This is a genomic window from Enterobacter sp. 241F3, assembly GCF_034106785.1.
GTDB classification, from domain to species: Bacteria; Pseudomonadota; Gammaproteobacteria; order Enterobacterales; family Enterobacteriaceae; genus Enterobacter; species Enterobacter vonholyi.
Genome location: NZ_JAWNDD010000002.1, coordinates 342,167 through 455,076 on the forward strand (window position 1 = coordinate 342,167; position 112,910 = coordinate 455,076).

Annotated in this window: 111 protein-coding genes, 2 tRNA genes and 1 riboswitch (2 of these 114 running past the window's edge); of the genes, 52 read left to right on the forward strand and 61 right to left on the reverse strand. The window is 57.3% G+C overall.

Features of this window, described 5'->3' with window-relative positions; all coding sequences use genetic code 11:
- Together UR504_RS08890 and hemW are read left to right on the forward strand one after the other, a co-directional pair.
- A protein-coding gene (locus UR504_RS08890) for an XTP/dITP diphosphatase (RefSeq protein ID WP_136195092.1) crosses the window boundary here: on the forward strand, positions 1-141 show its 3' portion. The gene continues 453 nt to the left of window position 1, outside the view; the window shows 141 of its 594 coding nt (coding positions 454-594); its start codon lies off the left edge, out of view; its stop codon occupies positions 139-141.
- Positions 134-1,276 carry a radical SAM family heme chaperone HemW gene (gene hemW / locus UR504_RS08895; RefSeq protein ID WP_302237397.1) on the forward strand — a complete coding sequence of 381 codons (1,143 nt, stop codon included), beginning with the start codon at positions 134-136 and terminating at the stop codon, positions 1,274-1,276. Before UR504_RS08890 ends, hemW begins: the two co-directional genes overlap by 8 nt.
- Before the next feature lie 208 nt (positions 1,277-1,484).
- On the opposite strand, the gene UR504_RS08900 is transcribed toward hemW, so the two are convergent.
- Genes UR504_RS08900 through trmB form a run of 3 tightly spaced genes read right to left on the reverse strand, consistent with a single transcriptional unit; the run spans position 1,485 to position 3,303 of the window.
- Positions 1,485-2,201: a DUF2884 domain-containing protein gene (locus tag UR504_RS08900; protein WP_008499762.1), complete on the reverse strand. Its 717-nt coding sequence runs from the start codon at positions 2,199-2,201 to the stop codon at positions 1,485-1,487.
- A gap of 56 nt (positions 2,202-2,257) precedes the next feature.
- A complete protein-coding gene (locus UR504_RS08905) occupies positions 2,258-2,584 on the reverse strand; it encodes a YggL family protein (RefSeq protein ID WP_003862421.1) in 327 nt (108 codons plus the stop codon).
- Positions 2,584-3,303, reverse strand: coding sequence for a tRNA (guanosine(46)-N7)-methyltransferase TrmB (gene trmB / locus UR504_RS08910; protein WP_025912470.1), 720 nt, complete (start codon positions 3,301-3,303; stop codon positions 2,584-2,586). Before trmB ends, UR504_RS08905 begins: the two co-directional genes overlap by 1 nt.
- A 144-nt stretch (positions 3,304-3,447) precedes the next feature.
- On the opposite strand from trmB, the gene mutY reads away from it, so the two are divergent.
- The 4 genes from mutY (at position 3,448) to UR504_RS08930 (ending at position 7,426) form a co-directional block, all read left to right on the forward strand.
- The gene (gene mutY, locus UR504_RS08915; RefSeq protein ID WP_181574011.1) at positions 3,448-4,500 is read left to right on the forward strand and encodes an A/G-specific adenine glycosylase; all 1,053 of its coding nucleotides are present in this window, start codon (positions 3,448-3,450) and stop codon (positions 4,498-4,500) included.
- Positions 4,501-4,526: 26 nt separating this feature from the next.
- Positions 4,527-4,799 carry an oxidative damage protection protein gene (locus UR504_RS08920; protein ID WP_023309138.1) on the forward strand — a complete coding sequence of 91 codons (273 nt, stop codon included), beginning with the start codon at positions 4,527-4,529 and terminating at the stop codon, positions 4,797-4,799.
- Positions 4,800-4,855: 56 nt separating this feature from the next.
- Positions 4,856-5,932 (forward strand): membrane-bound lytic murein transglycosylase MltC, encoded by a 1,077-nt coding sequence (mltC, locus tag UR504_RS08925; protein ID WP_111963230.1) that lies wholly within the window; start codon positions 4,856-4,858, stop codon positions 5,930-5,932.
- Positions 5,933-6,169: 237 nt separating this feature from the next.
- Positions 6,170-7,426: a nucleoside permease gene (locus tag UR504_RS08930; RefSeq protein ID WP_008499767.1), complete on the forward strand. Its 1,257-nt coding sequence runs from the start codon at positions 6,170-6,172 to the stop codon at positions 7,424-7,426.
- A gap of 79 nt (positions 7,427-7,505) precedes the next feature.
- On the opposite strand, the gene citG is transcribed toward UR504_RS08930, so the two are convergent.
- The 8 genes from citG to UR504_RS08970 are packed head-to-tail and all read right to left on the reverse strand — an operon-like array spanning position 7,506 to position 14,817.
- The gene (gene citG, locus UR504_RS08935) at positions 7,506-8,309 is read right to left on the reverse strand and encodes a triphosphoribosyl-dephospho-CoA synthase CitG (RefSeq protein ID WP_320739618.1); all 804 of its coding nucleotides are present in this window, start codon (positions 8,307-8,309) and stop codon (positions 7,506-7,508) included.
- Positions 8,287-8,826 (reverse strand): citrate lyase holo-[acyl-carrier protein] synthase, encoded by a 540-nt coding sequence (citX, locus tag UR504_RS08940; protein ID WP_320739620.1) that lies wholly within the window; start codon positions 8,824-8,826, stop codon positions 8,287-8,289. The genes citG and citX overlap by 23 nt, the downstream gene beginning before the upstream one ends.
- Entirely contained in the window at positions 8,823-10,346 is a 1,524-nt protein-coding gene (gene citF, locus UR504_RS08945; RefSeq protein WP_320739621.1) for a citrate lyase subunit alpha, read from the reverse strand. The genes citX and citF overlap by 4 nt, the downstream gene beginning before the upstream one ends.
- A gap of 10 nt (positions 10,347-10,356) precedes the next feature.
- A complete protein-coding gene (gene citE, locus UR504_RS08950) occupies positions 10,357-11,232 on the reverse strand; it encodes a citrate (pro-3S)-lyase subunit beta (RefSeq protein WP_039269783.1) in 876 nt (291 codons plus the stop codon).
- Positions 11,229-11,522, reverse strand: a complete 294-nt coding sequence (gene citD, locus UR504_RS08955; protein ID WP_047173578.1) for a citrate lyase acyl carrier protein — start codon at positions 11,520-11,522, stop codon at positions 11,229-11,231. The genes citE and citD overlap by 4 nt, the downstream gene beginning before the upstream one ends.
- Before the next feature lie 16 nt (positions 11,523-11,538).
- The gene (gene citC / locus UR504_RS08960) at positions 11,539-12,561 is read right to left on the reverse strand and encodes a [citrate (pro-3S)-lyase] ligase (protein WP_252093432.1); all 1,023 of its coding nucleotides are present in this window, start codon (positions 12,559-12,561) and stop codon (positions 11,539-11,541) included.
- Between the two features lie 13 nt (positions 12,562-12,574).
- On the reverse strand, positions 12,575-13,438 hold the full coding sequence (locus tag UR504_RS08965) for a fumarylacetoacetate hydrolase family protein (protein WP_047173579.1): 864 nt from the start codon (positions 13,436-13,438) through the stop codon (positions 12,575-12,577).
- A gap of 17 nt (positions 13,439-13,455) precedes the next feature.
- Positions 13,456-14,817 carry a 2-hydroxycarboxylate transporter family protein gene (locus UR504_RS08970; RefSeq protein ID WP_047173580.1) on the reverse strand — a complete coding sequence of 454 codons (1,362 nt, stop codon included), beginning with the start codon at positions 14,815-14,817 and terminating at the stop codon, positions 13,456-13,458.
- Positions 14,818-15,162: 345 nt separating this feature from the next.
- Between UR504_RS08970 and UR504_RS08975 the strand changes: the two genes are divergently transcribed.
- A complete protein-coding gene (locus UR504_RS08975) occupies positions 15,163-16,788 on the forward strand; it encodes a sensor histidine kinase (protein ID WP_320739623.1) in 1,626 nt (541 codons plus the stop codon).
- The gene (locus UR504_RS08980; RefSeq protein WP_320739625.1) at positions 16,778-17,470 is read left to right on the forward strand and encodes a response regulator; all 693 of its coding nucleotides are present in this window, start codon (positions 16,778-16,780) and stop codon (positions 17,468-17,470) included. Before UR504_RS08975 ends, UR504_RS08980 begins: the two co-directional genes overlap by 11 nt.
- Before the next feature lie 54 nt (positions 17,471-17,524).
- Here the strand turns inward: UR504_RS08980 and UR504_RS08985 are convergent, their stop codons facing one another.
- Entirely contained in the window at positions 17,525-19,660 is a 2,136-nt protein-coding gene (locus UR504_RS08985) for an ornithine decarboxylase (protein WP_320739626.1), read from the reverse strand.
- Between the two features lie 181 nt (positions 19,661-19,841).
- Between UR504_RS08985 and UR504_RS08990 the strand changes: the two genes are divergently transcribed.
- On the forward strand, positions 19,842-20,555 hold the full coding sequence (locus tag UR504_RS08990) for a DUF554 domain-containing protein (RefSeq protein ID WP_047173584.1): 714 nt from the start codon (positions 19,842-19,844) through the stop codon (positions 20,553-20,555).
- Positions 20,556-20,650: 95 nt separating this feature from the next.
- Positions 20,651-20,726, forward strand: a tRNA-Phe gene (locus UR504_RS08995).
- Positions 20,727-20,866: 140 nt separating this feature from the next.
- Here UR504_RS08995 and UR504_RS09000 read toward each other — a convergent pair.
- Complete coding sequence (locus tag UR504_RS09000; RefSeq protein ID WP_115876385.1) at positions 20,867-21,259, reverse strand: hypothetical protein; 393 nt, start codon at positions 21,257-21,259, stop codon at positions 20,867-20,869.
- A 292-nt stretch (positions 21,260-21,551) separates the two neighbouring features.
- Positions 21,552-22,079: a LuxR C-terminal-related transcriptional regulator gene (locus UR504_RS09005; protein ID WP_164850663.1), complete on the reverse strand. Its 528-nt coding sequence runs from the start codon at positions 22,077-22,079 to the stop codon at positions 21,552-21,554.
- Positions 22,080-22,357: 278 nt separating this feature from the next.
- Here UR504_RS09005 and UR504_RS09010 point away from each other — a divergent pair, with 278 nt between their 5' ends.
- The 5 genes from UR504_RS09010 (at position 22,358) to pgaD (ending at position 28,891) form a co-directional block, all read left to right on the forward strand.
- Positions 22,358-22,606, forward strand: a complete 249-nt coding sequence (locus UR504_RS09010; protein WP_271369541.1) for a hypothetical protein — start codon at positions 22,358-22,360, stop codon at positions 22,604-22,606.
- Positions 22,607-22,751: 145 nt separating this feature from the next.
- On the forward strand, positions 22,752-25,190 hold the full coding sequence (pgaA, locus tag UR504_RS09015) for a poly-beta-1,6 N-acetyl-D-glucosamine export porin PgaA (protein WP_320739628.1): 2,439 nt from the start codon (positions 22,752-22,754) through the stop codon (positions 25,188-25,190).
- Positions 25,191-25,198: 8 nt separating this feature from the next.
- Positions 25,199-27,136, forward strand: a complete 1,938-nt coding sequence (gene pgaB, locus UR504_RS09020; RefSeq protein WP_320739629.1) for a poly-beta-1,6-N-acetyl-D-glucosamine N-deacetylase PgaB — start codon at positions 25,199-25,201, stop codon at positions 27,134-27,136.
- A complete protein-coding gene (gene pgaC, locus UR504_RS09025) occupies positions 27,129-28,460 on the forward strand; it encodes a poly-beta-1,6-N-acetyl-D-glucosamine synthase (protein ID WP_320739630.1) in 1,332 nt (443 codons plus the stop codon). Before pgaB ends, pgaC begins: the two co-directional genes overlap by 8 nt.
- Entirely contained in the window at positions 28,457-28,891 is a 435-nt protein-coding gene (gene pgaD / locus UR504_RS09030) for a poly-beta-1,6-N-acetyl-D-glucosamine biosynthesis protein PgaD (RefSeq protein ID WP_302237463.1), read from the forward strand. Before pgaC ends, pgaD begins: the two co-directional genes overlap by 4 nt.
- Positions 28,892-29,361: 470 nt before the next feature.
- Here the strand turns inward: pgaD and gss are convergent, their stop codons facing one another.
- The 6 genes from gss to UR504_RS09060 all read right to left on the reverse strand — a co-directional run bounded on the left by gss (position 29,362) and on the right by UR504_RS09060 (position 36,721).
- Complete coding sequence (gss, locus tag UR504_RS09035) at positions 29,362-31,227, reverse strand: bifunctional glutathionylspermidine amidase/synthase (protein ID WP_320739632.1); 1,866 nt, start codon at positions 31,225-31,227, stop codon at positions 29,362-29,364.
- Between the two features lie 110 nt (positions 31,228-31,337).
- Positions 31,338-32,315 carry an ABC transporter ATP-binding protein gene (locus UR504_RS09040; protein WP_320739633.1) on the reverse strand — a complete coding sequence of 326 codons (978 nt, stop codon included), beginning with the start codon at positions 32,313-32,315 and terminating at the stop codon, positions 31,338-31,340.
- The gene (locus UR504_RS09045; RefSeq protein WP_320739634.1) at positions 32,312-33,289 is read right to left on the reverse strand and encodes an ABC transporter ATP-binding protein; all 978 of its coding nucleotides are present in this window, start codon (positions 33,287-33,289) and stop codon (positions 32,312-32,314) included. Before UR504_RS09045 ends, UR504_RS09040 begins: the two co-directional genes overlap by 4 nt.
- Positions 33,282-34,127: an ABC transporter permease gene (locus UR504_RS09050; protein ID WP_115876267.1), complete on the reverse strand. Its 846-nt coding sequence runs from the start codon at positions 34,125-34,127 to the stop codon at positions 33,282-33,284. Before UR504_RS09050 ends, UR504_RS09045 begins: the two co-directional genes overlap by 8 nt.
- Before the next feature lie 5 nt (positions 34,128-34,132).
- Positions 34,133-35,086 carry an ABC transporter permease gene (locus UR504_RS09055; protein WP_149367632.1) on the reverse strand — a complete coding sequence of 318 codons (954 nt, stop codon included), beginning with the start codon at positions 35,084-35,086 and terminating at the stop codon, positions 34,133-34,135.
- 45 nt (positions 35,087-35,131) lie between these two features.
- Positions 35,132-36,721: an ABC transporter substrate-binding protein gene (locus tag UR504_RS09060; protein WP_320739635.1), complete on the reverse strand. Its 1,590-nt coding sequence runs from the start codon at positions 36,719-36,721 to the stop codon at positions 35,132-35,134.
- A 245-nt stretch (positions 36,722-36,966) separates the two neighbouring features.
- On the opposite strand from UR504_RS09060, the gene yghU reads away from it, so the two are divergent.
- Entirely contained in the window at positions 36,967-37,833 is an 867-nt protein-coding gene (gene yghU, locus UR504_RS09065) for a glutathione-dependent disulfide-bond oxidoreductase (protein WP_115876270.1), read from the forward strand.
- Between the two features lie 160 nt (positions 37,834-37,993).
- Positions 37,994-38,326: a hypothetical protein gene (locus tag UR504_RS09070; protein ID WP_029740720.1), complete on the forward strand. Its 333-nt coding sequence runs from the start codon at positions 37,994-37,996 to the stop codon at positions 38,324-38,326.
- 105 nt (positions 38,327-38,431) lie between these two features.
- Here UR504_RS09070 and UR504_RS09075 read toward each other — a convergent pair whose 3' ends face one another.
- Positions 38,432-38,686, reverse strand: a complete 255-nt coding sequence (locus UR504_RS09075) for a hypothetical protein (RefSeq protein WP_133295140.1) — start codon at positions 38,684-38,686, stop codon at positions 38,432-38,434.
- 128 nt (positions 38,687-38,814) lie between these two features.
- Entirely contained in the window at positions 38,815-40,362 is a 1,548-nt protein-coding gene (locus UR504_RS09080) for a methyl-accepting chemotaxis protein (protein WP_115876272.1), read from the reverse strand.
- A 231-nt stretch (positions 40,363-40,593) separates the two neighbouring features.
- On the opposite strand from UR504_RS09080, the gene UR504_RS09085 reads away from it, so the two are divergent.
- On the forward strand, positions 40,594-41,634 hold the full coding sequence (locus UR504_RS09085; protein WP_302237486.1) for an aldo/keto reductase: 1,041 nt from the start codon (positions 40,594-40,596) through the stop codon (positions 41,632-41,634).
- 65 nt (positions 41,635-41,699) lie between these two features.
- On the opposite strand, the gene UR504_RS09090 is transcribed toward UR504_RS09085, so the two are convergent.
- Both UR504_RS09090 and UR504_RS09095 read right to left on the reverse strand, forming a co-directional pair.
- Positions 41,700-42,188, reverse strand: a complete 489-nt coding sequence (locus UR504_RS09090; protein WP_008499805.1) for a TIGR00645 family protein — start codon at positions 42,186-42,188, stop codon at positions 41,700-41,702.
- A gap of 81 nt (positions 42,189-42,269) precedes the next feature.
- Positions 42,270-42,773: an ESA_00282 family adhesion-associated protein gene (locus UR504_RS09095; RefSeq protein ID WP_111963268.1), complete on the reverse strand. Its 504-nt coding sequence runs from the start codon at positions 42,771-42,773 to the stop codon at positions 42,270-42,272.
- Positions 42,774-42,876: 103 nt separating this feature from the next.
- Here UR504_RS09095 and UR504_RS09100 point away from each other — a divergent pair, with 103 nt between their 5' ends.
- Positions 42,877-43,281 (forward strand): hypothetical protein, encoded by a 405-nt coding sequence (locus tag UR504_RS09100; RefSeq protein ID WP_032659974.1) that lies wholly within the window; start codon positions 42,877-42,879, stop codon positions 43,279-43,281.
- A 1-nt stretch (position 43,282) separates the two neighbouring features.
- Positions 43,283-43,732 carry a cytoplasmic protein gene (locus UR504_RS09105; protein ID WP_143345546.1) on the forward strand — a complete coding sequence of 150 codons (450 nt, stop codon included), beginning with the start codon at positions 43,283-43,285 and terminating at the stop codon, positions 43,730-43,732.
- Positions 43,733-43,774: 42 nt separating this feature from the next.
- On the opposite strand, the gene exbD is transcribed toward UR504_RS09105, so the two are convergent.
- Together exbD and exbB are read right to left on the reverse strand one after the other, a co-directional pair.
- Entirely contained in the window at positions 43,775-44,200 is a 426-nt protein-coding gene (gene exbD / locus UR504_RS09110) for a TonB system transport protein ExbD (RefSeq protein ID WP_023333404.1), read from the reverse strand.
- 4 nt (positions 44,201-44,204) lie between these two features.
- Positions 44,205-44,936: a tol-pal system-associated acyl-CoA thioesterase gene (gene exbB, locus UR504_RS09115; protein ID WP_023333405.1), complete on the reverse strand. Its 732-nt coding sequence runs from the start codon at positions 44,934-44,936 to the stop codon at positions 44,205-44,207.
- A gap of 251 nt (positions 44,937-45,187) precedes the next feature.
- Here exbB and metC point away from each other — a divergent pair, with 251 nt between their 5' ends.
- Positions 45,188-46,375, forward strand: a complete 1,188-nt coding sequence (gene metC, locus UR504_RS09120; protein WP_274240841.1) for a cystathionine beta-lyase — start codon at positions 45,188-45,190, stop codon at positions 46,373-46,375.
- A gap of 143 nt (positions 46,376-46,518) precedes the next feature.
- The gene (yghB, locus tag UR504_RS09125) at positions 46,519-47,178 is read left to right on the forward strand and encodes a DedA family general envelope maintenance protein YghB (protein WP_023309176.1); all 660 of its coding nucleotides are present in this window, start codon (positions 46,519-46,521) and stop codon (positions 47,176-47,178) included.
- 45 nt (positions 47,179-47,223) lie between these two features.
- Here the strand turns inward: yghB and UR504_RS09130 are convergent, their stop codons facing one another.
- Positions 47,224-48,123, reverse strand: coding sequence for an AraC family transcriptional regulator (locus UR504_RS09130; protein WP_115876279.1), 900 nt, complete (start codon positions 48,121-48,123; stop codon positions 47,224-47,226).
- A 194-nt stretch (positions 48,124-48,317) separates the two neighbouring features.
- Between UR504_RS09130 and yqhD the strand changes: the two genes are divergently transcribed.
- Both yqhD and dkgA read left to right on the forward strand, forming a co-directional pair.
- The gene (gene yqhD / locus UR504_RS09135) at positions 48,318-49,481 is read left to right on the forward strand and encodes an alcohol dehydrogenase (RefSeq protein ID WP_115876280.1); all 1,164 of its coding nucleotides are present in this window, start codon (positions 48,318-48,320) and stop codon (positions 49,479-49,481) included.
- A gap of 105 nt (positions 49,482-49,586) precedes the next feature.
- Positions 49,587-50,414 (forward strand): 2,5-didehydrogluconate reductase DkgA, encoded by an 828-nt coding sequence (dkgA, locus tag UR504_RS09140; protein WP_115876281.1) that lies wholly within the window; start codon positions 49,587-49,589, stop codon positions 50,412-50,414.
- A gap of 83 nt (positions 50,415-50,497) precedes the next feature.
- Here dkgA and UR504_RS09145 read toward each other — a convergent pair whose 3' ends face one another.
- Positions 50,498-52,669, reverse strand: coding sequence for a YgiQ family radical SAM protein (locus tag UR504_RS09145; protein WP_302237503.1), 2,172 nt, complete (start codon positions 52,667-52,669; stop codon positions 50,498-50,500).
- A 199-nt stretch (positions 52,670-52,868) separates the two neighbouring features.
- Here UR504_RS09145 and UR504_RS09150 point away from each other — a divergent pair, with 199 nt between their 5' ends.
- Complete coding sequence (locus UR504_RS09150; RefSeq protein ID WP_111963275.1) at positions 52,869-54,344, forward strand: TrkH family potassium uptake protein; 1,476 nt, start codon at positions 52,869-52,871, stop codon at positions 54,342-54,344.
- A gap of 30 nt (positions 54,345-54,374) precedes the next feature.
- On the opposite strand, the gene ftsP is transcribed toward UR504_RS09150, so the two are convergent.
- The 4 genes from ftsP to UR504_RS09170 form a co-directional block, all read right to left on the reverse strand.
- Entirely contained in the window at positions 54,375-55,787 is a 1,413-nt protein-coding gene (ftsP, locus tag UR504_RS09155) for a cell division protein FtsP (RefSeq protein WP_023309186.1), read from the reverse strand.
- A 58-nt stretch (positions 55,788-55,845) separates the two neighbouring features.
- Complete coding sequence (gene plsC / locus UR504_RS09160) at positions 55,846-56,583, reverse strand: 1-acylglycerol-3-phosphate O-acyltransferase (RefSeq protein WP_045404006.1); 738 nt, start codon at positions 56,581-56,583, stop codon at positions 55,846-55,848.
- Positions 56,584-56,747: 164 nt separating this feature from the next.
- Positions 56,748-59,006 carry a DNA topoisomerase IV subunit A gene (gene parC, locus UR504_RS09165; RefSeq protein WP_302237510.1) on the reverse strand — a complete coding sequence of 753 codons (2,259 nt, stop codon included), beginning with the start codon at positions 59,004-59,006 and terminating at the stop codon, positions 56,748-56,750.
- Between the two features lie 118 nt (positions 59,007-59,124).
- Entirely contained in the window at positions 59,125-59,526 is a 402-nt protein-coding gene (locus UR504_RS09170; protein ID WP_111963277.1) for a YgiW/YdeI family stress tolerance OB fold protein, read from the reverse strand.
- Positions 59,527-59,664: 138 nt separating this feature from the next.
- Between UR504_RS09170 and qseB the strand changes: the two genes are divergently transcribed.
- The 4 genes from qseB to UR504_RS09190 all read left to right on the forward strand — a co-directional run bounded on the left by qseB (position 59,665) and on the right by UR504_RS09190 (position 62,702).
- Positions 59,665-60,324 (forward strand): quorum sensing response regulator transcription factor QseB, encoded by a 660-nt coding sequence (gene qseB, locus UR504_RS09175; RefSeq protein WP_023326078.1) that lies wholly within the window; start codon positions 59,665-59,667, stop codon positions 60,322-60,324.
- A complete protein-coding gene (qseC, locus tag UR504_RS09180) occupies positions 60,321-61,670 on the forward strand; it encodes a quorum sensing histidine kinase QseC (RefSeq protein WP_302237513.1) in 1,350 nt (449 codons plus the stop codon). Before qseB ends, qseC begins: the two co-directional genes overlap by 4 nt.
- Before the next feature lie 104 nt (positions 61,671-61,774).
- A complete protein-coding gene (locus tag UR504_RS09185) occupies positions 61,775-62,356 on the forward strand; it encodes an NAD(P)H-dependent oxidoreductase (RefSeq protein ID WP_111963279.1) in 582 nt (193 codons plus the stop codon).
- A gap of 31 nt (positions 62,357-62,387) precedes the next feature.
- Complete coding sequence (locus tag UR504_RS09190) at positions 62,388-62,702, forward strand: putative quinol monooxygenase (RefSeq protein ID WP_032664433.1); 315 nt, start codon at positions 62,388-62,390, stop codon at positions 62,700-62,702.
- A gap of 88 nt (positions 62,703-62,790) precedes the next feature.
- On the opposite strand, the gene UR504_RS09195 is transcribed toward UR504_RS09190, so the two are convergent.
- The 5 genes from UR504_RS09195 to UR504_RS09215 are packed head-to-tail and all read right to left on the reverse strand — an operon-like array spanning position 62,791 to position 67,465.
- Complete coding sequence (locus tag UR504_RS09195; protein ID WP_111963280.1) at positions 62,791-63,678, reverse strand: MurR/RpiR family transcriptional regulator; 888 nt, start codon at positions 63,676-63,678, stop codon at positions 62,791-62,793.
- On the reverse strand, positions 63,675-64,625 hold the full coding sequence (locus UR504_RS09200) for an iron-siderophore ABC transporter substrate-binding protein (RefSeq protein WP_302237522.1): 951 nt from the start codon (positions 64,623-64,625) through the stop codon (positions 63,675-63,677). Before UR504_RS09200 ends, UR504_RS09195 begins: the two co-directional genes overlap by 4 nt.
- A 10-nt stretch (positions 64,626-64,635) precedes the next feature.
- Entirely contained in the window at positions 64,636-65,676 is a 1,041-nt protein-coding gene (locus UR504_RS09205) for a FecCD family ABC transporter permease (protein WP_302237525.1), read from the reverse strand.
- Positions 65,673-66,656, reverse strand: a complete 984-nt coding sequence (locus UR504_RS09210) for a FecCD family ABC transporter permease (protein WP_302237528.1) — start codon at positions 66,654-66,656, stop codon at positions 65,673-65,675. The genes UR504_RS09205 and UR504_RS09210 overlap by 4 nt, the downstream gene beginning before the upstream one ends.
- Complete coding sequence (locus tag UR504_RS09215; protein WP_115876386.1) at positions 66,653-67,465, reverse strand: ABC transporter ATP-binding protein; 813 nt, start codon at positions 67,463-67,465, stop codon at positions 66,653-66,655. Before UR504_RS09215 ends, UR504_RS09210 begins: the two co-directional genes overlap by 4 nt.
- 382 nt (positions 67,466-67,847) lie before the next feature.
- Here UR504_RS09215 and UR504_RS09220 point away from each other — a divergent pair, with 382 nt between their 5' ends.
- Positions 67,848-69,989, forward strand: coding sequence for a TonB-dependent siderophore receptor (locus UR504_RS09220; protein ID WP_302237531.1), 2,142 nt, complete (start codon positions 67,848-67,850; stop codon positions 69,987-69,989).
- An 83-nt stretch (positions 69,990-70,072) separates the two neighbouring features.
- On the opposite strand, the gene parE is transcribed toward UR504_RS09220, so the two are convergent.
- The 5 genes from parE to nudF are packed head-to-tail and all read right to left on the reverse strand — an operon-like array spanning position 70,073 to position 74,481.
- Positions 70,073-71,965 (reverse strand): DNA topoisomerase IV subunit B, encoded by a 1,893-nt coding sequence (gene parE / locus UR504_RS09225; RefSeq protein WP_271369557.1) that lies wholly within the window; start codon positions 71,963-71,965, stop codon positions 70,073-70,075.
- Positions 71,966-71,993: 28 nt separating this feature from the next.
- Positions 71,994-72,575, reverse strand: a complete 582-nt coding sequence (gene yqiA, locus UR504_RS09230; RefSeq protein WP_047173609.1) for an esterase YqiA — start codon at positions 72,573-72,575, stop codon at positions 71,994-71,996.
- Positions 72,575-73,402, reverse strand: coding sequence for a 3',5'-cyclic-AMP phosphodiesterase (cpdA, locus tag UR504_RS09235; protein ID WP_111963286.1), 828 nt, complete (start codon positions 73,400-73,402; stop codon positions 72,575-72,577). The genes yqiA and cpdA overlap by 1 nt, the downstream gene beginning before the upstream one ends.
- A gap of 27 nt (positions 73,403-73,429) precedes the next feature.
- Complete coding sequence (locus UR504_RS09240) at positions 73,430-73,852, reverse strand: DUF1249 family protein (protein WP_014833293.1); 423 nt, start codon at positions 73,850-73,852, stop codon at positions 73,430-73,432.
- Complete coding sequence (nudF, locus tag UR504_RS09245) at positions 73,849-74,481, reverse strand: ADP-ribose diphosphatase (protein ID WP_008502974.1); 633 nt, start codon at positions 74,479-74,481, stop codon at positions 73,849-73,851. Before nudF ends, UR504_RS09240 begins: the two co-directional genes overlap by 4 nt.
- Before the next feature lie 204 nt (positions 74,482-74,685).
- Between nudF and tolC the strand changes: the two genes are divergently transcribed.
- The 3 genes from tolC to UR504_RS09260 all read left to right on the forward strand — a co-directional run bounded on the left by tolC (position 74,686) and on the right by UR504_RS09260 (position 78,186).
- Positions 74,686-76,164 (forward strand): outer membrane channel protein TolC, encoded by a 1,479-nt coding sequence (tolC, locus tag UR504_RS09250; protein ID WP_302237539.1) that lies wholly within the window; start codon positions 74,686-74,688, stop codon positions 76,162-76,164.
- A gap of 190 nt (positions 76,165-76,354) precedes the next feature.
- On the forward strand, positions 76,355-77,023 hold the full coding sequence (locus UR504_RS09255; RefSeq protein WP_048028997.1) for a DUF1190 family protein: 669 nt from the start codon (positions 76,355-76,357) through the stop codon (positions 77,021-77,023).
- 2 nt (positions 77,024-77,025) lie between these two features.
- Positions 77,026-78,186, forward strand: coding sequence for a glutathionylspermidine synthase family protein (locus tag UR504_RS09260; RefSeq protein WP_127732331.1), 1,161 nt, complete (start codon positions 77,026-77,028; stop codon positions 78,184-78,186).
- 93 nt (positions 78,187-78,279) lie between these two features.
- Here the strand turns inward: UR504_RS09260 and ygiD are convergent, their stop codons facing one another.
- Positions 78,280-79,068, reverse strand: coding sequence for a 4,5-DOPA dioxygenase extradiol (ygiD, locus tag UR504_RS09265; protein WP_302237543.1), 789 nt, complete (start codon positions 79,066-79,068; stop codon positions 78,280-78,282).
- Positions 79,069-79,264: 196 nt separating this feature from the next.
- Here ygiD and zupT point away from each other — a divergent pair, with 196 nt between their 5' ends.
- Complete coding sequence (gene zupT, locus UR504_RS09270) at positions 79,265-80,038, forward strand: zinc transporter ZupT (protein ID WP_302237546.1); 774 nt, start codon at positions 79,265-79,267, stop codon at positions 80,036-80,038.
- A 32-nt stretch (positions 80,039-80,070) separates the two neighbouring features.
- Here zupT and ribB read toward each other — a convergent pair whose 3' ends face one another.
- Positions 80,071-80,724, reverse strand: coding sequence for a 3,4-dihydroxy-2-butanone-4-phosphate synthase (gene ribB / locus UR504_RS09275; protein WP_028017147.1), 654 nt, complete (start codon positions 80,722-80,724; stop codon positions 80,071-80,073).
- 106 nt (positions 80,725-80,830) lie between these two features.
- Positions 80,831-80,981: riboswitch (FMN riboswitch) on the reverse strand.
- A gap of 119 nt (positions 80,982-81,100) precedes the next feature.
- On the opposite strand from ribB, the gene ubiK reads away from it, so the two are divergent.
- Positions 81,101-81,397 carry a ubiquinone biosynthesis accessory factor UbiK gene (gene ubiK, locus UR504_RS09280; protein WP_014071796.1) on the forward strand — a complete coding sequence of 99 codons (297 nt, stop codon included), beginning with the start codon at positions 81,101-81,103 and terminating at the stop codon, positions 81,395-81,397.
- A 77-nt stretch (positions 81,398-81,474) separates the two neighbouring features.
- On the opposite strand, the gene hldE is transcribed toward ubiK, so the two are convergent.
- Genes hldE through UR504_RS09295 form a run of 3 tightly spaced genes read right to left on the reverse strand, consistent with a single transcriptional unit; the run spans position 81,475 to position 87,124 of the window.
- Positions 81,475-82,905, reverse strand: a complete 1,431-nt coding sequence (hldE, locus tag UR504_RS09285; protein ID WP_111963291.1) for a bifunctional D-glycero-beta-D-manno-heptose-7-phosphate kinase/D-glycero-beta-D-manno-heptose 1-phosphate adenylyltransferase HldE — start codon at positions 82,903-82,905, stop codon at positions 81,475-81,477.
- Positions 82,906-82,945: 40 nt separating this feature from the next.
- Complete coding sequence (glnE, locus tag UR504_RS09290) at positions 82,946-85,801, reverse strand: bifunctional [glutamate--ammonia ligase]-adenylyl-L-tyrosine phosphorylase/[glutamate--ammonia-ligase] adenylyltransferase (protein ID WP_302237551.1); 2,856 nt, start codon at positions 85,799-85,801, stop codon at positions 82,946-82,948.
- A 21-nt stretch (positions 85,802-85,822) separates the two neighbouring features.
- Entirely contained in the window at positions 85,823-87,124 is a 1,302-nt protein-coding gene (locus tag UR504_RS09295; RefSeq protein ID WP_320739642.1) for an inorganic triphosphatase, read from the reverse strand.
- A 229-nt stretch (positions 87,125-87,353) separates the two neighbouring features.
- Here UR504_RS09295 and UR504_RS09300 point away from each other — a divergent pair, with 229 nt between their 5' ends.
- Together UR504_RS09300 and UR504_RS09305 are read left to right on the forward strand one after the other, a co-directional pair.
- Positions 87,354-87,974, forward strand: coding sequence for a TIGR04211 family SH3 domain-containing protein (locus UR504_RS09300; protein ID WP_024906484.1), 621 nt, complete (start codon positions 87,354-87,356; stop codon positions 87,972-87,974).
- A 60-nt stretch (positions 87,975-88,034) separates the two neighbouring features.
- Positions 88,035-89,276: a multifunctional CCA addition/repair protein gene (locus UR504_RS09305; RefSeq protein ID WP_127732337.1), complete on the forward strand. Its 1,242-nt coding sequence runs from the start codon at positions 88,035-88,037 to the stop codon at positions 89,274-89,276.
- Positions 89,277-89,286: 10 nt separating this feature from the next.
- Here the strand turns inward: UR504_RS09305 and bacA are convergent, their stop codons facing one another.
- Complete coding sequence (gene bacA, locus UR504_RS09310) at positions 89,287-90,108, reverse strand: undecaprenyl-diphosphate phosphatase (protein WP_115876294.1); 822 nt, start codon at positions 90,106-90,108, stop codon at positions 89,287-89,289.
- Positions 90,109-90,213: 105 nt separating this feature from the next.
- Positions 90,214-90,582: a bifunctional dihydroneopterin aldolase/7,8-dihydroneopterin epimerase gene (folB, locus tag UR504_RS09315; RefSeq protein WP_023333447.1), complete on the reverse strand. Its 369-nt coding sequence runs from the start codon at positions 90,580-90,582 to the stop codon at positions 90,214-90,216.
- A 107-nt stretch (positions 90,583-90,689) separates the two neighbouring features.
- On the opposite strand from folB, the gene plsY reads away from it, so the two are divergent.
- On the forward strand, positions 90,690-91,304 hold the full coding sequence (plsY, locus tag UR504_RS09320) for a glycerol-3-phosphate 1-O-acyltransferase PlsY (RefSeq protein WP_111963295.1): 615 nt from the start codon (positions 90,690-90,692) through the stop codon (positions 91,302-91,304).
- A gap of 91 nt (positions 91,305-91,395) precedes the next feature.
- The gene (locus tag UR504_RS09325) at positions 91,396-92,862 is read left to right on the forward strand and encodes an MFS transporter (protein ID WP_302237560.1); all 1,467 of its coding nucleotides are present in this window, start codon (positions 91,396-91,398) and stop codon (positions 92,860-92,862) included.
- 41 nt (positions 92,863-92,903) lie between these two features.
- On the opposite strand, the gene UR504_RS09330 is transcribed toward UR504_RS09325, so the two are convergent.
- Positions 92,904-93,326 (reverse strand): MarR family winged helix-turn-helix transcriptional regulator, encoded by a 423-nt coding sequence (locus tag UR504_RS09330; RefSeq protein WP_111963297.1) that lies wholly within the window; start codon positions 93,324-93,326, stop codon positions 92,904-92,906.
- Between the two features lie 148 nt (positions 93,327-93,474).
- On the opposite strand from UR504_RS09330, the gene UR504_RS09335 reads away from it, so the two are divergent.
- From UR504_RS09335 to ureG, 9 genes are all read left to right on the forward strand, one after another.
- Entirely contained in the window at positions 93,475-94,488 is a 1,014-nt protein-coding gene (locus UR504_RS09335) for an alpha/beta hydrolase (RefSeq protein ID WP_302237561.1), read from the forward strand.
- Between the two features lie 148 nt (positions 94,489-94,636).
- On the forward strand, positions 94,637-95,464 hold the full coding sequence (locus UR504_RS09340) for an urease accessory protein UreD (protein ID WP_223580532.1): 828 nt from the start codon (positions 94,637-94,639) through the stop codon (positions 95,462-95,464).
- Positions 95,465-95,474: 10 nt separating this feature from the next.
- A complete protein-coding gene (locus UR504_RS09345) occupies positions 95,475-95,777 on the forward strand; it encodes an urease subunit gamma (RefSeq protein WP_003862556.1) in 303 nt (100 codons plus the stop codon).
- A gap of 10 nt (positions 95,778-95,787) precedes the next feature.
- Positions 95,788-96,102, forward strand: a complete 315-nt coding sequence (locus UR504_RS09350) for an urease subunit beta (protein WP_127732343.1) — start codon at positions 95,788-95,790, stop codon at positions 96,100-96,102.
- Positions 96,095-97,798, forward strand: coding sequence for an urease subunit alpha (gene ureC, locus UR504_RS09355; protein ID WP_302237562.1), 1,704 nt, complete (start codon positions 96,095-96,097; stop codon positions 97,796-97,798). The genes UR504_RS09350 and ureC overlap by 8 nt, the downstream gene beginning before the upstream one ends.
- Positions 97,799-97,807: 9 nt before the next feature.
- The gene (ureE, locus tag UR504_RS09360) at positions 97,808-98,266 is read left to right on the forward strand and encodes an urease accessory protein UreE (protein WP_302237574.1); all 459 of its coding nucleotides are present in this window, start codon (positions 97,808-97,810) and stop codon (positions 98,264-98,266) included.
- A gap of 9 nt (positions 98,267-98,275) precedes the next feature.
- Positions 98,276-98,815, forward strand: a complete 540-nt coding sequence (locus tag UR504_RS09365; RefSeq protein ID WP_111963303.1) for a HupE/UreJ family protein — start codon at positions 98,276-98,278, stop codon at positions 98,813-98,815.
- Entirely contained in the window at positions 98,815-99,489 is a 675-nt protein-coding gene (locus UR504_RS09370) for an urease accessory protein UreF (protein WP_271369573.1), read from the forward strand. The genes UR504_RS09365 and UR504_RS09370 overlap by 1 nt, the downstream gene beginning before the upstream one ends.
- 9 nt (positions 99,490-99,498) lie before the next feature.
- The gene (gene ureG / locus UR504_RS09375; protein ID WP_014071813.1) at positions 99,499-100,116 is read left to right on the forward strand and encodes an urease accessory protein UreG; all 618 of its coding nucleotides are present in this window, start codon (positions 99,499-99,501) and stop codon (positions 100,114-100,116) included.
- Between the two features lie 44 nt (positions 100,117-100,160).
- On the opposite strand, the gene tsaD is transcribed toward ureG, so the two are convergent.
- On the reverse strand, positions 100,161-101,174 hold the full coding sequence (tsaD, locus tag UR504_RS09380; RefSeq protein ID WP_024906472.1) for a tRNA (adenosine(37)-N6)-threonylcarbamoyltransferase complex transferase subunit TsaD: 1,014 nt from the start codon (positions 101,172-101,174) through the stop codon (positions 100,161-100,163).
- A gap of 236 nt (positions 101,175-101,410) precedes the next feature.
- On the opposite strand from tsaD, the gene rpsU reads away from it, so the two are divergent.
- The 3 genes from rpsU (at position 101,411) to rpoD (ending at position 105,500) form a co-directional block, all read left to right on the forward strand.
- Positions 101,411-101,626 carry a 30S ribosomal protein S21 gene (gene rpsU / locus UR504_RS09385; protein WP_001144069.1) on the forward strand — a complete coding sequence of 72 codons (216 nt, stop codon included), beginning with the start codon at positions 101,411-101,413 and terminating at the stop codon, positions 101,624-101,626.
- 115 nt (positions 101,627-101,741) lie between these two features.
- Positions 101,742-103,487 carry a DNA primase gene (gene dnaG, locus UR504_RS09390; protein WP_302237563.1) on the forward strand — a complete coding sequence of 582 codons (1,746 nt, stop codon included), beginning with the start codon at positions 101,742-101,744 and terminating at the stop codon, positions 103,485-103,487.
- Between the two features lie 165 nt (positions 103,488-103,652).
- Positions 103,653-105,500 (forward strand): RNA polymerase sigma factor RpoD, encoded by a 1,848-nt coding sequence (gene rpoD / locus UR504_RS09395; protein ID WP_023309228.1) that lies wholly within the window; start codon positions 103,653-103,655, stop codon positions 105,498-105,500.
- Between the two features lie 102 nt (positions 105,501-105,602).
- Here rpoD and mug read toward each other — a convergent pair whose 3' ends face one another.
- Positions 105,603-106,109, reverse strand: a complete 507-nt coding sequence (mug, locus tag UR504_RS09400) for a G/U mismatch-specific DNA glycosylase (protein ID WP_006812011.1) — start codon at positions 106,107-106,109, stop codon at positions 105,603-105,605.
- 124 nt (positions 106,110-106,233) lie between these two features.
- Between mug and UR504_RS09405 the strand changes: the two genes are divergently transcribed.
- Positions 106,234-106,309: transfer RNA gene (locus UR504_RS09405), tRNA-Ile, on the forward strand.
- 70 nt (positions 106,310-106,379) lie between these two features.
- Here UR504_RS09405 and UR504_RS09410 read toward each other — a convergent pair.
- The 9 genes from UR504_RS09410 to UR504_RS09450 all read right to left on the reverse strand — a co-directional run.
- A complete protein-coding gene (locus UR504_RS09410) occupies positions 106,380-106,580 on the reverse strand; it encodes an ogr/Delta-like zinc finger family protein (RefSeq protein ID WP_029741756.1) in 201 nt (66 codons plus the stop codon).
- 67 nt (positions 106,581-106,647) lie between these two features.
- Positions 106,648-107,802, reverse strand: a complete 1,155-nt coding sequence (locus UR504_RS09415; RefSeq protein ID WP_274240916.1) for a phage late control D family protein — start codon at positions 107,800-107,802, stop codon at positions 106,648-106,650.
- On the reverse strand, positions 107,799-108,263 hold the full coding sequence (locus tag UR504_RS09420; protein WP_126303110.1) for a phage tail protein: 465 nt from the start codon (positions 108,261-108,263) through the stop codon (positions 107,799-107,801). The genes UR504_RS09415 and UR504_RS09420 overlap by 4 nt, the downstream gene beginning before the upstream one ends.
- Positions 108,264-108,274: 11 nt before the next feature.
- Complete coding sequence (locus UR504_RS09425; RefSeq protein ID WP_302237564.1) at positions 108,275-110,554, reverse strand: phage tail tape measure protein; 2,280 nt, start codon at positions 110,552-110,554, stop codon at positions 108,275-108,277.
- On the reverse strand, positions 110,547-110,666 hold the full coding sequence (locus UR504_RS09430; protein WP_023616176.1) for a GpE family phage tail protein: 120 nt from the start codon (positions 110,664-110,666) through the stop codon (positions 110,547-110,549). The genes UR504_RS09425 and UR504_RS09430 overlap by 8 nt, the downstream gene beginning before the upstream one ends.
- A 32-nt stretch (positions 110,667-110,698) precedes the next feature.
- The gene (locus tag UR504_RS09435) at positions 110,699-111,007 is read right to left on the reverse strand and encodes a phage tail assembly protein (RefSeq protein WP_033146681.1); all 309 of its coding nucleotides are present in this window, start codon (positions 111,005-111,007) and stop codon (positions 110,699-110,701) included.
- Between the two features lie 56 nt (positions 111,008-111,063).
- Positions 111,064-111,582 carry a phage major tail tube protein gene (locus UR504_RS09440; RefSeq protein WP_023309235.1) on the reverse strand — a complete coding sequence of 173 codons (519 nt, stop codon included), beginning with the start codon at positions 111,580-111,582 and terminating at the stop codon, positions 111,064-111,066.
- Positions 111,583-111,593: 11 nt separating this feature from the next.
- Positions 111,594-112,781 (reverse strand): phage tail sheath protein, encoded by a 1,188-nt coding sequence (locus UR504_RS09445; protein WP_302237566.1) that lies wholly within the window; start codon positions 112,779-112,781, stop codon positions 111,594-111,596.
- Between the two features lie 58 nt (positions 112,782-112,839).
- On the reverse strand, positions 112,840-112,910 hold the final stretch of the coding sequence (locus UR504_RS09450; protein ID WP_271369578.1) for a recombinase family protein. 523 nt of this gene lie beyond the right edge of the window; the window shows 71 of its 594 coding nt (coding positions 524-594); its start codon lies off the right edge, out of view; it ends in the stop codon at positions 112,840-112,842.

Genomic DNA, 112,910 nt, shown 5'->3' on the forward strand with positions numbered 1-112,910 from the left:
GGCGGCTTTGGCTACGATCCGATTTTCTTTGTCCCGACCGAGGGCAAAACCGCTGCGGAACTGACCCGCGAAGAGAAAAGCGCGATATCCCACCGTGGACGCGCGCTGAAACTGTTACTGGAAGCACTGCGTAATGGCTAATTTGCCGCCTCTGAGTCTTTATATTCACATCCCGTGGTGCGTGCAGAAATGCCCGTACTGCGATTTCAACTCGCACGCGCTGAAGGGCGAAGTGCCGCACGATGACTACGTTGCGCATCTGCTGGCCGACCTGGACGCCGATGTACCTTACGCACAGGGACGTGAAGTTAAGACCATTTTCATAGGTGGCGGTACGCCGAGCCTGCTGTCAGGCCCGGCGATGCAAACGCTGCTGGACGGCGTGCGTGCGCGCCTGAACCTGGCAGCGGATGCTGAAATCACGATGGAAGCCAACCCCGGTACCGTTGAGGCCGACCGTTTTGTCGACTATCAGCGCGCGGGCGTGAACCGCATCTCCATCGGCGTGCAGAGCTTTAGCGAGCCGAAACTGAAGCGCCTGGGGCGTATTCACGGCCCGGAAGAGGCGAAGCGCGCGGCAAACCTGGCGACCGGTCTGGGCCTGCGCAGCTTTAACCTAGATTTGATGCACGGCCTGCCGGATCAGTCGCTGGAAGAGGCGCTGGACGACCTGCGCCAGGCGATCGAACTGAACCCGCCGCACCTGTCGTGGTACCAGCTCACCATCGAGCCCAACACCCTGTTTGGCTCGCGTCCGCCGGTGCTGCCGGATGACGACGCGCTGTGGGATATCTTCGAGCAGGGTCACAGGCTTTTAACCGCTGCGGGCTATCAGCAGTACGAAACGTCGGCGTATGCAAAGCCGGGCTACCAGTGTCAGCACAACCTGAACTACTGGCGTTTTGGTGACTATCTCGGGATTGGCTGCGGCGCGCACGGCAAGGTGACCTTCCCGGACGGGCGGATTCTGCGTACTGCCAAAACCCGCCACCCGCGCGGGTATATGGAAGGCCGCTACCTGGAGCGCCAGCACGACGTCGAGGCGGCGGATAAGCCGTTTGAGTTCTTTATGAACCGCTTCCGTCTGCTGGAAGCCGCGCCGCGCGCGGAGTTTGCGCTGTACACCGGGCTGGCGGAATCGGTGATTCGCCCGCAGATTGACGAAGCGCTGGCGCAGGGGTATCTCACGGAATGTGCGGAATACTGGCAGATCACCGAGCACGGCAAACTGTTCCTCAATTCCCTTCTTGAGCTGTTCCTCGCCGAAGAATCCTGAAGGCGGATTCAGGATTTTGCATCCCGTTCTGCCGGCTGAGGGAAAGGTTGGCAGAGTGTGGGGATGATCGACCTGAAGAGACAGTCGATCACCATGGGTAAAGGATGTTAAAAATTGTTCGCCATGTCCCCGGACCGTACACCCTGAAAGGGAGAGGGAGCAAACCATCCCCTCGCCCCTTTGGGGAGAGGGATAGGGTGAGGGGAACTTACTTCAGCGTCCCCACCAGCGCCTTACGGCTGTCTTCCAGCGACACCACGCGCTTACACACGTCTTTGCCGAACTGCTGGAAATCATCTTCCTGGTTCTTCCACTCGTTCTGAATGGAGGTCTGCAGGCCACCCAGACTGCCCAGCACGCCCTGCAGCGGGTTACCGCCGCCTTTCAGCACCGCTTTGGCGCCCATCTCGTTGATGCTGTCCTGCAGGATGCCGCCCATCGCCTGGTTCACCAGCTGCTGCCCGTCGGCACGGACCTGATCGATCGCCTTATAGTGGAACGTCAGGCCGTCGGAGCGCGTCTCGATAATACGGTTCATCTGCTCTTTAAGCTGCTTGTCCAGCTTCGTCAGGCGGGTGCGCATGTTGCTGCTCTCCCCCACCTCTTTGGTGATGATCTTATCCAGCGCCACGCGGCTCTTTTCGACGCGCGTCAGGGCACCTTCATTAATCCACGGCAGCGCGGTACGCAATTCGGACTGGTAGTCTTTCGCCTGCTCGCGCTGTGCGGCAGTCAGGTTGTACTGCTTGCCGTTATAGGTGACGTTCCCTTCTGGCGTAATCACCAGATTGCCGTTCTCGCCTTTGACCTGCACGGTTTGCGGGCTTAACACCACGTCATCACGCGGGGTGACGCTACATTGATAATCCGCATGGGCGGTGAATCCGGTTGCCATCAAAGCAACTGCCAGCAACGTTTTGCGCATCTTAAACACTCCCTCAGACAAAACGGGCCAGCTAATGCTGGCCCCTTACTGCTTAATTAGTCCCACCAAACGTCGAAAAGTTCGCTGACGCGGACATCTTCGAGCTTGTGGTCTTCAAGCCACTTACGTACCAGAGCCTGATGTTCTTCGGTGCATTTACCCACTTCCTGAGTGCAGATCAGACCTTCCCAGGCCAGATAGCCGCTACCGTCGAAGGCCAGCTTGTTTGGCTCGATCACCTCGTTGATGAACGCATCCACGTCCTGATCGATCTGCTCAACGCTGGTGCCTTCCGGGAAACGCCACGCAACGGAGAAGCCCACTTCCTGGAATTCTTCGATGTGCATCTTTTTACGCAGACGACGGCTACGATTCTTTGCCATTATTTCACCCTCTCGAACATTAAGTCCCATACACCGTGACCAAGACGATGGCCACGCTGTTCAAATTTCGTTACCGGACGCGATTCCGGACGCGGTACATAGTCGTTGCTCGCAGACTGGTTTTTGTAACCGTCCAGCGACGACATCACTTCCAGCATATGTTCCGCATACGGTTCCCAGTCGGTCGCCATATGGAAGACACCGCCCAGCTTCAGCTTGCTTTTAACCAGCTCGGCAAACGGCGCCTGAACGATACGGCGTTTATTATGACGCGCTTTGTGCCACGGGTCAGGGAAAAAGAGCTGAACCATGGTTAAAGAATTGTCAGGAATCATTTTGTGCAGCACTTCCACCGCGTCGTGACACATCACGCGCAGGTTCTCAACGCCCTCTTCGTGGGCCGTTGCCAGACAAGCGCCCACGCCCGGCGAATGCACTTCGATACCGAGGAAGTTCTGCTCCGGGCGAGCTTTCGCCATGGTCACCAGCGAGGCGCCCATACCGAAGCCAATTTCCAGCGTGACCGGCGCGTCGCGGCCAAACAGCTCGGCAAAATCCAGAGGCTGCTCGCTGAACTCAACGCCCATCACCGGCCAGTAGTTGTCCAGCGCGTGTTGCTGACCTTTTGTCAGGCGGCCCTGACGACGGACAAAGCTGCGAATACGGCGCAGCGGGCGACCGTTTTCATCAAATTCCGGTGAAATGACGTCGTTTTTCATAAAAGAGTTGTCTGCTTGTGAGAATGTTCGGGAAACGGGCATTATCCAAAGTTAAGGCTTCTATGCAAGCATGGGAAAGATCCGGTTTACAGCAGATTGACGCTGTGCTGCAATCTGCGTCCCTGATTATGCGAATCGATGACCATGCAAGCCTCTCAATTTTCAGCCCAGGTGCTGGACTGGTACGACAAATACGGGCGTAAAACCCTGCCCTGGCAAATTGAAAAAACGCCTTACAAAGTATGGCTCTCCGAGGTGATGTTGCAACAAACGCAGGTCGCCACGGTGATCCCTTACTTCGAGCGTTTTATGGCGCGCTTCCCGACGGTGACCGATCTGGCCAACGCGCCGCTGGACGAGGTCCTGCACCTGTGGACCGGTCTTGGCTATTACGCCCGCGCGCGTAACCTTCACAAGGCCGCACAGCAGGTCGCCACGCGCCACAGCGGGAAGTTCCCGGAAACCTTCGATGAGGTGGCCGATCTCCCCGGCGTCGGACGTTCAACCGCAGGCGCTATTCTCTCCCTGTCTTTAGGCAAGCATTTCCCGATCCTCGACGGCAACGTGAAGCGCGTGCTGGCGCGCTGCTATGCCGTCGACGGCTGGCCGGGGAAGAAGGACGTTGAAAAACGTCTTTGGGAAATAAGTGAGGCGGTTACTCCGGCTAACGGCGTCGAGCGTTTCAACCAGGCGATGATGGATCTCGGCGCAATGGTCTGCACGCGCTCAAAACCAAAATGCGAACTCTGCCCGGTGAATAATCTCTGCGTGGCGTATGCCAACCATTCATGGGCGCAGTATCCGGGTAAGAAACCCAAGCAGACGCTGCCGGAGCGCACCGGCTATATGCTGCTGATGCAGCACGGTGACGAGGTCTTCCTCGCCCAGCGTCCGCCGAGCGGTCTGTGGGGGGGTCTATACTGCTTCCCACAGTTTGAAGATGAAGACTTGCTGCGTGAATGGCTTAAAAAGCGCGGGATTGCTGCCGATAACCTGACGCAGTTGACCGCGTTTCGCCACACCTTCAGCCATTTCCATCTGGATATTGTGCCGATGTGGCTTCCCGTGTCCTCCTTCGCCTCGTGCATGGATGAAGGCACCGCTCTCTGGTATAACTTAGCGCAACCGCCATCAGTCGGACTGGCGGCTCCCGTGGAGCGCCTGTTACAGCAATTACGTGCCGGTGCAATGGTTTAGCATCGACAAGAAAAAGAGGAATGAGTATGGCCAGAACGATTTTTTGTACTTTCCTGCAGCGTGACGCTGAAGGCCAGGATTTCCAGCTTTATCCGGGCGACCTGGGTAAACGCATCTACAATGAAATCTCCAAAGAAGCCTGGGGACAGTGGCAGAAAAAGCAGACCATGCTGATCAACGAGAAGAAACTCAGCATGATGAACCCGGAACACCGCAAGCTGCTTGAGCAGGAGATGGTGAGCTTCCTGTTCGAAGGAAAAGACGTGCACATCGAAGGCTATACGCCACCGGAAAAATAACAGCGTGCGGGGGAAACCCCGCCGTTAAAGCAAACACAACACGCACTCCCGGAATGATGAAAAAACTTTTAGCGCTAGCCCTTGTTGCGCCGTTGCTTGTCTCATGTTCGTCAAAAAAAGGCGAAGATTACAACGAAGCCTGGATCAAGGACACCAACGGTTTTGACATTTTGATGGGGCAGTTTGCCCACAACATCGAGAACATATGGGGATTTAACGAAGTTCTTATTGCCGGACCTAAGGACTACGTTAAGTACACCGACGCCTATCTGACCCGTAGCCACATCAACTTTGATGAAGGGACGATCACGATTGAGACCATCGCAGGCACGGACCCTGCGGCACGACTGCGTCAGGCGATAATCAAAACCCTGCTGATGGGTGACGATCCTGGCTCTATCGATCTCTACTCCGATGCCGACGATATTACCATCTCGAAAGAGCCGTTCCTGTACGGCCAGGTCGTCGATCAGACCGGTCAGCCGATCCGCTGGGAAGGCCGCGCCACGAAATTTGCCGACTACCTGCTGCAGACGCGCCTGAAGAGCCGCTCTAACGGTCTGAAGATCATCTATAGCGTCACCATCAACCTCGTCCCGAACCACCTCGACAAGCGTGCGCATAAGTATCTGGGCATGGTGCGTCAGGCCTCGCGTAAATACGGCGTGGATGAGTCGCTGATCCTGGCGATTATGCAGACCGAATCCTCGTTTAACCCGTATGCGGTAAGCCGTTCCGATGCCCTGGGGCTGATGCAGGTTGTGCAGCACAGCGCCGGTAAAGACGTCTTCCGCGCGCAGGGTAAATCCGGCACGCCGAGCCGCAGCTATCTGTTCGACCCGCAGAGTAACATTGATACCGGCACGGCCTATCTGGCGATGCTGAACAATGTCTACCTCGGCGGCATAGACAACCCGACGTCGCGCCGCTATGCGGTGATCACCGCCTATAACGGCGGCGCGGGCAGCGTGCTGCGCGTCTTCTCAAATGACAAAGTGCAGGCCGCGAACATCATCAACAGCATGGCGCCGGGGGATGTCTACTCTACCCTCACCACCCGCCACCCGTCTGCGGAATCCCGTCGCTATCTGTATAAGGTGAATACGGCGCAGAAGAACTACCGTCGTCGCTAAAAAACGGCCACTCACCCTGCCCTCTCCCCTTTGGGGTGAGGGCATCAGGCCGCCCCCATCACCCACCCATACGAAAATGTTATTTGCATCACAATCCAAACTGCAAATTAATGTGGATTGCATTTTTTTGCGGGAGGTAACAAAACATATCGTTGCCAACTGATAGAATTGCATCAAATAACAACCCTGAATGTTCCCAAAACAACATATCTCCCGCTCACTTGTGAGGAAAGTAACATGAACCTTAAGCTGCAGCTTAAAATATTGTCGTTTCTGCAGTTCTGCCTGTGGGGTAGCTGGCTGACTACACTCGGCTCCTATATGTTTGTGACGCTCAAGTTCGATGGTGCGTCAATCGGTGCCGTCTACAGCTCGCTTGGTATTGCGGCGGTCTTCATGCCGACGCTGCTGGGGATCGTGGCGGACAAATGGCTAAGCGCCAAATGGCTGTACATGCTTTGCCATCTGGTGGGCGCGGGGACGCTGTTTATGGCAGCCCAGGTGACCACGCCGGGGGCGATGTTCATGGTGATCCTGCTTAACTCGCTGGCGTATATGCCAACGCTTGGCCTGATCAACACCATCTCCTACTACCGCCTGAAGTCTGCGGATATGGATATCGTGACCGATTTCCCGCCAATCCGTATCTGGGGCACCATCGGCTTTATCATGGCGATGTGGGGCGTGAGCTTCGCGGGCTTCGAACTGAGCCATATGCAGCTCTATATCGGTGCGGCGCTCTCCGTGCTGCTGGCGATCTTCACCCTGACGCTGCCAACCATTCCGGTGTCTAACCAGCAGAAAAACCAGAGCTGGAGCACCATGCTCGGCCTGGATGCCTTCGCGCTGTTCAAAAACAAACGTATGGCGATCTTCTTTATCTTCTCCATGCTGCTGGGCGCGGAGCTGCAGATCACCAACATGTTCGGCAACACCTTCCTGCACAGCTTCGATAACAACCCACTGTTCTCCGGCAGCTTTATCGTTGAACATGCGTCGGTGATGATGTCCATCTCTCAGATCTCTGAGACGCTGTTCATCCTGACCATCCCGTTCTTCCTGAGCCGCTACGGCATCAAAAACGTCATGCTGATCAGTATCGCGGCGTGGATGTTGCGCTTCGGCCTGTTCGCCTACGGCGATCCAAGCCCGTTCGGCACCGTGCTGCTGGTGCTGTCGATGATTGTTTACGGCTGCGCCTTCGACTTCTTCAACATCTCCGGTTCGGTGTTTGTGGAAAAAGAAGTGAAGCCTGAAATCCGCGCCAGCGCGCAGGGTATGTTCCTGATGATGACCAACGGTTTCGGCTGTATTCTGGGCGGCGTGGTGAGCGGTAAAGTGGTAGAGATGTACACCACTAACGGCATCACCAACTGGCAGCCGGTGTGGCTGATCTTCGCGGCGTACTCGCTGGTGCTGTTCTTCGCGTTCATCGCGCTGTTCAAGTACAAGCACGTGCGCGAGCCGCACGGTGCGCAGCCGATAGCGCATTGATTGTTGTGCCCGGTGGCGCTGCGCTTGCCGGGCCTACAAAACAAGACCGTAGGCCGGGTAAGGCGAAGCCGCCACCCGGCTATTTTATTCCAGACAGCACCCAACCCACCGACAGCAAATCCGCGCTACCGCCCGGGCTCAGGTTCCGTTCAATCAGTGCGTTATCCATCTTAAGCAACGCCTCGCGGTCCCAGCCGTTAGCCAGCAGTTCCCGCGCGTAGCCCTGAACGTAGCGCAGCCCTTCCATGCCGCCGCGTGAAACCAGATTACTGTCCTGATTAACCGCCATCAGGCGTAACAGCAGGCCGTGAAGTGAATGACCGTTCCACTGCGCCAGCGCCTTACGCACCGTCGCAAAGCCGCTCTCAGCCTCGCCCCGCGCGCCGGTTAAGCCGTACTGCTGGAACTGTCGCTCGCCCGCCGTCGCCTGTCCGCTGCGTGCGGCCAGCTCCCGCGACACCAGCCCGCGGCAGATGTTACTCACCTCACAGCAGAGGCTCTCTGCGGAGATATTTTTCACACGACCGGCGGCGAAGCACAGTAAACCCAGGGCAAAAATCCCGCCTTTGTGCGTGTTCACCCCGTTCGTCGCGGCATACATTGCCTGCTCGCAGGCCATCCCCATCGGGCGGAGAAGGCGTAGCTGTTCGCCAGCGGGTTTATCCGCATGCGCGCTGCCCAACTCGGCAAAGCGCGTAAACCACGGCGTAATCGCCATAATGCTGCGAATGAACAGCGCATGGTCCATATCGCGATGGGAACCGTTATTGAGCCTGTCCACCAGCCCCGGCTTGGGCGTCAGCTCCAGCTCCTGCCACAGCGCCGCTTCGGCAAGCGCGGGCACGTCAACCGGGCGCGGTTTAGTCGCGAGCAAACCAGTCATCGATCGTCTTCTCCACGCGGGAAACCACCTGCTCCACAGGATGAGCGCGCGAACGGGAACAGGCATGAGCGGGCTCGTCGCAGATCAGGCAACGCCTTAGATTTGCGCCCAGCGACTGACGCCCGACGTGGCCGTGCTGAGGGCAGATCACGTCCAGATCCCACAGCCTGCCGAGCGGGTGCGTCTGCTCCAGATCCGCACAGTGCGCTTTGATTTCCACCGCCGGATGGGCCACGCACCAGAGGGCTTCTGGCCCGGTCGGGAGCCACAGCACCTGGCGGTCCAGCACCTGCCAGCGGTTTTCCCACAGCAGCTGGTCGCACATCTGCAGCGCTACGCCCATGGTATTGCGATAGCGCAGGCTGTCCTTGATTTCCCCTGGCGTGACCAGCGTGAGGGAAATCACCGGCTGTTGATAGTGCTCAAGCATGTCAGCCTGGCGCGCTGCGCGGCGCTCTTTTGCCGCCAGCAGTTCGTCCAGGCTGACACCCGCCCGCACGGGTGTCGCTAAAGTCATACGTCCTCCTTCACCTGTCGTACGGTGTCGATCACGCTGCCGTCGCGGTAGCGGATCACCCCGACAATTTTGTCGGTAAACTCAATCGGTTTCGGGACGCCGGTCAGGGAGATCGCCCGCTCGTACAGCGCGTTGATATCCACTACCTTCAGCCCGGCTTCCAGCAGCCGCTCGCGGATTTCCGGACGCGCCGGGTTAACCGCGATGCCGTGGTCGGTGACCAGCACGTCGATGCTTTCGCCCGGCGTGAGGCGCGTGGTAACCCGCTTCACGACCGTGGGAATGCGGCTGCGCAGCAGCGGCGCGACGACGATGGTCAGATTCGCCGCGGCGGCCACGTCGCAGTGCCCGCCGGACGCGCCTCGCATCACCCCGTCGGAGCCGGTGATGACGTTGACGTTGAAATCAACGTCGATTTCAAGCGCGCTGAGGATCACCACGTCGAGCTGGTCGCAGCTTGCCGCCTTGCTGCCGGGGTTGGCGTAGACGTTGGTGGAGATCTCCACGTGGTTCGGGTTGCGCGCCAGCGAAGCCGCCGCCTGACCGTCAAAGCACTGGGTATCGAGCAGCTTTTCGATCAGCCCCTTCTCGTGCAGGTCCACCAGGCTGCCGGTGATGCCGCCGAGCGCAAAGCGCGCCTTCACGCCGCTGCGCTCCATCTTCTCTTCCATAAAGCGGGTGCAGGCCGTGGCCGCCGCGCCGGAGCCGGTCTGCATCGAGAAGCCCGGTTTGAAATAGCCGGAGTGCTCGATCACGTCCGCCGCATAGCGGGCGATCATCAGCTCGCGCGGGTTGCTGGTGACGCGCGCCGCGCCGACGCTGATTTTCGCCGGGTCGCCTACGCTTTCAACCTGCACGATGTAGTCCACCTGGTCCTGCACCAGGCTGGCGGGCATATTGGGGAACGGCACCAGCTCTTCCGTCAGCAGCACCACCTTACGGGCAAAGTGCGCGTCCACCATGGCGTACCCCAGCGAGCCGCAGCACGATTTGCCGTGCGTGCCGTTGGCGTTGCCAAACTCATCGCTGCACGGCACGCCGAGAAACGCCACGTCGATATTCAGCTCGCCGTCCTGGAGCAGCTTCACGCGACCGCCGTGGGAGTGGATTTGCACCGGCTCGTCCATCAGCCCGTGGGAGATGGCATCCGCCAGCCTGCCGCGCATGCCGGAGGTGTAAATCCGGGTGATGACGCCGCTTTCGATATGCTCGATCAGCGCGTCGTTGCAGGTCATCAGCGAGCTGGAGGCCAGCGTCAGGTTTTTAAAGCCCATGCGCGCCAGCAGCGCCACAACGGTGTTGATCACCCGGTCGCCTTCGCGAAACGCGTGGTGGAAGGAGATGGTCATGCCGTCCTGCAGGCCGCAGCGCTTAACCGCCTCTTCAACAGAGGCGCACAGCTTGCGGCTGTGTTTCGCGTCGCTGTCCGCCAGCCACGGCGTGGCGCTGTGGGCGGTATCAAACGGTTTTAGGTCCCGCAGATGGGGAAAATTCACGTGAAGAAGTTCAGTCTGATTCATTGTCTTATCCTTACCGACGCACGCCGGAGGCCGCCGCGCGCTCCAGCACCACCTGCGCGTGGTTAATAATCGGTGCATCCACCATTTTGCCGTTGAGCGACACCACGCCCAGGCCGTTACGCTCGCCCTCTTCTGCAGCCTCAATCACCCTTCTGGCGTGATCCACCTCTTCCTGAGTCGGGGCGTAGGCGTTGTGCAGCAGGTCAATCTGACGCGGGTTAATCAGCGATTTGCCGTTAAAGCCCATCTTGCGGATCAAATCGACCTCGCGCAGGAACCCGGCCTCGTCGTTCACGTCTGACCACACCACGTCGAAGGCGTCGATACCCGCCGCGCGGGCGGCGTGCAGCACGGCGCAGCGGGCGTAGAACAGCTCGGTGCCGTCGCCGCGCTCGGTCTGCATGTCCATCACGTAGTCAAAGGCGGCCAGCGCAATGCCGATAAGGCGCGGAGAGCTGCGGGCAATCGCCACGGCGTTGATGACGCCAATGGCCGACTCAATCGCCGCCATTACGCGGGTGGAGCCGACCTCGCGGCCACACTCCTGCTCGATGCGCTCAAGGTGGCCTTCCAGCTCGTAGATGTCGTCCGGCGTGTCGGTTTTCGGCAGTCGGATCACGTCCACGCCTGCCCGCACGGCGGCTTCCAGATCCAGCAGGCCAAACGGCGTGCTCAGCGGGTTAATGCGCACCACGGTTTCGATATCCTGATACATCGGGTGCTGCAGGGCATGGAACACCAGCATGCGCGCGGTATCCTTCTCGCGCAGGGCAACGGCGTCCTCAAGGTCAAACATGATGGAGTCGGGACGGTAGATAAAGGCTGTGGAGAGCATGGCGGCATTAGCGCCCGGCAGGAACAGCATACTGCGGCGGAGTTTGCTCATTTCAGCGCCCCCCAGTTGATGGCCTGTTCATCGGCGGCACGCATCAGCGCGCTTTGCAGGCGGGCGCGGATCACACAGTCCAGCGCCCCTTTGTCTTCAATAATAATTAATCCCTGGTGCACGTTCATGGCGCGCAACGTGTCGTTGACCACCTGGCGAATTTGTTCGCCAAACTGCTTAATCACTTCACTGTGGATGACTATCTCCAGCTCGCCTTGAGCGGGAGCGATTTTCACCATCAGGTCGCTGGACTCCTGCGTTCCGGCCAGCGCCTCCCTTACAATTTTCATGATAAATTCCTGGTAGTTAAGCGACTTCCGCACTCGCACGGTAATGCGTTTCGAGATGCGCGAAGGTGGAGTCCGGGACAATCTCCCGGATCCGGGAAAACTGCTGTGTCTTCAGTAATCGACGCACTTCGGACGCCGATATGGCGTTACCGGTGGCCTTGATGCGCGGCATTTCCACCACCTCAATATGTGAGGCCAGCAGGTCGTGCAGCGTCTGGTTGTACTGGCGGGTGATATCGCAGAACGGCTCCGAGCCGATGAAGCGGTGCGTGATGCCCAGCGCCGGGGCGATAAAGTCCCGGAAGATCAGCACGTCGATCTCGCTCCACGCCTGCTGCACTTTGCCGGTCTCCTTAAGGAAGTAGGCCGGAAACGTGGCGCGAGAGATGATGTACTGCGAGCCTTCATGCACCACGACGTTCGGCAGATGCGCCACGCCCGCGCGCACCATCTCGAGACGCGCGCTGAACGGGAAGAACGAGGCGTCTTCACGCACCACGAACAGATGCAGAGCATCGCACCGCTGCGCCGCCTGCTCCACCAGATGGCGGTGGCCGAGGGTGAACGGATTGGCGTTCATCACAATGGCGCCAATATTCTCCCCGCACTTGCGCTTCGCGCTCAGGGAACGGCAGTAGCGCTCGATCCCCTGCGGGGTGTTCTCCATCAGCACCGCGTTGTTCCCGCTCTGGGCAATCGGCCAGAAGCCGCTGCGGGCAAAGCGCTCCCGGTTGCACGGACGGGTGCAGAGGAAGAGGTGAAAATGGCCGCACTCCAGCGCCGCATTTTCCACCTCTGCCAGCAGCCGCGCGCTGAGGTTCTCGCCGCGAAGCTGCTCGTTGACCGCCACGCATTTGATGACGTTGGCAGCAAGCCCAGCGCAACCCACCAGCTGCGAGCCGGACCAGGCTTCGACGAACAGCGTGATGTCGTTGTCCAGGCCAAGGCCGCTGTCTGCCAGCAGGTAGCGGATCTGGCTTAAGCGTTCCGGGTGTTTCGCCACGAGGGTGTGGCGAAAATCGATGGGTTGCGAGTGCATGCTGCCGCCTTACTTAATGTGCTGCCGCAAGCCCGACGGCTGGCGCTTCCACGATTACGTTGCTCAGATGACCGATATGCTCGATCTCCACCTCAATGCGATCGCCCTCTTTCATAAACAGCGGCGGATTGCGCTTTTTACCCACCCCGCCCGGGGATCCGGTGATGATCACATCGCCAGGACTTAAGCGGGTGAAGGTGCTGATGTACTCGATCAGCTCCGCAACCTTGTGGATCATGCTGCTGGTGTTGTCTTCCTGCACCATGCGGCCGTTCAGCCAGGTGCGGATTGCAAGCCTGTGCGGATCGGGGATCTCATCTGCCGTCGCCATCCACGGGCCAAACGCGCCGGTTTTGCGCCAGTTTTTACCGGCGGTAAACCAGGTGTGCTGCCAGTCGCGGGCGGAGCCGTCCATGTAGCAGCTGTAGCCCGCCACGTGACGCAGGGCGTCGTCACGGCTGATGTTTTCCCCGCCTTTACCGATGATCACCGCCAGCTCGCCTTCGTAGTCGAATTCGCTGGAGTGGCGCGGCTTCAGCACCGGTTCGTTGTGGCCGGTCTGTGAATCCGGAAAACGGACAAACAGGGTTGGGGCCGGGTTGTGCTGGTCAAACTCCTTGCGCTTGTCGGCGTAGTTCATGCCCACGCAGAGGATTTTTTCCGGCTGCTCAATCACCGGTAAGAAGGTGATGGCGCTCATCGGCACGTCCACGGCATCGTTCAGGTAGCGGGTGGCCTGTGCCAGCCCGTTACCCTGCAGCAGCGCTTTAAGGTCGCTGTAGCGGTCACCAAGACGGCGGCCTAAATCAATCACGCCGTCGGCCTGGACGATGCCGTAGCTGCGTTTTCCCTGGTATAAAAAGCTTGCGAGTTTCATTGTTCTTTCCTGAAAACTTAAACGAGGAAGTTGCCCAGAATCAGCAGTGAGACAGAGACGTTAATCGCCCCGCCGATACGGGTAGCAATCTGGGCGAATGGCATCAGGCTCATGCGGTTGCCTGCGGTCAGGATCGCCACGTCGCCGGTACCGCCCTGACCGCTCTGGCAGCAGGAGACGATGGCGACATCAATCGGGTGCATACCAATCTTTTTGCCGACGAAGAACCCGGTCGCCACGAGCGCGGAGACGGTGCTGATAATCACCAGCAGGTTGGTCAGCGTGAAGGCGGCCACCAGTTCATGCCACGGGGTGATAGCCACGCCAACGGCAAAGAGAATCGGATAGGTCACAGAGGTCTGGAAGAATTTGTACACCACCTGAGAGCCTTCCAGCAGGCGTGGAGAGGCACCGTTACAGAGCTTCACCAGAACCGCCATAAACAGCATGCCGACCGGAGCAGGCAGGCCAATCAGCTTGTGGCCGAGCATGCCCAGCATGTAGAGCAGCACCGCCAGCAGCGCGCCGGAGGCGATAGTGGTCACGTCCGCCTTGCCGGAGAATGCAGGCTGAGAGACGGTGGCATCGGCATTGGCGCGGTTAGGCATCAGCTGGCCTTCACCGGTCAGGTGCGGGTAGCGTTTACCGAGCTGGTTCAGGCAGCCGGAGATGATGATTGCCGTCAGCCCGCCGAGCATGACCATCGGCAGCACGCGGCCGAGCGCCACGCCCTGATCCATATGCAGCAGGGTGGCATAGCCGATGGAGAGCGGGATTGCACCTTCGCCCACGCCGCCCGCCATAATCGGCAGAATGATAAAGAAGAAGATCTGGAAAGGCTCAAGGCCCAGCGCCAGGCCGACGCCCATCCCTACCAGCATGCCGACGATTTCGCCGCACAGCATCGGGAAGAAAATGCGCAAGAAGCCCTGGATCAGCACCGTGCGGTTCATGCTCATGATGCTGCCGACGATAATGCAGCAGATGTAGAGATAGAGAATGTTGGTGGATTTGTAGAACTTGGTGGTGGACTCGACCACCACGTCCGGCAGCAGGCCATAATAGACCAGCGCGGAAGGGATAAAGGTGGCGCAAATCGCCGCCGCGCCGAGCTTGCCGACAATCGGCAGGCGTTTGCCAAACTCGCCGCAGGCAAAGCCGAAGAAGGCCAGCGTGGCGACCATCACCACGATATCGCTCGGCAGTTTTCCGCCCAGGCAATCAATCGCAATCAGCACGCCCGCCAGAACGAACAGCGGCAGAGGAATAATCCCGATTTTCCAGGTATCCATAATATGCCACCAGCGCTCTTTGAGCGAAGGTCGCTGAATTTCAATCGGGTCGTGGGTAACAGAGAAAGAATCGTCAGTTGTGCTCATAATAAGCCCCTTGGTTATTTTGTGCGTTCAGCTTAGAGTCACAAAGGCTTACTTTATGTGAGGGATGGCATATTAAAAGCGAAGTTTTAATGGCAGCTATGGTTTTAATGGTTTCTTTTATTTAATGTGATTTACACCTTATTTATTGCCGTGGTTTTAATGGTTTCTTTTCCGAATTGAACAAAGAAATAACATTTGTTCATGCAGCCCAAAGCACGTTAGCCTTTTGGATAACGCTTTTACAGCGCCCGCTGTGCAAGGGATCACAAGTTTTCGGCAAAGCGGGCGTACGCGCAAAAAAAGATGATATATTGGCGATCTTTGCCGCTACCTTGCGTGATAGTTATGAAAGTCTCTTTCCAGATCAAGCTGTTTATTTCGCTGGTTGCCTTTTTCTCAGTGCTTTTTTCGTTATTGGGCGGATATTATTATGCCGACGTAGGGAAACAGCTTTATCAGGAAATGAGTACGCGAGCCAAAATACAGGCTGAAGAGATTGCGCTTATTCCGACATTGCGTAATGAAGTTGAACAAAAGAATATCAACGCCATCCATGATTTTATGCAGAAGATTTCTGCGCATAGTGACGCCAGCTTTATTGTGATTGGTGATAATAAAGGCCAGCATCTTTTTCACTCCGTCTTTGCCGACAGAGTGGGCACCACGCTGGTAGGCGGTGACAACGAAGCCGTATTGCAGGGTAAAAGCATCACCACCATCCGCAAAGGCGGGCTGGGCATTTCGCTGCGCAGTAAAGCCCCCATCTTCAACGCTGCAGGACAGGTGGTCGGCATCGTTTCGGTCGGCTATCTCACCAGCTACCTGGACACCATTACCGTCAGTAAAGTGGTCAACATACTGATTGCCGCCGTGCTGCTGCTGATTGCTCTCTTTATCTTCTCCTGGTTCTTTACCCGCAGTATTAAGAAGCAGATCTTCTCCCTTGAGCCGCGCGAGATCGGCCTGCTGGTGCGTCAGCAGAAGGCCATGATGGAGTCTATTTATGAAGGGGTGATTGCCATTGACGATCAAAGGCGGATTGAAGTCATCAACCAGGCGGCGCGCAAGCTGCTGGGCCTGAGCCAGCCGGCCCGTGAACTGCGCGGACAGCTGATAAGCCAGGTGATCGATCCGGTCCCGTTCTTCGACACGCAGACGATGCTGGCGAAAGATACCCATGACGAGATTTGCCGTTTTAACGATCTCACGGTGATTGCCAGCCGGGTACACATCATGCTTGAGGGGTCGCTGCAGGGCTGGGTGATCACCTTCCGCGATCGCAACGAGATCGACTCGCTGAGCGCCCAGCTCAGCCAGGTCAAACGCTATGTCGATAACCTCCGCATTATGCGCCACGAGCAGTTAAACCGGATGACCACCCTCTCCGGCCTGCTGCATATGGGCCGCTATGAGGAGGCGATTGGCTACATTCAGGCGCAGTCTGAACACGCCCAGGAGCTGCTGGACTTTATATCTTCACGCTTCAGCTCACCGACCCTGTGCGGTCTGCTGCTGGGGAAAGCCGCCCGCGCGCGGGAGAAAGGCGTTGAATTGTGCTTCGATCCGGCCTGTCGGCTGGAGAAATCATTCCTCCCCCTCGGGGAGCAGGAACTGATTTCAATTATTGGCAACCTGCTGGATAACGCCATCGAAGCGACGCAGCGGTCGCCGCTTCCCCACGCGCCGGTGGAGGTGCTGATAAAGCTCAGCGAACAGGAGCTGATTATTGAAGTCGCCGACCAGGGCGTTGGCATTACACCGGAGATCCGTGAGCGGATCTTTGAACGCGGCATCACCACCAAGACGCGCGGCGATCATGGGATTGGTCTGTATCTGATCGAAAGCTATGTCACACAGGCTGGCGGCGCAATAGAAGTTGCCGATAATACCCCGCGCGGCGCCATTTTCTCCTTGTTTATCCCGGCCACGGGAACCGCCCGGCAACTGGAAGACACCGACTATGCAACATGAACTTATCGACGTACTGATTGTTGAAGACGAGAACGAACTGGCGCAACTGCACGCGGAGCTGATAAGCAAACATCCGCGTCTGAGGCTGGTGGGCATTGCCTCGTCGCTGGCTGCGGCCCGGGCAGAGCTTGCAAATAAACAGCCGCAGCTGGTGCTGCTGGATAACTACCTGCCGGACGGCAAAGGGATCTCGCTTATCAATAACCCCATGCTGGCCCGCGCCAACTGCTCGGTGATTTTTATTACTGCCGCCAGCGATATGGACACCTGCAGCCAGGCCATCCGCAACGGCGCGTTCGACTACATCCTCAAACCCGTCTCCTGGAAGCGGCTCAGCCAGTCGCTGGAGCGGTTTGTACAGTTTGCCGAACAGCAGCGGGTCTGGAAGATTGTCGACCAGCAAAACGTCGATTCGCTGTATCAGCTGCAGGCGAAAAACTACCGCCTGGACAACGGCAGCAAAGGCATTGAGGAAAATACGCTGGCGCGGGTGCAGTCGCTGTTTAACGACAAGGCAACGCACTGCTTTACCGTGGATGAGGTGGTGAGCGAGACGGGGTTGAGTAAAACCACCACCCGTCGCTATCTGGAACACTGCGTCGAGGCGGGTTTTCTGACGGTGGAGATGCTGTACGGTAAGATTGGGCATCCGAGGAGGATGTACAAGCGTAGTGCGGTTTGATGAGACGTTCCCTCTCCCTGGGGGAGAGGGTTAGGGTGAGGGCAGCAGCCCGCACTATCTCAGCACATACCCATACAGCCGCTTAATCCCGTCGGCATCCTTCTCGCTGTAAACGCCCTGCAGTTCCGGCGAGAAGCCGGGCAGCAGGTTGATGCCCTCCTCCAGCGCCAGGAAGTAACGCTGTACCGCCCCGCCCCAGACTTCACCCGGCACCACGCACAGCACGCCTGGCGGATAGGGCAGCGCCCCTTCGGCAGCAATTCGCCCTTCGGCATCCCGTATGCGAACCAGCTCCACGTCGCCTCGAATATAGGCCCGGTTCGCATCCTGCGGGTTCATCACCACCTCAGGCAGGCTCTCCTTGCGGAACATCGCCTTCTGCAAATCCTTCACGTCGAAGCTGACGTAGAGATCGTGCATCTCCTGACACAGCTGGCGAAGGGTGTAATCCCGGTAGCGCACCGGGTATTTCTGAAAAATCGTCGGCAGCACGTCCGCCAGCGGCGTGTCGTCTTCAATATGCTGTTCAAACTGGCCCAGCATCGCCACCAGCTGTGCCAGCTTCTCGCTGCTTTCGGCAGGGGTCAGCAGGAACAGGATCGAGTTAAGGTCGCATTTCTCCGGCACAACGCCGTTTTCACGCAGATAGTGCGCCAGAATCGTCGCCGGGATACCGAAATCCGTGTACTCGCCGGTTTCGGCATCGATGCCCGGCGTGGTCAGCAGGAGCTTGCACGGGTCGACAAAGTACTGCTCGCGGGCATAGCCCTCAAAGCCGTGCCATTTGGCCCCCGGCTCAAAGCTGAAGAAGCGCAGCTCGCTGGCAATGGCGTGCGTCGGATGATCCTGCCACGGCCGCCCCGCCACCACCGGCGGGATAAACGGTTTGATCATATGGCAGTTGGCAATGATTGCCTTGCGCGCTTCAATACCCAGCTCGACGCACTCCGCCCACAGCCTGCGTCCGCTTTCCCCTTCGTGGATCTTGGCATTCACATCCAGCGCTGCGAACAGCGGATAAAACGGGCTGGTGGAGGCATGCAGCATAAACGCGTTGTTCAGCCGCTTGTGAGGGCAAAAACGCGCCTGACCGCGAATGTGGTTATCCTTTTTATGGATCTGCGAGGTTTGCGAGAACCCGGCCTGCTGTTTGTGCACCGACTGGGTCACGAAAATCCCCGGATCGTTCTCGTTCAGCTCCAGCAACAGCGGGGACGTTTCCGCCATCATCGGAATAAACTGCTCGTAGCCCACCCAGGCGGAGTCAAAGAGAATGTAGTCGCACAGATGGCCGATCTTATCGATCACCTGACGGGCGTTGTAGATCGTCCCGTCGTAGGTGCCAAGCTGAATGATCGCCAGGCGGAACGGACGTGCCTCATCGGCCTTCTCCGGTGCCGCCTCGCGGATAAGATCCCGCAGATACGCATCGTCAAAGCAGTGGTCGTCAATTCCGCCAATAAAGCCAAACGGATTACGCGCGGCCTCAAGGTAAACCGGCGTCGCACCCGCCTGGATCAGCGCCCCGTGGTGGTTAGACTTATGGTTATTGCGGTCGAACAGCACCAGGTCGCCGCGGGTCAGCAGCGCGTTGGTCACTACCTTGTTGGCCGCTGACGTGCCGTTCAGCACGAAGTAGGTTTTATCCGCGTTAAACACTTTCGCCGCGAACTTTTGCGCGTGCTTAGCGGAGCCTTCGTGGATCAGCAGATCGCCCAGCTTCACGTCGGCGTTGCACATGTCGGCGCGAAACACGTTCTCACCGAAGAAATCATAGAACTGTCGCCCTGCCGGGTGTTTTTTGAAAAAGGCGCCGTGCTGGTGGCCCGGACAGGCGAAAGTGCTGTTGCCCATCTCCACATACTGGCTCAGGGTGTCGAAAAAAGGCGGCAGCAGGTTCTCTTCGTAACGGCTGGCAGCGCTCTCCAGTTCCAGAAACTCCTGAGCTTTACCCGAGATGACCGCGGTGGCGCCGTCGGGCACCTCCGTTGGCTCCGGAGAGAAAATAAACACCGGCAGCTGAAAGCCCGTGCGTTTCAGCAGTGCAAGGATACCGCTGCGGCTTTCAGCCGTTGTGATGACGACGGCCGCCACATCGGTAAAATCAGTGCTGTCCAGCGTCACCTTTTCGCGGTGCGTAGACACAGTGGAGAGCAGCTCGCGGCTGACGGCAATTTTCATGGTTTTCATAGGCGCAGTTACCCTCACCGGGCGGTGAGACAGGGAGGAGAAAATTCGCGCAATAATGTCACCTTTTATTTTGAGGTGCAAGAAGGAATCAGTATGCACGAAATCAGCCAAAGCTAAGGCCCGCGAAGCCCTGCCGTGCCATAATAATGCAATATCAATGATTAAATAACAGGAGTTAACTTTGGTTATCGGGCCATTTATTAACGCAGGAGCCGTATTGCTGGGCGGCGTACTCGGCGCCGTGCTGAGCCAGCGGCTCCCGGAGCGGATTCGCACCTCCATGCCCTCAATATTCGGCCTGGCATCGTTAGGGATTGGTATTCTTCTGGTGATCAAATGCGCCAACCTGCCGGTGATGGTGTTGGCTACCCTGCTCGGCGCGCTGATTGGCGAATTTTGCTATCTGGAAAAAGGCATTAACAGCGCGGTGAGTAAAGCCAAAAACCTGATTGCCCGACCGGGCAAGGCGAAACACGGCACGCACGAGACGTTTATTCAGAACTATGTCGCCATCATTATTCTGTTTTGCGCCAGCGGCACCGGGATTTTCGGTTCGATGCAGGAAGGGATGACGGGCGACCCGAGCATTTTGATTGCAAAAGCGTTTCTTGATTTCTTCACCGCCACTATTTTTGCCACCACGCTCGGCATTGCCGTGGCGGCGATTTGCGTCCCGATGCTGCTTATCCAGCTGGCACTGGCTACCTGTGCCACGCTAATTCTCCCGCTAACCACGCCGGCAATGATGGCAGACTTTACCGCCGTCGGCGGCCTGCTGCTGCTGGCTACCGGGCTGCGCATCTGTGGGATCAAGATGTTTGCCGTGGTGAATATGCTGCCCGCACTGCTGCTCGCCATGCCGCTCTCCGCGCTCTGGACGCACTTTTTCGCTTAAGGATGCGGCGAAATGGTGAGAGATTGCGCAGTCTGTAACGAAAACAACATTTTTCGTTGACGCCACCGGGCAGATCGGGTTTAATGCGCCCCGTTGCCCGGATAGCTCAGTCGGTAGAGCAGGGGATTGAAAATCCCCGTGTCCTTGGTTCGATTCCGAGTCCGGGCACCACTATTTAAAGAACCCGCCCAAAAGGCGGGTTTTTGCTATATGGCTACGGCCGATTTCTGGGCGCTGATAAGCGTGGCTTTAATGCAGGCACGCTTACGATAATAGTCCGGTAAGTTAATACAGGCGGTGGCTCTTTTTTATCACTTAATTTTGCCGGATAAATTGCTGACCTGATTTGAAAGGTTGTCGTTGCTCCGCTTCATGTCATCAAGGCTTCTTTGCAATCGCTCGATCTTACTCTCCTGCTCAGAATTCTTTCTCTCAAGCTGTAAAACCTTCTGAGTTAGCTCATCGACTTTGCGGTTGTCGGACTTCATCTTCCTCAGGCTATCCTGCATCTCCTTTAGATCCTCCCCCCTGAAATTAGAAGGCTCTATTTCATCTGCACCATAAATTACCGGGATATATCCACTATTAAAGTTGCTGGGTTCGATACTAACCTGAACTTTATTTTGCCCCGTAGAGTGCGCGTAACCTATTGAAGAAAAATAAAAAAAAGAAACAACACACAGACCAGACAGATATTTATTCATTTCTAACGTCCTTTTAAATTTTTCAATCACTTCCAGGAGTCTCATTCTGGTATCACCCGCTCAGGATAAAACACTTGGCTTAGCCTCAGGGAGTTCATAAACGGGGTTAAAGAGCAGAAGACACTTTTCGTTTTTCATTATAATACGCGTTTCCTCTCCCCCAAAATCCAACCGCCACCCGCTCATTTTCTGCCACCTTACATCCGCCGGCATCGAGAAAAGTGCGTTACCACGCACCTTATTAACGAACCCGCCCTCGTGGCGGTTTTTTGCTTTTGAATTCCTGACAACTTTAGGGATCGTTCCCACCTGTGCCCAGCAGTTTATTTTTGAAGATAAACAGACACGCCTCATTGAAGTTCTCCGCCCCCAGGCGTTCCGAGAGCGCCGTACGTTTGCGGTAGAGACTTTTCACTGACGTATTCAGTTCGCCTGCAATCTCCTCCATTGACATGCCTGCCCTCAGCAACCGCAACATGATCGTTTCATGCGTGCTCAGCCGTAAATTCAGCAGCCACTTCGTGGTCAGGCGCCTGCCCTTCATATTGAGCACCAGGTTAAACAGCGAGGCCATGTCCGGCGCCGTCAGCGATGTGTTCATAAACAGCTTCATACTGAGCAGATTCTCCTCGCGATGGCGCATATCAAGCATAACGCAGCAAATCGTTTTTCTCGTTCTGGCCGGATGGCGTATCAGGTAATCATATAAACGAAGCGGCGCACGACTATCAATCAATACAGAATATTCATCTGCACCGTTATCAAATATGTTTCTGTCAATCGAATCGAGCAGGATAATATCCGGAAAAAATATCCGCATCCCCCTGACAAGGTAGCGATCCTGAGTCACTAACACTATTGAAGTTGCCACTAACCATCCCTTTTAGATTAAAGCAAGAACGATCCCTCAGAAAGAAGGCCGCCTTCGTTTTATAGCGCTGTTATATTAACGACAAATGTATTCTGGCTTTGGACATCCCTCAATACACACATTGATGAGTAAGACTTCCTGTAGACTATCATTCAATGTCTGCCTTTAATTATAAATAAAAAACAATCCCAGAAAAGTCACTTCTCTAAACATTAAGAATTTTTGTCATGAAACTTCCCAAACATGCACCAGAAAGTACTTTAATTGAGGCAAATATGCGTCATTTAAAATATATACAAAAATGTCACAATAAAAATAAAACCATTATATTTCAATGCATTACAATTAATGACTCAATTCAAAATAAACACAAAAAACTGCTCATTACAGAATTATCTCAAAACTACACAGCAGCTTTTCAGCATATTTATCCGGCAACATATCAGGTGTACATTACCTCCCATCAAGACCACTGAGATGAGGTTTCATAATTACCTTTAAGTAAGTACCCCATAACGTTACTGCATTCAGATTTAATGTTCCCATTTATGGCCTTTAACGCAGAGTTAAAAGGCGGCCGTGTTATGCAATGGATTCATGATAAACAAATGGCAAATAGATATGGAAAGATCGCTTCGCTTAAGTACATTATTCTTTTATCGCACCCCAACATTATTGTTTCTATTATTACTCTTTCCTGTTCTGGTTCAGGGTTCGGAATCCGTTTATGAGCAACAGATTCAACAGGCGCGTAACGGTAATTACACGTCGTTTCTCGATTATCTTCAGCGTTATCAGCAGCAGCATGCCCTGACGCCTGAACACGTTGCGGACTGGTTACAGGTGGCGGCCTGGGCAGGTCATGATGACGAGGTTATTCAGATCTGGCAGCGCTACAGCATTTATATGCCGCTGCCCGCCCGTGGCGTTGCGGCTGTCGCACAGGCCAGGAGAAATCAGAAAGCGTGGCAGCCAGCTCTGGCGCTCTGGAAAGAAGCGCTGAGCCTTGCGCCGGATAACGACGATTATCGTATCGGCTATATCAAAACCCTGGCCGATGCACGTAAAAATACGCTTGCCCTCAAGGAAGCCCGACAGCTGGTGGCGGAGGATCCCTCTCAGGCGCATCTTCAGACGCTGGGGTATGTCTGGTTACGCCAGGGAAAAAGCTGGGATCGGCTTTTAGCAGACACGCGCGCGCTGAATATCGCGCCAGAAAATCACGCGCTTCTTCGCGAGCTGATCGACGCGCTAACGGATAACCGGGTCAATACTCCCGCTCTCCAGCTTTCAAAAAAGGTGGCGCTGTCCCCAGCGGAGCGTCGTCGTCTAGAGCTGAATGCAGCAGCCGAAAGCGTTCGCCTTGCAGATGTGCCTGGCAGAACAGAAAAAGAGCGCCTGCAGCTTGCGCAATCCGCACTGAATCGTTACGACGCGCTGCTGTCTCGCTGGCAAAGCGAGCCGCAGGCGGCGGAAGACATTATCCTTGCGCGTATCGACCGACTCGGCGCGCTGTATGCCCATGCTGATTACCGGCAGGTCATCAGTGAATATCAGGATCTGACGGCAGCCCGGCATCCAGTGCCGGGCTGGGCAATCGGCTGGGTGATCTCGTCCTACCTCCAGGAGAAAAATACCGCTGCCGCCTTCTCGCTTCTGCAGCGCTATCCGCAATACTCATCTGACCCGCAGGACGAAGAGCATGCGCTTTTCTACGCCTGGCTGGATACGGGAGAGTATCAGGCCGCCCGCCAGTACGTTGAGCGCCAGACCCGCAACGTCCCCTGGACCCGTTACGATTTCGGCTCCCCTACCCCTCAGCCGAACGATCGGTGGCTTGCCGGCCAGTCGCTCCGTTTTAACTATTTGCTGGCGACGAATGCACTGCCGGAAGCCGAAAAGCTGGCGCGACGTCTGGCGACAACCGCGCCGGGCAATCAGGGATTGCAGATTGACTACGCCACGCTGCTTCAGGCGCGAGGCCTGCCGCGCGCGGCCGAGCAAACGCTGAAAATGGCGGAGGCGCTGGAGCCCTCGAATCTGGAGCTTGAGCAGCAGCAGGCTTACGTCGCCATGGATCTGCAGGAATGGCGGCAGATGGATTTACTGGCTGACGACGTTATCGCCCGCGCGTCGCGCGATCGCAGCGCAAGGCGTCTGGACAGGCTCCGCACCGTCCACCATATGTCCGAGCTGCGCCTCAACGCGAGCAAGGGTTTGCACTCCGATAACCCCGTCAGCGGGACGCACGACCTCAACTGGGACGCCACGCTCTATGGCCCACCCGTGGCGGATAGCTGGCGGCTGTTTGCCGGCACCCGCTATGCCGAAGGTAATTTCGATGAAGGCAAAGGCTCCAGCCGTCACCTGTTGGGCGGCGTCGAATGGCGGCCACGCAATCTCCAGCTCGAAGCCGAACTCTCCAGCAACCGCTATCACGGGGCAAACAAGCCGGGCGCTCGACTCTCAACAACGTACTTTGTCACCGATAACTGGCATGTCAGCGGCAGCCTTGAGCGCCTGTCGCGCACCACGCCCCTGCGGGCGTTACGCAACGGGATCAACGCCAACCGGGGGGAAGGCGGCGTGCGCTGGTATCAAAACGAGCGTCGTGAGTACCAGTTCAGCGCCGCCCTCAGCCGCTTCTCGGATCATAACCGCCGCCAGGAATACACCCTCACGGGCAAGGAGCGTCTCTGGCAGACCCCGTCACTGACGCTGGATCTCGAACCGGGGATCGCCGCCAGTAAAAATAGCCTGCGGGACACGCTCTACTACAACCCGGCGCGGGATCTCTCCGTGACGGCGGCCCTGGCCGTTGACCATGAGATGTACCGCCATTACGACACCCTCTGGAGCCAGCAGTTCGTGGCGGGAGGCGGCAGCTACTGGCAGAAAAATCAGTCCGCTGGCGCCATCGCCCTGCTGGGTTACGGACAGCGCGTTCAGTGGAACAACGTTATTGATACCGGCGTGATGCTGAACTGGGATAAACGCCCTTACGACGGCAAACGCGAGAGCAACCTCTCCGTCACGTTAGACGCGACTTTACGCTTTTAAGGATGATTATGCTTAACACACGTTTTTCCGCGAGCCTGATACTTCTCGGCTGGCTCTGCCTCAGCGCGAGCGTCTGCGCGCAGGCATTTTCATTTATTGCGCCCAAAGCGCGGCCACAGCTGGAGGCGAGCAAACCCTGGCCGCAGAACCAGTTTCTGGTGCTGGCCTACCACGATGTAGAAGACGATGCCGCCGATCAGCGCTACCTCTCCGTGCGCACCAGCGCGCTAAACGAGCAGATAAGCTGGCTGCTGCACAACGGTTATCACATCATCAGCGTGCAGGACATTCTGGATGCCCATGACGGAAAAAAAACGCTGCCGCCGAAAGCCGTTCTGCTCAGCTTTGACGACGGCTACAGCAGCTTTTATACCCGCGTCTGGCCGCTGCTTCAGGCGTGGAACGTCCCTGCGCTCTGGGCGCCGGTGGGCAGCTGGGTGGATACGCCGGAAAATCAAAAAGTTAACTTCGGCGGTCTGATGACGCCCCGCGATCGCTTCGCGACGTGGGACATGGTGCGCGAGCTCAGCCGGTCCCCGCTGATTGAGATCGGATCGCACACCTGGGCCTCGCATTACGGCATTCCGGCCAACCCGCAGGGCAGCCGCGAACCTGCCATCGCCAACCGCTTTTATGATAAAGCCACGGGCCGCTATGAAACCGATCGGCAGTTCAACCAGCGGATCGGCGATGACGTTCGTAAAGTGACTGAAAAAATCACGCAGGTAACGGGCAAGGCGCCGCGCGCCTGGGTCTGGCCCTACGGCGCCGCCAACGGCACGTCGCTCGCGATCGCCAGACAGCAGGGTTATCAACTGGCCTTTACCCTTGAGGACGGGCTGGGAAATGTGCAGGAGCTGGGGAACATCCCTCGTCTGCTGATCGCCGGCAATCCCTCGCTCAAGGCGTTTGCCAGTACGGTAAGCCAGGTTCAGGAGCACGATCCCGTTCGAGTCATGCACGTCGATCTCGACTACGTTTACGATCCCGATCCGGCCCAGCAGACCCAAAACATCAACAAGCTGATCCAGCGGGTCTACGACATGAAAATCAGCCATGTTTTTCTGCAGGCGTTTGCCGACCCGCAGGGCGACGGCAGGATCAAGGCGCTCTATTTCCCCAACCGTCGTCTGCCGGTCCGGGCCGATCTCTTTAATTTTGTCTCCTGGCAGCTGCAAACCCGCGCGGGGGTGAAAGTCTTCGCGTGGATGCCGGTGCTCTCGTTCGATCTCGATCCTGCCCTGCCGCGCGTGCAGCGCCGGGATCGTCAAACCGGCCAGCTGCGCGAAGCCACCGAGCCCTATATCCGGCTCTCCCCGTGGGACCCGCAGGTGCGCCAGCAGGTAACGGACATCTACGAAGATCTGGCCCGCTATGCCAGCTTCAACGGGATTTTGTTCCATGACGATGCGGTGCTGACGGACGTGGACGATGGCGGACAGGACACGACTCGCCAGAAGAGCCAACTGCTTATGGGGTTTACCCACGCCCTGAGCCTGGCGGTGAAGCATATCCGTGGCCCGCAGATAAAAACCGCGCGCAACATGTTCGCCCTACCCATTCTTCAGCCGGAAAGCGAAGCGTGGTTCGCGCAGAATCTTGACGATTTTCTGGCGGAGTATGACTGGACGGTGCCGATGGCCATGCCGCTGATGGAGTCCATTTCGGCTGACGAGAGCGATGCCTGGCTGACGCGTCTGGTTAAAGCGGTCGCCACACGTCCCGGCGCGATCGATAAAACCATTTTTGAACTGCAGGCCAGGGACTGGGATAAGAAACCGCAGCGCGCCGTTTCTGATAGCCAGCTTGCGCAGTGGATGCGCGTGCTCCAGCTGAACGGCGTCAAAAACTACGGTTACTACCCCGATGATTTCATCAACAACCAACCTGATATCTCACGCATCAGGCCTGTATTTTCTTCGTACTGGTACCCTGACAATGACTGATCGCATTATCGCCTTTTCTATTTTATGTCTGGTATTCGGGTTGCCGTTAGGCGTGGCCGCCCTCTTTACCGGCGAGCTGATTCTGGATTTTGTGTTCTTCTGGCCGCTGTTCATGTCCGTGCTCTGGATAACCGGCGGGCTCTATTTCTGGTTTCAGCTTGAACGCCACTGGTCGTGGGATAAAGACACGCCAGCCCCGACGCTCGCCGGTGAGCCGCTCATCTCCATTCTGATCCCCTGCTTTAACGAGGGACGAAATGCCCGGGAGACCATCAGCGCCGCGCTGGATCAGCGGTATGAAAATATAGAAGTTATCGCCATCAACGACGGCTCGTCTGACAACACGGCGCAGGTGCTGCAGGCGCTGGCGCTGGAACAGCCGCGCCTGCGGGTGATTAATCTCGCGGAAAATCAGGGGAAAGCGCTGGCGCTCAAAGCCGGCGCGGCGGCGGCCCGGGGCGATCTGCTGGTCTGCATTGACGGTGACGCCCTGCTCGATCGCGATACGGCAGCGTATCTGGTGGCACCGCTGATTCAGTATCCCCACGTCGGGGCGGTCACCGGGAACCCGCGTATTCGCACGCGCTCCACGCTGATCGGCCGCATTCAGGTGGGCGAGTTCTCATCGATTATCGGGCTCATCAAGCGGACGCAGCGGATCTATGGCCGGGTCTTTACCGTCTCGGGCGTCATCGCCGCCTTTCGCCGACAGGCGCTGGCGGACGTCGGGTACTGGAGCCCGGACATGATCACCGAAGACATCGACATCAGCTGGAAGCTCCAGCTGCGCCACTGGGATATCTTTTTCGAGCCGCGGGCGCTGTGCTGGATCCTGATGCCGGAGACGCTCAAGGGCCTGTGGAAACAGCGTCTGCGCTGGGCCCAGGGCGGCGCGGAGGTGTTTCTGGTCAACCTTCGCAGGATTGTGCGCTGGGAGCATCACCGCATGTGGCCCCTGTTTCTTGAGTATGCCCTGTCAACACTGTGGGCCTTCGCGTACGCCATGACGGTGCTGTTATTTATTCTCAGCCATATCGCCCCTGTTCCTGCCAGGCTGACAGTGGAGAGCCTCTTTCCACCGGAGTTTACCGGGCTACTGCTGGGCGTGATGTGCCTCCTGCAGTTCCTGGTCAGTTTGTACATTGAGCGGCGCTATGAACGGAAGGTGGCCAGCTCGCTTTTCTGGGTGATCTGGTTCCCGATGGTGTACTGGATGATCGGCCTGTTCACCACCCTCGTCGCCTTTCCAAAAGTCATGCTTAAACGCCAGCGCGCCCGCGCGCGCTGGATCAGTCCGGACCGGGGAAAAGGAAGCCTTCAATGAACGAAAATACCTTAATACTGACCGAACATCGCCTGCTGCCACGTCTTTTCGATGCCGCGTTAACGCTGGTGGCGTGGGGAGGCTTTCTGTTTTTCCTGTATGCCCGGCTCTGGATGCAGCTAACCGAGGAGAGCGACCACAGCTGGGGCGTGATTATTGCGTCCTTTAATACGGTGTTGCTCTACCTGCTGTTCGCCGCGCTCAACGGCTGGCTGCTGATTTTGTGGTATCAGTACAATCGGCGTCGCGCCCACGTCAGGCGGCGCCAGCCGGGTTATTGGCAGGAGGAGGAGCTGGCCCGCAGCTTTAATGTCTCACCGCAGATCATCTCCGAGATGAGCCAGTACAACCTGCTGACGGTTTATCATGACCAGATTGGCCGCATCATCGATCTGAAGGTAAGCGAGCGGCTGGAAGAGGAAGAACAGTAACGAAAAGCCCCCGCAGGATACCCTGCGGGGTGAGGGTTCCACAGTATTTTTTAAGCAGAAGCAATAACCTTGTTTCAGAACGTCAAAAAGGCTTTCAGCGATGCTCGGGTCCGGCTGTAAATCGCTGAGGCGTTTGCCTTCCGGCCGGGGCGAGGCGCATGGATGCGCCGAGAGGGCGGGCTTTACAGGGACGTTACCTCCGCCCGTCCCCGATAAGCCGGAAGGAATACGCCGAAGGTACCGCGCAGCGGCGATTTACCCCCGGGAGCCCGGGTCGCCAGGGTGGCGGCGACTGAGCCACCCTGGCACGTTCACAGGCCATGTCGTTAAAGAGTAGCAAGGAACATAAAGTGAACGTAATGACCAACAGAGCCGTATGTTCCCCCTCACCCCAGCCCTCTCCCTCAAGGGAGAGGGGCCGTCCGTGCAGGCATTATTTTGTAGGCAACCCTCAACCCTGCGGGGGGATTTTATAGCGAGTCCTTCACCACAATCAGCGGCTCAATATCGCTCTCTTTCTTCACCACCAGCGAGTCATCGCCGCGCAGACAGGTCCCACCGTAGTTCCCGCCCACGGTAAAGGTACAGACCTGAATGTACTTGCCGTCGACGTTTGGCAGGCACCACAGTTGCTGGTAGATGTTTTTACGGTCGACAAACTTGCCGCTGGATTTATCCAGCAGTTCGTCCTGGGCGCTAATCAGGTCGATATTGCTGCCGCAGCGTCCGGCAATCGGCTTGGCGGCGTATCCGGTCTGCTTCAGCAGATCGTTGACCTCAAAATCGGTGTCGAGCAGGTAACGATGATTCGGGAACAGTTGCCACAGCACCGGAAGAATCGCCTTGTTGCCGGGAATGACGGTCCACAGCGGTTCAAAGACCAGCACCTCCGGGCGCAGCAGGACGTCAATCAGGCGCACTTCGCCTTCAGGATGTCCGGTGCGGATCGGCACGGCGGCATATTCGGTTTCGCTGACCTCACGGATCTGCTCAATCGCCGTTTCCCACGCCCAGGTCTTCCACACGCAGTTGACGTGGCGACCTTCGTCGTCAATCAACTGTCCGGCGGCATCCCAGCTGAGCGCCCCCAGCCCGTGGAGGATTTTGGTCTCGAACCCGGCTTGCATCAGCGAACGCTGAATAAAGAGCGCGTGATAGTCCTCTTCGACATCGTTGTCCTGCATGATGTGGACGAATGGCCGGGCGTGGCTGTGCTTCCAGGCGCCGGTTAGCTCTTCCAGCAGGCCTTCTGCCGGGTTATGCCCGTTGCCGCGATAGCCATTTTTCACCCACTCCTCAAGGATAAGCCCTCCCTCGGTATGGCAGGAGGCGGAGTCGGCGTTGTACTCGTAGACCTTGATGCCGCGCTCATCCATGCAGAAATCCATACGACCGGTGATCATATGGTGACGACGCCACTGCCAGGAGAGGCGCAGGCGCGGCCAGAGGATTTTCGGTATATCGAAAAGCGCCAGCAGGCTGTCGTCTCTCAGCACCTTGTCCGTGGCGTGCAGATACATCAGGTGCAGCTCGTTGGTGGCTTTGATCAGCTCCTGTTCGGCGCTTTCGGTAATGGTGAAGTACTGGCAGGGATCTTTGTTGATCACGTGACCGTTGGCGCGAACATACGCCTGCTGCAACGCGTCATTTTCGTTGAGCCACTTGCCGTCGAACTGACGTGTGTTTTTCAGCCGCGCGCCGCTGATTTTCAGCAGTTCGCCGTCGATTTCCGGCTGCGGAATGCTGTGTTCTGTGTCGTCGGTCTGGATCATCCAGCCGAGGATCTCCGTGTCGTTGAAGGTGTCATGGATTGTATAACACCCGTTTTCCACGCTCAGACGCAGCTCGCGCGTCCACTGCTGCCCGAGCGGCAGAGGGGAGTGAATCACGTTCTGCTCGGCGATACGCACCTTATCGTCCAGAAGCTGGGTGATCACCGCCACGTGGCCGGTTTCGTGAAACTCGCCGCCCTTTTGCCAGATCAGCAGTGCCCCGGCCCGCGGCGCGCGTTTTGAGCCATTGGCAAAAGCCTGAAGGGGCAGGATGTTATCGTTCACCACCTGACGCAAAAAGCGCAGGGAGAAGATTTCCCACGCCATGCCGACGTCGGTAAACACGAAGCCATAGTTGAGAAACAGGAAACGGCGGGCAAACTCAACGCACTGCCACTTGTGGCCCATGTATTCATTGCCAATGTAGCTGCGAAAATCCGCGTCTTGCGGGTAGTTGCGCGGGTCCAGACTGCCGTAATTTGAAGAGTAAATCGCCACGCCACCGGGCGCATAGCCTAACAATGTCCCGAAGGGCGCATCACTGCTTAACGTTCCTTTACGCATGTATCCAACCTAAAACAGGCAGGCGGCAATTTTTTATGGGTTGTCGTCGTCTGCACGTTGTAATTAACCTGACAGAGGGACATTTATCATACACCTGCGCGGCGCATTAACTACATGTTAAACAGCCAGCACGCCGCGAAATGCCCTGGCGCGATCTCCTGCATCGCAGGCTTCTGCGTCTGGCAAACCGGCATGGCGTACGGGCATCGGCTGCAAAACTTACAGCCCGGCAGCGCGGACGTAGGGCCGGGCATTTCACCGCGCAGGGTCGCGTCTTCAAGGTTGCGAATCCGCGGGTCGGGCTGGGGAACCGCCGCCAGCAGCGCGCGGGTATAAGGGTGCGCCGGACGCTGATACAGCTCATTCGCCGGGGCCACCTCCACCAGCTTACCGAGATACATCACCCCAATGCGGCTGGAGATATGGCGCACCATGGAGAGATCGTGGGCGATGAACAGATAGGTTAGCCCCAGCTCCTGCTGCAGGTCCTGCAGAATATTCACCACCTGCGCCTGCACCGAAACGTCCAGCGCCGAGAGCGGCTCATCGCACAGCACAAATTCGGGACGCACGGACAGCGCGCGGGCAATACTGATGCGCTGACGCTGCCCGCCGCTGAACTCATGCGGGAACCGTTCAAGGTGTTCCTGCTTCAGCCCCACTTTGTAGAGCAGCGTTTCCGTCCGTTCCCGCTGTTCTTCACGGCTGTAGCCGTGGATCTGCATCGGCTCGGCCACCAGCTGTCGCACCGTCATGCCTGGGTTGAGCGAGGAGTAAGGATCCTGAAAAATCGCCTGCATCCGCTTGCGCAGCGGCTTGAGTTCTTTTTCGCGGGCGTGGGCAATCGCCTGCCCGGCGAAGTGGATCTCGCCCGCGGTAATATCGAAAAGGCGCAGAATGGCGCGTCCGAGCGTCGATTTCCCGCAGCCGGACTCCCCCACCAGGCCAAACGTCTCGCCGGGCTGGATATCAAAGCTCACGCCATCAACCGCCTTCACGGCCGCGCCTTTACGCAGCAGACCGCCGTTAAGCTGATAGTGCTTGCGCAGATCGCGCACGCTCACTAATGGTGCCTGTTGTTCACTCATGCATGAGTCTCCTTATCGGCCCATAGCCAGCAGGCGGCGCGGTGGCCCTCTCCGGCGGTGTAAAATGCGGGCTGCCGTTCACACTGGGGCATGCGTTTTGGGCAGCGTTCGGCGAACGGGCAGCCCGGCGGCGGGTTAAGCAGGCCGGGCGGCGAACCTTCGATCGGCGATAGACGCTGATTGACCTCATCCGGGCGCGGCAGCGAGGCCAGCAGCCCCTGGGTGTAAGGATGCGCGGGGCGATAAAAGATGTCCTCTACGCTGCCCTCCTCCATCACCAGCCCGCCGTACATCACCACTACGCGGCTGCAGACCTGCGCCACCACGCCGAGATCGTGGGTGATCAGCAGAATCGCGGTTTGGGTCTGCTGCTGCAGGCTTTTCAGCAAACGCAGGATCTGCGCCTGAATGGTGACGTCCAGCGCGGTGGTCGGCTCATCGGCAATAAGCAGCTTCGGGTTGCAGGAGAGCGCAATGGCGATCATCACCCGCTGGCGCATCCCACCGCTGAACTCGTGAGGATACTGGTCGTATCGCCGTTCCGCCTCGGCAATCCCCACCTGTTCCAGCATGGCGATCGCCACCGCTTTGGCCGCTTTTTTCGACAGCTTTTTATTTCGCACCAGGATCTCAGACATCTGCTTGCCGATAGTGAGCACCGGGTTCAGGGCGGTCATCGGATCCTGAAAAATCATCGCGATCTCGTTGCCGCGAATAGCGCGCATCTGCGCAGGGGTTTTCTGCGCCAGATCGTCATTCTGGAAGCGAATGCTGCCGCCGGTGATCCGTCCGTTGCTCCCCAGAAGCTGGATAATCGACTTACAGGTGACGCTTTTTCCGCAGCCCGACTCGCCAACAATGCCGACAAGTTCTCCCGGCTGCACCTGAAAGCTTACGCCGCGCACCGCGTGAACTTCACCCTCGCGGGTGCGGAAAGTAGTTTGCAGGTTATCAAGCGCTAATAAGCTACTCATCGCGATTCGCTCCTGGCTCAAAGGCGGTACGGAAGACATCGCCGAGCACGTTAAAGCTGAACACCGTCAGCAGGATCAGGATGCCGGGGAACATCGCCAGCCACGACGCTTCGCCAATATAAGACTGGGCGTTGTTGAGCATGCTTCCCCACGACGCCGCCGGCGCCTGCACACCCAGCCCTAAGAAGCTGAGCGTCGACTCCATCAGAATGGCCGAGGCGATATTGAGCGTGGCGGCCACGATAATGGTCGGCAGCACGCCGGGAATAATGTGGCGCACGATAATACGCAGCGGGTTTTCCCCCGATGCGCGGGCATAAAGCACGTACTCGCGCTCTTTCACCGACAGGGTTTCTGCGCGCACCAGCCGCGACATGTTCATCCACGTCAGCAGGCTGATGATCAGAATGATGTTATCCACGCCCGGCTTGAGGTAAGCATTCACCACCAGCAGCAGGAAGAAGGCCGGAATGGCCATCAGGATATCCACGGCGCGCATCATCAGGTTATCCAGCCAGCCGCCAAAATAGCCGCTCACCGTGCCCACCACCGTGCCGATAAGCGTGGAAAAGAGCATGGCGAGAAAACCGACCATCAGGGAGATCTGGCCGCCATAAAGCGCGCGGGTGAAGTAGTCGCGTCCGTACTCGTCGGTGCCGAACCAGTGTGCGGCATCCGGCGGTAACGTGCGTGCGCCGAGCGCCATCCGATCCGGATCGTACGGACTTAACCCCGCACAGAGCGCGGCGACAATGAAAATAAAAAGCACAAACAGGGAGAACTGCGCCGGACGGTTGCGGCGCAGCTGGTGACGAACCTGCTGCCAGCGTCTGCTCATCCGGGTTACCTCAGCGTACGAATGCGTGGATCGGCGAAGCGATAAAGCAGATCGGCGATCAGGTTACCGACGATCAGCATCATCGACGAGAGCATGATGATCGCCATGATCAGCGGGTAGTCCAGCGAGGCGATCGACTGGATCCCGAGCAGCCCCATCCCCGGCCAGGAGAAGACGCTTTCCGTCACGTAGGCCCCCACAATCAGCTCACCGAACGACAGCCCAAACAGGGTGATCACTGGCAGCAGCACGTTTTTCAGCACGTGCCTAAACAGAATGCTGGAACGCGTGGCGCCGTAGGCAAGCTGGGTTTGCACGTAGTCGGCCGAGAGCTGCGAGATGGTGTTGGAGCGGATGTAGCGCACGTAGCTGGAGAGGTTGTAGAACGTGAGGGCAATACAAGGCAGTACGCCGTGACGCAGCACGTCCAGCGCGTTATCTTCCATGCCGATGGTGCGCATTCCCATGCTGGGGAACCAACTAAGCTGCACGGCAAAGACCGTAATGAGCAAGATGCCGAACCAGAAAATCGGCACCGAAATGCCGATATAGGCGAACAGGTTAAGCAGGTGATCCAGCCAGCGATGCTTGAATGCCCCCGCCAGCAGGCCCAGCGGGATCGCCAGCACGATCGCCAGCAGCAGCGACGCGCCCATCAGCCCCAGCGTGGCCGGAATGCGTTCGCCGATCATCTCCAGCACCGGGCGGTGGTAAATCAGCGAATAGCCGAGATCGCCCTGCAGGACATTTTTTAGCCACAGGACGTACTGCGTCACCAGCGGCTTATCCAGCCCCAGGCTCTGGCGAATACGTTCGATATCTTCCGGAGCCATACGCGGCGTAATGTACGCCGCCACCGGATCGCCGGGCGCCAGTTTGACCAGCAAAAACGCCACCAGCGAAATAAAGAACAGCATCGGCAGCAGCTGCAGCAGCCGACGCGTGAGAAGTGTGTTCACGACGTGCCCTTTCAAAAGCCCCGACCTGACGGCCGGGGCAATCGCTTATTTCTGATAGATTTTTGACAGATCCTGGAACAGATAGACCGGTTTCGGCTCCGCTTCCTCGGTACCGCCAAAACGCTTGTCCACCGCGACGGTCGCATTGGTATAGGCGATTGGGTAGTACGTCATGTCGTTCGCCACGGTCTGCTGAATTTGCTTGTAGATATCGGCACGTTTTGCGGCGTCGGTTTCCACGGCGCCTTTATCCCACAGGGCATCAAACTGCGGATTTTTGTAATGCGCGTAGTTATAGGCCTCGTTGCTCATGAACAGCGATTTATAGCCGTCCGGCTCTGAGCCCATGATGTAGCCGCCCAGATTCAGCTCCCACGCGGTGTTGTTCATATCGAGGCTGCGCTGGGACATCGCGTTGGAGTCCAGCGGCATCAGCTCCACGTTCACCCCAATCCCCTTCAGCGCCTGCTGAATGTAGAGCGCCATGCTCTCCTGGGTTTTGTTGGTATTCACATACGCCAGGCGCAGCTTGAGGTTGTCCGGCGCGCCGGACGCTTTAAGCAGCTCTTTAGCTTTTTGCAGGTCGAATTTGTACTGCTCGACGTCATCCGTCTTGTAAAGCGTATCGGGCGTGAGGAAGGACGTCGCCGGTTTGGCGTAGTCCAGCGAGGTAAAGGCGGTCTGGGTCAGCTCGTCTTTGTTGATGGCGTAAGCAATGGCCTGACGCAATTCTTTGCTCTTCATTACCGGCACGTTCTGGTTGAACGTCATATAGGCCAGACGGCCTTCCGGATAGACCACGAAGTCAAACTTACCGGTATTTTTCAGGCGGTTCACGTCCTGCGGGTCAACCATCTTGAGGTTGATTTCACCGTTTTGCAGCGCCAGGTTGGCGGCGTTACTGTCTTTGGCGAAACGGTAGGTGACTGAATCAAGCTTCGCTTTGCCGTTCCAGTAATCGTCAAAACGGGTCAGGGCGTAATACTGCCCGGCGCGGTACTCTTTAAATTTGAACGGCCCGGAGCCGACCGGCGCATCGTTTTTGCTGCTCTTTTCCAGGTCGCCTTCACCGGCGAACACGTGCTGCGGGATCGGGTAAATCTGTACCAGGGTGCCGGTAAAGGCCGCGCTAACCTGCGGTAAGGTGAACTTAACGGTGCGGTCGTCAACCTTGCTTACCTCAACAGGCTTGCCGCCCCAGGTAAACATGCTGCGGAAGAAGCTGTGCTGTTTGGCATCCAGCAGCTTATTGAAGGTGAAGACCACGTCGTCCGCCGTCAGCGGCTGGCCGTCCTGCCATTTCAGGTTGGGTTTTAACGTCAGGGTGTAGCTCAGGTTGTCGGCGGAGGGCGTGAGGCTTTCCGCCAGGCCCCACTCAATCTTGCCGTTATTAAAGCTGTAAAGCGGGGCATACAACGCCTGCATGATGGTTAACGTTGTGCGGTCGCTGGCATAGAGTGGATTAACGGCTAACGGGTCGCCGGAGGTAATACCGATAATCAGCGAACCGCCCGCTTTTGGCGCGTCGCTTTTTGACGCCGCGGCCGTATTTGTCTCTTTATTTTTCGCATCATCACAGCCCGCCAGGCATAACGCGAGCGAAACGACCACTGCCGATAACAGAAGCTTGCGCATCTCACTAACTCCTTGCCTAATAAAGTGTTTATAACTGCATCTTTTATTTATGTTGAAGCATCATATTCAGCTTTATCGTTTTACGCATTAATTATGAAAATGCGATTTTCGATTAAGCTTATGCCGGATTTGATATATATAAGCAGCAGAAGGAATAGCGGTTAATTGCTTGCGCTCACAACGTTAAACGGTTCACAAATCTCCTGCTACACTGCCTCAACACATCACTCAAAAGGCAGGCCAACATGTCAGACAACACGTATCAGCCACCCAAAGTGTGGGAATGGAAAAAGAACAACGGCGGCGCGTTCGCCAACATTAACCGTCCGATTTCCGGCGCAACGCATGAGAAAGATCTGCCCGTGGGCTCCCACCCGCTGCAGCTTTACTCTCTCGGGACACCGAACGGCCAGAAAGTGACGATCATGCTCGAAGAGCTGCTGGCGCTGGGCGTGACGGGCGCGGAGTACGACGCGTGGTTGATCCGCATCGGCGAGGGCGATCAGTTCTCCAGCGGCTTCGTTGAGGTGAACCCGAACTCGAAAATACCGGCGCTGCGTGACCACTCCACGAACCCGCCAACCCGCGTATTTGAATCCGGCAATATCCTGCTCTACCTGGCAGAGAAATTCGGCCACTTCCTGCCGAAAGATCCGGCGGGGCGCACCGAAACGCTGAACTGGCTGTTCTGGCTGCAGGGCGCGGCGCCGTTCCTCGGCGGCGGTTTTGGCCACTTCTACAACTACGCGCCGGTAAAAATTGAGTACGCAATTGACCGCTTTACCATGGAAGCCAAACGCCTGTTCGACGTGCTGGATAAACAGCTGGCGCGTGGTCGCTACGTGGCGGGTGAGGAGTACACCATCGCGGATATGGCAATCTGGCCATGGTTCGGCTGCGTGGCGCTGGGCAGCGTGTACAACGCCGCCGAGTTCCTGGATGCAGAGAAGTACACCAACGTCCAGCGCTGGGCGAAAGACGTGGCGAATCGGCATGCCGTTAAGCGCGGACGTATCGTTAACCGCACCAGCGGCGAGCTGAACGAGCAGCTCCACGAGCGCCATGCGGCGAGCGACTTCGAGACCAATACGGAAGATAAGCGTCAGGCGTAATGTTCCGCCGGGCGGATCCCCGCCCGGCAGCTGAGATCCTTGCCCAGGGCATGATTAGCTTAAAGGTTGAACCGGTATTGCTGGCACTATCTGGACGTTTTTCTCGCGTCAGAGAGTGAGAAATGACGTATCAACCGACAGCAGTCACAAAGGATCTGTTATGAAACTTATTAAAACAACGCTGGTTATCAGCGCCCTCATTTTCTCCACCTCGGGAATGGCCATCGATAAAACTGCAGCTGGCGCGGTAGCAGGCGCGGCGATTGGCGCGGCCACTGGCAAAGATCTGAAATCGACCGTTGGCGGCGCCGTTGTTGGCGCAGGCACGGGTGCTATGTTCAAAAACGGCGGCAAAGGTAAAGCCGCGCGTAAAGGCGGTGCGGTAGGTGCTGCCGTGGGCGCAGGTGCCGCGGCGGTGACCGGCAAGAGCGTGCTGAAAGGTGCAGCCGTTGGTGCGGGCACGGGTGCGCTGATTGGTGAGGCGACGCACTGATACATACAGCCGGGCAGCGCTGCGTTTGCCCGGTATTAATCACATCCCCGATGACGCTTTCCGCTTATTGTCCGTGTCTCATTCCTAATATTTTTCATTACCACATTAATACTTAATATCCCGCGCTTTTTGCCGTCCGGCCTGTTTCATCTGACGTTTATCCTGGCGGCAGTCGTGATTACTCTGGTTATTGTTCGCCACGCAGGTCTGCTTCACCTGCCGTGACGCGTCGCGGGTTTCCTGCCTGACATCACGCGCCACGCGCCGCTCCTGCGCCTGCTGGGTCGCACTGGCAGAAACCGAGAACAGCATCAGAAGAATGAAAGAAAGGACAGGAATGACAGATAACGATCTGTTCATAGCAACACCTCACAGAAGAGAGCCCAGAACGTCAGGGGGGTTAGCAAAAGAATAGCAGTTTCAACGCGAGCTGAATGGGGAAGGCGTTAATAATACAAGGCCGCATCCGGCGGCCTTGAAACGTTGCGTTATGCCGTCAGGCGGAACTTTTGCACCGAGCGCTGAAGCTCTTCGGTCTGACGCTCCAGCGCCGCCGCCGCCGCGGAAACTTCTTCAACCAGCGAGGCGTTTTGCTGGGTAACGCCGTCCATCTGGGTAATGGCAATCCCGACCTGCGAAATGCCCTTGCTTTGCTCCTCAGAGGCGGAAGCGATTTGCTTCATAATGGTCGTCACTTCCGTCACGTCCCGCAGAATCGCATCCATGGTGGTGCCGGTGTCGCCCACCAGCTTCGCCCCCTGCTCTACGCGGGACACGGAGTCGGTAATCAGCCCTTCAATCTCTTTTGCCGCGTTGGCGCTGCGGCTTGCCAGGTTGCGAACTTCTCCTGCCACTACCGCGAAACCACGCCCCTGTTCACCCGCGCGCGCCGCTTCAACCGCCGCATTGAGCGCCAGAATATTGGTCTGGAAGGCAATACTGTTGATAACGTTAGTGATTTCAGCGATTTTCTTCGAGCTTTCCGAAATACCGCTCATGGTGGTCACCACTTCTTCCACCAGCGAACCGCCGCGGCTGGCGGTAGTTGAGGCCACATCGGCCAGCTGGCTGGCCTGACGCGCGCTTTCCGCATTTAGTTTCACCGTGGCGGTCAGCTGTTCCATGCTGGCTGCCGTCTCTTCCAGCGCAGCCGCCTGCTCTTCGGTACGGGAAGAGAGATCGTTGTTACCGCTGGAGATTTCCGTCGCGCCGCGCCAGATATTTTCACTGCCGGAGCGGATCGTGCTGACCGCTTCGCGCAGGCTGTCCTGCATGGCGCTCAGCAGCGGCACCAGCTGGCCCACGCAGTTGCGGCCGAACGGCTCAATGGGCTGGCTGAGGTCGCCCTGGGCAATCTGGCGGAACTGCTGGCGAATGCGATCCAGCGGTTTGACCAGCATCGCCACCAGGTAACGGTCGGTGAAGAGCAGGATCAGCAGGCCGATAATCGTGGCAACGATAATCACCGTGCGGGTCATGCTTGTCAGGCCGTCCACCACCACGCGGGTGCTGTCGAGCGACTTCGCGGCGGCATTATTGAACTCCTCAGCGGCCGCACCAAACGCGCGGCTCAGCGGCGGTGTGACGTTGTTGGCCTGCTGGCGATATCCCTCCAGAGCCCCCTGCTTCGCCTGCTGCATTTGCGGCGTTACGCCCTGTTCAAGCAGCGCCTGCCAGGAGCCGATCACCCTGGAAGAGATCTGCTCATCCATCGGGCCTGGGGAGATCGCCTTCATCTCGGCCAGTTTCTTGCCCATGTTATCCAGCGCCTGTTGGGCAGAGGACAGATCCGGCGTGCCGCCTGCGGCTTTGACTTCCATTGCGCGGCTCAGACGGGTCACAAAGCGGAAATATTGATCGTTACCCTGGCTGAGTACCGTCATCTGTTTAACCAGCTGGCGATCGACTTCGTTGCCATCTGAAACGCGAGAAAGGGACCAGGTGCTGTACAAGCCAACACCCGCCCACATTAAACAAAAGATCCCGAGAATCGTCAGCATGACGAAGCGGATCGTGAAATTACGGAGCATATTCATAAGTCTTCCTTGCCGTGAGGGTGAGTTCGCCCAGAGGCGAGTACTACTCTCGTTATCGGCAGGAAAGAGGGAAATTATAACGTTTTGTGATCATTTTTAATTAGCGTGGCTTCACTGGTCACACAGCAGTTGTTAACCATCAGGCCCGAGCTTAGTGATGTAATTTGTGATGTGATAAGTTCAGGATGAAAACGTTGTTTCGAAAATTTCATCAATAAGAAAGGAGACATCATGTCCTGGCACCCTTACCCCGGCCGCTATGAGAATATGCAATACCGTTATTGCGGCAAAAGTGGCCTGCGCCTGCCCGCGCTGTCGCTGGGACTGTGGCATAGCTTCGGCCACGTCCAGCCTCTTGATGCCCAACGCGCGCTGCTGCGAAAAGCCTTCAACCTCGGCATCACTCATTTCGATCTTGCCAATAACTACGGACCACCGCCGGGTAGCGCGGAAGAGAATTTCGGCCGCCTGCTGCGGGAAGATTTTGCCGCATACCGCGACGAACTGGTTATCTCCACCAAGGCGGGTTATGACATGTGGCCTGGGCCTTACGGTTCCGGCGGTTCACGCAAATATCTGCTCGCCAGCCTCGACCAGAGCCTGAAGCGTCTGGGCATCGAGTACGTCGATATTTTCTACTCCCACCGCGTGGATGAAAACACCCCGATGGAAGAGACGGCATCCGCGCTGGCCCATGCCGTGCAGAGCGGAAAAGCGCTGTATGTGGGGATTTCCTCCTACTCGACAGATCGCACACAAAAAATGGCCGAGCTGCTGCGCGAGTGGAAGATCCCCCTGCTGATCCATCAGCCGTCCTATAACCTGCTTAACCGCTGGGTCGATAAGACCGGCTTGCTGGATGCGCTGGAAGCAAACGGTACGGGCTGTATTGCCTTCACCCCGCTGGCGCAGGGGCTGCTGACCGGGAAATACCTGAACGGTATCCCTGAAGGATCACGCATGCAGCGCGAAGGGAATAAAGTGCGCGGCCTGACGCAAAAGATGCTCACCGACGCCAACCTGAGCAGCCTTCGCCTGCTGAATGAGATGGCGCAGGCGCGCGGACAAACCATGGCGCAGATGGCGTTGAGCTGGCTGCTGAAAGATGCGCGCGTGACGTCCGTGCTGATTGGCGCAAGCCGCCCGGAACAGCTGGAAGAGAATGTACAGGCGCTGGAAAACCTGCGCTTTACGGAGGACGAACTCAAGCGGATTGACCAGCATGTTGCGGATGGGGAGTTGAATCTGTGGCAGGCGTCGTCTGATAAATAATGCCGCACCGAGCAGTCCCCCTCTCCCCTTTGGGGAGAGGGTTAGGATGAGGGGTAAGGCGTACTTTACTTCTTACTGATCTTATCCAGATACCCCATCACAAACGCAGACAACACAAACGTCAGGTGGATGATGACGTACCACATCAGTTTGTTATCCGGCACGTTCTTCGCGTCCATAAATACGCGTAGCAGGTGGATAGAAGAGATCGCCACAATCGACGCGGCCACTTTATTCTTCAGCGACGAGGCATCCATTTTGCCCAGCCAGCTGAGCTTCTCTTTACGCTCGTCGATATCAAGCTGGGAGACGAAATTCTCGTAGCCGGAGAACATCACCATCACCAGCAGCCCACCCACCAGGGTCATATCCACCAGCGAGAGCAGAACCAGAATCAAATCCGCTTCGGCAATGGAAAAGATATTCGGCAGAACGTGCAGGATTTCCTGAAAGAACTTAATCGTCAGCGCGATAAGCGCCAGCGAAAGGCCAAAATAGACGGGGGCCAGTATCCAGCGAGAGGCGTACATGGCATTTTCAAAAAAGCGTTCCATAGAGTCCTGTTTGCAAAAGAAACCAGCGCCCAGTATATCTCAACGGCGCTGACTGTTTGCAATAACTCAACGGTACGTCACTCAGACGTTGTCTGGATTAACCTCCGGACGTGCGTACTCCGGCCAGACAAGCGCCACCAGTTCAGGATAGGCTTCCAGACTGAACTCGCGAAAACACTGCCGCAAATTCAATACGTCCAGATCGGAATAAGATACCTTTTCTCCGTTAAGACAGCGCTTTTTGATATTGTCATAATATTTATAGACTGCTGAATTCAGATCGCTACAGCGACGCTGCGCCTCAAACAGTCCGGGCGTGTCATTAATTTCCGACATTTTCATGCGCTTAATTGTCGCATGTAAAAAGTCGATATATTCGTGGTTCACCCGCCAGTACCAGACAGGCGTAACGGAGTTCATCAATACAGAGAAATGGTCTTCACCTTCCTCTTTTGTCATCAGTTCAGGTTGTGGGGGCTCACTGGCGTCTTTCGACACTTTCGTTTTATTGAACTCCTGCATCAATAAAAGCACACCAGCGGTCAATAATAGTAATGTGATGACCGTAAAAAAGATGCTGTTCATGGGTAGGCTCCATTTTTTTTGATTTTAAATTTGCCTCATGATATTGTCAACGAATCTCACGCCTTTACCAACCCCACCCTGTTGAAATTAAAGGAAATTAAAAATGCTGCCCGACTATCTCGTCCCGGCTAAGTACCACATTACGCCTGTGGAACAGCAACCGACGGAAGCAGAAAAAGAGGCCAGTTTCACTCAGGGGAAAAGAAAGCTCTCTGATTTCGAGCCCGATATATTAATTGGTGTTTCCCGAACTGGCAAATCGCGAAATATGTTGCTGGAAGAGCACGATCGTCATATAAAAGACCGCTTATTTCGCGCTATAAAAATTGAAGCCTTTGTCCACCTGCTGAATGACCTGCAGGCCGAGGGAGAAATAGATGCCCAGAAACTAAGTCAAATAATAGCCGAGAAAACCGAAGAAATTAATGAAGCGGGCAATGAAATTTGGCTTAATTTAATTACGCGCGAAAAAAACAACCCAATTTTTTATAGCCTGGGGGAAGATTAACGTGAAAGAAGTTAAAAATAACGACGTTTATTTGACTTTAGATGATAAAAAAAGTGATGAATTTATCTTAAAGCAAAATCTCGACGCGCTACGAAACACAAAAAATGACGAGATGACGCGCATTACACAAGACCTGGTATCGATCCCGGCGACGCTGGTGCGGCTTAAATGGCAGAATCGCCGTGAAATTTATCCGCTGCAGGTCAAAGAAGAAATTTACGGTGCCGTGATGAATGCCATCATTGAACAGCGGCCAGAGCTGAAAGAGAAGCTTCTGGGGCGCCTCGAGGCCAATTATCAGTATCTGCTCGCCAGAGAAATCGCCACCCTGCGTCTGACGCGCAAGCTGTCAGACGGGGAGTACCGTACCTCAAACGTCACCTGCGTTGCGCTTGATGAGGACGCGCTGGCAAATCCTTCTGCCGCACCAACGAATAACAAAAGCGCATAAACCGACAGGCATAAAAAAAGCCGGCTTTCGCCAGCTTCTTTATCACTTCGAGGCCGCCTTTTCTTCGCCGACCAGTCCAATCTTCAGGTAACCCGCCTGATGCAGCGTGTCCATTACCTTCATCATGGTTTCATAATCAACGGTTTTATCCGCACGGAAGAAGACCGTAGTGTCTTTCTTTCCGCCCGTAAGCTGCTCCAGCGCCGGGATGACTGAGTCGGCCGTCACCGGGTCGTTCCCGAGGAACATGGATTTATCCGCTTTCACTGACAGGTAAACAGGCTTCTCCGGGCGCGGCTGGGGCTGGCTGGAAGATGCCGGCAGATTCACCTTCACATCCACCGTCGCCAGCGGTGCAGCTACCATGAAGATAATCAGCAGAACCAGCATGACGTCGATAAACGGCGTCACGTTGATTTCATGCATTTCGCCGTTATCGTCCAGATTTTCGTTTAGACGCATCGCCATACTATTAACCTGCGCGCAGTTTAGACGCCGCATGCACCGGCTTAACCGAGCTGGCATTCAGATCGAGATCGCGACTTTGCAGCAGCAGAACCTGCGCGGCAACGTCTCCGAGAGTCGCTTTATAGCTGCCAATCATACGCGCGAAGATATTATAGATGACCACCGCCGGGATAGCGGCAACCAGACCGATTGCAGTCGCCAGCAGCGCTTCTGCGATACCCGGCGCCACGACCGCCAGGTTGGTAGTTTGGGTCTGCGCGATACCGATAAAGCTGTTCATAATGCCCCAGACCGTGCCGAAAAGACCGATGAACGGTGAGATCGCGCCGATGGTAGCCAGATAACCATTGCCGCGCCCCATGTGTCTGCCAACGGCCGCAACGCGACGCTCCAGGCGGAAACCGGTACGCTCTTTGATGCCTTCGTTATCTTCACTGCCAGCGGAGAGTTCCAGCTCGTTCTGCGCTTCATTCACGAGCAGGGTAGTCAGGCTTTTCGCGTGGAAAGATGAGGTCATATCTGAAGCCTGATCCAGAGAGCGGGCTTCAGCCAGCTGCTGCTGTTCCCGCTTCAGGCGACGCTTCTGCGAAAGCAACTCGGCACTTTTGCTGAAGAAGATAGCCCAGGTGACAACGGACGCCAGAATCAGGCCGATCATCACAATCTTAACCACGATGTCAGCATGCTGATACATGCCCCAAACGGAGAGATCCGTCTGCATCAAATTATTACCCACTCTGTATCTCCAGGACGCAAATCACAAAATCTGAGCGTAATAATATCAAAACGTCGTCGAATTGATAGTAGTTCTCATTAGTATTTGCATGGTGCCGTAATTTTCGCTCACTTTCCTTGCGCTTACGCAGTAAAAATTTCTTATGCGGTTTTTTGCTAATATTTTCTGCTTATTCGATAAGCCTCGGGGTGCAGTTTTTTCCAATCGTGGTAGTCTGGACGTCCAGACGTATAAAAACAGGGTTAGCGAACATGACAAAGAAGCATCTTGATACCACGCTGGTACAGGCAGGACGCAGCAAAAAATATACTCAGGGATCGGTCAACAGCGTGATTCAACGAGCCTCCTCGCTGGTGTTTGACACCGTTGAGGAGAAAAAAATCGCCACGCGTAACCGCGCGAAAGGCGGGCTGTTTTATGGCCGTCGCGGCACGCTAACCCATTTTTCTCTGCAGGAAGCGATGTGCGAGCTGGAAGGCGGCGCGGGCTGTGCGCTATTCCCGTGCGGGGCGGCGGCGGTCGCCAACACCATTCTGGCGTTTGTGGAACAGGGCGACCATATCCTGATGACCAACACCGCCTATGAACCCAGCCAGGACTTCTGCACCAAAATCCTCAGCAAGCTCGGGGTAACGACCGGCTGGTTCGACCCGCTGATTGGTGAAGGCATTGCCGAACTTATTCAGCCAAACACGCGCATTGTGTTCCTGGAATCTCCGGGATCGCTCACCATGGAAGTTCACGACGTGCCGGCTATCGTGAAGGCCGTACGCAGCAAAGCGCCAGAGGCGATCGTTATGATCGACAACACCTGGGCTGCAGGCGTGCTGTTCAAAGCGCTGGAATTCGACATTGATATTTCGATTCAGGCGGCAACGAAATACCTGATAGGCCACTCTGACGGTATGATTGGTACTGCGGTCTCCAACGCGCGCTGCTGGGATCAGCTGCGTGAAAATGCCTACCTGATGGGCCAGATGGTGGATGCCGATACGGCCTACATGACCAGCCGCGGTATCCGCACGCTGGGCGTTCGTCTGCGTCAGCACCATGAAAGCAGCCTGAAGGTCGCCGAATGGCTGGCGCAGCATCCGCTGGTTGAGCGAGTGAATCATCCCGCGTTACCGGGTAGTAAAGGCCATGAGTTCTGGCAACGTGACTTTACGGGCAGCAGCGGGTTGTTCTCATTCGTACTGAAAAAGCGGCTGAATAACGACGAGCTGGCGAGCTATCTGGATAATTTTACCCTTTTCAGCATGGCCTACTCCTGGGGCGGTTTTGAATCCCTGATCCTGGCTAACCAGCCGGAACAGATCGCGGCCCTTCGCCCCGGGGGTGAAGTAGACTTCAGCGGTACCCTGATACGACTGCATATCGGTTTAGAAAATGTTGACGATCTGATTGCCGATTTAGCAGCAGGGTTCGAGCGTATCGTGTAGAGTGCTGGCTGAAAATGTACTCTCTGGACGCTTTTGTGGACACCGCAAGCAGAAAAGTCTGCATGAGTTGCGCCCGGGATCAAACCCGACGGGCGAATAAGGGAGTACAATAGCGCTATATCTGCTGTTCCACAGGAAAGTCCATGGCTGTTATTCAAGATATTATCGCGGCGCTCTGGCAACACGACTTTGCCGCGCTGGCGGATCCTCACGTCGTCGGTATCGTTTACCTCGTGATGTTCGCAACTCTGTTTCTGGAAAATGGATTACTGCCAGCCTCGTTTTTACCCGGTGATAGCCTGCTTTTACTTGCCGGGGCGTTAATCGGGAAAGGCGTCATGGACTTCACGCCAACGATGGTTATTCTCACCTCCGCAGCCAGCCTGGGCTGCTGGTTGAGCTATCTTCAGGGCCGCTGGCTCGGGAATACCCGCGTCGTAAAAGGCTGGCTGGCGCAGTTACCGCATAAATATCATCAGCGTGCGACCTGCATGTTCGATCGTCACGGCCTGCTGGCACTGCTGGCGGGGCGTTTCCTGGCGTTTGTTCGCACCCTTCTGCCGACGATGGCGGGCATTTCCGGTCTGTCGAACCGCCGCTTCCAGTTCTTCAACTGGCTGAGCGCCCTGCTGTGGGTGGGTGTAGTCACCACGCTTGGCTATGCGCTGAATATGATCCCTTTTGTGAAACACCACGAAGATCAGGTGATGACCTTCCTGATGGTGCTGCCGATGTTCCTGCTGGTGGCGGGTCTGGTGGGAACCATCGCGGTGGTGATTAAGAAGAAGTACTGCAGCGCGTGATCCCCTTACCCTGACCCTCTCCCCATAGGGGAGAGGGGAAAAAGCCTAAGCTCCCTGCATGGTTCGGATGCGTGACGCATCTTCTCCCGGCGTAACGCCGAAATAGCGCTTAAACTCCCGACTGAACTGCGACGCGCTTTCGTAACCCACCCGCATCGCCGCCGCGCTGGCCTTCATGCCGTCGTGGATCATCAACATCCGCGCCTTATGCAGCCGGTAGGTTTTGAGGTACTGCAGCGGAGAGGTGCTGGTCACCGACTTAAAGTTATGGTGAAACGCCGAAACGCTCATATTGGCTTCCGCCGCCAGCTGGTCGACGCTGAGGTTTTCCGTGTACTGGCTTTCGATACGCTTGAGCACGCGGCTTATCAGGCTGAAGTGGGTCTGTCGGCTCACCAGAGCGAGTAACGCGCCGCCGCCCGGGCCCAGCAGCACGTGGTAGAGAATCTCGCGGACGATCTGCTTGCCCAGAATACGCGCGTCCAGCGGCCTCTCCATCACGTCCAGCAGACGCTCAATGGCGCAGAGGATCTCCTCCGACAGCGTCGCCGAGTTAATCCCGCTCGAGGCCATCGAAGGCTGGAAGAGTTCATCTTCGCCAATCTCCATCAGCAGCTCCTGCAGCTGGAGGATGTCGACATTGACGCGGATCCCCGCCAGCGGAACCGCCTCTGTCGCGAAGGTTTCACATTCAAAGGGTAAAGGTACCGTCAGGAGAAGATATTCATTGGTGTCGTAGCGGAACACGCGCTCATTGATATAGCCAATTTTATGGCCTGAGAAGAGAAAAACGATGCCCGGCTGATACATGACCGGCGTGCGCGTCCCCGGCTGCGTGCCATAGAGCAGGCGAATATCCGGCAGCAGATCGCTGGCACGATTTTCATTATCTATCAATCTCTTAATCTGCACAGTGAGCTGCTGGCAGATAGCCTCACGGTTCATCTTGCGTTACTCCGGGTACGGTTTTTGACGCTAACAGTGTGCGTCGTTTTCCGCGCTTTCTCCAGCGCTCTGTAGAAATGGGCAAGACATCGGCAGGAATGTGCATTGAGGGGATAGCCCCGGACGGCCACAATGTGCAGCATCAGGTCGCCCTCTGCGCACCACGGTTTTTCACCCACTAAAGGGAACGAGCAATGAACAACTTTAATCTTCACACCCCAACCCGCATTCTGTTTGGTAAAGACGCTATCGCTGACCTGCGCGCGCAGATCCCTGCTGACGCCCGCGTACTGATCACCTACGGTGGCGGCAGCGTGAAAAAAACCGGCGTACTGGATCAGGTTTATAGCGCGCTGGACGGTCTGGACGTGCGAGAGTTCGGCGGTATCGAACCAAACCCGTCCTACGAAACGCTGATGAACGCGGTGAAAATTGCCCGCGAAGAAAACGTCACCTTCCTGCTGGCCGTCGGCGGCGGCTCCGTACTGGACGGCACCAAATTCATCGCTGCGGCAGCGCACTACGCTGACGGCATCGATCCGTGGCACATTCTGGAAACCCGCGGCAGCGACATTAAAAGCGCCATCCCGATGGGCTCCGTGCTGACCCTGCCAGCCACCGGTTCTGAATCCAACAAGGGCGCGGTGATCTCCCGTAAAACCACCGGTGACAAGCAGGCCTTCATGAACGAACACGTCCAGCCTGTGTTCGCTATCCTGGACCCGGTTTACACCTACACCCTGCCTGCGCGTCAGGTGGCGAACGGCGTGGTCGATGCCTTTGTTCATACCGTTGAGCAGTACGTCACGTACCCGGTGAATGCCAAAATTCAGGATCGCTTCGCGGAAGGCATTCTGCTGACGCTGATTGAAGAAGGTCCGAAAGCGCTGAAAGAGCCTGAAAACTACGACGTTCGTGCCAACGTGATGTGGGCCGCCACACAGGCGCTGAATGGCCTGATCGGCGCTGGCGTGCCGCAGGACTGGGCGACCCACATGCTGGGCCACGAGCTGACGGCGATGCACGGTCTGGATCATGCTCAGACGCTGGCCGTTGTGCTGCCTGCCCTGTGGAACGAAAAACGCGACACCAAACGCGCCAAACTGCTGCAATATGCTGAGCGCGTGTGGAACATCACCGAGGGTTCTGACGACGCACGCATTGATGCCGCCATCGAAGCGACCCGCAGCTTCTTTGAAGGTCTGGGCGTGCCAACGCGTCTGTCCGGCTACGGGCTGGACGGCAGCTCCATCCCTGCCCTGCTGGCGAAACTCGAAGAGCACGGCATGACCCATCTGGGCGAGCACGGCGACATCACGCTGGACGTCAGCCGTCGTATTTACGAGGCGGCACGCTAAGCGTTTTTGTCCCCCCGACTTTCGTTTTTTGACATTTCGTCCAGACTTAATGCACACCCCATCGCCGGAGTCTCCCTCCGGCGATGCGCACCTGAAGGAGGAAAAATGGCAAACCAAACCGTAATCAAGCTGCAGGACGGCAACGTGATGCCCCAGCTGGGGCTAGGTGTATGGAAAGCCGGTAACGACGAGGTCGTCTCCGCCATTCATAAAGCCCTTGAAGTCGGCTATCGGTCGATTGACACCGCCGCCGCGTACAAAAACGAGGACGGCGTGGGGACCGCACTGGCCAGCGCCGGTGTCCCCCGCGGTGAGTTATTCATCACCACGAAACTGTGGAATGACGATCAAAAACGTCCCCGCGAGGCCCTGCAGGAGAGCCTGGATAAGCTCCAGCTCGACTTCGTCGACCTTTATCTGATGCACTGGCCGGTCCCGGCTATCGACCATTACGTTGATGCCTGGAAAGGAATGATTGAACTGCAGAAAGAGGGGCTGGTAAAAAGTATCGGCGTCTGCAACTTCCAGGTTCATCACCTGCAGCGGCTGATTGACGAGACGGGCGTCGCGCCTGTCATTAACCAGATCGAACTGCACCCGCTGCTGCAGCAGCGTCAGCTTCACGCCTGGAACGCCACGCATAAAATCCAGACCGAGTCCTGGAGCCCGCTGGCACAGGGTGGCGAAGGCGTGTTCGATCAGAAAATTATTCGCGACCTGGCGGATAAATACGGCAAAACCCCGGCGCAGATCGTCATTCGCTGGCATCTGGACAACGGCCTGGTGGTGATCCCGAAATCGGTCACGCCATCGCGCATCGCCGAGAACTTCGACGTCTGGGATTTCCGTCTGGACAAAGATGAGCTGGGGGAAATTGCGAAGCTGGATAAGGGCAAGCGGCTTGGGCCGGACCCGGATCAGTTTGGCGGGTAATTGCGTAAAAAAGCCGGGTGGCGGCTTCGCCTTACCCGGCCTGCGTTTCTACATAAAAACCCCGGCTTGCCGGGTTTTTTTATTTACGCTTTGCGCTTCACGGGCTTCTTAACACTCGAATTACCATTCGAACGCTGATGCACAATCGGTGTGTGCTTGGTCAGCGCCGGGCGCGTATTGCGGTTCTGGCGACGCGCTTCGCGCATCTCATCCAGCGTCGGGGCCGGTACCAGGCAGTCGCGGCGGGAGCCGATCAGGTGTTTTTTACCCATCTCTTCCAGCGCCTGGCGGATCAGCGGCCAGTTTTTCGGATCGTGGTAACGCAGCAGCGCCTTGTGCAGACGACGCTGTTTATCCCCTTTAGGCACCACCACCTCTTCACTCTTGTAGCCAATCTTACTCAGCGGGTTCTTGCCGGTGTAATACATGGTCGTCGAGTTGGCGAGCGGTGACGGATAGAAGTTCTGCACCTGATCCAGGCGGAAGCGGCGCTGCTTCAGCCACAGCGCCAGGTTGACCATGTCCTCATCACGCGTGCCCGGGTGCGCAGAGATGAAGTACGGGATCAGATACTGCTCTTTGCCCGCCTGCTTCGAGTAGGTGTCGAACAGCTCTTTAAAGCGATCGTAGCTACCCATGCCCGGCTTCATCATCTTCGACAGCGGGCCTTCTTCGGTGTGCTCCGGCGCAATCTTCAGATAGCCACCGACGTGGTGCGTCGCCAGCTCTTTGATGTAGCGCGGATCTTCCACGGCGATGTCGTAACGTACCCCGGAGGCTATCAGGATCTTCTTGATGCCTTTCAGGTCACGCGCGCGGCGGTAGAGGTTGATCGTCGGCTCATGGTTAGTGTCCATGTGCTCGCAAATGCTTGGATAGACGCAGGAGAGGCGACGACAGGTTTGCTCTGCGCGCGGCGACTTGCAGCGCAGCATGTACATGTTCGCGGTTGGACCGCCGAGGTCGGAAATCACGCCGGTAAATCCAGGTACCGAGTCGCGAATCGCTTCGATCTCATTGATGATCGAATCTTCAGAGCGGCTCTGAATAATGCGCCCTTCGTGCTCGGTAATCGAGCAGAAGGAACAGCCGCCGAAGCAGCCGCGCATGATGTTGATCGAGAAGCGGATCATCTCATACGCCGGGATACGGGCGTTGCCGTACGCCGGGTGCGGCACGCGCTTGTACGGCAGCGCAAAAACGCTGTCCATCTCTTCGGTGGAAAGCGGGATCGCCGGCGGGTTGATCCAGATAAAGCGCTCGCCGTGCTTCTGCATCAACGCGCGGGCGCAGCCAGGGTTGGTTTCATGGTGCAGAATACGGGACGCGTGCGCGTAGAGCACCTTGTCGGCTTTCACCTTCTCATAGGAGGGCAGCAGCACGTAGGTCTTTTCCCACGGCTTCGGGCGCGGAGGCTGCACGACGATAGCCTTCGCTTCCGCTTTCTTTGGCTCTACCGGTTTGTTATCCGCACACGGCAGATCTTCGCCGTACGGATGTGGGATCGGGTCGATTTTACCCGGCATATCAATGATGCGGGAATCCACTCCGCGCCAGCCCGGCAGCGCCTCTTTCACCATGATGGCGGTATTGCGCACGTCGCGGATGCTGCTCACCGGCTCGCCCTGCGACAGACGGTGCGCCACTTCCACCAGCGGACGCTCGCCGTTTCCGTAAATCAGCATGTCGGCTTTGGAATCCACCAGCACCGAGCGGCGCACGGTATTAGACCAGTAATCGTAGTGCGCGGTACGGCGCAGGCTCGCCTCGATGCCGCCCAGGATCACCGGCACGTCTTTCCAGGCTTCTTTGCAGCGCTGGGTATAGACGAGGGTTGCGCGGTCAGGGCGTTTACCCGCCACGTTATCCGGCGTGTAGGCGTCGTCATGACGCAGCTTACGGTCGGCGGTATAGCGGTTGATCATCGAGTCCATGTTGCCTGCAGTCACGCCGAAGAACAGGTTCGGTTTACCCAGACGCATAAAGTCGTCTTTGCTGTTCCAGTCAGGCTGGGAGATGATCCCCACGCGGAAGCCCTGCGCCTCAAGCATACGGCCACAGATGGCCATGCCGAAGCTCGGATGGTCAACATAGGCATCGCCCGTGACCAGAATGATGTCGCAGCTGTCCCAGCCCAGTTGGTCCATCTCTTCCCGGGACATCGGCAGGAATGGCGCCGGTCCAAAGCAGGCCGCCCAGTACTGGGGCCAGGAGAAGAGGTCACGATCCGGCTGGATCAGGGAAATTGCGCTCATAATGCTTCCGAAGAAAAAATAAACAAAAGGAGCGGGATTATACGCTGTTCATCCGCCGGATTTGAAGAAAAGGATGCAGGAAGCAGGCAGATATTCACGGAACTCGTTAAAATACAGCGCTCTGATAATTTTGGATCATAATATTCACTATATTTTCCGGTGATTTGTCCCGGAATGCGTGTTTGTGCGGAGCTCAGTTGTGAAGCCCAACGATTCGTTACATGTCTCCCAACTGCGGGTTGTCCTTCACCTCTGCGGTTTTCTGGTTCTGCTGTACAGCCTTTCTATGCTGCCGCCGATGGTTATCGCCCTGCTGAATAAAGAGCGGACCTACTTTGCCTTTCTGACCACCTTTTTAACCTTTTTTACTCTCGGAGGGCTAACCTGGCGGGCAACCCGTCACGCGGGCATACAGCTGCGCACCCGCGACGGTTTCGTGATCATCGTGCTGTTCTGGCTGCTGTTTTCATTGATTAGCGCCATGCCGCTCTGGATGGATGACGGGCTACAGCTCTCTTTTGCCGACTCGCTCTTTGAAGGGGTTTCCGGGATCACCACCACCGGGGCAACGGTGATCGGGGACGTCAGCGCCCTGCCTAAATCGTACCTTTACTACCGCGCTCAGCTGAATTTCATTGGCGGGTTAGGCGTCATCGTGCTGGCCGTCGCGGTCCTGCCGCTGCTGGGCATCGGTGGCATGAAGCTCTATCAGTCAGAGATGCCGGGACCGTTCAAGGAGGAGCGCCTGACGCCCCGCCTTGCCGATACCGCGCGCACGCTGTGGGTGACCTACTTCGCGCTGGGTGTGGCCTGCACCCTGGCCTACTGGCTGGCGGGAATGTCCTTTTTTGACGCCCTCTGTCACGGGCTGTCGACCGTGTCACTGGGCGGGTTCTCCACCCGCAGCGAGAGCATTGGGTTTTATGACAGCCACGCGATTGAGCTGGTCGCCGGGGCGTTTTCACTGCTCTCCGCGTTTAACTTCACCCTCTGGTACGTCGCCATTGTCAGACGCACCCTGAAACCGATTCGCCGCAGCCCGGAGGTTAAATTCTTTCTGAGCGCCGCCGCGGTGATTATCGTCATCACCGCCTGGCAGGTCTGGCATGCCGGGATGTACAACGCCACTGATAGCCTGGTGCATGCCTTCTTCCTTGCCAGTTCGATGATGACCGATAACGGCCTTTCGACAGCCGACTATGCCCAGTGGCCAGCACATACCATCTTCCTGCTGTTGAGCGCCAGCTTTTTTGGCGGCTGCGTAGGCTCGACCTGCGGCGGGATCAAAGCGCTGCGTTTTCTCATTATGTTCAAGCAGAGTATTCAGGAGATGAACCAGCTGGCGCATCCGAGAGCGCTGCTGAGCATTAAGGTGGGCAAAAGCGTGGTGAATGAACGCGTCCTGCGCTCGGTCTGGAGCTTCTTTTTTCTCTACGTGATGATTACGGGCTTTTTTGTCTGGTCGCTCAATCTGATGGGCTACGACCTGTTTACGTCATTCGCAACGGTTGCCGCCTGCATCAACAACATGGGGCTGGGATTTGGCGAGACGGCGTCGACGTTCGGCACGTTAACAGAAGGGGCAAAACTGCTGATGTGCGCGGCGATGATCTTAGGGCGTCTGGAAATTTATCCGGTGCTGATACTGTTCTCGCGCTTTTTCTGGCGGGCATAAAACATTCCCGGCGAACCGGGAATGTCAGAATTATGGGGCAGGATTGATCAGCATCTGCCCTACGGAGCCCCTGTCCATCATCTCCAGCGTCTGGCTGTGGAACAGGAACGGGAAATGCGGCCACGAAGGCTGACCGTAGTAGACAAGCAGCTCAACCTGGCCGTCCACCCAGACGGTATCTTTCCAGCCGCGGTCTTCCGGGAACGGCATGGCACCGTTGACGTTGCGGATCAGGAATGCCACCCCTTCAATATGGAACGACTGCGGCATATCTGAACGCACCGTCCAGCGCTCCCAGGTACCCTGCTGCGCGGTAATGTCGATGCGGTTGACGTCCCACAGCGCGCCGTTGATGCCCGGGTCGTCGCCGAGGCTGATATCACGGCTGCGCACCGGCGAGCCGCTCATGATCTCCTGCGGCAGCAGGCGCATGGGCAGGCTATCGGTCACCAGCGGCAGCAGACCGGTTGGACGCAGGGTCAGCACCAGGGTCGAGACCAGAATGCTCGACGGTTCAAAGAACCCGCGAATACGGTCGACAATGCTGGCCGCTTCACCGCAGGTGACAGACACTTCATCCCCATTGGTCATATCAATGAGAACTTCGCGACGTTCGCCCGGCGAGAGCGCAAGCTGTTTGACGGACACCGGCGCCGGTAAAAAGCCCTGATCGCCGGAGATCACGTGCAGCGGACGACCATCGCTCATTTGCAGCTGATAGCGGCGCGAGTTAGACGCGTTGAGCAGGCGCAGGCGCACCCAGCCGCGAGAAACTTCGACATACGGGCTTTGCGCGCCGTTGACCAGCAGCGTATCACCGACGAAGCCACCGCTGCCCGGCTCGCTGTATTCAGGCGTGCCGAAGTTATCCAGACGTTTGTCCTGGATGATAATCGGGAAGTCATCCACGCCGTAGTGATTCGGGATCGGCAGAGATTTGCTGACTTCATCTTCCACAAGCCACATGCCGGCCAGGCCGTTATAGACCTGCTGCGCCGTGCGGTTAGGGGTGTTAGCGTGATACCACAGGGTTGCCGCGCTCTGGCGAATCGGCAGAACGGGCGCCCAGTCGGCGCTGGGTGACATCATTCGCGCCGCGCCGCCAATCAGCGGGCCAGGTACCTGCAGGCCGCTGATGGTCATAGCGACATTTTCAGGGGTGCGGTTACTGTAGATGAGCTTTACGTCATCGCCATTCCACACGCGTATGGTCGGCCCGAGGTAACGTCCGTTAATGCCCCAGACGGGCGCACGCGTCCCCTGGGTAAAGGACCAGTGGCTACGCTGCAGCGTCAGGAAAAGCGGCTGACCGCGACGGGATTCAATTAATGGCGGTATAGGCAGCGGCTGTTGCTGCCCGGCGGCGCTGGCTGTCAGCGGCATCGCACCCGCACAAAGGGCGATCCCCGAAGCCTGAATAAACTGACGCCGACTGAGTGACATATAAGCTCCATCTGAAACGACTAACAACGCGGGAATTCGTTTTCCCTTCAACGCCGGGTTAAATCTTACCGGCGGCTTCTCTCTCTGCGACTTCTTTGTCGAGCTGCGCAATATGCTGAGCCATTAGCTCACGGCAGTGTGCTGCCAATTCACGCACCTGATCTTTACCGTATTTGCTGGTATCGACAGGTGGCAGCATTTCGACAATCACCAGCCCATTATTCAGGCGGTTAAGATTAATCTTATTCGAAGTATTGGAAACGCACACGGGAATAATTGGAACACCTGCCGCAATTGCAGCATGAAACGCACCGGTTTTAAACGGCAGCAGGCCGCGACCGCGGCTGCGCGTTCCTTCCGGGAACATCCAGATTGAGATTTTGCGCTTTTTAAAATGATTCACCACTTCCGCAATGGTGCTGTGCGCTTTTGCACGGTTATTACGGTCGATCAGCAGGTTACCGGTAAGCCAGTACAGCTGACCAAAAAACGGGATCCACAGCAGGCTTTTTTTGCCCACCGTCACGGTCGGTGGAAGCACGATATTAGAGGCCGTCACCATATCGTAGTTGTTCTGATGGTTGGCAATATAGATGGCGTTACCGAAATTCTCCGCCCCTTCCGGCAGACGTTTTTCAACCTTCAGGCCAAACAGCGGAGCAAGGCGCCCGAACATATGGCCAAAGGTGGCGACATGCTTCGGATTACGCGGGCTGAACAGGCAATAAATAGAGCCGAAAATACAGACCAGAATACAGTAGATGACGGTAAGAATAAGACGAACAATATATAGCATAGCGACCTCTGAAGCCCCAACAGCTGACAATTATACTTCACCTGTGGCCAGGTAAGGACTTTATTACGAGCGCGTATTGTTAATCGCAACGCACGAATTAACAACGATTTTACGGGAAATTTTATTGAAATTCCCCCTCCGGACAGAGGGGGGATATCACGACATTACTCTTCGCTGTCGCCCGCCGCGCTGCGTGCAGGAGAGTCAATCTCCACGCGATCGATACGCTGCAGACCGCGCATCAGCGAGCCGCGGCGACCGCGCTCACCCACCACCTTCTGCAGCTCTTCCGGACGAAGCTTGATTTTGCGCTTGCCGACGTGAATGGTCAGCGTGCTCTGCGGCGGCAGAAGGAAGAGGTGCGCCAGGCCATCTTCGCCTTTCGCGGCCTCCGCCGACGGGATGTTGATGATCTTGTTGCCCTTGCCTTTTGACAGCTCCGGCAGATCGCTGACCGGGAACATCAGCATACGTCCGGCGGTAGTGATCGCCAGCAGCATGTCGCTTTCGTTCTCAATCACCAGCGGTGCCATCACGTGAGCGTTGTCCGGCAGGCTAATCAGCGCCTTACCGGCACGGTTGCGGGAAACCAGATCGTTGAAGGTACAGATAAAGCCGTAGCCCGCATCGGACGCCAGCAGCAGCTTCTGGTCATCGGCTTCCATCAGCATATGGTCAACCGTCGCGCCCGGCGGCAGCGTCAGCTTGCCGGTTAGCGGCTCGCCCTGCCCGCGCGCGGAAGGCAGCGTGATCGGGTCAATGGCGTAGCTGCGACCGGTGGAGTCGATAAACGCCACCGGCTGGTTGCTCTTGCCTTTCACCGCCGCTTTGAAGCTGTCGCCCGCTTTATAGCTGAGCCCCGGCGCGTCGATATCGTGGCCTTTGGCGCTGCGTACCCAGCCGCTCTGCGACAGGACAATAGTCACAGGCTCGGACGGCTGCATGTCGTGCTCGTTCATCGCCTTCGCTTCTTCACGCTCGTGCAGCGGAGAACGACGGTCGTCGCCGAAGGCATCGGCATCGGCCTGCAGCTCTTTCTTCAGCAGGGTGTTCATCTTGCGTTCGGACGCGAGGATCGCCTGCAGCTGATCGCGCTCTTTTTCCAGCTCGTTCTGCTCGCCGCGGATCTTCATCTCTTCCAGTTTGGCGAGATGACGCAGCTTCAGCTCAAGGATCGCTTCGGCCTGGGTTTCGCTGATGCCAAAGCGCGACATCAGGGCGGGCTTCGGCTCGTCCTCGGTACGGATGATCTCAATCACCTCGTCGATATTGAGGAATGCCACCAGCAAACCTTCAAGGATATGCAGGCGCTTAAGCACTTTCTCGAGACGATGGTTCAGACGACGGCGTACCGTATCGCGGCGGAACGTCAGCCATTCGGTGAGGATCTCCAGCAGGTTTTTCACCGCCGGGCGTCCGTCGAGGCCGATCATGTTCAGGTTAATGCGGTAGCTTTTTTCCAGATCGGTGGTGGCAAACAGGTGGTTCATCACCTGCTCCATGTCCACGCGGTTGGAGCGCGGCACGATCACCAGACGGGTCGGGTTTTCGTGATCCGATTCGTCGCGCAGGTCGTCGACCATCGGCAGCTTTTTATTGCGCATCTGGGAGGCGATCTGCTCCAGCACTTTGGCACCGGAAACCTGATGCGGCAGCGCGGTGATCACCACGGCGCCGTCCTCTTTATTCCACACCGCGCGCATGCGCACGGAGCCGCGCCCGTTCTGGTAGATTTTGCGAATTTCCGCGCGAGAGGTGATGATCTCAGCTTCGGTTGGGAAATCTGGCCCCTGCACGATATCCAGCAGATCGTCGAGCGAGGCTTTAGGCTGCTCGATCAGGGTAATGGCGGCTTTCGCCACTTCACGCAGGTTGTGCGGCGGAATGTCCGTCGCCATACCGACCGCAATACCGGTAGTACCGTTCAGCAGGATGTTCGGCAGACGCGCAGGCAGCATCTTTGGCTCCTGCATCGTACCGTCGAAGTTTGGCACCCAGTCGACGGTTCCCTGACCCAGCTCGCCCAGCAACACTTCGGCATATTTAGAGAGGCGGGATTCGGTATAACGCATTGCCGCGAAGGATTTCGGATCGTCCGGCGCCCCCCAGTTCCCCTGACCATCCACCAGCGGGTAGCGGTAAGAGAACGGCTGAGCCATCAGCACCATCGCTTCATAGCAGGCGCTGTCGCCGTGCGGATGGTATTTACCCAGCACGTCACCGACGGTACGGGCGGATTTCTTGAACTTGGCGGTGGCGTTCAGCCCCAGTTCGGACATCGCATACACGATGCGGCGCTGAACGGGCTTCAGGCCATCCCCGATAAACGGCAACGCCCTGTCCATGATGACGTACATGGAATAGTTCAGGTAGGCGTTTTCCGTGAATTCATGTAGCGCGAGGCGCTCTGCCATATCGCTCATTACGTGTGATTCCTCAACTCAGAAACCGAAGGGTTTCAGGCAATATTGCCGCAGATACTACCCTATCTGACGAGTTGAGTCACAAAGAAAAAGGGCCGCTTATGCGGCCCTTTCCGGGTTATTTGTTCAGCTTAATGACCTGCTTCACGTCGATTTCAAAATCGTTCCACTCTTTATCGACCTTGCCCTGGATTTCCACTTTATCCTGAGGGGTGACGGTCACGCCGTTCCAGCGCTTGTGGTCAATCTCCACGTTGACCGTGCCGGTCTCATCGCGGAAGGTGTACCGGTCATCGGACAGGCGCTGGGTAATGTTCCCACGCAGCTTCACCCAGCTGTCGTCCTTCATCTCTTTTACCTTCACCGCAGTGGTGAGGTTAGCGTCGTTATCAACAAAACCTCCCGTCTGCGTCTGGGTCTGGGTTTGCGTGGCCGACGGGCCGTTAAATCCGCCCTGCGCGGCAAAAACGGGGGCAGTGGTCATCATCATGATGGCGGCAATAGCAGCGAATTTTTTCATATTAACTCTCCCTTTAATCTGGTTTCGCAGTCCATTAAACAGGGTAATCCTTAACAACTTCTTAAGGGAAAAATTTATTTATTATTGCTGTACAGCAGGCGCTTACAGAGGGTTTACTGACGGCATCAAGGAGGGAACATGCGCATTTTACTGGTAGAAGACGACACGTTAATCGGCGACGGTATCAGGGCGGGTTTAAGCAAAATGGGCTTTAGCGTGGACTGGTTTACCGACGGTAAAACCGGCCAGGCCGCGCTTGCTTCTGCGCCCTATGATGCCGTGGTGCTGGACCTGACGCTGCCGGAAATCGACGGTCTGGACATCCTGCGCGCGTGGCGCGAAAGCGGGCGCAGCGAGCCGGTATTGATCCTGACCGCGCGGGATGCGCTCAACCAGCGCGTGGAAGGGCTACGTCTTGGCGCGGATGATTATCTCTGCAAGCCGTTCGCGCTGATTGAAGTGGGCGCCCGCCTCGAGGCGCTGGTCCGCCGCAGTCACGGCCAGACGCATAGCGAGCTACGCCACGGCAAGGTCACGCTCGATCCGACCCGTCTCGTCGCCACGCTGGACGGTGAACCGCTGACGCTGAAGCCGAAAGAGTTTGCGCTGCTGGAACTGCTGATGCGCAATGCAGGCCGCGTGCTCCCTCGTAAGACGATTGAGGAAAAACTGTATACCTGGGATGACGACGTCTCCAGCAACGCGGTAGAAGTCCACGTTCATCACCTGCGCCGCAAGCTTGGCAGCGAGTTTATCCGCACCGTGCACGGCATCGGCTATACCCTGGGTGACGCATGAAGCTGACGCAACGCCTGAGCCTGAAGCTGCGCCTGACGCTCCTCTTTTTAGCGCTCTCCCTGACGGCATGGTTTGCCGCCAGCCTGGTGGCCTGGCAGCAGACCACCCACAAGCTGGATAAGCTCTTCGACACGCAGCAGATGCTGTTTGCCAAACGGCTGCTGACGATGGATCTTGACGAGATCCGCGCCCCCGAACGGATGCTCGAGATCCCGAAAAAAGTGAAGCATGGCCGTCTCGATGACGACGCGCTGGCTTTCGCCATTTACGCCGTTGACGGCAAAATGCTGCTGAACGATGGCGAGAACGGGCGCGATATTCCGTACCACTATCGCCGCGACGGGTTTGCTAACGGGCAGCTCCAGGACGACAACGACGAATGGCGTTTCCTGTGGCTGACCTCACCCGACGGGAAGTACCGCGTGGTGGTCGGCCAGGAGTGGGAGTACCGCCAGGAGATGGCGCTGGACGTGGTCAGCTCGCAGCTCACGCCCTGGCTGGTGGCGCTGCCCGTGATGCTGCTGTTGCTGGTTCTGCTCCTGAGCCGGGAGCTAAAGCCGCTGAAAAAGCTGGCGCAGACCCTGCGCTCCCGCTCGCCGGATGCGACCGATAAACTGCCGACGGAGGGCGTCCCTACGGAAGTGCGCCCCCTGCTTGATTCGCTGAATCATCTCTTCGCGCGTACCCAGGAGATGATGACCCGCGAGCGCCGCTTTACGTCCGACGCCGCCCACGAGCTGCGCAGCCCGCTGGCGGCCCTGAAGGTGCAAACTGACGTGGCGCAGCTCTCGCAGGACGATCCGCAGGCGAGGGAAAAAGCGCTGGCGCAGCTGCATGCGGGCATCGACCGCGCTTCCCGGCTGGTGGACCAGCTCCTCACGCTGTCGCGTCTGGACTCGCTGGATAATCTTGACGACGTCGAACCGATAACGCTTGCCGATTTACTTCAGTCGGCGGTGCTGGATATCTGGCATCCGGCGCAGCAGGCAGGGATTGATATTCGCCTCAACAACCACGCCCCGCAGATCAAACGTCAGGGACAGCCCCTGCTGCTAAGCCTGCTGGTGCGCAACCTGCTGGACAACGCCATCCGCTACAGCCCGCGCGGCAGCGTGGTGGACGTCACCCTGGACGCGCGTAGTTTTACCGTGCGCGACAACGGCCCAGGCATTTCACCTGACGCGCTGGCGCGCATCGGCGAGCGCTTTTATCGTCCGCCGGGTCAGGATGCCACGGGCAGCGGGCTGGGGTTATCCATCGTAAAACGCATCGCCGCGCTGCACGGGATGCGCGTCTCGCTGAGCAATGCGCCTGAAGGCGGTTTTGAAGTAAAGGTCAGCTGGTAGAGATTATTGCGTTTAATGCAAAAGACTTTGCACATTTTGCTCATTTTTCCGCTCCGTCCTCGCGCGTAGAATACTCGCCATACTCTCATCGTCGAGGACAAATAATGAGCAACATCCTGATTATCAACGGTGCAAAAGAATTTGCGCACTCTAAAGGCCAGCTGAATGACACCCTGACCGAGGTCGCGGACGGTTTCCTGCGCGACGCCGGGCATGATGTTAAGGTCGTACGCGCGGACAGCAACTACGACGTGAAAGCCGAAGTACAGAACTTCCTGTGGGCTGACGTGGTGATCTGGCAGATGCCAGGCTGGTGGATGGGCGCGCCGTGGACCGTAAAAAAATACATGGACGACGTGTTCACCGAAGGTCATGGCTCACTGTATGCCAGCGATGGCCGCACCCGCTCTGACGCGTCCAAAAAATACGGGTCAGGCGGTATGATTCAGGGCAAAAAATATATGCTCTCTCTGACCTGGAACGCCCCGCTGGAAGCCTTCACCGAGAAAGATCAGTTCTTCGAAGGCGTGGGCGTTGACGGCGCGTACCTGCCGTTCCACAAGGCTAACCAGTTCCTGGGCATGGATCCTCTGCCGACGTTTATCGTCAACGACGTGATTAAAATGCCTGATGTCCCGAGCTATATCGCAGAATATCGCAAGCATCTCGCGGAAATTTTTGCTTAACTGGTAGCCTGGAATTAAAGGAGTAGTAAACATGCTTACCGTTATCGCAGAAATCCGTACTCGTCCAGGTCAACATCACCGTCAGGCGGTGCTGGATCAGTTCGCGAAAATTATCCCGACCGTACTGAAAGAAGAAGGCTGCCACGGCTACGCGCCAATGGTGGATGCCGCCACTGACGCCAGCTTCCAGGCGACCGCGCCGGACTCGATCATCATGGTTGAGCAGTGGGAAACCGTCGCGCACCTCGAAGCACACCTGCAGACCACGCACATGAAAGCGTGGAGTGACGCGGTGAAGGGTGACGTGCTGGAAACCCACATCCGCATTCTGGAGCAAGGGGTTTAAGTTTTCCCTCACCCCAGCCCTCTCCTGAAGGGAGAGGGAGAACAGATCCAGGCCCGGTGAGCGTCAGCGCAACCGGGCTTTGTTGTTTTTAGCTGCTTTTCTTCCCCGGTTTTAACCCACGATGTAACTCGTTGATGCGCTTCATCGACTTGATGGTGCGCTGCGGCTCGGTGGAGGCGACGGATAAAATGATCATCTCCAGACACAGCAGCACCGTGCCGTGGAGCGGAATTTTGCCTTTTTCGCCGCCGCGCGGAACGTGGATCACCACGCTGGCCTCCTTGCTGAAGCGCGAATCAAGGGCATTGGTCAGCAGGATGGTGGGAATGCCCAGACGTTTTGCTTCACGCAGGGTGGTTTGCCCCTCCCGGTGCGCGGACTTCTGCGCCATCATCACAAGCACGTCGCCGCGCTGAAGCGCAATCAGCTGCTCGGCAAGCCCTATTCCGGTACGGTTAAGCGGCGTGGCGGGTAACCCCATGCGGCTGAACAGCCTGGCGGTATACTCGGCCAGAATGCCGGAGGCGCCAATGCCAAATATGGCGACCTGCCTCGCCTGCGCCAGCAGAGAGACCGCCTGGGCCATCGCGTAGCGGTTGTGCGGCTCGGACAACACCTCGCAGGTGTGTTGATGCCCCTCCAGCACGAAATCAATGCTCGCGTTGACGTCGCTGGCGAGCGTGTTCACCGTAGTGGACATCTTTTCGCTGGAGGTGACCACCGGACCAAACCACTGCTCAAGCGTTTGCTTGAGATCGCGCAGCCCGGCGAAACCCAGCGCCTGGATGGCGCGGACCACCGTGGCATCGGAGGTTTTCAGTTCCGCAGCAATCTCCATGGCGGTCTGTTCCATCACCGCTTCACGATTGTCATGAATATAGCGTGCAACCTGCAGCAGACGCGGCGTCAGCTGATGCGCCCGCGCGCGAAAACGGTCGCCATAGACATCCACGCGCCCTTTCTCTTTGCGGATCACCTTGATGCCTCCGGCAGCGGACGCCCGGCAATCTGAGACTGCACCTGCGCGACCATCAGCCCTAAAGACGCGAACGAATTCGAGATCGCCTCTTCACGCGAGATCAGCACGTAATGCCCGGTTCGGCAGGCATTGAGGAACTGACACCAGCCCGGCATGACAGCATCCATCGCCGCCAGCTCGTCCTGCGGTTTACCGCCCGTATCCCCGCGCCAGGTGGCGAAGACGAAATCGGCATCCAGCTCCGGCAGGCGCTCGGCGCTGACGTCGATACGCCCTCCGTCCGGGATGCTCTCAATCAGCGGCGGGAACTTGAATCCTGCGTCGCGCAGCACGCGGCCCAGCGAGTGGTAGCTGTGCATGGCGTTAATCTTCCCCTGATTCGCCTGAATCACGGACACGGTCACCTTGCTGGTATCAATAGTCGACTTCAGCGCCTTAATCTGCTCCTGATAGCGCCGCTCCAGAACCTTGAGCCGCGCCTGCGTTCCCGTCAGCTGAGCCAGCTTGCGGTAGATTTCCGGCGCGCCGCCGTCGAGATGATCGATGCTCACCGTCGGGGCAATTTTCGCCAGCTGTTCCACCGGGGTGTTGCGGGTCGGCTCGGTAACGATCAGATCAGGCTTTGCGGCGGCGATGGCTTCGATGTCGATATCGGCCGTGCCGATAAATTTAATGTCGGAATTATCGAAGTCGACGCCGGTCAACATGCCGCTGGAGCGCAGAAAGTGGCTGCCGTCCGGCCGCGTGCGGCCATGGCTTGCCACCGGCAGCACGCCAAGCTCAATCAGAGGAATGGTGATATCCAGATCGTGTAATGAAACAATCCGCTTCGGATGAACCGGCACAACGACCTTGCGCCCTAAATCGTCGGTAAATACCTGCGTTGGCTCCGCCGCGCTTACCGCGAACCCCACCAGCAACAGCATCGAAAACAGTACGCGCATTATAGTCCCCCTAAAATCTGTCCCGACGCTGCCAGAGCAGCAGCAGGAAAAACGGTCCGCCAATCAATGAAATGACAATTCCCGCCGGCAGCTGCAGCGGGAGGAATGCAAGACGCCCGACGTTATCCGCCAGCAGCACCAGCAGCGCGCCCAGCACGGCGCTTCCCGTCAGGAGCGCGGTTTGCCCACCGCGCAGCAGCAGGCGCGCCATATGCGGGGCAATCAGCCCCACGAAACCTATACTGCCAACGCACGAGACGCAGGCCGCCGTCAGCACCACCGGGGCGAGAACCCTCAGCAGCGCCAGCCGCGTTATGCGCACGCCAAGACCCGCGGCGGCCTGATTGCCGAGCAACGCCACGTCCGCTGCCCGCGCGGTAAAGAGCAGCAGCGCAAAAGCGGGAGCGGCCCAGAGCGCGGCCAGGCCCACCAGCGTCCAGTTTGCCGCATGCAGGCTTCCCGCCAGCCACAGCATCGCCGTCTGCACGTCGCGCACGTCAGCGGTAGTGATAAAGACGCTCATTGCGGCGGCAAACGCCCACGACACGCCGATGCCGATCAGGATGAACCGCGGGCGCGAGATATCGCGCGCCAGGCCGATAACTAACAGCGCGGTGAGCAGCCCACCGGCCATGCCGACCAGCGGACGCCAGGCCAGGCTCAGCGCCGGGAACTGAAAAATCAGCAGCAGCACCGCCGCGCTACAGCCCTCCTTCACGCCGATAAGCCCTGGGTCAGCCAGGCCATTGCGGGTGATGGACTGCATTGCCGCCCCCGCCATACCGAGCATCGCCCCGCACAGCACCGCCATCAGCAGGCGCGGCAGGCGGATATCCATCACGATGTAGCGCGTCTCCGCCGTCAGGCTCGCAGGAGAAAACAGCGCGCGCCCGATGGCGGAGGTGGGAATGGGCAGAGAACCGTGCGTCAGGCCAAAGCCCAGCAGGCTTAGCGCCACCAGCGCCAAAAGAATCAGGCACGCCAGCGCCCGCGGGCGAACCAGCGCCGATATACGGCCAATTCGGATCGCGCGGAATCCGGCCCGGTTCATTTGAACATCCTCGACGCCATAAAGATGAATACGGGCGCGCCGACCAGGGCCGTCATGATGCCGGTTGCCAGCTCCCAGGGGGTAAACAGCGTGCGGGCGGCGATGTCCGCCAGCAGCAGCACCAGCGCGCCGCACAGGGCAGACAGCGGCACCATCACGCGTAAATCAACTGACACCAGACGGCGAATGAGCTGCGGCACGACCAGGCCAATAAAACCAATCGGCCCGGCGATAGAGACGGCCGCGCCGCAGAGTAGCGCGATGGCCAGCAGGGCGAGCAGGCGGGTTTTCAGCAGGGACACGCCAAGCCCCTGCGCCATTCTGTCGCCTAGCGCCAGCATGTTGAGCGAGGGCGACAGCCCGATAGCAAGAACAAAACCAGCGGCTGCAGCCCACAGGGCGCTCTGGAGCATCTGCGCGTTAACCCCGGCGATATCACCCGCCAGCCAGGTACGCAGGTCGAGCAGCGTCTGTTCATCCAGGATTAACACCGCGGCGGTAATCGACGAGGCAAACGCCGACATCGCCACGCCGCACAGGGTGACCTTCATCGGCGTAAGCCCGGTGCGACCGGACGAGGAGAACATCAGCACCAGCAAAAACAGCGCGGCGGCACCGGCGGCGGCAACGAGCGGGCGACCAAACGGCAGCGACAGGCCAAGCGCGCTGACGCTCACCACTGCCAGCGCAGCCCCGGCGTTGAGCCCCAGAATATGCGGTTCGCCGAGCGGGTTGCGGATCACAGACTGCAGCAGCACGCCCGCCACGCCGAGCGCGGCGCCCGTCACCATCGCGGCGCAGAGGCGCAGCAGTCGTAATTTGATAATGACGTTATGGTCGAAATTGCGCGGGTCGAAGTGGATGAATGCCTCCACTACCGTCTGCGGGGCGATAAAGCGTGCACCGATGCCAAGATGCGTAATCGCACCCAGCGCCAGCAGCAATATAAAAATCAGGAAGGCCAGAGAAGGGCGTATCATGGCTGTTCAAGGCTCTGGCGAAACGGCATAAAGAACGGTTTGCCGGTCAAGGGGTTGATGGACATATGCACGTCCACATCAAACACCGCTTTGATCAGTTCCGGCGTGCAGACGTCGCCTTCATGTAACACCCCCTCGACTTTTCCCTGGCGCAAAAAGACCAGCGAATCACCGTAGTTCACGGCAAAGTTAAGATCGTGCAGCACCACCACCACGGTACGCCCGTGCTCACGCGTCAGCGTATGCAGAAGCTCAAGGATCTCCACCTGGTAGCGGAGATCGAGATACGTCGTCGGCTCGTCAAGCAGGATATACGGCGTTTGCTGCGCCAGCGCCATGGCGATCCAGCAGCGCTGACGCTGGCCGCCGGATAAGCTTTCCACTGGCATATGGGCAAACTCTGCCGTGCCGGTCAGGCGCAGGGCCTCTTCCACCGCCCGCTCGTCCTCGTCGCTCCACTGACGCATAAAGTTCTGCCAGGGAAAACGCCCGCGCGAGACCAGTTCAAAAACGGTTAACCCTTCCGGCAGCAGCGGCGACTGCGGGAGAATGCCAAGCTGACGGGCGACCGCTTTGGTGGGCTGCTCATGAATGGCTTTACCGTCCAGCAGCGCCGTTCCCCCAAGCGGCTGCAGCAGCCGCGCGATAGTGCTCAGCAGCGTGGATTTCCCACAGCCGTTCGCCCCTACCAGCACGGTCATTTTCTGCTGTGGGATCGCAAGGGAGATATCATCAACGATGATTTTTTTCTGATAGCCCGCAGAGAGGTTCTCCAGAACCAGACCCGGTTTGTGTGTGTTGTGAGCCACGTGAACGCCAACGTAATGAAAAACCAATAAATAAAAATAAAACTCATTCTCTTTTGAGAGTTTGACGCCGCGCCATGTAGTAGTCAAGCGAAGAAACACCCTGATAAAGCCAGGGATAAACCTGAGTAAAAGTGAAAACTCGACGGCTTGTAAAAACATCTATTTCAATAAGTTAATTATGATCCCGCTGCGCTTGTACGCACGGTTAAACGCTGTAGTCGATTTTTTCTTTTTTCCATTTACTACTACATTCACGCATGATTGAATGATTCTCAATTACATGTCCGATGCCACTTCCGGCTAACGGACAGACCGTAAAGGGCAATGACTCACACAGTTTGCCGCGAACGCATTCGCGGGATATTTCGGGATAACAGATGTAATGGCTACGTTCACACCTTCACTCTCTGGGGTAAAAGGGCGCGCGCTCTTTTCCCTGCTGTTTATGGCGCCGCTGGTTCAGGCAGCAGATAACACCGCGGCTAAAGACGGCGAAACGCTTACCGTCACCGCCGATCCAACTACTGCGGCGGAGGCCACCAACGGCTATCAGCCGCTGAACACCTCCACCGCGACGTTAACCAACATGCCGATGCTGGACATCCCGCAGGTGGTCAATACCGTCAGCGACAAAGTGCTGGAGGATCAAAATGCCACCACGCTGGATGAAGCTCTGTACAACGTCAGCAACGTGGTGCAGACCAACACCCTGGGCGGTACGCAGGATGCCTTCGTGCGCCGCGGATTTGGCGCGAACCGCGACGGCTCGATCATGACTAACGGCCTGCGCACCGTCCTGCCGCGCAGCTTTAATGCCGCAACCGAGCGCGTGGAGGTGTTGAAAGGCCCGGCCTCCACGCTGTACGGCATTCTCGATCCGGGCGGCCTGATTAACGTCGTCACCAAACGCCCTGAGAAGACCTTCGGCGGTTCAATTTCTGCCACCTCTTCCAGCTTTGGCGGCGGTACCGGACAGATCGATGTTACTGGCCCAATTGACGGCACGCGTCTGGCGTATCGCCTCACGGGTGAGTATCAGGACGAGGATTACTGGCGTAATTTTGGCAACGAACGCAGCACCTTTATCGCCCCGTCCCTCACCTGGTTCGGCGACGACGCCACCGTGACCGTGCTCTATTCGCATCGCGACTATAAAACGCCGTTCGATCGCGGAACGATCTTCGATCTCAACACCAAAAAGGCCGTCGACGTCGATCGCAAAACCCGCTTTGATGAGCCGTTTAACGTGACCGACGGCCAGTCCGATCTCGCTCAGCTCAATGCGGAATATCGCCTCAACAGCCAGTGGACCGCGAAGTTTGACTACAGCTACAGCCAGGATAAATACAGCGATAACCAGGCGCGCGTGATGGCATACGATTCAAAAACCGGCAACCTGACCCGCCGAGTGGATGCCACCCAGGGCTCGACACAGCGTATGCACACGACGCGCGCGGATCTGCAGGGGAACGTGGACATCGCGGGCTTTTACAATGAGATCCTGACCGGCGTGTCGTATGAGAATTACGATCTGCTGCGCACCGACATGATCCGCTGTAAGAACGTTAAGGATTTCAATATCTATCATCCGACGTATGGCAAACTCGGCAAATGCACCACCGTGTCGGCGTCCGACAGCGACCAGACGCTGAAGCAGGAAAGCTACTCTGCCTATGCGCAGGACGCGCTGTACCTGACCGATAAGTGGATTGCCGTCGCAGGCATGCGCTACCAGTATTACACCCAGTACGCGGGGAAAGGCCGCCCGTTCAACGTCAACACCGACAGCCGCGACGAACAGTGGACGCCGAAGCTGGGGCTGGTTTATAAGCTCACGCCAGCGGTCTCGCTGTTTGCCAACTACTCGCAAACGTTTATGCCGCAGTCGTCCATTGCGAGCTACATCGGCGATCTGCCGCCGGAAACGTCGAATGCTTACGAAGTGGGCGCAAAGTTCGACCTGTTCGACGGCGTTACCGCCAATATCGCGCTGTTTGATATCCACAAACGCAACGTGCTGTACAACGAAAGCGTGGGGGGGGAAACCATCGCCAAAACGGCGGGCCGCGTGCGCTCCCAGGGCGTGGAGGTGGATCTGGCCGGTTCACTGACCGAGAACACCAATATTATCGCCAGCTATGGCTATACCGACGCGAAGGTGCTGGAAGATCCGGACTACGCGGGCAAACCGCTGCCGAACGTGCCGCGCCATACCGGCTCCCTGTTCCTGACCTACGATATTCACAATGCGTTTGCCGGTAATACCCTGACGCTGGGCGGCGGCGGGCACGGCGTAAGCCGTCGTTCCGCAACCAACGGTGCGGATTATTATCTGCCGGGCTATTTCGTGGCGGATGCGTTTGCGGCGTACAAGATGAAGCTACAGTATCCGGTGACGCTGCAGGTGAACGTGAAGAATCTGTTTGATAAAACCTACTACACCTCATCTATCGCCACCAACAATCTGGGTAATCAGATTGGCGACCCGCGCGAAGTGCAGTTTACGGTGAAGATGGAGTTTTGATGTAAAAAAGCCCGGTGGCGCTAACGCTTACCGGGCTTACGATCCATTCCCTCTCGCTGTGACAGAGGGTTAGGGTGAGGGCATCAGGCCTCAATATCCGCCATATCGCCTTTCTCCTGCAGCCAGTTACGACGGTCTTCCGAACGTTTCTTGGCAAGGAGCATATCCATAATGGCGTTGGTCTGCTGTTCGTCTTCGTCGCTGATCGTCAGCTGCACCAGACGGCGCGTGTTCGGATCCAGCGTCGTTTCGCGCAGCTGCATCGGGTTCATCTCGCCCAGCCCTTTAAAGCGCTGAACGTTAGGTTTGCCCTTCTTGCGCTTCAGCTGTTCCAGCACGCCCGCTTTTTCTTCTTCCGTCAGCGCGTAGTAAACCTCTTTGCCGAGGTCGATACGATAAAGCGGCGGCAGCGCCACGTGGACGTGACCATTTTTAACCAGCGTGCGGAAGTGCTTCACAAACAGCGCGCACAGCAGCGTGGCGATGTGCAGACCATCGGAGTCCGCATCCGCGAGGATACAGATCTTGCCGTAGCGCAGCTGGCTCAGATCGTCGCTGTCCGGATCGATACCGATCGCCACCGAGATATCGTGGACTTCCTGCGAGGCCAGCACTTCGTCTGAAGAGACCTCCCAGGTGTTCAGGATTTTCCCCTTGAGCGGCATGATCGCCTGGTATTCACGGTCGCGAGCCTGCTTGGCCGATCCGCCCGCCGAGTCCCCTTCCACGAGGAATAGCTCGGTACGGTTGAGATCCTGCGCGGTACAGTCCGCCAGCTTGCCCGGCAGCGCAGGGCCGCTGGTCAGCTTTTTACGCACCACTTTCTTCGCGGCACGCAGACGACGCTGGGCGCTGGATATCGCCATTTCAGCCAGCATCTCTGCTGCCTGAACGTTCTGGTTCAGCCACAGGGTAAACGCATCTTTCACCACGCCGGAAACGAACGCCGCGCACTGGCGTGACGACAGACGCTCTTTGGTCTGACCGGCAAACTGCGGATCCTGCATCTTCACGGAGAGCACGTAGGCGCAGCGGTCCCAGATATCTTCCGCCGACAGCTTCACGCCGCGCGGCAGGATATTGCGGTATTCGCAAAATTCGCGCATCGCGTCCAGCAGTCCCTGACGCAGCCCGTTGACGTGGGTACCGCCGAGCATGGTTGGGATCAGGTTGACGTAGCTTTCGGTCAGCAGTTCGCCGCCTTCCGGCAGCCACAGCAGAGCCCAGTCGACCGCTTCGGTATCGCCGCTAAAGTTACCGACGAACGGTTTTTCCGGCAGCGTCGGCAGGCCGTTTACCGCTTCGCACAGGTAGTCGTTCAGGCCATCGGCGTAGCACCAGGTCTGCTCGGTATTGTTGACGTTATCCTTAAAGGTAATTTCCACACCCGGACACAGCACCGCTTTGGCTTTCAGCAGGTGCGTCAGGCGGGATACGGAAAAGCGCGGGCTGTCGAAGAAGCTTTCGTCAGGCCAGAAGTGGACGCTGGTGCCGGTGTTGCGTTTGCCGCACGTGCCGACAACCTGCAGATCCTGCACCTTCTCGCCGTTTTCAAACGCGATGTTATAAATCTGGCCGTCGCGACGGACGTTTACTTCCACGCGCTTGGACAGGGCGTTGACGACGGAAATCCCCACGCCGTGCAGGCCGCCGGAGAACTGGTAGTTCTTGTTGGAGAACTTACCGCCCGCATGCAGACGACAGAGGATCAGCTCAACGGCAGGCACGCCCTCTTCCGGATGGATATCCACCGGCATGCCGCGCCCGTCGTCGATGACTTCCAGCGACTGATCGGCATGCAGGATAACGTCAACGCGTTTGGCATGGCCCGCCAGCGCTTCGTCCACACTGTTATCAATAACTTCCTGGCCCAGATGGTTTGGGCGCGTTGTATCGGTGTACATCCCCGGGCGGCGGCGAACCGGCTCAAGCCCGGTGAGGACCTCAATGGCATCAGCGTTATAGGTTTGCGTCATGATTTAAACTAGCAATTCGCATTGATTGTCAGTGGCTGTGCAGTCCAAGAAAATCGACAATCTGGGTGAAATGATTCTCAAAGCCCGTGAAAGCATGGTTTCCGCCCTCTTCTATAGTCTGGCGGCAGGAGGCGTAATACGCCACTGCCTGGCGGTAATCCAGCACTTCATCACCCGTCTGCTGCAACAGCCAGATGAGATCCGGCGCCTCAAGCGGGTCGACCTGCATAACTTTGAGATCGTAAATATGGCGTGACTCTAGCACATATTGCTGCCCGGTGTAGGGGTTCTCGTTTTCGCCAAGAAAGTCCCTCAGCAGCTCAAATGGCCGAACCGCCGGATTAACCACAACGGCAGGTAGCATGAAGCATTGTGAGAGCCAGGTGGCGTAATACCCGCCCAGCGAGGAACCGACCACACCAAAGGTTTCGCCGCCGTGCGCAAGCACAATCGATTCCAGCATCTCCGCGGCCTCTGCCGGGTAAGGCGGCAGCTGCGGGATAATCATCTCAACGTCGGGGTGATGCTCGCTCAGCCACTGGCGAAACAGAGTCGCTTTTGCGGAGCGCGGCGAGCTGTTGAATCCGTGCAGATAAAGGAGCGTAGACATCAATAGCCTTCTGAAGCGGTATCCGGGCGGAATTTTGCACCGGTCAAACGGCAGACTTCCGTGGTCAGCGTGCCGTCGGCATGCAGTTCCAGCCAGCGCCAGCCTGGCGCAATGGTATCCAGCGTAAAGTTGGCGCAGTGGGGCTTAAACTGAACGCAGGTCGACGGCGTCGCCAGCATGCGGCGCCCGTTCCAGTCGAGATCCTGTTCCTGGTGAATATGTCCACACAGCAGGTTTTTCACTCGCGGGAACTTCGCCAGCACGCGATCCAACGCTGCGGAGTTGCGCAGACTGTGCTGATCGAGCCAGCTACAGCCCGCCGGCAGAGGGTGATGATGAAGCAACAGCAGCGTGTGACGTTCAGGTTCAGCAGCCAGTTTGGTCTCCAGCCAGTCGAGCTGAAACTCGCTTAACTCACCGTGCGGGACGCCAAACACCTGGCTATCCAGCAGCAGGATCTGCCACTGGTCACCCGCAAAAACACATTTCGCCGGAGAAATACCCGCATCCTGGAGAGAACTGTACATAGCGGGCTGGAAGTCATGATTTCCTGGCAGCCAGACGCAAGGCACGCTAAAGCTCGCGATGCCTTCAGCAAAATGCTGGTAGGCCGCGGAAGATTGGTCCTGCGCCAGATCGCCCGTTGCGACAATCAGATCGCATGCACGGTTTTCGGCGTGAATCGCGCTAAGTACCGCCTGATAACTCTCCCAGGTATTCACCCCCAGCAGCGTTTCATGCTTTTCGGCAAAAAGGTGGGTATCGGTGATTTGTAATATCCTGACTGGCGCCCCACCAGCAACAGTCAGGTTCAACAGGCTTTCCAAATGGTGTCCTTAGGTAGGTTTATGACGCTAACAAACCGGAATCGCCATTGCTCCATGTGCTAAACAATATCTTAGCCAGTCGGCTAAAAACTGGTTAATTTGATGCTTTTCGTCGCGTTGATGCAACTTTTTATTCGGGTAATCATACCGCGCCTTGAAGCGAAAGATCTGCTGGCTTGAACACACTTCAGCGACCATCGCGTCGTGATAGAGGCGTACCGTCATCGACGGCAGGCTCCAGTAGCTAATGCTGGGTGCCGTTTGCTCAATTTCCACCAGCGTAGTGTAGCGCGTTGATTCTGTTATCGTTAAACGATACTGCGCGTTGCTCACCTGATAGCTTACCGTTTCGCCGGGTGCGTCGTTTTTCGGCAGCAGGCGGCGCAATTGTGCGAAATTGGTTTCGCACAGGCGCATCATTTCTGGGAAGTCAGGCGTATAGCGCTTCATTTTTTCCACTCGTTTCGTAATGTCTGATAATGCAGCTGCAGCCATTGCAGGGCGATGACAGACGCTGCGTTGTCGATTTTCCCCTCTTCTACCCACTGATAAGCCTGTTCCCGGCTCACCACATGAACCCGAATATCTTCGTTTTCATCTGCCAGACCGTGGATCCCTTCCGCCGTCGTGGCGTCCACTTCGCCCACCATAATGGACAAGCGCTCGCTGGTACCTCCCGGGCTTGCCAGATAGCTCAGCACCGGTTTTGTGCGGCCCACCACCAGCCCGGCCTCTTCCAGCGCCTCGCGTCGGGCGACGTCTTCAACCGTCTCACCTTCTTCGATCATCCCGGCCACCATTTCCAGCAGCCACGGGCTCTCACTGACGTCATAAGCGGCGATGCGGATCTGCTCCACCAGCACAACTTCGTCACGCACTGGGTCAAAGGGTAGCAAGACTGCCGCATGCCCGCGCTCAAAAATTTCGCGTCTGATTTCGCCGCTCATTTCACCGTTGAACAGGCGATGCCTGAAACGGTAAAGATCCATTGAAAAAAAACCGCTATAAAGCGTTTCTCGTGCAATAATTTCTACATCGTTTTTGGCGAATGTCACGGGCAACTTTTCTGGTTTTTGCATGAGTCGAGTCCTGGTAGCAATGGTGATGAAATTGTGAATTTCAAGGCTGTTTGGCTGCCGTTTGTAAGGCTATATGGTAGATTGGTGCAAATTACCGCCAGATGGCACGTAACGCCAACCTTTTGGTGTGGATGATTCTGTTAGAATCGGCAATTATTTTTTAATTAGATCAGCGCTAATACTGCTTCACAACAAGGAATGCAAATGAAGAAATTGCTCCCCATCCTTATCGGCCTGAGCCTGACGGGCTTCAGTGCAATGAGCCAGGCGGAAAACCTGTTACAGGTCTACCAGCAGGCACGTCTGGGCAACCCTGATTTACGTAAATCAGCGGCCGATCGTGATGCTGCGTTTGAAAAGATTAACGAAGCTCGTAGCCCCTTGCTGCCACAGTTAGGTTTAGGTGCAGATTATACCTACAGCAACGGTTTCCGCGACGCTAACGGCGTAAACTCCAATGCTACCAGCGCCTCACTGCAATTAACACAGACGCTGTTTGATATGTCCAAATGGCGTGCCCTGACCCTGCAGGAAAAGAGCGCAGGCATCCAGGATGTGACCTATCAGACCGACCAGCAGGCGCTGATCCTGAATACTGCCACGGCGTACTTCAACGTGCTGAGCGCGATTGACGCACTCTCCTACACCGAAGCGCAGAAACAGGCCATTTACCGTCAGTTAGATCAAACCACCCAGCGCTTCAACGTGGGCCTGGTCGCGATCACCGACGTGCAGAACGCCCGTTCACAGTACGACACCGTGCTGGCTAACGAAGTGACCGCGCGTAACAACCTCGACAACGCGCTGGAATCCCTGCGTCAGGTCACCGGCAATTACTATCCTGAGCTGGCCTCCCTGAACGTCGACAGCTTCAAAACGGATAAGCCGCAGGCCGTTAACGCCCTGCTGAAAGAGGCGGAAAACCGCAACCTGACGCTGCTGCAGGCGCGTTTGAGCCAGGACCTGGCCCGCGAGCAAATTCGTCAGGCGCAGGACGGCCATCTGCCAACCCTGAGCCTGAGCGCGTCTACCGGTGTCTCTGATACAACCTACAGCGGCTCTAAAACCAATACGTCCCAGTATGACGACAGCAATATGGGCCAGAACAAGGTGGGCCTGAGCTTCTCCCTGCCGCTGTATCAGGGCGGTCAGGTCAACTCCCAGGTGAAACAGGCGCAGTACAACTTTGTTGGCGCGAGCGAGCAGCTGGAAAGCGCCCACCGCAACGTGGTGCAGACCGTGCGTTCCTCCTTCAACAACGTGAACGCCTCAATCAGCAGCATCAACGCCTATAAACAGGCCGTTGTGTCTGCACAGAGCTCCCTGGACGCGATGGAAGCAGGTTACTCGGTCGGTACACGTACTATTGTGGACGTGCTCGATGCGACCACCACGCTGTACAACGCGAAACAGCAGCTCTCCAGCGCGCGTTACCAGTACCTGATTAACCAGCTGAACATCAAACAGGCTCTGGGTACGCTGAACGAGCAAGACCTGCAGATGCTGAACAGCGCGTTGGGCAAACCGGTCTCCACCTCTCCGGACAGCGTTGCACCGGAGAACCCGGAGCAGGTTGCCGCGGTTGATAACTTCAACGCTAACGGCACTACCCCTGCTGCACAGCCTGCTGCCGCGCGAACCACTGCGCCTGCCAGCAAGAGCAATAATCCGTTCCGTAACTAAGAGTGTCATCAGGCCCACTGCGGCCTGATGCCTTCACTCCAGCCCTCTTCCACAGGGAGAGGGCGCATCTGAATCACATCCGAACGTAAGTCAACGTAAAGATCCCCCTGATTCCGCCCCTCTTCGCTTCATTTTCAACCACTCATCCTCTATTCTGAGCGTTATTACCACTGGGTCCTGGAAGACAAAGATGAAACGGACAAAAACGATCAATCACGCGTCGTTCCGCAAGAGCTGGAACGCGCGTCACCTCACCCCTGTTGCGCTGGCGGTCACGGCTGTCTTTATGCTGGCAGGCTGTGAGAAAAATGACGAAACGGTTTCGCTGTATCAAAACGCGGACGACTGCTCTGCCGCAACCGGCAAAGCCGCCGAATGTAAAACGGCTTACACCAGCGCGCTGAAAGAAGCGGAACGTACCGCGCCGAAATATGCCTCACGCGAAGACTGCGTGGCGGAGTTTGGTGAAGGTCAGTGCCAGCAGGCACCGGCTCAGGCAGGCACCGCACCTGAAAATCAGGCGCAGGCGCAGTCCAGCGGCAGCTTCTGGATGCCGCTGATGGCAGGCTACATGATGGGCCGCCTGATGGGCGGTGGTGCAGGTTACCAGCAGCAGCCGCTGTTTAGCTCGAAAAACCCGGCCAGCCCGGCTTACGGTCAATATACCGATGCCAGCGGCAAAGGCTACGGCGCAGCGACCCCTGGCCGCACCGTGACCGTACCGAAAACGGCGATGGCGCCGAAGCCTGCGACCACCAGCACCATCACCCGTGGCGGGTTCGGTGAGTCTGTGGCGAAGCAGACCAGCATGCAGCGCAGCGCGACAGGCACCTCCTCTACTCGCTCAATGGGCGGCTGATCATGGAAAGAGTCAGTATCACCGAGCGCCCGGACTGGCGCGAAAAAGCCACCGAGTACGGTTTTAACTTCCACACCATGTACGGCGAGCCGTACTGGTGTGAAGACGCCTATTACAAGCTCACGCTGGCCCAGGTTGAGAAGCTGGAAGAGGTAACGGCCGAGCTGCACCAGATGTGCCTGAAGGTGGTGGAAAAAGTCATCGACAGCGACGAGCTGATGGCAAAGTTCCGCATTCCAAAGCACACCTGGAGCTTTGTCCGCCAGTCGTGGAAAACGAATCAGCCTTCGCTTTACTCTCGCCTGGATCTGGCATGGGACGGCAAAGGCGAGCCTAAGCTGCTGGAAAACAACGCCGATACCCCAACGTCCCTGTACGAAGCGGCGTTCTTTCAGTGGATCTGGCTGGAAGACCAGGCCAATGCCGGAAACCTGCCGGAAGGCAGCGACCAGTTCAACAGCCTGCAGGAAAAGCTGATCGAGCGCTTCGCCGAGCTGCGCGAGCAGTTTGGCTTCAACCTGCTGCATCTCGCCTGCTGCCGCGACACGGAAGAAGACCGTGGCACGGTTCAGTATCTGCAGGATTGCGCCGCTGAAGCGGAGGTGGCGACCGAGTTCCTCTATATCGAGGATATCGGCTTGGGTGAAAAAGGTCAGTTCACGGACATGCAGGACCAGGTGATCAGCAACCTGTTCAAGCTCTACCCGTGGGAATACATGCTGCGCGAGATGTTCTCCACCAAGCTGGAAGATGCTGGCGTGCGCTGGCTTGAGCCGGCATGGAAGAGCATTATCTCCAACAAAGCCCTGCTGCCGATGCTCTGGGAAATGTTCCCGAACCATCCGAACCTGCTGCCGGCGTACTTTGCAGAAGATGATTACCCGCAAATGAAGAAGTACGTCGTCAAGCCGATCTTCTCACGCGAAGGCGCAAACGTGTCGATTATCGAGAACGGCAAGACGCTGGAAGCGGTTGAAGGGCCGTACGGCGAAGAAGGGATGATCGTCCAGGAGTTCTATCAACTTCCAAAATTTGGCGACAGCTATACGCTGATTGGCAGCTGGCTCATCAACGATCAGCCTGCCGGAATTGGCATTCGCGAAGATCGCGCGCTGATCACGCAGGATCTGTCGCGGTTCTATCCGCACATTTTCGTGGAGTAAGACTGCGGCCTGATGCCCTCACCCCAGCCCTCTCCCACAGGGAGAGGGTGGAAAGACTAAAAACGGCAACCTGAAGTTGCCGTTTTGCTTTTATTATCCCACCTGCACCGATAGCATACTCAAACTGCCCATCTCAATACCGTCGACCGGGATCGTAACCGGCTCCTGACCATCCCACGCGCCAAGTACGTACAGCAGCGGCAGGAAGTGCTCCGGCGTCGGGTTAGAAAGCGAACCGCCCTCATGATCCAGATAGTTCACCAGCGGATGCGCCTCAGCCGGCCCCTGCCAGGTCAGGTTCGCTTTAACGTAGTCGTTAAAGGCGGTCGCCCACGGGTACGGCGTGTTCTCACCGTGCCAGCGTGCGGTACGCAGGTTATGCACCACGTTGCCGCTCGCCACCAGCATGATGCCTTCATCACGCAGGGTTGCCAGCTTAAGCCCCATCTCCAGATGCCAGGCGGCCGGTTTGGTGCTGTCGATGCTCAACTGTACCATCGGGATATCCGCATCAGGATACATTTTAATAAGCACGCCCCAGGAGCCGTGGTCAAAGCCCCAGGCTTCTTTATCCAGCGTCACAGGGACAGGCGCCAGCAAATCCTCCAGCCTTTGTGCCAGCTCGGGCGAGCCGGGGGCCGGATAATGCGTGTCGTAAAGCGCCTGCGGGAAGCCGCCAAAATCATGAATGGTTTTTGGCGCTTCCATGGCGGTCACGCCCGTCCCACGGGTAAACCAGTGCGCAGATACCACCACGATCGCTTTCGGACGCGGTAGCGTCTCGCCCAGATGACGCCAGGCGCGGGTATAGACGTTGTCTTCCAGAACGTTCATAGGGCTACCGTGGCCTAAAAACAGGGCTGGCATACGTGAAGAAGTCATGGTGATATCCTTACGGAAGGTGTCAATTTAATGGTGCTACATTACGCGCAATCCGGCAAAGATGAACGCAGATAAGCGTGAAGATCATCATCAGGAAATTTGAATGTAAGGAATGTGTAAAGCCGGGTTTTCCCCCTCGCTTTGCCAGAAATGAATCATTTATATTAATGAGAATCATTATCATAAGGAGCAATGCATGTCAGTCCCTCTGATCCTGACCATACTGGCGGGCGCCGCGACCTTCATCGGCGCGATCCTCGGCGTGCTCGGCCAAAAGCCCTCTAACCGCGTGCTGGCCTTCTCACTGGGCTTTGCTGCCGGGATCATGTTGCTCATCTCCCTGATGGAAATGCTCCCTGCCGCGCTGGGCACAGAAGGCATGTCTCCGCTGCTGGGCTACGGCATGTTTGTCTTTGGCCTGCTGGGGTACTTTGCCCTCGATCGAATGCTGCCGCACGCCCATCCGCAGGATTTAATACAAAAAAACGTGACGCCCATGCCGCGCAATATCAAGCGTACCGCCGTGCTGTTAACGCTTGGCATCAGCCTGCATAACTTCCCGGAAGGGGTCGCCACCTACGTGACGGCCAGCAGCAATCTTGAGATGGGCTTTGGCATCGCTCTGGCGGTGGCCTTACACAATATTCCTGAAGGACTGGCCGTCGCTGGGCCCGTGTATGCCGCAACGGGATCGAAACGCACCGCTGTGTTCTGGGCGGGTATTTCCGGGATGGCCGAAATCCTTGGCGGCGTGCTGGCCTGGCTCATCCTCGGTAGCCTGGTCTCTCCGGTAGTGATGGCAGCGATTATGGCAGCGGTAGCCGGGATCATGGTTGCGCTTTCGGTGGATGAACTGATGCCGCTGGCGAAGGAGATCGATCCTAACAACAACCCCAGCTATGGCGTGCTGTGCGGAATGTCGGTGATGGGATTAAGTCTGGTTCTGCTGCAGACCGCAGGAATCGGGTAAAAAAACGCCGGGACATCCCGGCGTTTTTATTATCAGCTGGCTTTGCGCTCGTGCGCCTGACGATACTCAACCAGATCTTCAATCGTGACCACCGGCATGTTGTGCAGGCGGGCAAAGGTGATGCACTCCGGCGCACGCGCCATGGTGCCGTCATCGTTGGTCAGTTCGCACAGCACGCCAGCAGGTTTGAAGCCAGCCAGCGTCACCAGGTCGATCGTCGCTTCGGTGTGACCGCCGCGGGTCAACACGCCGCCCGCCTGCGCGCGCAGCGGGAAGACGTGGCCTGGACGATGCAGATCGGATGGCTTCGCATCATCAGCAATCGCGGCACGTACGGTAGTCAGACGGTCAGCCGCAGACACACCGGTGGTCACGCCATGCGCCGCTTCAATGGTCACGGTAAAACCGGTACCAAAGGCGCTGGTGTTGTTTTCGACCATCATCGGCAGCTCGAGCTGCTTACGACGATCTTCGGTAATACACAGGCATACGATGCCGCTGCCGTGACGGATGGTCAGCGCCATCTGTTCAACGGTCATGTTTTCGGCGGCGAAAATCATGTCGCCTTCGTTTTCACGGTTTTCATCGTCAAGCACCATCACACCGCGGCCTTCGCGCAGTGCATCCAGTGCATGTTCAACACGTTGAGTTGAAGTGCCAAAAGAGGAAAGTAGCGTCTGATTCATGGTAAAAAAACCTCATTAACATTATGGTTACCAGAATCAGGGCAGTCTTAGGAGCGCCGTATAAGCGGCAAAAAGATAACGTGAGCGGGCCCATGCCCGACTTGATCGTTACTCTCTCCCATCCGGACTCTAACCGTCGGCCCCGGAATTACACCGGATCTGCTGACCTTTGAGTTTTCACCCAAAGCGCTCGCGGGCTTTCAGCGTCACGCTGATTTACCGCCGGTGGGGAATTTCGCCCCGCCCTGAGAATAAGCGAGATAACTATAACGCTATTGATTATCCTGGGCAATGCATAAGCATCAAACAATTTTGTTTACCCCGGGCATGACGCGCTACAATGGACACTAACACCTTTCCATCAAGGGAAACGACAATGATTGACCCGAAAAAAATTGAGCAGATCGCGCGTCAGGTTCATGAATCTATGCCAAAAGGCATTCGTGAATTTGGTGATGACGTAGAAAAGAAAATCCGCCAGACGCTGCAGGCGCAGTTGGTTCGCCTTGATTTAGTCAGCCGCGAAGAGTTTGACGTGCAGACCCAGGTTCTGCTGCGCACCCGCGAGAAGCTGGCGCTGCTGGAACAGCGTCTGACCGAGCTGGAAAACCGCAATGCGCCGGAAGAAGTGAAGCCGGCACCGGCCATTCCGCCGGTGGATGACCAGGAGTAAGTGCGGCCTGATGCCCTCACCCCAGCCCTCTCCCACAGGGAGAGGGTGAAAAAAAACGGGCCAAACGGCCCGTTTTTTTACTTACTGTCTTTCTGAATCTTCTTGATGATGTTGGTGGTTGAGCACCCGTCCTCAAAGTTGAGCACCATCACCTCGCCGCCGTTGGCCCAGACTTCTTCGCTGCCCGCGATTTGCTCCGGCTTGTAATCCCCGCCTTTTACCAGCAGGTCCGGCAGAATACCGGCAATCAGGCGCTGCGGCGTGTCTTCTTCAAACGACACCACCCAGTCCACGGCTTCCAGCGCACCGAGCACGATCATACGCTGCTCGAGCGGGTTCACCGGACGCGTTTCCCCCTTCAGACGTTTGGTCGACGCATCGCTGTTGACCGCCACAATCAGGCGATCGCCCAGCTTGCGCGCATTCGCCAGATAAGAAACGTGGCCAGCGTGCAGAATGTCGAACACGCCGTTGGTCATCACCACCTTTTCTCCACGCTTGCGCGCGGCGGCGACGGCTACCTTCAGCTCGTCTTCTGTCATGACGCCAAAACCAGTATCCGCGCGACCACGCACCGCGTTTTCCAGCTCGATTGGCGAAACGGTTGAGGTCCCGAGTTTACCCACGACCACGCCCGCCGCGGCGTTAGCGAAGTAGCACGCTTCTTCCAGAGAATTACCCGCTGCCAGCGTCGCCGCCAGAACGCCGATCACCGTGTCACCGGCACCGGTCACGTCGTACACTTCCTGCGCCTGTGTTGGCATATGCAGCGGCGCTTTGCCCGGCTGCAGCAGCGTCATCCCCTGCTCGGAGCGGGTCACCAGAAGCGCAGATAATTCGAAGTCAGCAATGATCTTCATGCCGCGCTCAACCAGCTCTTCCTCGGTTTTGCATTTGCCCGCCACCGCTTCAAATTCGGAGAGGTTTGGCGTCAGCAGGGTTGCGCCGCGATAGCGCTCAAAATCGGTCCCTTTCGGGTCGATCAGCACGGGTACGTTGGCTTTACGCGCCAGCTGAATCATCGTCTGCACGCTCGCCAGCGCGCCTTTGGCGTAATCGGACAGCACCAGCGCGCCGATATTGCCCAGCGCCTGGTTGATACGCTCGTGCAGCGGCTCGGGATCGACGCCTTCGAACCCTTCTTCAAAGTCGAGGCGGATCAGCTGCTGGTTGCGCGACAGCACGCGCAGTTTCGTAATCGTTGGGTGGGTCGGAACAGAAACGAAGTCGCACTTCACGTTCACGTCCGCCAGCGACTTGCTCAGCGCGCGCGCCGCATCGTCGATGCCGGTCAAGCCCACCAGACGCGACTGCGCGCCCAGAGAGGCAATGTTCATCGCCACGTTTGCCGCGCCGCCGGGACGCTCTTCAATGGTGTCGACCTTAACCACCGGTACCGGTGCTTCCGGAGAGATGCGGCTGGTCGGTCCATACCAGTAGCGATCCAGCATCACATCCCCAACAACCATAACTCCAGCACGTTCAAACTCTGGCAGTGTTACTTTCATTCCTGACTCCAGAAAGATTCACAATTTGCGCGCGATAATATCACACTTGATTTGTTACGCACGGTTCCACCAGCCACTTCTGCCAGCTGGCCGTTACCTGAGCGCGTTCTGCGACAAAACAGTCCAGCGCCACGTGCCCCGGCTGCTCCTGCAGCGCCAGGTGATGAAGCTCGTCGCGAAGCGTCGTGTAGGCGCGGGTTAAAGCCTGCGCCTCCTGCTCGTCCATGATGTCGTTTTGCGCCAGCAGTTCCAGAATGCGCACGTTATCCGACCAGCGGGTCAGCTTAGGCTTGTCGTGCGCGTGCAGCAGCACCAGATACTGGGTAATGAATTCAATATCGGTGATCCCGCCCTCGTCGGCTTTGATATCAAAGCGATCGCGATGTTTATTACCCAGATGCGCGCGCATTTTCTCGCGCATCTCGCGCACTTCGGTCTGCAGCGTACTGCCCTCGCGCACGGTGGTCATAACCTCCTTACGGATGGCATCGAACTGCGTTTTGAGCTGCGGATCGCCATATACCACGCGAGCGCGCACCAGCGCCTGATGCTCCCACGTCCAGGCTTCATTCTTCTGGTAATCGGCGAAGGATTCCGTTGAAGTGACCAGCATGCCCGCCGCGCCGGACGGACGCAGGCGCGCATCGACTTCATACAAAATGCCCGACGAGGTGCGGGTGCTGAACAGGTGCATGATGCGCTGCGCCAGGCGCAGGTAGAACTGACGCCCGTCAATTTCACGCTCACCGTCGGTCATCACGTCAACCGGGCAGTCGTGCAGGAAGATTAAATCCAGATCGGAGCTGTATCCCAGCTCCCAGCCGCCGAGCTTGCCGTAACCCACCACGGCAAACCCTCGCCCCTCACGGTCAGCAAGATGCTTCGGCTGGCCGTAGCGGGCCACCATCTGCACCCACGCCTGCTGCACTACCGCGTCGATGATCGCCTCCGCGAGCCAGGTTAAGTGATCGCTCACTTTCATCACCGGCAGCGTTCCGGCGATGTCCGCCGCCGCCACGCGCAGCATCTGAGCCTGCTTAAACTGGCGCAGCGCCTCCAACTGCTGCTCTTCGTCTTCTTCCGGCACGCGCAGCAGATACTGACGCAGCTCGTCCCGGTAGGCATCCGTCGCCGTGGGCTGATACAGCGTGTTCGGATCGAGCAGCTCATCCAGCAGCAGCGGATATCGCGCCAGCTTATTCGCCACCATCGGCGACGCGGCGCAGAGCGTAATCAGATGCTTCAGCGCCCCCGGGAACTCGCTCAGAAGCTCCAGATACGTGGTGCGCGTAATAATCCCGCTCAGCAGCGGCATCATGCGCGACAGCGGCACCGGCGCGTCCGCCCGCGAGCAGACCTCGCTCAGCAGATGCGGCATCAGGTGATCCAGCACCTGACGACCGCGCGGGCCGATTGCGCGTTTGTTCAGTTCGAGACGGAAATCAGCGATTAGGGCCACCACGCGATGACGGGCGTCGTCGGTTAAATGCGTCAGCACCGGCGTGGTGTCATCTTCCTGGAGCGCGTCCTGCCACAGCTCGCGCCAGTGCTCGGAAAGCGCGTCGTCCTGCGATTCACTTTCGTCATCACCAATCAGCTCGTTAAAGATGCGGCGTACGCCCGCCATGTGAGCGTCCAGCCGTTCGGTCAGCGTAGACCAGTCATCCACGCGCATGCCCCAGGCCAGGCGCGCCCGGTTAAGGTCATCCCCCGGCAGGGTCTGAGTCTGTTCGTCGTTGATGCTTTGCAGCAGGTTTTCCAGACGTCGCAGGAAAAGATAGGCCTCGCGCAGGGTTTGCGCGTCGCCGTCCGGCAGCAGATGAAGCTGCTCGATGGCGCTCAGCGTCGGCAATAGCGAGCGGGACTGTAACGACGGCTCACGCCCGCCGCGAATAAGCTGGAAGACCTGAACGATAAATTCGATTTCGCGAATGCCGCCCGCGCCGAGCTTGATGTTGTCCTTCAGCCCGCGACGGCGAACCTCACGGGCGATCATCCCTTTCATATTACGCAGAGACTGGATGACGCTGAAGTCGATATAGCGACGGAACACGAACGGGCGCAGCATGGCGCGCAGTTCGTTAGCGTAAGCGTCGCCGCTGTCGCCCATGATCCGCGCTTTAACCATCGCATAGCGCTCCCAGTCGCGCCCCTGCTCCTGGTAGTAATCCTCCAGCGCGGCAAAGCTCAGTACCAGCGGTCCGCTGTCGCCAAACGGACGCAGGCGCATGTCCACGCGGTAAACAAAGCCGTCCTGCGTCGGCTGATCCAGCGCCTTAATCAGACGCTGACCGAGGCGGGTAAAGAACTGGGCGTTGTCCAGCTCGCGACGGCCGCCGCGCGTAGAGCCGTTCTCGGGCCACGCGAAAATCAGGTCGATATCGGAGGAGAAGTTCAGTTCGCAGCCGCCCAGCTTGCCCATCCCCAGAATCAGCAGCGGCTGAGGAACCCCTTCCTCGCTGCACGGCGTGCCCCACTCTTTACAGCAGGCGGCGTAGAGCCAGTCGCGCGCGGCGACAATCAACGTCTGCGCCAGCTCGCTTAACTGCTGCAGCGTACTCTCTTCACTCACCAGCTCCAGCGCCTGCGCCCAGGCAATGCGCACCATCACCCGACGGCGGAACTGGCGCAGGACGCGCATCAGCGTCGCTTCATCCGCTACGTCTTCGAGTGCGGCCTGCAGCCAGCCGGCATAGTGCCGCCACTCGTCCGCCTGCGGCGGTGCGTTTTCAAGCTCCGCCAGCCAGTCCGGGTAGACGGCGATGCTTTCCTGCACAAAATCACTGAAGGCGAGCACGCTCTTCGCCTGCTCGCTTAACGATGACGCCGGTAATGACTCAGGCAGACGTTCGCAAACGGTCTGCCACTGCTGCTGTAACGCTGAAGAAAGCGGCATTCTAGGGGTTCCTTGCCAGAGTTAACGTTCTCCGCTGTGCAGCCAGTACGGCTCCTGCGAAATGGCCTCATTACGGAAATGCTCAATTTCAATATGCTGACGGGTTTCGATGGCATGCTTCAGCCCCTGCCAGTTTTCCAGCCACGCCTGCGCCTGTGGCCCGTCGTAGGCACCGGAAAGGAGCAGCATGCTGTCGATGTTGCGCGAAAGACGGGGAAGCTGATCGCCATACTTATCGCCGAGCGGATACGCAAAGGTGCTCTTCAGTTCAGCGGCATGACGGGAAAGATGAATGTCCGCGAAACGCTTAAAGTTTTCCGCGATTTTGGCCTCGGCTTTCGCATCCAGGAAGGCGCGCCAGCCGCGCGTGACCAGAAACTCGGTCAGCGCCAGTTTTGCCGAAGCGGCCTGCGGGCTGTAGATCGCCGTTTGCGCTGAGACGTCGGAGAGCATCAGCGTTTCGGTTTGCGTCAGCAGATCACGTAAGTGAGCGCTCGCTTTGCGAGGAACGATGCCGCCGAATAGCGTCAGGGTGTGGCGCACCAGGGCAATCGCCGCGAGCACGTGGGATTTGGCGTTTTTCACATTTCGCACCCACAGCTCTTCGTGGTACTGCCACTGAGAAAGCGCCAGCTCCAGCGCGGCTTCCAGACCCTGTTCAACGCTGGCTTTCGGCGCAACGTGCAAAATGGTCGTCTCTTTCAGCACGCGCGGCGCATTTCCGGCGGCCAGATGGTAACCCCGCGCGGCTTTGCTCAGGCTCCCCTGGCGTAATCCGGAATGGTTCACCAGCCTGCGCGCCAGCTTCAGAACGTCATTTGCGTCCCCTTCCAGCAGCTCAAGCTCCAGTTCGCAAATCGGTTCCTGGAATTCCCCTGCCTTCACCTCACCCAGATCGAGGGCGATTTCGATGCGGCTTTTGCCTTCCGTCACCAGCCATTTTTCGCGCCAGAAATCGGTGCTGAACAGCGGCTGTACCTGTTCCGCCAGCGCGGAAGGCAGCTCGCCTTCCGGCCAGACTTCCGCCGGGAAACGTTCCAGCTCAAGTTCTGGCTTACTGATGTCGATATTGTATTCCGGGCGCTGATGTAAACCGCCGACCACGCGGCCGGCAATTTTCATCGTCATCTCGTAGCGCCCGCTCGCGCCACGGATGCGCAGCCCCATATCGTGGCGGCGCAGCCAGTTGTCTGGCGTTTCGTAATAGATATTAAGCAGTTGTACCGGTGCATGGTGTTCGCCGGAAAGCGTATGCAGATGCTGGCGGAGTGCGTCAACGCTGTCTTTTTCGACGATAAATTTTAATTCGATTTCCTGAGCCATAGCCTTGTACTTTTGCGGGCGTCACAGACGCGTCAATGAGGGCGAACTTCCTCGCCATTTGTTTGTCAGTACATAGTATTTTGCGCCAAATTGCCATGCAATGAGCAATTTGTCGGGCGTAAATGTGTAGAGTCGTGACACAGATGATTCTGATTGCTGACGAATGCTTTGCGTAGAGACACTGTTGCCACTACTATCGTTCCACTATTTATGAAAATAACGACTAATGATGCTTAAATTACGCCTGATTGGACTTACTTTACTCGCTTTTAGCGCCGCAACCGCAGTGCACGCTGAAGAAAAGCGTTACGTTTCTGACGAACTGAACACCTGGGTACGCAGTGGCCCCGGAGATAATTATCGCCTCGTGGGTACGGTAAATGCCGGCGAGGAAGTCACCCTGTTACAGACCAACGCGGACACCAATTACGGTCAGGTTCGCGACAGTACCGGCCGTACGTCCTGGATCCCGCTGAAAGAGCTGAGCACCGTGCCAAGCCTGCGCACGCGCGTTCCCGATCTGGAAAACCAGGTGAAGACCCTGACCGACAAGCTGAACAACATCGACGGCACCTGGAACCAGCGCACCGCTGAAATGCAGCAGAAAGTAGCGCAAAGCGACGGTGTGATTAACGGTCTGAAAGAAGAGAACCAGAAACTGAAAAACGAGCTGATTGTCGCGCAGAAGAAAGTGAATGCCGCCAATCTGCAGCTCGACGATAAACAGCGCACCATCATCATGCAGTGGTTTATGTATGGCGGCGGCGTACTGGGCGTCGGTCTGGTGCTGGGCCTGGTTCTGCCGCACCTGATCCCGAGCCGTAAGCGTAAAGACCGCTGGATGAACTAATTCGTCTTCTCTGCCAGACTTACGTATCATTCTGGAAAAGAGAAAACGGGAGAGTTGGGCGTGAAAAGTTATCTGGTCGGTGGTGCGGTACGTGATGCGTTGTTAGGTCTGCCGGTCAAAGATAAAGACTGGGTGGTGGTTGGCGCCACCCCGGAAGAGATGCTCGACGCGGGCTACCAGCAGGTAGGCCGCGATTTTCCCGTCTTCCTCCACCCGAAAAGTCGTGAAGAGTATGCCCTGGCGCGTACCGAGCGGAAATCAGGTTCGGGCTATACGGGCTTCACCTGCTATGCCGCGCCGGACGTGACGCTGGAGGAAGATCTTCTGCGCCGCGATCTCACCATCAACGCGCTGGCGCAGGACGAGAACGGCCAGATCGTTGACGCTTATGGCGGCCAGGACGATCTGCGCAACCGTCTTTTACGTCACGTCTCCCCGGCGTTTTCTGAAGATCCGCTCCGCGTCCTGCGCGTGGCGCGCTTTGCCGCACGCTACGCCCATCTCAGCTTCCGTATTGCCGATGAAACCATGGCGCTGATGACCGCCATGACCGAGGCGGGCGAGCTTGAACACCTGACGCCAGAGCGCGTCTGGAAAGAAACGGAAAATGCTCTCACAACGCGCAACCCGCAGGTCTTTTTCCAGGTCCTTCGCGACTGCGGCGCGCTGAAGGTGCTCTTCCCGGAAATAGACGCGCTGTTTGGCGTGCCTGCTCCGGCGAAATGGCACCCGGAAATTGATACCGGCGTACACACGCTGATGACCCTGAGCATGGCGGCCATGCTCAGCCCTGACGTGGACGTGCGCTTTTCCACCCTGTGCCACGATCTCGGCAAAGGCCTAACGCCAAAAGAATTCTGGCCTCGCCACCACGGGCACGGCCCGGCAGGGGTGAAGCTGGTCGAGGGGCTGTGCCAGCGTCTGCGCGTGCCGAACGAAATCCGCGATCTGGCGAAACTGGTGGCGGAATTCCACGATTTGATCCACACCTTCCCCATCCTCAAACCGGCCACCATCGTTAAGCTTTTCGATAACATCGACGCCTGGCGTAAACCGCAGCGCGTGGAGCAAATCGCGCTGACCAGCGAAGCTGACGTGCGCGGGCGTACCGGGTTTGAGGCGTGCGATTATCCGCAGGGGCGTTTACTGCGTAAAGCCTGGGAGGTAGCAAAAGCGGTGCCGACGAAGGACGTTGTCGAGGCGGGATTCAAAGGTCCGGAAATTCGCGAAGAACTCACGAAACGGCGAATTCAGGCGGTGTCTGACTGGAAGGAAAAACACTGCCCTCAGCCAAAAGACTGAGGGCTATCGGTCAGAAGAAGACTACGTACACCGCAGCGGCAACGATAAAGCGATAGATCGCGAACGGAATGAACGAGATACGCTTAATCAACTGCAGGAAGGTTTTGATGGCAATCAGCGCCACGATAAACGCGGTGATGAAGCCAACGGCGAACATTGGAATATCGCCAGTCGTCAGGAAGTGATAGCTCTTATAGACGTCGAGTACAGTGGCGCCCATCATCATCGGCACCGCCAGCAGGAATGAGAACTCTGACGCGGCGTAACGGCTTACGCCCATCAGCATCCCGCCGGAGATGGTTGCGCCTGAACGCGAGAAGCCCGGCCACAGCGCCAGACACTGGAAGCAGCCAATGATAAACGCCTGACGATACGTCATATCGTCCAGACCTTCCGCGCGCGGCGTTTTTGGCTTTAGCACTTCCGCGGCGATCAGCAGGAAGCCGCCCACCACCAGCGCGTACATCACGTTAATCGGGTTAAACAGCGATTTGATGGCGTCGTGGAAAACCAGACCCAGCACCACCGCCGGGATCATCCCGAGCAAAATATGGATCAGCGACAGGCGACCTTTACTCATCCCTTCGTGCTGCGGCGGACGGCCAAAATGGATACCGATCAGGCCAAACAGACGGCGCCAGAACATCACCACCACCGCCAGAATCGAACCCAGCTGGATAACCACTTCAAACGTTTTGGCGGTATCGCCTTCAAAGCCCAGCAGATGGCCAACGATAATCATATGGCCGGTACTGGAAACCGGTAAAAACTCCGTCAATCCTTCGACCACACCCAGTATTGCCGCCACCAGCAGCGAGTGCATATCGCTCATCTATAAACCCCTAAAAAGATATAAAAAAACGGTCGCCCCAACGGCTACCGTGAAAGATACAGCTTTAAGACCGGTATAACCTAAAATGGTTTAGCAATTATGACGTTAATTCTTGCCTTTCAGATTTGTGCCACGCTCAATGATGACGCCAACGTTGGCGGCGCGCGCCACCGCGCCCGGCTTGCTCAGCTTGATGCGTACCCACGGTGAGTTGAATTTTTTCAGCAGCAATTCTGCGACTTCTTCCGCCACCCGTTCGACCAGCGCAAAACGTTGCCCTTCAACGTGGGCAATGACCGTTTCACTGATGTCGGCATAGCTGAGACAGTCGTTCACGTCATCGCTTTTTGCCGATTTGCGGTTATCCCATCCCATTTCGATATCGAACACCAGCTTCTGCTCGATGGTCTGTTCCCAGTCGTAAACACCAATTGTGGTGATTACCGAAAGTTGCTCTATAAATACAATATCCATCACGACCTGCCTGCTTTTTGGCTAAACCGGATACCACTTCCGGCGAATTATGCGTATTATCCACAGATGCTGAGAATACAGATACATTTTCAAAACGGAACAGCGTTATGAGTGCAATCGCGCCTGGAATGATCCTCCTCGCCTATCTTTGCGGCTCAATCTCCAGCGCCATTCTGGTCTGCCGCATCGCCGGGTTACCCGACCCGCGTGAAAATGGTTCCGGGAATCCGGGGGCGACCAACGTACTACGAATTGGTGGCAAGGGAGCAGCCGTAGCGGTTTTGATTTTTGATGTTCTGAAAGGGATGCTGCCCGTCTGGGGCGCGTATGCGCTGGGCGTCACGCCGTTCTGGCTGGGGCTTATCGCTATTGCGGCCTGTGTCGGCCACATCTGGCCCGTATTCTTCGGTTTTAAAGGTGGCAAAGGTGTGGCGACCGCCTTTGGTGCCATTGCGCCTATCGGCTGGGACCTAACCGGCGTGATGGCCGGGACCTGGCTATTGACCATTCTGCTGAGCGGCTATTCCTCGCTGGGCGCCATCGTCAGCGCGCTGATCGCCCCGTTCTACGTCTGGTGGTTTAAACCTCAGTTCACCTTCCCGGTGTCGATGCTCTCCTGCCTTATCCTGCTGCGTCATCACGATAATATTCAGCGCCTGTGGCGTCGTCAGGAGACCAAAATCTGGACGAAGCTCAAGAGGAAGAAAAAAGACGCGCCGTAAGGGTTAGTTATGCCTTATAGCCAAATGTGATTTTGGTCACCTTCTGCCTGTGGTAACTGTTAATGACACAACACAACCACATTAGAAGAAAATGGCTGAAATCACAGAAACAACTCCCCTTTCAACGGCAGAAAAACACCCCGATGGCGACATCCAGTGGGTGCGCAGCGCTTCGGATGTATCACGCCTCGTTAATGACGGCTCACAGGGCCGGGCCAATGCCCGCATCGTGGTCGGTATCGCGCTGGGCGGGATTTTCCTCGATGCTTACGATCTGGGCGCGCTGGCCTTCGGCATAAAAGATATCACCCGCGAATTTAACCTTACGCCCGCCGGGACCGGTATGGTGGCCTCGGCAATTACCTTTGGCGCGATTGTCGGGGCGCTGCTCGGGGGGTACCTCACGGATAAAATCGGGCGCTACCGCGTTTTTATGGCTGATATGGTGTTCTTCGTGGTGGCTGCCATCGCCTGTGCGCTGGCCCCGAACGAATATGTGCTGGCGGGAGCCCGCTTTGTGATGGGGCTTGGGGTCGGGATCGACCTTCCCGTGGCGATGGCGTTTTTAAGCGAGTTCGCCAGGCTGAAAGGTCCGGGAAACAAAGCCTCCAGCGTCGCGATGTGGTGCCCCACCTGGTATGCCGCCATCAGCGTCTCCTACCTGCTGGTGCTGTTCTTCTACGCCGCGCTGCCGGAAAGCCACAGCGACTGGCTGTGGCGTTTAATTCTCGGCTTTGGCGCGGTGCCCGCGCTGGTGATTATCGCCATCCGCAGCCGCTATATGAGCGAATCGCCGGTATGGGCGGCGAATCAGGGCAATCTGAAGGAGGCGGCGTCGATTTTGCGGCAGTCGTACAATATTAACGCCCACGTCCCGCAGGATGCGCTCGGCCAGCCTGCACCCGTCGTGAATAAAGCGAAATGGTCAAACTATCTGAATCTATTTCGCGGCGTCTACTTACGCCGCACGACGCTCGCCACGCTGCTGTCCGTCGTCTCCTCGTTCGCCTACAACGCCGTGGCGTTTGGTCTGCCGGTGATCATCTCCAGCTTCTTTGTCCAGTCGATGCTCACCACCATTCTCATTTCTCTGGTGCTTAACCTGCTGTTTGCCTTCGTCGGCGGACTGCTGGCGGTACGCTACGTGCCGCGCTTCGGCGCATGGCGAATGTCGCTTGCGGGTTATGCCTGCCAGCTTGTCGCGCTGCTGGGCCTCGCGCTGATTGGCCGACCGGAAGGTGCCTCTGAAGGCGTGCTTGCCGTGGCGATGCTGGCGCTATTCCTTTTCGGTCAGGGCTTTGGCCCGGGCGCGCATACCATGACGTTCGCCTCGCTGAGCTACCCGACCTCGCTGCGCGGCGTGGGCGTGGGTCTCAACCAGACGCTGATGCGCAGTAGTTCTACGCTGTCGCTGTTCCTGTTCCCGCTGCTGGTGGCGTCGCTCGACACCGCCGTGTTCTGGGTGATTGCGCTGGCGCCGTTTATCGGCCTGGCATCGCTGCTGGCGATCCGCTGGGAGCCGTCCGGGTATGATGTGGATGCGGAGGACTATCGGTAACGACACATCGCTTCGGTGGGTTCCCCCCCACCGAAGGGTTCTTACAAATCGTCCAGCAGCGTTCGGGAAAGTTTTTTTAGCATATCAAGCTCATCATCGTTCATCCGCATGCTGCAGCGAATCTGGTCCGGCAATGCCATCACCCGTTTTTTCAGTTCTTTCGCCTTATCGGTCAGCACGACATTTTTCATCCTTTCATCCCCCACAACCGCGATACGGTTGAGGAATCCTTTTGCCTCAAGCTTTTGTACAAGAGGCGTCAATGTGCCCGAATCAAAAAACGTCTTATCGCTGAGATCGCGAAGTGGAATGTTGTCTTTCTCATAAAGCGCCATCAAAACAACGAATTGCGGGTAGGTCAAATCCATCTCTTGTAGTAGGGGACGATACTGGCGAACAAACGCATTGGTGACCGAGTACAGCGAGAAGCAAAGTAAATCATCTAGCGTTTTGTTTTCTTTCATTTTTCTATCAACTCCGAATCTGTTGCCTAAAAAAAATTATAAATAATGTTTGACTAAAAGTATCTTGCGCGCAAGTATTATACCAGCAACTAAGTAGCACACTATTTAGTTATCTCATCCGATCAAATGCGCTTAAAGAGGTACCACCATGAAAACACTAACCGCCATCCTGGTTTCTTCCGTCTTCGCGTCAGCTGCTGCATCCGCTCAAACCACCAATACCCCAGCTCCGACCGCAGGCGTACAGGCGTTTCTTAATATTCTGAATTCCGGCAAGGGTAAGCCAATGGAACAGATGACCCCGCAGGAGGCCCGCCAGGTACTGATCGGCGCGCAGCAAGGCGCAAAACTGCCGCCCGCTCAGGTTTCAGAAAAAACGATCCAGGTAAATGGTCAGGCGATCAAACTGAAAATAGTGAAACCTGAAAACGCGACCGGCACGCTCCCGGCATTTATGTTCTTCCACGGCGGCGGTTGGGTGCTGGGCGATTACCCAACCCATGAACGCTTAATCCGCGATCTGGTTCGCGCATCAGGCGCCGCAGCGGTTTACGTTGATTACACGCCGTCACCTGAGGCCCATTTCCCGGTGGCCATCAATCAGGCCTATGAAGCGACAAAATGGGTAGCCGAACACGGTCAGGAAATTGGCGTGGACGGTAGCCGTCTGGGTCTGGTCGGTAACAGCGTGGGCGGCAATATGGTGGCTTCCGTGGCGCTGCAGGCAAAACAGTTCAATGGGCCCAAAATTCGCTACAACGTCATGCTCTGGCCTGTGACCGATGCGAATTTTGATACTGCCTCGTATAACCAGTTCGATAACGGCTATTTCCTGTCAAAAAACATGATGAAATGGTTCTGGGATAACTACACCACCAGCGCGGCCGATCGCAACAATATCCTTGCCTCTCCGCTTCGCGCCAGCGCCGCGCAGCTGAAAGGCTTCCCGGAGACGCTGATTCAGACAGCAGAGCTGGACGTTCTGCGGGATGAAGGTGAAGCATTCGGGCGTAAGCTGGATGCGGCTGGCGTCCCGGTGACCGTCACGCGCTATAACGGCATGATCCACGATTACGGCCTGCTTAACCCGCTGAGCCAGGAGCCAACGGTTAAAGTTGCCCTGGAGCAGGCAGGCGCAGCGCTGCATGAGCACCTGAAATAACGGCATCGCGATGTTTGTCAGACAGCACGTCCCCCGGGGCGTGCTTTTTTTTTCGTCTTAACCGCCATCCATAAGCGACTCATATGACAGCCTTCATTTCTGCCAGGGCATACTGAAACGACCCCGATGATGAGCAGATGGATGCAGTATGTTAGCAGCTCAGGTCACTGATAATTCGTACAAAGGCTGGCAGGCGTCGCTTGCCCTGCAGTTTTGTCACACCCCTGAGAAAACCCTCCTGCACTCCGCTCATCACGTCGGGCCGCTTACCGTTCAGCGTCCATTTTATCCCGAAGGGGAAACCTGCCACCTTTATCTGCTGCACCCGCCCGGCGGAATTGTGGGCGGCGATACGCTGGACATTTCCGTTCGGCTGGACGCCAAAAGCCATGTGCTTATCACGATGCCCGGCGCCAGCAAGTTCTATCGCAGCAGCGGCCCGCAGGCTCGCCTGAATCAGCACTTTTATCTCGATGATGAATCCACGCTGGAGTGGCTACCGCAGGACACTATTATCTTCCCGGGTGCGAACGCCGCGCTGCGCTCCGTCTTCCACCTGAAGACCTCCAGCACGCTGCTAGCGTGGGAGCTTTATTGTCTGGGGCGCCCGGTGATCAATGAGACCTTCAGCCACGGCACGCTGGAGAGCCGCCTTGAAGTCTGGGTTGAGGATGAACCGCGCCTGATTGAGCGTCAGCACCTTGCCGACGGCAATCTCACGCCCGTCGCCGGATATCCATGGCTCGGCACGCTGCTGTTCTATCCGGCCAATGAAGAACATCTCGACACGGTACGCGAACGGCTCGCGCCGCTGGAACACTTTGCGGGGGCAACGCTCACCGACGATCTGCTTTCGGTGCGTTTTCTCTCCGATGACAACCTGATTTGCCAGCGGGTGATGCGTGACGTCTGGCAGTCGCTTCGCCCGCTTCTCACCACCAAAACCGCCTGTTCGCCGCGTATCTGGCAGACATAAGAGAAACGTTATGGAACTGACCCCCAGAGAAAAAGACAAGCTGTTGCTGTTCACCGCCGCGCTGGTTGCCGAACGCCGCCTTGCGCGCGGGGTAAAGCTTAATTACCCGGAATCGGTCGCGCTGATCAGCGCCTTCATCATGGAGGGCGCGCGCGATGGCGAAACCGTCGCCTCGCTGATGGAGGCGGGCCGCCACGTCCTGACGCGCGATCAGGTAATGGAAGGCGTGCCGGAAATGATCCCGGATATTCAGGTCGAAGCCACCTTCCCGGACGGATCGAAGCTCGTCACCGTCCATAACCCGATCGTCTAAGGAGCGCGCGATGATCCCAGGTGAATACCAGATCCAGCCCGGAACGATTGCGTTCAACGTCGGGCGTGAAATCCAAAGCGTGGTTGTCGAAAATCACGGCGACAGGCCGATCCAGGTCGGATCGCATTACCACTTTTACGAGGTCAACCCGGCCCTGAAGTTCGAGCGGGAAGCCACCAAAGGCTACCGGCTGAATATCCCGGCGGGCACCGCCGTGCGCTTCGAGCCCGGCCAGAAGCGTGAGGTGACGCTGGTTCAGGTCACGGGCGCGCAGCGCATTTTCGGTTTTCGCGGCGAGGTGATGGGCGAGGTGAAACATGGCTGAGATTTCACGCCGGGCATATGCCGATATGTTCGGCCCCACCACCGGCGATAAAGTGCGGCTGGCCGACAGCGAGCTATGGATCGAAGTGGAAGACGATCTCACGATCTACGGCGAAGAGGTCAAATTCGGCGGCGGAAAGGTGATCCGCGACGGCATGGGTCAGGGGCAGATGACCGCAGACGACTGCGTGGATCTGGTTCTCACCAACGCGCTGATCGTCGATCACTGGGGGATCGTAAAAGCCGATATCGGCGTAAAGAACGGGCGGATCTTCGCCGTCGGCAAAGCCGGTAATCCGGACATTCAGCCCGGCGTGACGATCCCGATTGGCGCGGCAACGGAAGTGATCGCCGCCGAGGGGAAGATCGTCACCGCGGGCGGGATCGACACCCACATCCACTGGATCTGCCCGCAGCAGGCGGAAGAGGCGCTGGTCTCCGGCGTCACGACCATGATCGGCGGCGGCTCCGGCCCCGCGGCGGGAACCAACGCCACCACCTGCACGCCGGGGCCGTGGTATATCGCCCGCATGCTGCAGGCAGCCGATACGCTGCCGGTGAATATCGGCCTGCTCGGTAAAGGTAACGGCTCCAACCCGGACGCCCTGCGCGAGCAGATTGCCGCCGGCGCTATCGGGCTGAAGATCCACGAAGACTGGGGCGCGACGCCTGCGGCGATCAACTGCTCGCTGGAGGTGGCCGAAGAGATGGATATTCAGGTGGCGCTGCACAGCGACACGCTGAACGAGTCCGGGTTTGTCGAAGACACGCTGGCGGCCATCGCAGGGCGCACCATCCACACTTTCCATACCGAAGGCGCAGGCGGCGGCCACGCGCCGGATATCATCACCGCCTGCGCGCACCCGAATATTCTGCCCTCCTCCACCAACCCGACCCTGCCCTACACGGTGAATACCATCGACGAGCATCTCGACATGCTGATGGTTTGCCATCACCTCGATCCGGATATCGCCGAGGACGTAGCGTTTGCCGAATCCCGCATTCGCCGGGAGACCATCGCAGCCGAAGATGTCCTGCACGATATAGGCGCGTTCTCGCTAACCTCGTCAGACTCGCAGGCCATGGGCCGCGTCGGGGAAGTGATTATCCGTACCTGGCAGGTTGCGCACCGCATGAAGATCCAGCGCGGCGAGCTGCCGGAAGAGACCGGCGATAACGACAACTTCCGCGTGAAGCGCTACGTCGCCAAATACACCATAAACCCGGCGCTGACCCACGGTATCGCCCATGAGGTCGGTTCGATTGAGGCGGGCAAGCTGGCGGATCTGGTGGTCTGGTCCCCGGCGTTCTTCGGCGTCAAACCCGCCACCATCGTCAAGGGCGGGATGATCGCCTGCGCGCCGATGGGCGATATCAACGCCTCGATCCCCACGCCGCAGCCGGTGCATTACCGCCCGATGTTTGGCGCGCTGAGCGCCGCGCGCCACGCCACCCGGCTGACGTTTATCTCGCAGGCCGCCAGTGCCAACGGCATCCCGCAGCAGCTCAGCCTGCAGAGCGCCACGGCGGTGGTAAAAGGCTGCCGGACGGTGAAAAAGGCCGACATGATCCATAACGGCCTGCAGCCCAATATCACCGTCGACTCGCAAACCTACGAGGTGCGCGTCGACGGCGAACTGATTACCAGCGAACCGGCTGACGTTCTGCCGATGGCGCAACGCTATTTCCTGTTTTGAGGAGTGATGATGATTTATTTGACCCAACGTCTGGACCACGCGCACCCGACTACCGCCAGCGTCACGCTGCCAATTGACGTGCGGGTGAAAAGCCGCGCCCGCGTGGCGCTTAACGACGGTCGCGAAGCCGGACTGATGCTGCCGCGCGGCCTGCTGCTGCGCGGGGGCGACCTGCTGACCACCGACGACGGTAGCGAAGTTATCGAAGTGATCGCCGCTCCGGAGTCGGTCTCCGTGGTGCGCTGTGCCGATCCGTTCCTGCTCGCCCGCGCCTGCTACCACCTGGGCAACCGCCACGTGCCGCTGCAGGTCATGCCCGGCGAGCTGCGCTATCACCACGATCACGTTCTCGACGACATGCTGCGCCAGTTCGGGCTGGACGTGACCTACGCCAGCCTGCCGTTTGAACCGGAAGCGGGCGCATACACCAGCGATGCCCACAGCCATTCTCACGCTCATTCACATTAAGGATTAATCATGCGCAAGTTACTCCCTCTGTTACTGCTGGCTTTTTCCGTTCCCGCGCTCGCGCATCCCGGCCACGGCGCCGACAGCTTCCAGGCCGGTTTTCTCCATCCGCTGACCGGACTCGATCACCTGCTGATGCTGGCGGGTGCAGGCGTGCTCTCGGCACTGAGCGGCCGCAAGCTCCTGCTGCCGTTTGCCACCCTCGGCATGATGCTCGTTGGCGCTATTGCGGGCAGCCTGCTCGGCGGCTTCAGCGGCATGGAGATGCTGATTATCGCCTCGCTGGCGGTCTGCGGCGTGATGATGTTTAAAACTGAAAATCGCTTGCTGCTGGCAGTGCCTGCCCTGGCGATGTTCCACGGCTGGGCGCACGGCGTGGAGATGTCCGGCCACAGCTTCTGGCTCTTCACCAGCGGCTTTATGCTCGCCAGCGCCACGGTGCTGTGCGCCAGCTTTGCCGCAGGGCTGCTGCTGCGCCGTCACGACGGCCTGCGTAAAACCTTCGGCGGCGGGCTGATCGTCTCCGCCCTGCTGGCACTGATGAGCTGATGGATCATTCCCGCCAGTTGCTGCGCCTGATGCAGCTCTCCAGCAGCAGCCTGCCGGTCGGGTCGTTTACCTGGTCACAGGGGCTGGAGTGGGCCGTTGAGGCGGGCTGGGTCACGGACGCCAACGCCTTTAAACGCTGGCAAATCCAGCAGATGGAGCAGAGCTTTTTCTGCGTCGACCTTCCGCTGTTTATCCGTATTTATCAGGCCTGTGAGCAACGCTCTCTTACAAATGCAAAACGCTGGACGGCATACCTGCTCGCCTGTCGGGAAACGCGCGAGCTACGAGAAGAAGAGCGCAACCGCGGGGCGGCCTTTACGCGGCTGATTAAGAGCTGGGAACCTGACTGTCTGCCCGAATGGCTGCCGCTGTTTATGCAAAGCCAGCTCTGCGGCATGGCCTGGCTCGGCGTTCGCTGGGGCATTAGCGCGCGCGAACTGGCACTGAGTCTGGGCTACAGCTGGATGGAGAGCGCGGTCATGGCGGGCGTCAAGCTGGTGCCGTTTGGGCAACAGGCCGCGCAGCAGCTGATTATCGAACTGAGCGACCACTACGCCGCCGGGTTTGAACAGGCATTTTTACGTAGCGACGACGCGCTGGGGGCAGCAACGCCGCTGTCCGCCATCGCCTCGGCGCGCCACGAAACCCAATATTCACGACTATTCCGTTCCTGAGGAGTCAACATGGCTGATTACAAACATCCCCTGCGCGTGGGCGTGGGCGGCCCGGTAGGGTCGGGCAAAACCGCGCTGCTGGAAGCGCTCTGCAAGGCGATGCGCGATACCTATCATCTTGCGGTGGTCACCAACGATATCTACACCAAAGAGGATCAGCGCATCCTGACCGAAGCGGGCGCGCTGGAGCCAGAGCGCATCGTGGGCGTGGAGACGGGCGGCTGCCCGCATACCGCTATCCGGGAAGATGCTTCGATGAACCTGGCGGCGGTGGAAGCGTTGAGCGAGAAGTTCGGCAATCTGGACCTGATCTTCGTTGAAAGCGGCGGAGACAACCTCAGCGCGACGTTCAGCCCTGAGCTGGCGGATCTGACCATTTACGTGATCGACGTGGCCGAAGGGGAAAAAATCCCGCGCAAGGGCGGGCCGGGGATCACCAAATCCGATTTTCTGGTCATCAACAAAACCGATCTCGCGCCGTACGTGGGTGCCTCGCTGGAGGTGATGGAGCGCGATACCAACCGCATGCGCGGCGAGCGTCCATGGACCTTTACCAACCTGAAGGCGGGTGACGGTCTTGCGACGATTATTGCATTTCTGGAAGAGAAAGGGATGTTGCGGGTGTAGTCAAACGATCCCCTCTCCCTGTGGGAGAGGGTTAGGGTGAGGGATTACGCCTCCGGCAGTTCCGCCAGCGGCCAGCGCGGACGCACGGACACGCTCAGGTCGGACGTTGCCCCCGCATTAAGGCGCACCATCCCGGCGTAGGCGATCATCGCCCCGTTATCGGTACAGAATTCCGGACGGGCATAGAACACTTCCCCGCGACGCTTTTGCATCATCTCGGCGAGCTTCGCGCGAAGCGTGCGGTTAGCGCTCACGCCACCCGCCATCACCAGACGCTTAAAGCCGGTCTGATCCAGCGCGCGCTTGCACTTGATCATCAGCGTGTCCACTACCGCATCTTCGAACGCGCGGGCGATATCGGCGCGGGTTTGCTCGCTGTCGTCGTTATTGCGGATCGTGTTGGCCGCAAAGGTTTTCAGCCCGGAGAAGCTGAAGTCCAGCCCCGGACGGTCGGTCATCGGACGCGGGAAAACAAAGCGCCCTTCCGTTCCCTGCGACGCCATTTTGGACAGCATCGGGCCGCCCGGGTAATCCAGACCCAGCAGCTTGGCGGTTTTATCGAACGCTTCACCGGCGGCGTCGTCGATCGACTCGCCCAGCAGCTCGTACTTGCCAATGCCCGTTACGCTAATCAGCTGCGTATGGCCGCCGGAAACCAGCAGCGCAACAAACGGGAATTCAGGCGGATTCTCTTCCAGCATCGGCGCCAGAAGATGCCCTTCCATATGGTGAACCGGGATGGCCGGCACGTCCCACGCGAAGGCCAGCGAACGACCAACGGTTGCGCCAACCAGAAGCGCACCGACCAGGCCCGGGCCTGCGGTATAGGCCACGGCATCAATATCGGTTGAGCTCAACCCGGCCTCTTTCAGCGCCGCCTGAATCAGGGGAACCGTTTTACGCACGTGGTCACGAGAGGCCAGTTCAGGGACGACGCCGCCGTAGTCAGCGTGCAATTTCACCTGACTATACAGCTGGTTGGCCAGAAGTCCTTTTTCGTCGTCGTAAATGGCGATGCCGGTTTCATCGCAGGATGTTTCAATACCCAGTACACGCATGACTTGTTTTACCTCGTTTCAATACCGCGCAGTGTAGAGCCTGGGCGGGTTGATGTAAAACTTTGTTCGCCCCAGGAAGAAGGCTCGTGTATACTCCTCACCCTTATTAAAGTCCCTTTCAAAATCGCATCGGTGCTTTACAAAGCAGCAGCATTTGCAGTAAAATTCCGCACCATTTTGAAATAAGCTGGCGTTGATGCCAGCGGCAAACCGAATTTATTAAAGGTGAGAGTTACATGCCGGTAATTAAAGTACGTGAAAACGAGCCGTTCGACGTAGCACTGCGTCGCTTCAAACGTTCATGCGAGAAAGCAGGTGTTCTGGCTGAAGTTCGTCGTCGTGAGTTTTATGAAAAACCAACGACCGAACGTAAGCGCGCTAAAGCTTCCGCTGTGAAACGTCACGCGAAGAAACTGGCTCGCGAAAACGCACGCCGTACTCGTCTGTACTAATTGGTTGAGGGCCTCAGCCCTCAATTGACAGACAGAGTAATAGTCGTAAGGCCGTGCTTCCGGAAGGAATGCGCGGCTTGTTTTCGTTTATAAGTCGCTTAAATTTTTGGGGCATATGGCCGGAAGAATCCCACGCGTTTTCATCAATGACCTGCTTGCCAGAACCGACATCGTCGATCTCATCGACGCGCGGGTAAAGCTGAAAAAACAGGGCAAGAATTACCATGCGTGCTGTCCGTTCCATAACGAAAAAACCCCCTCCTTCACCGTAAACGGTGAAAAGCAGTTTTACCATTGCTTCGGCTGTGGTGCTCACGGTAATGCCGTTGATTTTTTAATGAACTACGACAAGCTCGAGTTCGTTGAAACCGTCGAAGAGCTGGCGGCAATGCATAACCTTGAAGTGCCGTATGAAGCAGGCAATGGGCCAAGTCAGATCGAGCGCCATCAACGGCAAACGCTGTATCAACTGATGGATGGCCTGAATTCGTTTTACCAACAGTCTCTTAAGCACTCTGCGGCTGAGCCTGCGCGTCAGTATCTGAACAAGCGCGGACTGAGCGACGATGTCATTGCGCGTTTCGCTATTGGTTACGCCCCGCCCGGCTGGGACAACGTGTTAAAGCGTTTTGGCGGCAATAGCGAAGATCGTAAATCTCTCATCGATGCAGGCATGCTGGTCACCAACGACCAGGGACGAAGCTACGACCGCTTCCGCGAACGGGTGATGTTTCCGATCCGCGACAAGCGAGGCCGGGTAATTGGTTTTGGTGGTCGCGTGCTGGGTGATGCCCTGCCGAAATACCTTAACTCCCCGGAAACCGATATTTTCCATAAGGGCCGCCAGCTTTACGGTCTTTATGAGGCGCAGCAGGATAACGCGGAACCTCCGCGTCTTCTGGTCGTCGAAGGCTATATGGACGTCGTTGCGCTGGCGCAGTACGACATTAACTACGCGGTTGCGTCGTTAGGTACGTCCACCACCGCCGATCATATTCAACTGCTGTTCAGGGTGACCAATAACGTCATCTGCTGTTACGACGGTGACCGTGCAGGACGCGACGCCGCCTGGCGTGCGCTGGAAACCGCGCTACCCTATATGACCGACGGGCGTCAGCTACGCTTTATGTTCCTGCCCGACGGTGAAGACCCGGATACGCTGGTGCGTAAAGAGGGCAAAGCGGCGTTTGAAGCGCGGATGGAGCAGGCTCAGCCGCTCTCCACGTTTTTGTTTAACAGCCTGATGCCGCAGGTTGATTTGAGTACCCCTGACGGGCGCGCGCAGCTCAGCACGCTGGCGCTGCCGTTAATCAGTCAGGTGCCCGGCGAAACGCTGCGCATCTACCTGCGTCAGGAGTTAGGCAACAAGCTCGGCATTCTTGATGACAGCCAGCTTGAACGTTTAATGCCTAAACAGGCTGAAAACGGCACGGTTCGCCCCGCGCCTCAGCTAAAACGCACAACCATGCGTATACTGATAGGGTTACTGGTCCAAAACCCCGAGCTTGCGCCGCAGGTGCCGTCGCTGGCGGGTTTGAACCACGAAAAATTGCCCGGACTCGGCTTATTTTCAGAACTGGTCAACACGTGTTTGTCTCAGCCAGGTCTGACCACCGGACAACTTTTAGAGCATTATCGCGGCACAAAAGAGGCCGCTACCCTTGAAAAATTGTCGATGTGGGACGATATAGCAGATAAGGACATTGCAGAAAAAACGTTCACCGACTCACTCAACCATATGTTTGATTCGATGCTTGAGCTGCGCCAGGAAGAGTTGATAGCTCGCGAGCGCACACACGGTTTGAGCAGCGAAGAACGCCGGGAGCTCTGGATGATTAACCAGGAACTGGCGAAGAAATAAGTCAAAGACAAAAGTATTTAACGGCTTAAGTGCCGAATATCGATCGGGAAGCCCCCGGCAGCCGCACTGAGAGGCAGCGGCAAAAATATAAGTACGCCCTCGCTTTAAAGGTTGGCAGCCCCATCGCCGACACCAATCAAACGAATTAAGTGTGGATACCGTCTTATGGAGCAAAACCCGCAGTCACAGCTGAAACTTCTTGTCCAACGTGGTAAGGAGCAAGGCTATCTGACCTATGCCGAGGTCAATGACCATCTGCCGGAAGATATCGTCGATTCAGATCAAATCGAAGACATCATCCAAATGATCAATGACATGGGCATTCAGGTGATGGAAGAAGCACCGGATGCCGATGATCTGTTGCTGGCTGAAACCTCCAACAACACTGACGAAGATGCGGAAGAAGCTGCTGCACAGGTACTGTCCAGCGTGGAATCTGAAATCGGGCGTACCACTGACCCGGTCCGCATGTACATGCGCGAAATGGGTACCGTTGAACTGTTGACCCGCGAAGGCGAAATTGACATCGCAAAACGCATCGAAGACGGGATCAACCAGGTTCAGTGCTCTGTCGCCGAGTACCCGGAAGCGATCACCTATCTGCTGGAGCAGTACGATCGCGTTGAAGCGGAAGAAGCGCGCCTGTCTGACCTGATCACCGGTTTTGTCGACCCGAACGCTGAAGAAGATATGGCGCCTACCGCCACTCACGTCGGTTCTGAACTGTCTCAGGAAGAGATGGATGATGACGAAGACGAAGATGAGGAAGAGAGCGACGACGACACCGCGGACGATGACAACAGCATCGACCCGGAGCTGGCACGTGAGAAGTTTGCCGAGCTGCGTACCCAGTACGAAGTGACGCGTGACACCATCAAAGCGAAAGGCCGCAGCCACGCTGCCGCTCAGGAAGAGATCCTGAAGCTGTCTGAAGTATTCAAACAGTTCCGCCTGGTGCCAAAACAGTTCGACTACCTGGTAAACAGCATGCGCGTGATGATGGATCGCGTACGCACCCAGGAACGCATCATCATGAAGCTGTGCGTTGAGCAGTGCAAAATGCCGAAGAAGAACTTCATCACCCTCTTCACCGGTAACGAAACCAGCGAAACCTGGTTCAACGCGGCTATCGCGATGAACAAGCCGTGGTCTGAAAAACTGCACGACGTGAAGGACGATGTGCATCGCGGCCTGCAGAAACTGCATCAGATTGAAGAAGAGACCGGCCTGACCATCGAGCAGGTAAAAGACATCAACCGTCGTATGTCCATCGGTGAAGCGAAAGCTCGCCGTGCGAAGAAAGAGATGGTTGAAGCGAACTTGCGTCTGGTTATCTCTATCGCCAAGAAATACACCAACCGTGGCCTGCAGTTCCTGGATCTGATTCAGGAAGGCAACATCGGTCTGATGAAAGCGGTAGATAAGTTTGAATACCGTCGTGGTTACAAGTTCTCCACCTATGCAACCTGGTGGATCCGTCAGGCGATCACCCGCTCTATCGCGGATCAGGCGCGCACCATCCGTATTCCGGTGCATATGATTGAGACCATCAACAAGCTCAACCGTATTTCCCGCCAGATGCTGCAGGAGATGGGCCGCGAGCCGACGCCGGAAGAGCTGGCCGAGCGCATGCTGATGCCGGAAGACAAGATCCGTAAAGTGCTGAAGATCGCCAAAGAGCCAATCTCCATGGAAACACCAATCGGTGATGATGAAGATTCACATCTGGGTGATTTCATCGAGGATACCACCCTCGAGCTGCCGCTGGACTCTGCCACCACCGAGAGCCTGCGTGCTGCGACACACGACGTTCTGGCTGGCCTGACCGCTCGTGAAGCGAAGGTCCTGCGTATGCGTTTCGGTATCGATATGAACACCGACCACACGCTGGAAGAAGTGGGTAAACAGTTCGACGTTACCCGCGAACGTATCCGTCAGATCGAAGCGAAGGCGCTGCGTAAGCTGCGTCATCCAAGCCGCTCTGAAGTGCTGCGTAGCTTCCTGGACGACTAATCTGTCCTGACAGTGAAAAAGCTCCCAATCGGGAGCTTTTTTTTGTTTATTCCCTCTCCCTGTGGAAGAAAGTCAGGGGTGAGAGCATCAGGCAGCAGGGGATTAAAGCCCCCGCACCATCAGCGCCTCATCAAGCTCCCTGTAGGCCTCCACCAGCTTATCCAGCGTCGCCCTGTTGAGCCCGCTCGGATTCGGCAGCACCCAGACCTGCGTCACACCGATAGTAATGTTCTGCTTACCCCACTTAGCGCCACGCTGGCTGAAAGCCTGCTCGTAGGCCTGCTTACCGAGGATCGCCAGCGCGGCCGGCTGATAGTCTTCTATTTTCTTCACCAGCTCACGCCCGCCGCTTCGCAGCTCATGGAGGTTGACCTCACTTGCCTGTACAGTCGGACGTTCGACCAGCATGGTAATTCCGCAGCGCGTATCCAGCAGGTGCTGTTCCTCTTCGGGCTTGAGTAACCTGTCGGTAAACCCGGCCTGGTAAATCACCTTCCAGAAGCGATTCCCCGGATGGGCGAAGTGAAAACCGGTGTGCGCCGAGGACTTGCCCGGGTTAATTCCGCAGAACACCACCCGCAGGCCAGGGGCCAGAATATCGTTGATCATCTTTACTCCCGCTGATACATCGTTATGGAAGTATAAAGGATTGATTATGCGTTGTTTATAAAAACAGCAGGCAGGTGCGAATGGCTGGATTGCTGCGGGGAGTTACTTTATAATTCACCGCCACGGCCCCTTAGCTCAGTGGTTAGAGCAGGCGACTCATAATCGCTTGGTCGCTGGTTCAAGTCCAGCAGGGGCCACCAAATTTTAGTTTTAGAATCATATGATTAAGCCACTCGACTGAGTGGCTTTTTTATTGGTTTTTTTGAGCAGCTAACCGTGGTTCAGCGAAGCCGTTCGGACACGCTCAGAGGCGCCCGGGGTTGCGATCAGGCGCTCCACGGACTCCATCGTCACGAACGTACAGCTGCAGTCCACATTGGTGCACTGGTGATAGCGCTCTTTGGTATTTTCACTTAGATAGCGACTGGTACGCGCATGCGCAGAGTGCTTGCACTTAGGACAATGAAACATGTACCCCTCCACTTAATTCACATTTTGTGAATTAATAATACCCAAAGTAAAACCAATAGCAACTACATTACTCACTATCAACAGTAAATTTTTCGTCGCTGACGTTCAGCTCAAGCTTAAGCTGCGTGGTAAATCCGCTATCGTTGAGGGTATGCACCACCTCGCTGATGATCCACGCCTGCTCGTCAATGACGCGTTTAAAACCGTTTACCAGCACCGGCGTTTCGGGGAACAGATCGGCGCGTCCCAGGGCAAGCTGGATGGAAAACTCTACGGTTCCCCGCTGAAGCGCGCGCCACTTAGCCTCTGCGGCCCTGAGCGCCTGCTCTTCAGAGGCATAAACCGTGGTGAGCTCAAATACGTTTTCCGCCGATCCCACCAGCCTCTCTTGCGGTTTCTGCTCCTTGCCTTCTGTTCGCGCTACCGGTGCGGCGGCATTCGGGTGCTGCAGTGCTTCTGTCGCCTGCCCTCCAGGTTGACGAGAGATACTCAATTGAGGATTTTGCTGTTTGGGGTCGCGCGTTTGCAGCCATTTGGCCGTTACGCCGGAATAATTTTCACGGTCAGCTATGGAAAAAAGGTGCTTATCTCCATCCCCACGTTCAATCATCATTAAGGAAAGCGGAGTGCCGCTGGCCGTCACGGCCTGGCCCGCTTTCATAAAGATAATCTTCCCGGCTTTGATTGAAACAAATGCTCCATTACGTTCAGCAAGGCGGGAGAGGAACGCCGCGTCTGTCTCCTGAGACTGGTCAATATGAGAGATGGCGATGGATGCAAGCCCCGACGCGACGCTGGCGGTCAACTGGTTACGCTGAGCGATGGTATCGACTATCGCGCCAATCGTCGTGTCATGCCACGACTGTTCGCGCCGCACGTTTAGCTTTCCACGAAAATCTGCGCTGAATCCCCGGATGGTCAGCGTGTCCGGCGCGCCCCGGAAATGAATCGCATCAATCGTAAAGTCCCCTTTCTCCTCGAGCGGGGTTCCCTCCCATCCCAGCCATAAGGACAGCCTTGCCCCCCGGGCAGGCAAGTCCAGCAGCCCGTCGGAATCATCCAGCACAATATCCAGCTGATCGGCTTCCAGCCCCCGTTTGTCGGTCATGGTCAGGCTGATAAGACGATGGCTGAAATTTTGCGTGATATCACGATCGTCAAGCTTAAGCATAAAATCAGGGGCGATTTTTCCACCCGCCCGGATATTCATTTCGGCGATCATCCCACCAGCCCTCCAATGCTATTCCGTGCGCTTTCCACCAGCTCTGAGGTCTGCGTTCGCAGGTCGCCAAACGTCGTCATCAGCGATTCGTCCACGCGTTTTAGCGACAGGGTAAACTCAATTTTTCGGGCGGTACCGTCACTGTAAAAATCCGAATGCGTGTGGGTGACTTTCTCAATGACAAACATGCCGTGAATGATGCCGGTACCGTCTATCAACGGCCATGCCCGCCCCTCATTTGCCATCAGCTCAACCGCCTTGAGCGAAAGCCGCCCTCCCGTGAGTTCCGGGTAAAGTAAGCCAGAGAGGCTAAAGGATGTCTCACCTTCGCCAAGGTACTGCCAGGCTTTGGGTTTCCCGATGCGAGCGCTGGATGCCCAGCGGTAGTCTTTGGTGAATATCATTGACTGATACGGTAAGGTTCGTCGTTCAAAGACAAACAGACCCAGCACCATTAACATTTTCTCTCTCCTCAACTATACATAAAGCTGGATTGCTGCCGTCTCGCTTTATCCTGTTCAATATTATCTATCGTCTCCCGGATTTGACGCGTCAGATCCGTTCCGGAGGCCGTGCCCCCCTGAAGCGTGATGTTATATTCGCTTTTACTCTGATCGACGTAAGAGCGTCCTCCAGTAGCGATGGTCGGCTGATACCCCAGGCTGCCGCCAGAGATCCCCGCGCCCGGAATATAAGCGCTGCCCGCCGGTGAGGATGCCGCTTCTGCTTTTGCCGCAGCGGCGTCGAGATCGCCCGACTCGTTTTTGATAATACCGAGCTTCTCCAGCAGCCAGCTGGCCTTGCCGCTCAGGCTATTAAAGAGATCAAGCGGGGCCATTAACGCATCGCCCAGCGCCTGACCAAAAATCACGCCAGCGTTTTTACAGCCATCCAGCGTTTCCTGCGTCGCCTTGATCGGCGTAATCAAGTCGGTGAACCATTGCCAGATACCGCCCAGCTTCTCCGAGATAGCGTCAAATACCGCCATCACCGGTGAGAACAGCGCACCCAGCGGTGCGAAAGCCGTCGAAAGCCCTTCCATCACCCCACCAAAGAAGGCGCTGATGGGCTCCCAGTATTTAAAAATCAGTAAGGCACCGGCAGCAATCGCCGCGCCAAGGGCAATCACCGGCCAGCTAAGGGCACCCAGCACCGTCATGATGGCGCCGCCCACCACGCTGAATACCGTTCCCAACATCCCGGCCGCGGTAATAACCATATTGACGCCCGTCAGAACCGGGCCGATAACCGTGCCTACGCCGCCCAGTACACCAGCAAACGCCTGCGCGCCGACAACGATGCTGGCGAGGGTCTGCGTCAGCTCAGGGTTGGCATTCACCCAAAGGGAGGCCGTGCCAAGCCAGCCGGTTGCGGTTGTTATCAGGTTGCGCAGAGTGCCATCCGCTTTATCAAATACATCAATCTTCAACCCGTTCCACACGGCCTGGAATCGGTTGATATCACCGTCAAGATTATCGGTCTGCACGGAAGCCGCGAGCGCGGTACTGCCCTTTGCCCCCTGCAACTGCTGGCGTTTTTCATCAAGCGATCCATCACCCGCAGCGGAAGCCAGCGCCCCCGCGGCTTTTATGGCATCCGGAGTCTGAACATGGCGCAACATCGCGCTGAGCGCGTCCCCCGCGGCAGCGCCTTTCATTCCTTTTTCTGCCAGAACGCCAAGCAGCGCGGTGGTCTCTTCAAGCCCCATACCGGCGGCACCCGCAGCGGGCGCAGCAGAGGTGACGGCCGCCACCATCTCAGCGAGGCTGGTATTCGAAGAGGTAAAACCGCGCGTAAGCACATCTGCGATGCGTCCCGCATCCATATCGCCCAGGCTATACGCGGCCTGCGTGCTGGCGATCATATCGGCGGCTTTAGCCGCGTCGACACTCCCCGCCAGGCTGAGGTTGACCGTTGGCGCGGTGGCCGCAAGCAGCCCATCGGCATCAAAGCCTGAACGAGTCAGTTCGGTTTGTGCCCGGAGGACCGTATCTGCAGGTACTCCGGTCCTGGCACTGACCTCCTGCGCCTGCTGGCGAATCGCCTCAAGCCGGGAATCCCCCTTCGCCAGGCCAAGGTTTACCTGAATGGCCGACATCTGCTTTTCAACGCTGATGCCTGGCGCCATAAACCGGGACGTCTGGTCAAAGCCCGCTTTGGCCATTCCCACCCCCGCATTCGCAAGCTGGCGCACCCGCGCGGTAACGCGTTTGCCTGACTCGTAGCGATTCTGAACGGTACTCAGCCGCTCCTGCTGCTGGTTGACGCGGGCCAGCGCATCACGCTGTCGGTTAAGCTGCTGCGTTTTTTCGCTGATGTGAGTTCGTAAACGACGCTCATCCGACGAGAGCGTACGCGTGTTGACTCCCGCCTGGGCGAGTTCAGTGCGCTGGCGCTGTACCGAATAGCGTAAGCTGTTGTACTCAAGCTTAAGGTCGGCCGCCGATTTTCGGGCTGCAGTCAGCGCATCAGCCTGCGCCTGGCTGGGGTTTTGCGTGTTTTTAAACTGCACCGCCAGCGCCGCGGCCTGCTGTTTCGCCTGAGCAAGCGACTGCTCCGTCGTGGCGAGCCGGGCATTTGCTTTTCTGAAGCCGTTAATGCGCCCCGCCTGCTCATCGAGCGCCCCCAGCGCCGTCTGCGCATCGCGGATATCGCTCGCGAGAGTGAGGCTGGCGTTCTGGAGAGCGTTAAGCGGTCGGGTTGCCCGGTCAACTGCCTTAAGCAGCTCCTGAAGACTGACATTATTACTCATGGTGGTTTCCGCTTCGCTGCAGCGCTTTTTCGCGCCATAAGAGGAGTTCGGTCACGCTCAGGGAGTACAGTTCTGACGGCGGCCAGTGAAAGATCACCGCGATATCCGCCATCAGATCGTCGACCGATAGATTTTCGGGAAATTTCAGCGAGCCGAAGCCGGTGACAAAAAACCGATCACCTTACCTGCAAAAGAGAGCAGATCGCAGGCATCCAGGCGCGCAACCTCATGCTCGGTCAGCGCCGGCGAGGTCATTCGCGGCAGCACCTTAATCAGCGCATCCACGTCAGATTGCGCCAGCGACGCCAGCGATACGCCGCGCAGGGTCCCCGCATTGGGTTTTGCGACGGTCACCTTTTCGATTTTTTGCTCGCCGCGCTGAACGGGGCTATCAAGCGTGACGATATGTGGGTTTTCACTTTCGTTCATGGCGGTCTCGTTGATATGTTCCATTTCGTTACTCTTCAGAAAGTTAACTCACCGGCCGGTAATCCCGGCCGGTTAAAGGGTTACAGGCCGATGGCCTTACGGTGTTCTGCCAGGCGATCGACGCCGTCGACTTTGAGCACCATGTTGATGATGTCGATTTCGATGATCTCTTTGCCATCAATGGTCAGCTGGTAATAAGCGCATTCGGTGGACATCTTGGTGGTGCCGCTCTCGCCCTGCTTGTTTTCACCGCCATCAAACTCTTTATGACGGCCGCGCATAACGATTTCGACGGCGGAGATTTCGCCGGTGTCATCGCGCTGATAAGAGCCGGTAAAGCGCAGAGGCACGCTGTCCGCGCCCGGAGAGGCGTACTGCGCCCACAGCGCGGCGTCCGGCAGACCGCCAACGGTCCACTCCAGCGCCAGAGCATCATCGTCCAGGCCGAGATCCACAGAGACCGAGCCCGGCATACCGCCGCCGCGATACTTCTCCAGCTTGCGGGTAAGCTTCGGTAAGGTCACAGACTCAACAACGCCCATATAGCTCAGGCCATCGTTGAACATATTCAGATACTTAAGTTTGCGTGGTAACGCCATACATCGGCTCCTTAGCTGTTAACCGAATCTGACAGGTCTGCCAGATAGGTATCGGTGATGCGCTGGCGCAGGGTCAGATTTTCCAGCGGCGGGACAGGGGTGTAGTCGTAATCGATATACAGTTTCCCCGCTTTCAGGGTGGTTGCATCATTCGACTCAGGGTCATACCAGCAGGAGCCGTCGACGATATAGCCGTTTGTTTTCAGCTCGCGGAACTTGGCATTAATACCGGAAACGATGTCGCGGATAAGCGTTGGCGTGATAGGTTTATCCATCGCCCACGCATGCGCTTCCGCCATGGTATCGGCCAGCACCTGCGCGGTACGGGTGTAGTTTTCAAAGACGAATAACGGATCGTCAGAGCAGGTACGGTTACCCCAGAATTTGAAGCCGTCGTTGCGAATCAGCGTGGTGACGCCCGCCTGGTTGAGCAGGTTCGCATCGGTAGCCTGTTCCTGCAGATCCCAGGAGACAGAGGCGCTTACGCCCGTGACGCCGTTGACGCCAACGTTTGACAGGGTTTTATGCCAGCCCATGGTCTGGTCAATTTTGGCGCGCAGGCCAAGCGCGCGAGCGGTTGCCCAGGCCGTCGTCGTTGCGTTCGTGGTGGTATCCCATGCCAGAAAATCAGGATGGATAACCATCAGCTCGCGCTGGCTGAAGTTTTTGCGGTAGTCGATCGCCTCAGAAATGGTTTTACATCCCCATGCGCTGACATAGCCGAACGCGCGCAGGCTCTGGCACATCGCGGCCAGTGCGGTCGCCACTTCCTGAGAATCCAGCCCCGGGACGCCGAGAATACGTGGCTTAACGCCGGTCACTGTTTTCGCGGTCAGAAGCGCCTTCAGACCGGTATATTTACCGTTTTCATCAGTGGTACCGATGATGTTGGAAATGGTCTGCTTGCGCGCCTCTTCCGGGGTTTCTGCGGTGCCTTCAGCCACACGAACAACAACGACAGCCGGTTTACACTGGTCGGCGATCGCCTGCAGAGAAGCGGACAGCGTCCCCGCCTTGCCGGCTTTCGCAATCGCATTTTGCACGTTGGTAATGAGCACTGGCTCGTTTAAAGGAAATGTCTTGTCGTCAGCATCGCTGGCCGTACAGACCATACCGATGATCGCCGTCGAGACGGTGGAAATGGTGCGGGTGCCATCGTTGATTTCGATAACTTCCACGCCGTGGTGAAAATCACTCATCCGTTTAACTCCTTGGTTGGTTGGTGAGTGATATTGTCGCGGTTGGAGTTGTTATGGGCTAACTGTCACCGTCCAGCGGTGACTGGCACAACGATTGTCCGACTATCGTGGCGGGGAATTTTTTATAAA

What these genes read in the sequence shown, in the direction of transcription:
- hemW (WP_302237397.1), top strand. Translation starts at nt 134, where the DNA reads ATGGCTAATTTGCCGCCTCTGAGTCTTTATATTCACATCCCGTGGTGC.
- UR504_RS08900 (WP_008499762.1), bottom strand. Translation starts at nt 2,201, where the DNA reads ATGCGCAAAACGTTGCTGGCAGTTGCTTTGATGGCAACCGGATTCACC.
- UR504_RS08905 (WP_003862421.1), bottom strand. Translation starts at nt 2,584, where the DNA reads ATGGCAAAGAATCGTAGCCGTCGTCTGCGTAAAAAGATGCACATCGAA.
- trmB (WP_025912470.1), bottom strand. Translation starts at nt 3,303, where the DNA reads ATGAAAAACGACGTCATTTCACCGGAATTTGATGAAAACGGTCGCCCG.
- mutY (WP_181574011.1), top strand. Translation starts at nt 3,448, where the DNA reads ATGCAAGCCTCTCAATTTTCAGCCCAGGTGCTGGACTGGTACGACAAA.
- UR504_RS08920 (WP_023309138.1), top strand. Translation starts at nt 4,527, where the DNA reads ATGGCCAGAACGATTTTTTGTACTTTCCTGCAGCGTGACGCTGAAGGC.
- mltC (WP_111963230.1), top strand. Translation starts at nt 4,856, where the DNA reads ATGAAAAAACTTTTAGCGCTAGCCCTTGTTGCGCCGTTGCTTGTCTCA.
- UR504_RS08930 (WP_008499767.1), top strand. Translation starts at nt 6,170, where the DNA reads ATGAACCTTAAGCTGCAGCTTAAAATATTGTCGTTTCTGCAGTTCTGC.
- citG (WP_320739618.1), bottom strand. Translation starts at nt 8,309, where the DNA reads ATGACTGGTTTGCTCGCGACTAAACCGCGCCCGGTTGACGTGCCCGCG.
- citX (WP_320739620.1), bottom strand. Translation starts at nt 8,826, where the DNA reads ATGACTTTAGCGACACCCGTGCGGGCGGGTGTCAGCCTGGACGAACTG.
- citF (WP_320739621.1), bottom strand. Translation starts at nt 10,346, where the DNA reads ATGAATCAGACTGAACTTCTTCACGTGAATTTTCCCCATCTGCGGGAC.
- citE (WP_039269783.1), bottom strand. Translation starts at nt 11,232, where the DNA reads ATGAGCAAACTCCGCCGCAGTATGCTGTTCCTGCCGGGCGCTAATGCC.
- citD (WP_047173578.1), bottom strand. Translation starts at nt 11,522, where the DNA reads ATGAAAATTGTAAGGGAGGCGCTGGCCGGAACGCAGGAGTCCAGCGAC.
- citC (WP_252093432.1), bottom strand. Translation starts at nt 12,561, where the DNA reads ATGCACTCGCAACCCATCGATTTTCGCCACACCCTCGTGGCGAAACAC.
- UR504_RS08965 (WP_047173579.1), bottom strand. Translation starts at nt 13,438, where the DNA reads ATGAAACTCGCAAGCTTTTTATACCAGGGAAAACGCAGCTACGGCATC.
- UR504_RS08970 (WP_047173580.1), bottom strand. Translation starts at nt 14,817, where the DNA reads ATGAGCACAACTGACGATTCTTTCTCTGTTACCCACGACCCGATTGAA.
- UR504_RS08975 (WP_320739623.1), top strand. Translation starts at nt 15,163, where the DNA reads ATGAAAGTCTCTTTCCAGATCAAGCTGTTTATTTCGCTGGTTGCCTTT.
- UR504_RS08980 (WP_320739625.1), top strand. Translation starts at nt 16,778, where the DNA reads ATGCAACATGAACTTATCGACGTACTGATTGTTGAAGACGAGAACGAA.
- UR504_RS08985 (WP_320739626.1), bottom strand. Translation starts at nt 19,660, where the DNA reads ATGAAAACCATGAAAATTGCCGTCAGCCGCGAGCTGCTCTCCACTGTG.
- UR504_RS09000 (WP_115876385.1), bottom strand. Translation starts at nt 21,259, where the DNA reads ATGAATAAATATCTGTCTGGTCTGTGTGTTGTTTCTTTTTTTTATTTT.
- UR504_RS09005 (WP_164850663.1), bottom strand. Translation starts at nt 22,079, where the DNA reads ATGCGGATATTTTTTCCGGATATTATCCTGCTCGATTCGATTGACAGA.
- UR504_RS09010 (WP_271369541.1), top strand. Translation starts at nt 22,358, where the DNA reads ATGAAACTTCCCAAACATGCACCAGAAAGTACTTTAATTGAGGCAAAT.
- pgaA (WP_320739628.1), top strand. Translation starts at nt 22,752, where the DNA reads ATGGAAAGATCGCTTCGCTTAAGTACATTATTCTTTTATCGCACCCCA.
- pgaB (WP_320739629.1), top strand. Translation starts at nt 25,199, where the DNA reads ATGCTTAACACACGTTTTTCCGCGAGCCTGATACTTCTCGGCTGGCTC.
- pgaC (WP_320739630.1), top strand. Translation starts at nt 27,129, where the DNA reads ATGACTGATCGCATTATCGCCTTTTCTATTTTATGTCTGGTATTCGGG.
- pgaD (WP_302237463.1), top strand. Translation starts at nt 28,457, where the DNA reads ATGAACGAAAATACCTTAATACTGACCGAACATCGCCTGCTGCCACGT.
- gss (WP_320739632.1), bottom strand. Translation starts at nt 31,227, where the DNA reads ATGCGTAAAGGAACGTTAAGCAGTGATGCGCCCTTCGGGACATTGTTA.
- UR504_RS09040 (WP_320739633.1), bottom strand. Translation starts at nt 32,315, where the DNA reads ATGAGTGAACAACAGGCACCATTAGTGAGCGTGCGCGATCTGCGCAAG.
- UR504_RS09045 (WP_320739634.1), bottom strand. Translation starts at nt 33,289, where the DNA reads ATGAGTAGCTTATTAGCGCTTGATAACCTGCAAACTACTTTCCGCACC.
- UR504_RS09050 (WP_115876267.1), bottom strand. Translation starts at nt 34,127, where the DNA reads ATGAGCAGACGCTGGCAGCAGGTTCGTCACCAGCTGCGCCGCAACCGT.
- UR504_RS09060 (WP_320739635.1), bottom strand. Translation starts at nt 36,721, where the DNA reads ATGCGCAAGCTTCTGTTATCGGCAGTGGTCGTTTCGCTCGCGTTATGC.
- yghU (WP_115876270.1), top strand. Translation starts at nt 36,967, where the DNA reads ATGTCAGACAACACGTATCAGCCACCCAAAGTGTGGGAATGGAAAAAG.
- UR504_RS09070 (WP_029740720.1), top strand. Translation starts at nt 37,994, where the DNA reads ATGAAACTTATTAAAACAACGCTGGTTATCAGCGCCCTCATTTTCTCC.
- UR504_RS09075 (WP_133295140.1), bottom strand. Translation starts at nt 38,686, where the DNA reads ATGAACAGATCGTTATCTGTCATTCCTGTCCTTTCTTTCATTCTTCTG.
- UR504_RS09080 (WP_115876272.1), bottom strand. Translation starts at nt 40,362, where the DNA reads ATGAATATGCTCCGTAATTTCACGATCCGCTTCGTCATGCTGACGATT.
- UR504_RS09085 (WP_302237486.1), top strand. Translation starts at nt 40,594, where the DNA reads ATGTCCTGGCACCCTTACCCCGGCCGCTATGAGAATATGCAATACCGT.
- UR504_RS09090 (WP_008499805.1), bottom strand. Translation starts at nt 42,188, where the DNA reads ATGGAACGCTTTTTTGAAAATGCCATGTACGCCTCTCGCTGGATACTG.
- UR504_RS09095 (WP_111963268.1), bottom strand. Translation starts at nt 42,773, where the DNA reads ATGAACAGCATCTTTTTTACGGTCATCACATTACTATTATTGACCGCT.
- UR504_RS09100 (WP_032659974.1), top strand. Translation starts at nt 42,877, where the DNA reads ATGCTGCCCGACTATCTCGTCCCGGCTAAGTACCACATTACGCCTGTG.
- exbD (WP_023333404.1), bottom strand. Translation starts at nt 44,200, where the DNA reads ATGGCGATGCGTCTAAACGAAAATCTGGACGATAACGGCGAAATGCAT.
- metC (WP_274240841.1), top strand. Translation starts at nt 45,188, where the DNA reads ATGACAAAGAAGCATCTTGATACCACGCTGGTACAGGCAGGACGCAGC.
- yghB (WP_023309176.1), top strand. Translation starts at nt 46,519, where the DNA reads ATGGCTGTTATTCAAGATATTATCGCGGCGCTCTGGCAACACGACTTT.
- UR504_RS09130 (WP_115876279.1), bottom strand. Translation starts at nt 48,123, where the DNA reads ATGAACCGTGAGGCTATCTGCCAGCAGCTCACTGTGCAGATTAAGAGA.
- yqhD (WP_115876280.1), top strand. Translation starts at nt 48,318, where the DNA reads ATGAACAACTTTAATCTTCACACCCCAACCCGCATTCTGTTTGGTAAA.
- dkgA (WP_115876281.1), top strand. Translation starts at nt 49,587, where the DNA reads ATGGCAAACCAAACCGTAATCAAGCTGCAGGACGGCAACGTGATGCCC.
- UR504_RS09145 (WP_302237503.1), bottom strand. Translation starts at nt 52,669, where the DNA reads ATGAGCGCAATTTCCCTGATCCAGCCGGATCGTGACCTCTTCTCCTGG.
- ftsP (WP_023309186.1), bottom strand. Translation starts at nt 55,787, where the DNA reads ATGTCACTCAGTCGGCGTCAGTTTATTCAGGCTTCGGGGATCGCCCTT.
- plsC (WP_045404006.1), bottom strand. Translation starts at nt 56,583, where the DNA reads ATGCTATATATTGTTCGTCTTATTCTTACCGTCATCTACTGTATTCTG.
- parC (WP_302237510.1), bottom strand. Translation starts at nt 59,006, where the DNA reads ATGAGCGATATGGCAGAGCGCCTCGCGCTACATGAATTCACGGAAAAC.
- UR504_RS09170 (WP_111963277.1), bottom strand. Translation starts at nt 59,526, where the DNA reads ATGAAAAAATTCGCTGCTATTGCCGCCATCATGATGATGACCACTGCC.
- qseB (WP_023326078.1), top strand. Translation starts at nt 59,665, where the DNA reads ATGCGCATTTTACTGGTAGAAGACGACACGTTAATCGGCGACGGTATC.
- qseC (WP_302237513.1), top strand. Translation starts at nt 60,321, where the DNA reads ATGAAGCTGACGCAACGCCTGAGCCTGAAGCTGCGCCTGACGCTCCTC.
- UR504_RS09185 (WP_111963279.1), top strand. Translation starts at nt 61,775, where the DNA reads ATGAGCAACATCCTGATTATCAACGGTGCAAAAGAATTTGCGCACTCT.
- UR504_RS09190 (WP_032664433.1), top strand. Translation starts at nt 62,388, where the DNA reads ATGCTTACCGTTATCGCAGAAATCCGTACTCGTCCAGGTCAACATCAC.
- UR504_RS09200 (WP_302237522.1), bottom strand. Translation starts at nt 64,625, where the DNA reads ATGCGCGTACTGTTTTCGATGCTGTTGCTGGTGGGGTTCGCGGTAAGC.
- UR504_RS09205 (WP_302237525.1), bottom strand. Translation starts at nt 65,676, where the DNA reads ATGAACCGGGCCGGATTCCGCGCGATCCGAATTGGCCGTATATCGGCG.
- UR504_RS09210 (WP_302237528.1), bottom strand. Translation starts at nt 66,656, where the DNA reads ATGATACGCCCTTCTCTGGCCTTCCTGATTTTTATATTGCTGCTGGCG.
- UR504_RS09220 (WP_302237531.1), top strand. Translation starts at nt 67,848, where the DNA reads ATGGCTACGTTCACACCTTCACTCTCTGGGGTAAAAGGGCGCGCGCTC.
- parE (WP_271369557.1), bottom strand. Translation starts at nt 71,965, where the DNA reads ATGACGCAAACCTATAACGCTGATGCCATTGAGGTCCTCACCGGGCTT.
- yqiA (WP_047173609.1), bottom strand. Translation starts at nt 72,575, where the DNA reads ATGTCTACGCTCCTTTATCTGCACGGATTCAACAGCTCGCCGCGCTCC.
- UR504_RS09240 (WP_014833293.1), bottom strand. Translation starts at nt 73,852, where the DNA reads ATGAAGCGCTATACGCCTGACTTCCCAGAAATGATGCGCCTGTGCGAA.
- nudF (WP_008502974.1), bottom strand. Translation starts at nt 74,481, where the DNA reads ATGCAAAAACCAGAAAAGTTGCCCGTGACATTCGCCAAAAACGATGTA.
- tolC (WP_302237539.1), top strand. Translation starts at nt 74,686, where the DNA reads ATGAAGAAATTGCTCCCCATCCTTATCGGCCTGAGCCTGACGGGCTTC.
- UR504_RS09255 (WP_048028997.1), top strand. Translation starts at nt 76,355, where the DNA reads ATGAAACGGACAAAAACGATCAATCACGCGTCGTTCCGCAAGAGCTGG.
- UR504_RS09260 (WP_127732331.1), top strand. Translation starts at nt 77,026, where the DNA reads ATGGAAAGAGTCAGTATCACCGAGCGCCCGGACTGGCGCGAAAAAGCC.
- ygiD (WP_302237543.1), bottom strand. Translation starts at nt 79,068, where the DNA reads ATGACTTCTTCACGTATGCCAGCCCTGTTTTTAGGCCACGGTAGCCCT.
- zupT (WP_302237546.1), top strand. Translation starts at nt 79,265, where the DNA reads ATGTCAGTCCCTCTGATCCTGACCATACTGGCGGGCGCCGCGACCTTC.
- ribB (WP_028017147.1), bottom strand. Translation starts at nt 80,724, where the DNA reads ATGAATCAGACGCTACTTTCCTCTTTTGGCACTTCAACTCAACGTGTT.
- ubiK (WP_014071796.1), top strand. Translation starts at nt 81,101, where the DNA reads ATGATTGACCCGAAAAAAATTGAGCAGATCGCGCGTCAGGTTCATGAA.
- hldE (WP_111963291.1), bottom strand. Translation starts at nt 82,905, where the DNA reads ATGAAAGTAACACTGCCAGAGTTTGAACGTGCTGGAGTTATGGTTGTT.
- glnE (WP_302237551.1), bottom strand. Translation starts at nt 85,801, where the DNA reads ATGCCGCTTTCTTCAGCGTTACAGCAGCAGTGGCAGACCGTTTGCGAA.
- UR504_RS09295 (WP_320739642.1), bottom strand. Translation starts at nt 87,124, where the DNA reads ATGGCTCAGGAAATCGAATTAAAATTTATCGTCGAAAAAGACAGCGTT.
- UR504_RS09300 (WP_024906484.1), top strand. Translation starts at nt 87,354, where the DNA reads ATGCTTAAATTACGCCTGATTGGACTTACTTTACTCGCTTTTAGCGCC.
- bacA (WP_115876294.1), bottom strand. Translation starts at nt 90,108, where the DNA reads ATGAGCGATATGCACTCGCTGCTGGTGGCGGCAATACTGGGTGTGGTC.
- folB (WP_023333447.1), bottom strand. Translation starts at nt 90,582, where the DNA reads ATGGATATTGTATTTATAGAGCAACTTTCGGTAATCACCACAATTGGT.
- plsY (WP_111963295.1), top strand. Translation starts at nt 90,690, where the DNA reads ATGAGTGCAATCGCGCCTGGAATGATCCTCCTCGCCTATCTTTGCGGC.
- UR504_RS09325 (WP_302237560.1), top strand. Translation starts at nt 91,396, where the DNA reads ATGGCTGAAATCACAGAAACAACTCCCCTTTCAACGGCAGAAAAACAC.
- UR504_RS09330 (WP_111963297.1), bottom strand. Translation starts at nt 93,326, where the DNA reads ATGAAAGAAAACAAAACGCTAGATGATTTACTTTGCTTCTCGCTGTAC.
- UR504_RS09335 (WP_302237561.1), top strand. Translation starts at nt 93,475, where the DNA reads ATGAAAACACTAACCGCCATCCTGGTTTCTTCCGTCTTCGCGTCAGCT.
- UR504_RS09340 (WP_223580532.1), top strand. Translation starts at nt 94,637, where the DNA reads ATGTTAGCAGCTCAGGTCACTGATAATTCGTACAAAGGCTGGCAGGCG.
- UR504_RS09345 (WP_003862556.1), top strand. Translation starts at nt 95,475, where the DNA reads ATGGAACTGACCCCCAGAGAAAAAGACAAGCTGTTGCTGTTCACCGCC.
- UR504_RS09350 (WP_127732343.1), top strand. Translation starts at nt 95,788, where the DNA reads ATGATCCCAGGTGAATACCAGATCCAGCCCGGAACGATTGCGTTCAAC.
- ureC (WP_302237562.1), top strand. Translation starts at nt 96,095, where the DNA reads ATGGCTGAGATTTCACGCCGGGCATATGCCGATATGTTCGGCCCCACC.
- ureE (WP_302237574.1), top strand. Translation starts at nt 97,808, where the DNA reads ATGATTTATTTGACCCAACGTCTGGACCACGCGCACCCGACTACCGCC.
- UR504_RS09365 (WP_111963303.1), top strand. Translation starts at nt 98,276, where the DNA reads ATGCGCAAGTTACTCCCTCTGTTACTGCTGGCTTTTTCCGTTCCCGCG.
- UR504_RS09370 (WP_271369573.1), top strand. Translation starts at nt 98,815, where the DNA reads ATGGATCATTCCCGCCAGTTGCTGCGCCTGATGCAGCTCTCCAGCAGC.
- ureG (WP_014071813.1), top strand. Translation starts at nt 99,499, where the DNA reads ATGGCTGATTACAAACATCCCCTGCGCGTGGGCGTGGGCGGCCCGGTA.
- tsaD (WP_024906472.1), bottom strand. Translation starts at nt 101,174, where the DNA reads ATGCGTGTACTGGGTATTGAAACATCCTGCGATGAAACCGGCATCGCC.
- rpsU (WP_001144069.1), top strand. Translation starts at nt 101,411, where the DNA reads ATGCCGGTAATTAAAGTACGTGAAAACGAGCCGTTCGACGTAGCACTG.
- dnaG (WP_302237563.1), top strand. Translation starts at nt 101,742, where the DNA reads ATGGCCGGAAGAATCCCACGCGTTTTCATCAATGACCTGCTTGCCAGA.
- rpoD (WP_023309228.1), top strand. Translation starts at nt 103,653, where the DNA reads ATGGAGCAAAACCCGCAGTCACAGCTGAAACTTCTTGTCCAACGTGGT.
- mug (WP_006812011.1), bottom strand. Translation starts at nt 106,109, where the DNA reads ATGATCAACGATATTCTGGCCCCTGGCCTGCGGGTGGTGTTCTGCGGA.
- UR504_RS09410 (WP_029741756.1), bottom strand. Translation starts at nt 106,580, where the DNA reads ATGTTTCATTGTCCTAAGTGCAAGCACTCTGCGCATGCGCGTACCAGT.
- UR504_RS09415 (WP_274240916.1), bottom strand. Translation starts at nt 107,802, where the DNA reads ATGATCGCCGAAATGAATATCCGGGCGGGTGGAAAAATCGCCCCTGAT.
- UR504_RS09420 (WP_126303110.1), bottom strand. Translation starts at nt 108,263, where the DNA reads ATGTTAATGGTGCTGGGTCTGTTTGTCTTTGAACGACGAACCTTACCG.
- UR504_RS09425 (WP_302237564.1), bottom strand. Translation starts at nt 110,554, where the DNA reads ATGAGTAATAATGTCAGTCTTCAGGAGCTGCTTAAGGCAGTTGACCGG.
- UR504_RS09430 (WP_023616176.1), bottom strand. Translation starts at nt 110,666, where the DNA reads ATGGCGGATATCGCGGTGATCTTTCACTGGCCGCCGTCAGAACTGTAC.
- UR504_RS09435 (WP_033146681.1), bottom strand. Translation starts at nt 111,007, where the DNA reads ATGGAACATATCAACGAGACCGCCATGAACGAAAGTGAAAACCCACAT.
- UR504_RS09440 (WP_023309235.1), bottom strand. Translation starts at nt 111,582, where the DNA reads ATGGCGTTACCACGCAAACTTAAGTATCTGAATATGTTCAACGATGGC.
- UR504_RS09445 (WP_302237566.1), bottom strand. Translation starts at nt 112,781, where the DNA reads ATGAGTGATTTTCACCACGGCGTGGAAGTTATCGAAATCAACGATGGC.